The organism is Mycobacterium sp. KBS0706 (assembly GCF_005938675.2).
GTDB lineage: Bacteria > Pseudomonadota > Alphaproteobacteria > DSM-16000 > Inquilinaceae > Inquilinus.
The window spans coordinates 54935-170277 of record NZ_VCCH02000004.1; the positions used below are offsets into that span (position 1 = coordinate 54935).

Sequence of the window (115343 nt, forward strand, 5' to 3'; positions counted from 1 at the left end):
CGGCCACAGCGACCAGAAGACGCCCTGACGATCCGGTCGGGGAGCGAAGCCGGATCAGATCGCGCCGGTGCCGCGCCAGCCGACCAGCGCGCCCTCGTCCTCCAAGAGGTGCAGGCGCTGGGCCGCGACCCGGCCGAACTCCAGCACCAGGGCCTTGCGCCGGGGCGGCGGCAGGCGGTGTTCCGGCGGCGGCCGCAGCAGCACCGCGTCGAAGCCGTCGGCGACGATCAGGCCGCATTCCGGGCCGATCAGCTCCTGCGGGAAATCCTCCGGCACGGCGAAGCAGAACCGGTCGCAGTAGGCTGCATAGTTCGGCCATTTCCGGTCGCCGCGGAAATCGGCGATCGAGACCTTGACCTCGACCAGGGTGATGCCGCCCGCCCCGTCGAGCGCGAGGATGTCGGCGCGGCGGCCGTCGGGCAGCCCGAACTCCGGCAGGCTGGCCTGGCCGGCGGCGGCGAACCAGCGGCGGACCCCGCGCGTGACCTGCGCCGTCTGCAGCCGGGCCAGGGAGTCCATGTTGCTTCTTTGTTCCATGAGGAGGCCATCCTAGATCGACTTGGCCCTACCGCCAAGGGATAAGGATCGGTCTCGAAATGGTCAGAATTCTGCCATGACGATCGCTGAATCTGTCGGGACAATGGGTGTTACCTATGACACAGTTACAAAGCATGGAATGATTTATTCAATTACGGGTCCTTAGGGAGATTCAGTTCGCTTTCCGGTAGCGGGGCGATCTGCTTCTCGATCAGTATACTCCGGTATATAAAGTCGGCTGCAGGCGGTGGCGCCGGACATGTCGACGAGGGGAAAAAGAGATTATGGCGAAGACCGAATCGACACCGCCAAGCGCCGCCCGCCGGGCCCTGCGATCCGTCAGGCCGTGGTTCCTGGTGGCGGGGGGGTTCAGCTTCGTCCTCAACCTCCTGGTGATGGTGTCGCCGCTCTACTCCTACCAGCTGTTCGACCGGGTGCTGGGCAGCGCCCATATCGAGACGCTGGTGTTCCTGACGCTGATCGCCGCCTTCGCCTTCATCATCCTCGGCTGGCTCGACGGGCTGCGCTCGGCCCTGCTGGCCCGGATCGGCACCCGGTTCGAGCGCCAGCTGGCCGGCACGCTGGTCGAGACCGGGGTGAACGGCGCGGTGCTGGGCGCGCCGGTGGGCGGCCAGGCGCTGCGCGACCTGTCGCAGATCCGCGCCTTCATCGGCGGCCCGTCGATCGGGCCGCTGTTCGACGCCCCCTGGGCGCCGGTCTTCATCGTCGTCATGTTCCTGCTGCACTGGGCGCTCGGCGTCACGGCGCTGATCTCCGCCTTCGTCCTGTTCGGGCTGGCGCTGGCCAATGAGAAGATGCTGCGCGGCCCGACCACCGACGCCAACAAGCTGCAGGTCACGGCGCAGCGCCAGGCCGAAGGCGCCATCCGCAGCGCCGAGACGGTGCGCGCCATGGGCATGCTGCCGGCGCTGCTGACGCGCTGGCGGAAGGATGCCGAGGCGGCGCTGCAGGGCCAGGAGAAGAGCTCGGACCTGTCGGCGATCATCGGCGGATCCTCGAAATTCGTCCGCATCTTCGTGCAGAGCCTGGTGATGGGCGTCGGCGCCTATCTGCTGCTGCATGGCGAGCTGACCTCGGGCGGCATGATCGCCGGGTCGATGCTGCTGTCGCGGGCCCTGGCCCCGGTCGAGCAGGCGATCAGCTCCTGGCGCCAGTTCATCAGCGCCCGCCAATCCTATGAATCGATCGAAAAGATCCTGACCGCGCTGCCAAAGCGCAAGGACGGGCTGACCCTACCCCCGCCGTCCGGCCAGGTGCAGATCGACAAGCTGGTGTTCGTAGCGCCTAACAGCAAGACCCCGATCATCAAGCGCGTCAGCTTCGAGATCGCCGGCGGCGAGGTGCTGGGCGTCGTCGGCCCCTCGGCCTCGGGCAAGAGCACGCTGTGCCGTCTGCTGTGCGGCATCTATCCACCGACTGACGGCGCGGTGCGCCTGGACGGCGCCGATCTCGGACAATGGTCGCCGGAGACGCTGGGGCCGCATCTCGGCTATCTGCCGCAGGTGGTCGACATCTTCCCCGGCACGGTGGCCGAGAACATCGCCCGCATGGGGGCAGTCGATTCCGAGCAGGTGGTGACGGCGGCGCAGCTGGCCGGCGTGCACGACATGATCGTGCGGCTGCCCCAGGGCTACGACACGCCGATCGGCGACGGCGGGGTGCCGCTGTCGGGCGGCCAGCGCCAGCGCGTCGGCCTGGCCCGCGCCGTGTTCGGCCAGCCCAAGCTGGTGGTGCTGGACGAGCCCAACTCCAATCTCGACGCCGATGGCGAGGCGGCGCTGATGGGCACGATCAACGGGCTGAAGGCCCTGGGCACGACCGTCGTCCTGGTCGCCCATCGGCCGCAGATTCTCGCCGATGCCGACCGTTTGCTGGTGATGCGCGACGGCGAGATCGCGCTGCTTGGACCGCGAGCCGATGTTCTGGCCCGCATTGCTGGACCACGCGCCGCGGAGACCACGCCGGCGCCAAAGGGAAGTTCGGATAATGTCGCTCACGCCTCAGGAGCCTGGACAGCCACTGCCGCCGGCCGTCCTCAGCAGCCCGCGCCTGCCCGCTCCGCCGGATGACACCGCGACGGCGCTGAAGCGCAACGCCTATGGCCTGAACCGCCTGAGCCTGATCGGCGGCGTCGTGATCGGCGTGTTCGTCTTCGGCTTCGGCGCCTGGGCCGCGGTGTCCCCGCTGGCCAGCGCCGCGATCGCCAACGGCGTGGTCAGCCCGGAGGGCAACAAGCGCACGGTGCAGCACCTCGAGGGCGGCATCATCCGCGAGCTGCTGATCAGGGACGGCACCGAGGTCAAGGCCGGCGACACGCTGCTGGTGCTCGACTCCACCCGCGACCTGGCGACCTATGATTCGGTGCGCATGCAGCGCCTGGCCGACATCGCGGCGCTCGTCCGGATCGACGCCGAGCAGAGCGGCGCGGCGTCCATCACCATCCCTCAGGAGGTGCAGGACGAGGCGGCGAAGAACCCGGTCGCCGCGGCCCTGGTCAAGGCGCAGCAGGAGCAGTTCGTGTCCCGCCGCGAATCGATCCTGGGCCAGAAATCGGTGCTGGAGCAGCGCGTCGAGCAGAGCCGCTCCGACATCGAGGGGCTGCGCGCGCAGATCACGTCGTCCGACACCCAGCTCGACCTGATCCAGCAGGAGATCGACGGCGTCGCGCCGCTGGTGGCCAAGGGGCTGGAGCGCAAGACACGGCTGCTGCAGCTGCAGCGCGCCCAGGCCCAGATCATCGGCCAGAAGGCCTCCGACACCTCCTCCATCGCCAAGGCCGAGCAGACCATCGGCGAGAGCCAGATGCGGATGCTGGCGCTGGACAGCGACTTCCGCGACAAGATCGCCGAGGAGCGGGCCAGCACCCAGAAGGAGCTGGCCCAGCTCGAGGAGAAGCTGCGCTCCGCCGGCGACGTGGTCGGCCGCACCCGGATCCTGGCGCCGCTCGACGGCACCGTGGTGAACCTGAAGTACCACACGCTCGGCGGCGTGATTCAGCCGGGCGCCCCGATCCTGGAGATCGTGCCGAAGAACGACAAGCTGGTGATCGACGTCCAGGTGCAGCCCAACGACATCGACACGGTGCGCGAGGGCCAGTCGGCGCTGATCCGCTTCACCGCCTACCACCAGCGCAACATGCCGCGGATCGACGGCAAGGTGATCTATGTCGCCGCCGACAGCACCCAGGACGAGCAGACCCGCCGCTCCTACTTCCTGGCCAAGGTCGAGGTCGACCCGACCCTGCTGAAGCAGGTCGCGCCGCAGGTCAACCTCTCCGCCGGCATGCCGGCCGAGGCCTCGATCCAGACCGGCACCCGCACCGCCCTGCAATACGCGGTCGACCCGCTGGTGCACGCCTTCCAGCGCAGCTTCGTCGAGGATTGAGGCGCGAGCGGGCTTCAATCTCCAGGCGACGACACAGAGGCCACCCTTTCCGGGTGGCCTCTTCGTTTCCGACATTCGCACGACGTCACGGCGGGGGTGTCATCGCCCCCGCGGGCTTGCTATAAGGGCGCCGGGTCCCCGTAGCTCAGCAGGATAGAGCGGCTGCGTCCTAAGCAGCGGGTCGGGAGTTCGAATCTCTCCGGGGACGCCACAGACCCATTCTTGCTGCACATCATCCGGTTCGGCAGAAGCCGTTCGCACGGCATCGGCGATCCGCCGAACGGATGATGCCGGTCACCTGGAATCGCCGCGGCCGGCCCTGGCTGCGCTTTGCGATCGGGAGGATGATGTCCTGTACGCCCGGATCAACGGGCGCGGCGGCTCTTGGGGCGACATCATGCGATCGATCTGGATGGTTTCGCCGGCGATGGCCGGAAGGGCCCTGGCGGGGCTGCTGCTTATGGTCACGGCCGCCTGCGCCCCGACCCATATCCGGCAGGAGCAGGCCTATGACGGCCCGGCCCTGCCCCGGCCCGACACTATTCTCGTCGCCGATTTCGCGGTGACGCCGCAGGAGGTGACGCTCGACAGCGGCCTGCGGGCCCGGCTGATGAGCGCGTTCAGCGGCACGCCCCCGGACGCCCAGGCGGCCGAGGACGGCCGTGCGGTCGCCGGCGCCATCTCCAGCACGCTCGTCCAGGAGATTCAGAAGCTCGGCCTGCCGGCCGTGCGCGCCGAGGCGACCGCGCCGGCCATCGGCGGCAACACGCTGATCATCGACGGCCAGATGCTGTCGGTCGACGAGGGCAACCGGACCCGGCGCAACCTGATCGGCCTGGGAGCGGGCCAGAGCACGGTCGAGGCGGACCTGCAGCTCTACTATCAAACCAGCGGGTCGCAGCCGCGCCTGATCGAACGCTTCGACGCGGTCGCCCAGAGCAGCCGGAAGCCGGGCGCCGCCGAGACGATGGGAGTCGGGGCGGCGACCGGCCGCGTCGCCGAATCCGCCGCCCTGGGCGCCGGCACCAGCGTCTTGATGTCCGGCGACGCCGCCTCGGACGGCGAGCGCATGGCCCAACAGGTCGTGGAGAAGCTGAAGCCGTTCTTCGCCCGCCAGGGCTGGCTCACCAAACCCTGAGCAGCGCCGGCGGGCCTGGCAACTCCGCCGGTCAGGTCTCCGCGACGCTCTTCCGGTACCAATCGGCGATCTCACTGCCGGTGGCGAGCCAGACCTCGTCATGCGCGGCGATATGGGCCAGCGCCGCGGCGAAATGCCGGGCCCGGTGGGGGTGGCCGATCAGGAACGGGTGCAGGGCGATGCCCATCACCCGGCCGGTCTTCGCACCATCCTCGTAGAGGACGTCGAACTGGTCGCGGATGGTCTGCGCGAACTGCTCGCCGGTCTGGCCCTGGAAGAGGAAGGCGTTGAAGTCGTTGATCTCGATCGAATAGGGCAGCGACAGCATCGTGCCGGTCTGCACCCGCATCGGATAGGGCTGCTCGTCGTTCACCCAATTGGCGACGTAGTCGATGCCGGCCTCGGCCAGCAGGTCGAGCGTGCGGTGCGATTCCGTCAGCGCCGGGCTGAGCCAGCCGCGCGGCCGCCGGCCGGTGGCCTGCTCGATGGTCTCGACCACGCTGCGCAGGATCTGCCGCTCCTCCGCCTCCGGCTGGGCGTGGATCAGCGTCGAGTTGGTCTCGCCATGGCCCATCCACTCCCAGCCCAGCGCCTGGCCGGCCTCGATGATGCGCGGATAGTGCCGGACGACGTCCGAGTTCAGCGCCACCGCGCCCCTGACCCCGTGCTTCTCCATCACCTCCATCAGCCGCCAGATGCCGACCCGGACGCCATAGTCGCGCCAGGAATAGTTCAGCACGTCGGGGACGAGGCTGGCGGTGTGCGGGTTGATCGCGCTCGACGGCCGGTCGAACAGGAAATGCTCGATGTTCGGCGCGACCCAGACCGCGACCCGGGCGCCGTTCGGCCAGCGCAGCTTCGGGCGGTCGACGATGGCGGAATACGGGAACCGGTCGTGGTGTTGCGGCATGTCTGCCTCCTTGGTGGGTGACTGCCGACAAGGTGAGGCCGCCGCGCATTCCGGAGAATTGGGCTATAGTTCCGGACACTTGGGACCTGAATGTCCGGAATGATCATGCGGCCCTCCGACAGCCTCGGCGCGCTCGACGCCTTCGTCCGGGCGGCCGACGCCCGCAGCTTCACCGTGGCGGGGCGGCAGCTCGGCGTCTCCCCCTCCGCCATCGGCAAGGCGGTGGCGCGGCTGGAGCAGCGGCTGGGCGTACGGCTGCTGCACCGGTCGACCCGCTCGGTGACGCTGACGCCGGAGGGGGCGCTGTTCCTGGAGCGCTGCCGGCGGATCTTCAGCGAGATCGAGACCGCCGAGGCGGAGCTGGCGCAGACCCGGGGCGCACCGCGCGGCCGGCTGCGGGTCAGCCTGCCGCTGGCCGGCATGCTGATGATGCCGACCCTCGGCGCCTTCATGCGGGCCTATCCCGAGATCGAGCTGGACCTCGACTTCACCGACCGGCTGGTCGATGTGATCGACGAGGGCTTCGATGCGGTGATCCGCGCCGGCGAGGTCAGCGATTCCCGGCTGATGAGCCGCTTCCTCGGCGTGTTCCGGCTGCAGCTGGTGGCCGCGCCCGACTATCTCGGGCGCCGCGGCGTGCCGCTGGTGCCGGAGGACCTGGCCGGCCATGCCTGCCTGCAGCACCGCTTCGCCACCAGCGGCAAGTTCGAGCCCTGGCCGCTGCGTGGCGGCAGGGAGATCGCGCTGTCGAGCACGGCGGTGGCGAACACGATCGAGCCGCTGATCGCCCTGGCCGAGCAAGGGCTGGGCATCGCCTGCCTTCCGGATTTCGCCATCCGCCGCCAGGTCGCCGAGGGCCGGCTGACGGTGGTGCTGGCCGACCACACCGAGCATGAGGGCGTGTTCCGCCTGCTGTGGCCGTCGAGCCGCTACCCCTCGCCCAAGCTGCGGGTGTTCGTGGACGTACTGGCGAAGACCTTGTTCCCGGCCTAGCGCGCCCGCGGCACCCCCGAATTCAGGTGATTACGAGCACCATCTTCCCTGAGACAGATCGTGCCTCCAACGCGCGGTGCGCCTGCGCCGCCTCGCGAACGCAGTGGTGGCCGGCGAGGTCCGCTGGCAAGGCGGCCATCATCTTGGGACCATGTGCCTATGAACGCAATGAATGAATTCCACGGCACAGCATTTTTGACATCAGTTAAAATATTATATCTCACAATACTGCAATAAATTGAAAATACTCGGAAGCGACAACCTACAAAAAATCATTGACAGGATTTAAATCCTGTATAATTCTTCAATATAGAAGCTGAGCGAGGCGCTCTAACTTAGTAATCCAGTATCTCGAAAAAAAATCGACCGACCATTTTTGCCGGAGCGGCTCTGCGGCATGCGATGCAGGCGGAGCCTGTCGCGACAAGAAATTCGTGGCAAGCACCAAGGTAACGGATGAGGAGCGTATCATGCCGACACTGTGCAAGCCGGCCATCGATCTGCCGGAGTTCGTTGTAACCCATGACGAAACTGTCGACATGACCGAGCGGGTTCACGCTGATCATCCTCAGCTGGCGCTCGCCATCCGGCTGATCAAGAATGTCGGCGTCGCGAAGCGGCACATCGTTCTGCCCGTTGCCGAGGCACTTCGCCACCCCGGCCTTGCCGCGCGCAATGCGACCTACGAGCGGGAGGCGAAAAGCCGGATTCCGCAAGTCGTTGCCGAAGCACTCGGCAATGCCGGCGTCGGCCCGGACGATATAGACGCCCTCATCGTCGTGTCCTGCACCGGGTTCGTGATGCCATCGTTGACGGCATGGATGGTCAATACGCTCGGCTTCCCACGCCATGTCGCCCAGATCCCGATCGCGCAACTGGGCTGCGCGGCCGGCGGCTCATCGATAAATCGAGCGCATGATTACTGTCTGTCGCATCCGGGACGGAACGTTCTGATCGTTGCTTGTGAGTTCTGCTCATTGTGCTATCAGCCGGACGATCTCGACGTCGGGAATCTGTTGTCGAACGCGCTGTTCGGCGACGCGATCGCCGCTGCGGTCATGCTTGGCGATGGCGGCACGGGCATATCGATCGAGGCGCACTGCTCCTATATCCTGCCGGGAACGGAGAAGTGGATCGCCTATGAGGTGAGGGAAACCGGGTTTCACTTCATGCTCGACAAGCGGGTGCCCGACACCATGCGCGCCGTGACGCCGGTGTGCCAGGAGTTCGTCGCCGAACATGGCTGGAACATGTCGGATCTCGACTATTATATCATCCATACCGGCGGCCCCAAGGTGCTGAGCACCCTGCGGGACCAGGCCGATATCCGCGAAGAACGTCTTGAATACAGCCGCACAACACTGCGCGAGCGTGGCAATATAGCAAGCGCGTCGATTTTCGACGTGGCGCGGCGGATCTTCGACAGCGCCGACACAAAGCCGGGAGATACGTTCCTGATCGGAGGATTCGGTCCCGGAATCACGGCGGAGCTCGCCGTCGGAACCTGGAGATAGGACATGCCGGCACCGTGCCTGGACGATTTCGTGCCCGGAGCGATATTTCGGCATTGGCCCGGCAAGACAGTGACCGAGGCCGATCACGTGCTGTTCTGCCTGCTGACCCACAACACTCATCCCATTCATATCGATGCTCACTACGCGAAGAGCGCAACGCGGCATGGGAGGGTGCTGGTCGTCAGCAGCTATCTGTTTTCGGTGTTGCTCGGCATTTCGACGGCCGACATTCTCAGGAATGCGACGCGGCACCTCGACTTCCAGTCGATTCGTCACGTCGCCCCCGTGTTTCACGGCGACACCATCCATGGCGAGAGCACGGTGCTGGATGTGGAACCGGCTCAGGAAGGAAACTCCACCGGGATCGTTTCCCTCGAAACACGGGGCTACAACCAGGATGGCGTCCTGGTGATTTCATTTCTGTCTCGCGTTGCGATCAGGCGGTCTTCAGACTCGGCGGCCGATACGCCGGCGGACGAAGCACAGGCTCAGTCATAGGGGAGCTTGAGATGTGCGCCGATCAGCAAACTGCTCAACGTGCAAAGATAGTGAGGGGAGGCCGATACTTCGAAGATTTTTCAATTGGCGATCTCTACCACCACTGGCCAGGGAGGACCATTTCGCAAAGCGATTATCGATTGTACTGCCTGATTACGCTGAACTATCACCTGGATAGCATCGCGATCCACCCCGGATACATATATTCCTTGTTGCTGGGACTCTCCATGAGCGATCTGTCCAGAAATGCGATCCGTCACGAAGAGCTGAATATCCTGATCGGAGAGCAGGGCATGCGATGCGGCGACACCCTGTATGCCGAGACCGAAGTGCTGTCGCGGCAGAGCACACCGGATGACAGCCGCGGCGGTGTGGTCACGCTCGAGACCCGGGGTTTCAATCAGGCCGGTGCACCGGTCATGAGCTATCAGCGACGCTTGACGGTCAGGAAAGCCCCGGAGGAATGAGGCGATCTGGCCGGCGTCGGCAGATCCGCCACCGGCCGGGTGCGCCGGCGCAGGGCCCGCCGCTGCAGCGCCGCCACCGAGATGAACAGCAGCACGCTGAGCACGGTGATCATGGTCGAGACCGCGGCGATGGTCGGGTTGATCGAGAACTGCATGCTGAGCCACATCTTGACCGGCATCGTCGTCGTTCCCGGCCCGGCCAGGAACAGCGCGATCACGATCTCGTCGAAGGAGATCATGAAGGCGAACAGCGCGCCGGCCAGCACGCCCGGCCGGATGATCGGCAGGGTGATGCGGAAGAAGATGGTCCAGGGCCCGGCGCCGAGCGTGCGCGCCGCGCGCTCCAGCGTCAGCGGATAGCCCTGCAGGCTGGCATGGACGTTGACCAGGACGAACGGCAAGGCCAGGACGGTCTGCCCGAGCACGATGCCGATCCAGCTGCCCACCAGATGCATCCGGCCGAAATAGAAGTACAGCGCCAGCGCCACCACCACGACCGGCACCATCAGCGGCGACAGCATCAGGCCGAACACCACCTGCTTGCCGAAGAAGTGCCGGCGGCTGAGCACCAGAGCCGCGGCGGTGCCCAGCGGCACGGCCAGGACCGTCACCGCCAGCGAGATCAGCAGACTCAGCTTCGCCGATTGCAGCCAGGCGCCGTCCGACCAGAAATTGGCGTACCAGCGCAGCGACAGCTCGCGCGGCGGGAAGTGCAGGTACTGGTCGCTGTTCAGCGACAGCGGCACGATGATCAGCGTCGGCACGATCAGGAAGGCGATCACCAGCCGGGCCGTCCAAGTGATCCACCGCCCGGGGCCGCTGCGGTCGGGCGCGCTCATCGCGTCACCGGAACCAGCTGGTCGAGCCGGGCGAAGCGGCTGTAGACGGCGAGCAGCACCAGGGTCAGGACCAGCAGGATCAGCGACAGGATCGCCGCCATGTCCCAGTCGCTGAGGGTGAACACCTCCTGCTGGATCAGCACGCCGATCATGGTCTGGCCGCGCCCGCCCATCAGTGCCGGCGTGACGAAGTAGCCGAGGCCCATGATGAAGACCAGCAGCGCCGCCGCCGACAGGCCGGGCAGGCTGAGCGGGAAGAACACCGTCCAGAAGGCGCGCATCGGGCTGGCGCCCAGCACCTGCGCCGTCTGCAGCAGGCGCGGCTTGATGCCGACCATGACGCCGTACATGGTGATGATGGCATAGGGAAGCAGGATCTGGCCCATGCCGACCACCGTGCCGAAGGCGTTGTACATCAGATGCACCGGCTGATTGGTCAGCCCGGCCCCGATCAGGGCCGAGTTGACGATGCCGCTGTCCTGCAAGAGGGCGATCCAGGCATAGGTGCGGACCAGGAGGCTGGTCAGCAGCGGGAACATCACCATCAGCAGGTACTTGCCGGCGCGCTCCCGCGGCAGGCGCGACAGGAAATAGGCGGTGGGGTAGCCGAGCAGCACCGCCGCCACGGTGACGACGAGCGAGATCTGGAAGGTGTTCAGCAGCACCCGCTGGTAGCCCGGATCGGCCAGGGCCGCCCAGACCGCCTGCGCGCCCGCCGCCAGCCCCGGCTGGAACGGGGCCTGCAGCGTCATCGCCAGCGGCAGGACATAGACCACCAGCAGGAAGACGACCGCGGGCGCGATCAGCCAACTGAATCTCGGCGTCATGCTCGGCTCCCCGCCCGGCTCAGCGCACCAGCCAGCTGCTGTATTCGCGGTAGCTGGACTTCATGTTCGGCGCCCACCAGCCCATGTCGACCGGCAGCGTGCTGGCCAGGTTGGATTCGGCCGGCATGCTCTTCTTCATCTCCGGGTCGATCTGGGCGAAGGCCTTCTGGTTGACCGGGACCAGGGCGATGGCGTTGGCGATCTTGGCCTGCACCTCCGGCCGCATGGCATAGGCGATCAGCTTCATCGCCGCAGCCGCGTTCGGCGCGCCCTTCAGCACCGTGTAGTAGTCGCGATGGATCAGCGCCTGGTCCCAGACGAAGCCGATCGGCTGCCCGGCCTTGGCGGCGGCGACCACCCGGTTGTTCCAGGCGGTGCCCAGGCAGGCCGCGCCCTCGGCCACCAGCTGGATCGACTGGGCGCCGGAATCCCAGAAATTCACGACCTGCGGCTTGATCTTGTCGAGCTCCTGATAGGCCGCGGCGGTGTCGACCGGATAGACCTTGGCCGGGGCGGTGCCGGCAGCCATCAGGCCCATCTCGAGATTGTCGATCGGCACGTTGCGCATGGTGCGGCGGCAGGAATAGGTGCCGGTGTTCCACCATTCGGCCCAGGACCGCGGCGGCGTCTTCACCTGGTCGGTGTTGTACGTCATCACCGTGCCGTAGGTGTAGGCGGCCAGCGCATCGTCCATCGCCGCGCCCTCGACCAGGTCGGCCTTGGGGATGACGGTCCAGTCGAGCGGCACCAGCAGCCCGTCCGACTGGGCCTGGGCCACGTCCTGGTCGGACGCCATGAACACGTCCCAGGCGATGTTGCCGGACTTCGCCATCGCCGTGGCCTTGCCGATGCTGGAGGTGTCGTCGGCGACGACCTTGATGCCGGTCTCCTTGGTGAACGGCTCGAACAGCACCTGGGTCAGCACCTCCTGGATCGAGCCGCCCCAGGAGGCGACGACCACCTGGTCCTCGGCCCGGGCGGTGCCTTGCAGCGCCACGAGGCTCATGGCAAGGCCGGCGCCGCACAGCAGCCTGCGGCTGAAAGGCTGGATGATCTTGGTCATGTTGGTTCCGTCCCTGTTTGTTGATGATTTGATGGTCAGGCGGCGAGCAGGATCATGGTCTCCGCCGGCCAGCCGAGTGTGACCGGCTGGCCGTCGGCGGCATTCGCCGGCCGGGCCGCCGCCCGCACCACGACGCTGTGGCCGGCGCCGAGCTCGACCCGCACGGTGCTGGTCTCGCCGCGATAGATCGTCTCCCGCACCGTGCCCGCGATGGTGACCTGCGGCGCGGCGGCCGCCCCCTGCCCCGGCAGGATCGAGATATGCTCCGGCCGGATCATGGCGGTGACCGCGGCCGGGGCCGGCAGCTCGCGGTCGGACCGGACCTGGATCGGCGCCCCGCCCATCAGCGCGACGTCGTAGACGAAGCCCCGCCCCTCGCTGCGCCGCGCCAGCGCCCGGCCGGGCAGGAAGTTGGATTCGCCGACGAAGCCGGCGACGAAGGCGTCGGTCGGGCGTTCGTAGATCTCCTCCGGCGTGCCGGTCTGGGCGATCGCCCCGTCGTTGAAGACGCAGATCCGGTCCGACATCGTCAGCGCCTCGCCCTGGTCGTGGGTGACGTAGAGCGTGGTGATGCCGAGCTCCTTCTGGATGTGCTTGATCTCGATCTGCATGCGGTCGCGCAGCATGCGGTCGAGCGCGCCCAGCGGCTCATCCATCAGCAGGATCGCCGGCCGGTACACCACCGCCCGCGCGATCGACACGCGCTGCTGCTGCCCGCCGCTGAGCTGGGCCGGGAAGCGGCGGGCGAAGCCGCCCAGCCCGACCATCTCCAGCGCCTCGCCGACCCGGCGGCCGGCCTCCGCCCGCTCGACGCCGCGCATCCGCAGCGGGAAGCCGACATTCTCCTCGACCGTCATATGCGGGAACAGCGAGTAGTCCTGGAACACCATGCCGATGTTCCGCTTTTCCGGCGCCGCATGGGTGATGTCGCGGCCGTCGACCTCGATCCGCCCGGCGCTGGGGGTGACGAAGCCGGCGACCATCGACAGGGTCGTGGTCTTGCCGGAGCCGCTGGGGCCGAGGAAGGTGACGAATTCGCCGGCGGCGATGTCCAGCGACAGGCCGCGGACGCCGATCGCCGACCCGGCATAGGTCTTCTGGATTTCCACGAGGCGGAGATAGCTCATGCTTCGCTCCATCGCCCTCGGACGGCGCCGCGACTGTCATACGGCTACCTCCGACATCTCCCAGACAATGCCGTTTGTTCGGCTTCTTGTATGACCATACAAATCAGATTTGGTGAATGTCAACGGGCAATCCGGAGGATCCACAGCATCACCGAAGCGCGTGATGCCCCATGTCGATGTGGATCTGCACGACCTCTTGCGCTTCGCTGTTGTATGGCCGTACAAGAGCAGTTCGAAAGACGGAGCAGGTGATGGGGTCCGGACAATCGGCCTTTCTCGACGGGCTGCAGATCGCGGAGGGCGAGCAGCCGATCTACCGCCAGCTCGTCGACGCGATCTCCGGTCGGATCGCCAGCGGCGAGTTGCAGGCCGGCGCGCGGCTGCCACCGCAGCGCGATATCGCCCGGGCGCTGGGCATCAACCTGACCACGGTGACCCGGGCCCTGACCGTGCTGCAGCAGCAGGGGCTGGTGAAGGCGCGGCCGGGCCACGGCACGATCGTGGCGGCCCAGCGCGGCGACGACCAGGGCTTCCAGTCGGCGCCCAGCGACGACGCCGACACGGTCGACCTGTCGGTGAACCGCCCGGCCACCGCCGCCTATCTCGACGCGCTGGCCAAGCTGCTGCCCAAGGCCACGCGGGACCGGCGCTACCCGGCGCTGCAGGACTACCAGACCCCGGAGGGGCCGGTCTGGGCCCGGGCCGCCGCGGCGCGCTGGCTGGCCCCCGTCACGGGCAACGATGATCCGGGCCGGATCGTCCTGGCCGACGGCGCCCAGCACGGGCTGGCCTGCATCCTCGCGGCGTTGACCGAGCCGGGCGACGTCATCCTGGCCGACCTCGTCACCTATCAGGGCATCAAGGCGCTGTGCCGGTCGCGCGGGGTCGACCTGCGCGGCCTGCCGGCGGACCGCCAGGGCATGCTGCCCGACGCCTTCGAGGCGGCCTGCGCGCAATGGCGGCCGCGGGCGGTCTTCCTGGTGCCGAGCCTGCACAACCCGACCGCGGTGACCCTGCCGGCCGAGCGGCGCGAGGCCCTGGCGGCGATCGCCCGCCGGCACAACGTCCTGATCATCGAGGACGACGTCTACCGGCCGCTGCTCGACGAGTCCCCGCCATCCTTCGCGGTGCTGGAGCCGGAGCTGACGATCCATGTCAGCGGCTTCTCGAAATGCATCGCCCCCGGGCTGCGGATGGGGTTCGTGGCGGCGCCCAAGGCGCTGATCGGCCAGATCGCGGCGGCGCTGCGCTTCGACTGCTGGTGCATCAGCCCGCTGTCGGCCCTGCTGGGCACGCTGCTGATCGAGGATGGCATCGTCGACACCCTGATCGGCCAGCAGCGCGAGGAGCTGCGGCTGCGCCAGGACCTGGTGCGCACCGTGCTGCGGCGCTTCGACGTGCAGACCGGCGCGACCTCGACCCATGCGTGGCTGCATCTGCCGGAGCCCTGGCGCGGCCATGTCTTCGCGCGGATCAGCCAGCGCGAGGGCGTGAAGGTGCTGGCCGGCGACGCCTTCGCGGTCGGCCGCCAGGCGGCGCCGGACGCCGTGCGGATCAATGTCGGCGCCGCGCGGTCGCGCGACGACTTGCGGCGGGGGCTGGAGATCCTGGCCGAGCTGGCGGGGTCGGGCCACCTGCATCTCAACGACATCGCCTGAGGCGCCCGATGGCCGAGCCGTTGCAAGCCGAGGTGGCCGTGATCGGGGGCGGCATCGTCGGCCTCGCCTGCGGCCTGCACCTCGCCGCCGAGGGCAAGGACGTGCTGCTGGTCGATGCCGAGACCCGGCCGGTGGGTACATCCGCCGGCAACGCCGCGACCATCGCCGCCTATAACTGCGTGCCGGTGGGGACGCCCGGCGTGCTGCGCACCCTGCCGAACCTGCTGCTCGACCGCGACAGCCCCCTGGCCCTGCGCTGGGCCGCCCTGCCGAGCCTCGCACCCTGGCTGATCCGTTTCATCCGGCAGTCGCTGCCCGGCCCGGCCGCGGCCAATGCCGCCGCTTTGGCCGCGCTGCTGCACCGGTCCCTCGCCGCCTGGAACGACCTCGCCGCCGAGGCCGAGGCGACCGAGCTGATGCGCCCGACCGGCGCGATGTACCTGTTTCCCGACGCGGCCGCCCTGGCCGGGACGGAGTGGAACCGGGCCCGGCGTGACGCCGGCGGCATCCGCCAGTTCGTCGTCGAGCCGGCGGAGATCGCCAAGCTGGAGCCGGCCCTGGCCGATTGGCGCGGCCCCGGGATCCATTTTCCCGACGCGACCCATCTCGTCGATCCGGCGCTGATGCTGCAGCGGCTGCGCGCCGCCATCGCCGCGCGGGGCGGCCGGATCATCCGCGGCGAGATCATGTCGCTGGCGGTGGAGGAGAACGGCGTCCGGCTGGGCGGGCCCAGCCTGTCGATCCGGGCCGGGGCCGCGGTGATCGCCGCCGGCGCCTGGTCGCGCGGCCTCGCCCGCCAGGGCGGCGATGCGGTGCCCTTGGAAACCGAGCGCGGCTATCACCTGGAATATGCGATGGACACGCCGCTGCTGTCGCGCCCGGTCTGCCCGATCCGCTTCGGCGTCTATCTCACGCCGCTGGCCGGGCGCCTGCGCGCCGCCGGCACGGTCGAGCTCGGCGGCCTGAACCGCGGCCCGACTCTCCGCCGGGCCGAGTTGCTCGACCGGGCGGCGCGGACCGTGTTTCCCGACCTGCCGCCGCCGGGGCCGCTCTGGCTCGGCTTCCGCCCCTCGCTGCCGGATTCACTGCCGGTGATCGGCCCGTCCCGGCGCAGCACGCGGGTGATCCATGCCTATGGCCACGGCCATCTCGGCCTGACGCTGGCCGCAGTGACCGCGCGCAACGTCGCGGCCCTGCTGCGCGGCGGCACGGCGCCGGACCGGTTGACGGCGTTCTCGCCGCAGCGCTTCGGCTGAAGCGGACCGGCAGAAGCCGGCGCGGCTGCCCTCAGCTCTCAATCACTCTCGATCATGGCGAGAGCCGCGCTTCGGTCTCTCGGATTGAGCTTGAGGAAGAGCGTCCGCGCCTTCTTGACGTCGCTGTCCGACCCGGACTCGGCGGCGAGCTTCAACGCCACGGCGGTCTGATGATCCTTGCCGCAGACGAAGGCCACGGCCTTGGCCAGGCGCTCCATGGCGGCACGGTCGATTGCAAGCTCTGACACGCTCATTTCCCGATTTGGCGGAGAACGACGTTATCCGACGACACGGCGCCCATGGCAACGCCCGATGATCGGCAGGACGTCGAAGAGGGTCCGGCCCGGAGCGTGGTGGGGTCAGCCCCGGGCCGGATTGGATGGCAACTCAGCGCGATGGCATCCGAGCCTATTAGCGCCCGCCGGGCCGGAACCGTCGATCCCCTCGAAATAGGGGATGGGGGCCTCACCCATAGCGGATGCGCGGATCCAGCCAGGCCAGCAGCAGGTCCGACAGCAGCGTGCCGATCACGGTCAGCACGCTGAGCATCATGATGAAGCTGCCGGCGAGATACATGTCCTGCGCAATCAGCGCGCGCAGCAGCAGCGGCCCCGTCATCGGCAGGTTCAGCACCACCGCCGTGATGGTGGCGCCGGAGACCAGCGTCGGCAGGATCCAGCCGACCGTGCTGACGAAGGGGTTAAGCGCGATTCGAACTGGGTATTTCAGCAGCAGGCGCCTCTCGGTCAGGCCGTAGGCGCGAGCGGTGGTGACATAGGGCTTGCCGAGCTCGTCGATCAGGTTGGCCCGCAGGATGCGGATCAGGGCGGCCGTGCCGCCGGTGCCGAGCACGATCGTCGGGATGACGAGATGGCTGGCGAGATCCGCCACCTTGCCCCAGCTCCAGGGCGCATCCTCGAATTCCGGCGAGAACAGGCCGCCGATGCCCTGCCCGAAATAGCGGAAGGCGACGTACATCAGCACGAGCGCGAACAGGAAGTTCGGGATGGCGAGCCCGATCACCCCGACGAAGGTGGCAAGATAGTCGCCGACCGTCCGGCGCCGCACCGCGGTGTAGACGCCGATCGGGAACGACACCGCCCAGATGAACATCAGCGTGACGAAGGCGAGGACGAAGGTCAGGCCGAGGCGATTCCACAAGAGGTCGGCGACCGGGCGGCGCCATTCCAGGGAATAGCCGAAGTCGCCGTGCAGGATGATGTTCGAGATCCATTTCCAGTATTGCACATAGACCGGATCGTCGAGGCCGTAACGGGCCCGCATCGCCGCCATGGCCCCAGGGTCGATGGTCGTGCCCTGGAGGTTCAGCTCGCTGACCATCGCCGTGACGAAGTCGCCCGGCGGCAGCTGGATGATGACGAAGGTCATGACCGAGATGGCCACGAGCGTCAGCACCATATGGACGAGACGATGGGCGATGAACGAGGCCATGGCCGTTCCTCCAGATCCGAGCGGCCCTCCCCTCACCCGCAGGCCGAAGGAAGGGCCGGCCCGCCGGCGCTCTACGGTGCCGTGAAGTAGAACTGTTCCGGGTTCGCCGCGCCGGGATGGGTGTATTCGGTGCTGGCGAGCAGGACCGGCGGCACGTTCTTCAGCCGCTTGCTGATGATCCCGTAGTCCGTCGTCGGCTGCATGATGCCGATGGTGTAGAATTGCTCCGCCGTGATCGCCATCAGCTGCTTCATCAGGTCGAGGCGCTTCGCCGGATCGATGGTGGCCATGATCTCGTCATACAGCGCCATCTGCCGGCGGGCGGGCTCCGGCGGCTCCTCCGGATGTGCGTCCTTCGAATACCACTGGCCCCAGGCCGTGGCATAGAACGAGGCCCAGGAGGACGGGAAGAAGTACTTCGGATCGAACAGCGTGTCGGCGCCGCCGGAGGCCGACCACACGGCCGCGTCATGGTCGTTGTTCTCGACCCGCTGGTTCAGCGCCGTGGTGTCCGAGGTGTTGATGAACAGCTCGACGCCGACCGCCTGCCAGTAGCGCTTGATCAGCTCCGCCGTGTCGATCCAGGGCTGGCGCAGCACCGAGATGTCGATGGTGACCTGGATCGGCTTGCCGTCGGGGCCGAGCCTGATGCCGTTGGCGTCCTTCTTGTCGAAGCCGGCCTTGTCGAGCAGGGCGTTCGCCGCCGCGGGATCGTACTGCGTGAACTGGGTGGCCATCTTCTCGTCGAACAGCGGCGATTCCGGCCGTTCCACCACCTGGTACGGGCGCCCCTGGCCGAGATAGACCAGCTCGATGATCTCGTCCCGGTTGATCGCCATCGACAGGGCGTGGCGGAAGTCGATGTTGCCGACGACCTGCCGCTTCGCCGGGTCTTTGTCGGTGAGGTTGAGCGAGACGATCATCAGGTTGGCGCGGTTCGGCAGCACGTCGTAGAAGTCGTAGTTGCCGCGCCCCTGGTTGTCGTAGAAGACGGCCTTGTTCTCCGGCGTGGTGACGAAGCCGATATAGCTGTCGACCATGTCGAAATCGCCATTGGCGGCCTTCAGCAGCATGACCTGCGGATCGGCCACGATGTCGATCGTCGCCTCGTCCATGTAGGGCAGCTGGTTGCCGTCGGGATCGACCTTGAAATAGTAGGGATTGCGCTTGGCGACCACCTTGTTGCCGCTGCCCTGGCCGATGCCGGTCGAGACAATCCAGGGGTTCAGCCGCGGCAGGTCCGGGTTGCGCCAGGCATCGGCCTTGGAATGGAAGAAGCCGACCCAGTTCTGCTGCCCGGCCGCCCGGGCCGCCTGCTCCACATCCGGAGCGTATTTCTTGTGGAACTGCTGCAGATAGTGGCGTGGATAGGCGGTCGGAACGTTCGCTTCCTCGTCATTGGCCGGCGTCGCCAGCCACTGCAGGAGGAGCCCGTTCGGCTCGGCGAACTTGAAGGCGACGGTATAGTCGTCGATCCTCTCGACGACGAGCGGCTTGCCCCCGCGCACCGACCATGTGGGCTTGGTCGGCAGCAGCTCCTGGTTCGAGTACACGTCCTCGTACCAGAACATGATGTCGTCGGCGGTGTAGGGCTGGCCGTCGGACCATTTCATGCCGGGCCGGAGGTGGAAGGTGTAGACCTTGCCGCCCTCGCTGACGTCGACCGATCTGGCGACGTTCATCTCGACATCGGGCACGATGTCCTTCTGCGGGACATCCGGTGACCAGGTCTTCCAGCGGGTGAAGTTCTCGTAGCCGATGGTGCGGACCAGGCTGCTGATGTCGCTGGCGCTGGCCATCGAGAGCCGCCAGGTCCCGCCATAGCGGCCGATGTCCTTGTAGGGCTTCACCACCATCGGCTCCGCCGGCAGCCTTTCGGCCACGGGCGGCAGCGTGCCGGCCTTCACCTGCTCGGCCAGGATCGGCGCCTCCCTGTAGCCTTGCGCCGCCGCCGGGCCGGCGCCCAGCAGCAGGGCGGCCAGGCCGGCGGCGCAGGACAGGCGCCACGCGGCCTTCAACGTCGCGAAGATCGTCATATCACGTCCTCCCTCCCTGTCTTGGCCCCCGGAGGTGCAAGCGCCTCCGAGGGTGGCTTCATTCCGAAACCTCGATCGAGATCGCCTCGAAGGCGCCGAGCGGCGGCAGCGCGAACGAGGTGCGGCCGGTCTCATCGCCCGCCGCCTCCGGCGCCAGCTCGGCATCCACGACCAGCGCCCGCGCCCGGCCGACCGCCCCGGCCCGGATGCCGAGGCGCAGGCCGTGGATCGCCACCGGATCGTCATAGAGGTTGTTCCGCTGGCCGCTGTAGTTGACGAGGTGGACCAGCCATCGGCCGGCGGTCCCCTGCCGGTGGACCGTCAGCTCGACCGGCCCCGTGCCTTCCAGCACGATGGGCGCCGCCGGCGCGTTGCGGCGGATCAGGCCGGCGATCAGCTCGCGATGATCCGGCAGGCTGTCGCGGTGGTAGAGCCAGTCCGGCAGCCAGGGCAGGTAGACGCCCCGGCCGCGCCCATGGGCCGCGCTGACCACGCCGGGCAGGTCGGAGTCGATGTCCGGGAAGCACAGTTCCGGCGGCCCGAAGCGCTGCGGCGGGATCAGCCGGAGCAGGGTCTCGGCCCCGTCCTTGACGGCAGGGTGCAGGTAGCGGCCGTCGAGATAGAGCAGCCCGGTGTCCGGCAGCGACGGCGGCTCGCCGGCGCCGATGCGGAAATAGGCGCCCCGCATATCACGGCGCCGGGCGCGCAGATCCGAGACCGGCAAGGCGGCCAGGGCCTGGGCCGGCCGCGCCACGCCATACGCGTCGTAGAAGCCGGTTTCGCCGGTGGCGACCAGCAGGCCGCCCGCCTCGACATAGGCGTCCAGCGCCGCCGCCTCGGCATCGCCGATGCAGGCGACGTTCGGCATCAGGATCGCGTCGTAGCGCGCGAGGAGGGCCTGGCCGCCAGGCCCGGCGACACGCTCGTCGGAGACCATGTCGAACGGGATCCGGGCTTCCAGCAGCGCCCGGTAGGCGCCGCGGAACGGGGCGTTCCCCAGGTCCGCCGTCTCGGTGGCGCCGCGGTACAGCCCGGTCTTGAAGGAGTGGTAGAGCCCGACCCGCGCCGCCGACTGCAGGTCCGCGTAGTGGCTCTCGTTCTTGCGGTGCCAGTGGAACAGGCGGCTGATCGCCGGAAACGACTTGCGGTCGTCCTGGTCGAAGGTGCCGACGAGGTAGTGGTCGAGCGAGGCGCCGTTCGCCAGTTGCTGGGCGAAGCGGAGCTCGTGGCAGGCGCCGGTCTCGGAGACGAAGCGCCAGGCGAAGTCGATGAAGGCGGCCGAGGTCGAGGAGAAGGTCTTGCCCTGGCCATGGGCGGCGGCCCATCGCGCCTGCTCGCCGGCCTGGTACGGCCATTCCGGCTGCGGCCGGTCGACCGCGCGCTGCACCTCCATCCGGATCAGGTCGGAGGCGTTGCGGTGTCCGGTCATGGCGATTGCCGGATTCACCGCCTTGATGGTGCGGTAGATGTCGTCGGCGAGGGCCGCGGTGGTCCGGTCCTGGAACTCCAGATAGTCGCGATGGGCCGGATCGCTGAAGCTCTCCTCCGCCGGCAGGTCCCGGCCATACATCTCCCGGAACCGGTCGCGGCAGTTCCGGCAGACGCAGATGCCGTGATAGCGGCCGCTGTAGTCGACGCTGCGATAGCCGAACATGTTGAAGAAGACGCCGTCGACCGCGTAGCGGCCCAGCGCCTCGCGCAGGATCCGGTGCGCGTAGTCCTGGTACCAGCCGCCATTGACGCAGGCTTGGTAGGTGCCGTTGTAGACCAGCGGCTGGCCGGCGCGGTTGTGGACGAACCAGTCGGGATGTGCCTCATAGGCCCGGCGTGTGGCCTTCGACATGTCGAAGCGGCCGACCAGCTTCAGCCCCTCCGCCCGTGCCGCCGCCAGCATCTCGCCGAGCAGGTCGCCGCGGAGATAGGGGTTGCGCTCGTGCAGCTCGAGATCGGTCGGGTAGAAGGCGTAGATGCCGCCGATGTTGAACAGCAGGATGTCGGCGCCGAATTCGCGGGTCTGCCGGGCGACCGCCTTCGGATCGAGCGCGGCGTCGGTCTGGCGCAGATTGGTCTGCACCATCCGGAAGGGCTTCTGCCACCAGGGCCTATCGCCCGTGGACGACGTCGCGGCCTGGAGAAAATCCTCGTTCTTGTCGGGCCGCATCGGCCATCACTCCCTTGAGATCCAGCGTTTCCGCGTGGTGACAGGCGACCTGATGCCCCGAGACGACCCGCGGGGCGGGATCCTCGACGCGGCAGAGATCGGTGGCGAAGGGGCAGCGCGGATGGAACGCGCAGCCGGAGGGACGGTTGGCCGGGTCGGCCACCTCGCCCTGGAGCCGCAGGCGGCGCGGGGCGCGGGCCATGCGGGGATCAGGCCGCGGCACCGCGGCGAGCAGCGCGGCGGTGTACGGGTGGCGGGGCCGGGCGAACAGCGGCTCGGTCTCGGCCAGCTCGACGATCCGGCCGGCATACATTACCGCCACCCGGTCGGAGATGTATTCGACGACGCTGAGGTCGTGCGAGATGAACAGGTAGGTGAGGTCGAACTCCTCCTGCAGATCCTGCAGCAGGTTCAGTGTCTGCGCCCGGACCGAGACGTCCAGCGCCGACACGCATTCATCCGCCACCACCAGCTTCGGCCGCGGCGCCAGCGCCCGGGCGATGCCGATCCGCTGCCGCTCGCCGCCGGAGAATGCATAGGGGTAGCGCGACATGTATTCCGGCCGCAGGCCGACCTTGCCGAGCAGGTCGGCGACGCGGGCCTCGACCTCCGCCTCGTCGGTCACGCCGAAATTGCGCAGCCCCTCGCCGATGATGTCGATCACGCGCCGGCGCGGATTGAGCGAGGCGAAGGGGTCCTGGAAGATCATCCGGATCTCGGAGCGGTAGGGCCGCAGCGCAGCCTCGCCGAGATGTGCGAGATCGACCGGCCCCTCCCCGCCCCGGTCGTAGAGGATCCGGCCGTCGGTCGGCTCGATGACGCGGACCAGCGCCTGGCCCAGCGTGGTCTTGCCGCAGCCGGATTCTCCGACCAGGCTCAGCGTCTCCCCGGGCCGGATCGCGAGCGAGATGCCGTCCACCGCGCGGACATTTCCGACGACGCGCTTCAGGAAGCCCTTGCGGATCGGGAAATGCACCCGGATGTCATGGGCCTGCAGCAGGGAGGGCGGGCCAGCGGTCGTCGCCATGCCCGGCATCATCCCGCCTGCCTTGCCGGCCCGCGCAGATGGCAGGCGCCGAAATGGCCCGGCGACAGCTCGTGCATCTCCGGGTCGACGCGATCGCACAGGCCCGCCACCGCTTCCGGGCACCGCGTGTTGAAGGGGCAGCCGGGCGGCCGGTTCAGCGGATGCGGCACCATGCCGGCGATGGCGTCGAGCCGCCGCCCCCGCTCCCGCCGGCCGCCGAGCTTGGGGATCGAGCGCAGCAGCGCCAGCGTGTAGGGGTGCTGCGGGTCGGTGAAGATCCGCTCGGCGCTGCCGCGCTCGACCACCCGGCCGAGATACATCACCGCCACTTCGTCGGCGATCTCGGCCACGACGCCGAGATCATGGGTGATGAACATGACGGCCATCCCCGTCTCGTCCTGCAGCGCCTTGATCAGCTCGAGGATGTTGGCCTGGGTGGTGACGTCGAGCGCGGTGGTCGGCTCGTCCGCGATCAGCAGAGCGGGCCGGCAGGCCAGCGCCATGGCGATCATCACCCGCTGGCGCATGCCGCCCGACAGCTCGAACGGATAGCTGGACAGGCGGCGGCGCGGATCGGGAATGCCGACCCGGTCGAGCGCCTCGGCCGCGCGGTCGACCGCGGCCTTCCGGCCGATCCGGTGGTGCAGCAGGATCTTCTCGACCAGCTGGTTGCCGATCGAATGCACGGGGCTCAGCGAATTCATCGGCTCCTGGAAGATCATCGCGATGTCGCGGCCGCGGATGGCTCGGATCTCGGCGCCCGTGGGGTCGAGCGGCGCGATGTCGACCGCGGGACGCCCGTCGCGGGCGAAGCGGATCGAGCCGGCGACGATCCGGCCGGGGCGCGAGACGATCTGCAGGATCGACCGCGCCATCATCGACTTGCCGGAGCCGGATTCACCGACGACGCACAGGGTCGAGCCCTTGCGCATCTCCAGGTCGACGCCGTCGACGGCGCGGACCACGCCCTCATGGGTGCCGAAATGGGTCTTGAGCCCCTGGATGCTGAGTAGCGCTGCCATGGCGTCAGTCCGAATAGGGGTCGGCGGCATCGCGCAGCCCGTCGCCGAGGAAGTTGAGCGCGAGCACGGTGACGATCACCGCGACGCCGGGGGCGAGCAGCCATGGCGCCTCCGCCAGCGAGCGGATGTTCTGCGCCTCCTGCAGCAGCACGCCCCAGCTGACCACCGGCGGGCGCAGCCCGATGCCGAGGAAGCTCAGCGAGGTCTCGGCGATGATCATCGCCGGAATGGCGAGCGTCACCGACGCGATGATGTGGCTGGTGAAGCCCGGCACCAGGTGCCGGGTGATGATCCGCATCTGGCGCGTCCCGTCGAGCCGAGCGGCGATCACGAAGGGCTCGTTGCGCCAGGACATGAACCGCCCGCGCACCTCGCGCGCCAGCGCGGTCCAGCCGATCAGCGAGATGATCAGGGTAATCATGAAATAGACCAGAACCGGCGACCAGGTGACCGGGATGGCCGCCGCCAACCCCATCCAGAGCGGGATGGTCGGCACCGACATGATGAACTCGATCACGCGCTGGATCACCGCGTCGGCCGTGCCGCCGAAATAGCCGGAGATACCACCGAGCAGGACGCCGAGAACGAGGCTCGCCGTCACCCCGACGAGGCCGATCGACATCGAGACCCGGGTGCCGTAGACGAACCGGCTGAGAACGTCGCGGCCGAGGCGGTCGGAGCCGAGGAGATAGAAGGGCTGGCTCTGGTCCAGCGGACCGATCAGGTGCCGGTCGGTCGGGATCAGCCCCCAGAGGCGATAGGGCTCGCCCCGGACGAACAGCCCGACCGGCACCCGCACCGTCTCGTCCATGGCGAAGACCCGGCGGAGCGTCTTCGGATCGCGCTGCGAGCTGAAGCCGTAGACATGCGGCTGGAAGCGGAGCCCGCCGTCACCGTCGCGAGCGAAGAAGTGGATGCCTTGCGGCGGCACCATGGTGAAGCGCGGATCGTAGGCGTCCGGCATCTTCGGCGCGATGAATTCGGCCAGGATCGCGACGGCGTAGATCAGCAGCAGAAGCACGCCGCTCCAGAAGGCGAGCCGGTGCCCGCGGAACTTCAGCCAGACGAGCCGGGACTGGCTCGACAGCCCGACGGCCACCTCCTCGCGTTCCGGACCGGCCGCGGCCGCCACCGCTGGATCGAGCCCGACGGTCATGGCCGCCGGCGCCGATCGGCCCGCCGGATGCGCGCGACCTCCCCGAAATGCGGAAACCAGGATGAAGCGACCGTCGCATGGCACGGCATCGGCATCCTCCCACGGATGATACGGCCAGCACCGCCTGGCCGTTGTTATCATTGTTAGCCTAACCAATCACATTGTTTTCTGAACGTCAAGGAACTCTGATTGGTCACCAGCGACATATTTCTGACCGTCTATATTTCCGTTGGCCGAGCAAGCGGCAATTGAGGCGTGAGACAGGGCATTCATTCGGATCTTGCAAAGTTGCTTTGTTATTCACATTTTAGGATATGTTGCGTTGCCCGATTGACCGATCGAACTGTCGGCGTTGACAGGGCGTGGGCTGGGTTACAAAGGTTCTCGACCATTCGAAGACGCATCTCTTCCGATCGAAGTGAAACACCGCCGCACATGAGCCGCGTCACCCTCCAGTCCATCGCAGACCATCTGGGGATCTCGAAATTCGCGGTCTCCCGCGCCCTGGCGGGAAAGTCGGGCGTCAGCGAGGACACGCGGCGGACGATCCTGACCACGGCCGAGCAGTTCGGCTATCTGGCGCGGAAGCGGACCAGCCCGGTCTCGGGGTCGATCGAGATCATCTTCCACGACCGCGACATCGCGAACAGCGAGCTGTGGATCAACGTGCAGCAGGGGGCGCAGGCCGAAGCGGCCCGGTCGGGCCATCCGACCGCGGTGCGCTGGACGCAGCAGCACGGCATCATCGCGGAGCTGGAGCCGTCGGCGGTCGGCTTCGTGCTGGTCGGCCCGCAGGAGCCGTCGATGGTCGAGGCGGCACGGGACAGCGGCCTGCCCTGCGTGATGGTCGGCGGCTTCACCGAGCCGCTCGACACCATGGACCGCATCGGGGCCGCCGACGCCGAGGCCGGGGCATTCATCGGCAAATATCTCGCCGGCCTGGGCCACCGGCGCCTGCTCTACGCCCATGGCCGGCCGGGGCTTCCGGGCCGGCTGGAGCGGCTGCGCGGCTTCCACGACGCGCTGTCGCCGGTCACGGACGCCGAATATCGCGAGATGGCGTTCGACGAGGCGCAGGGCGATGTCGGCTTCCGCGAGGCCTTTCTCGACCTGGTCAAGAGCGGCTTCGAGCCGACCGCCATCTTCTGCGGCAATGACGGCGTCGCGGTCACCGTGGTGTCGGAGTTGGCCCGGCTGGGCCTGCGCGTGCCGGAGGACATCTCGGTCGTCGGCTTCGCCGACTATGCCTGCGCGACGCAGATCGCGCCGAAGCTGACGACGATCCGCATGCCGGGCCAGGAGATGGGCATCGCCGCCGTCCGGCGGCTGCTCGCCCGCGCCGGCCATCGCGGCCCGCCGGACGACCTGCCGCCGCAGCGGGTGATGCTGGTGCAGCGCCTGGTCGAGCGCGATTCCACCGCCGCCCCGAACCCCAGGCCCTGGCGGTCCCGGCTGCGCGGCTAGAGACCGGTCGACGAGGAGAGTCCCCATGACTGCAGGCCATCCCGACCTCACCGTGTTCCTGACCGGGGAGATCGACGACGACCGCATGGCCGAGCTCAGGCGGATCGCCCCGACCGCCCGCCTCTCCTATTTCGAGCACCAGGAGGCGATGGAGGCGGCGATCGAGGATGCCGACATCGTCGCCGGCGCCCTGTCGCCCCACGCCTTTGGGCGCGCCGGGCGGCTGAAATGGGTGCACAGCTGGGCGGCCGGCCCGAACACCCAGCTGTTCCCGGCCTTCCTCGACAGCCCGGTGGTGCTGACCTGCAGCAAGGGCAACGGCGCGATCCCGCTGGCGGAGCATGCGGTGATGCTGATGCTGCTCCTGAACCGGAATGCCCTGCGCTGGCTCGAAGGCCAACGCCAGCACCGGTGGGAGTCCTTCGTCCATGGCGAGTTGAACGGGCTGACGGTCGGCATCATTGGCACGGGGTATTCCGGACAGGACCTGGCGCTGAAGGCCAAGGCCTTCCACATGCGCGTCCTTGGCCTCCGGCGGCAGGACCGGCCGGCGCAGAATTTCGATCGGATGTACCGGCACGCCGACCTGCATGCCTTCCTGGCCGAATGCGACTTCGTGGTGGTGACGGCGCCGCTGACGCCGGAGACGCAGGGCCTGCTGGGCGAGGCCGAGTTCCGGGCGATGAAGCCGACGGCCCACTACATCTGCTTCTCCCGCGGCGGCATCGCGGATGACGACGCGCTGCTGCGGGCGCTGCGGGAGGGATGGATCGCCGGCGCCGGGCTGGACGCCCATCTGACCGAGCCGCTGCCGGCCGACAGCCCGTTCTGGGACGCCCCGAACACCATCGTCACGCCGCATAACGGCGCGACGACGAAGGCGACCAGGACCCGCGGCTATCGCATCTTCGTCGAGAATCTCGGGCGCTATCTCGCCGGCGACCCGCTGGTCAACATCGTCGACAAATCCGCCGGTTACTGAGGCCTCACCTCCGGGCGATGGTCGCGGCCGAGAAGCCGACCATCTGCTGCCGCTTTTCATCCCACAGCGCGAAGAACGGCGCGCGCAGGGCATCCCACAGGCTGAGGCTGGGCACGGCGTGCAATTCCCGGATGGCGGCGTGGCAGGCCTGCAGGCGGTAGTTGGGGATCCGCGGGTTGAGGTGGTGGATGTGGTGGAAGCCGATATTGCCGGTGAACCACTGCAGGATCCGCGGCAGTTGCAGATAGGATGAGCCCTGCAGCGAGGCCGCGCCGAACGTCCAATCCCCGTCCCGCAGCCACAGCGTTTCCTCGAAGCGGTGCTGCACCGCGAACAGCCAGACGCCGATGATCGACGCGATCACCATGATCGGCAGCTGGACCAGCAGCACGCGCTCGAATCCCAGCGCCAGCCCCAGGCCGACGACGATGATGGCGATGCCGGCATTCGTGGCATGGACCGACAGCCGCTCCCCGCGCCAGTCCTTCGGCGTGTCGAAGGGGACCCGGTACAGCAGCAGGAAGACCAGGGGAGGCAGCATCAGCCCGGTGATCACCGGATGGCGGCTCAGCCGGTACAGGAAGCGGCGACGCGGCGGCAGGGCCAGGTATTCGGAGACGGTCAGGCAGGTCGAGTAGATGTCCGCCCCGCTGTCGCGCCGGTCGAGATTGTTCCAGACGGCGTGGTGCCCGGCGTGCTGGCGCCGCCAATTCGCGAAGGGGGTCAGGGTGATCAGGCCGCACAGGCGGCCGAGCGCCACATTGGCGCGGCGGGAGCCGAAGAACGAGGAGTGGCCGCAATCATGCTGGATGATGAACAGGCGCACGGTGAAGCCGGCCCCGATCACGGCCAGCCCGAGCGTCAGCCAGTACGACACGCCGAAGCTGGCATACATCGCCACGCAAACCGCGAGGAAGCCGGCGAATGTCGAGGTCAGCTGCCAGATCGCCCGCGGCAGGCTCGGCGTCCTGAAGCGGGCCACCGCGGCCCGTAGCGAGGCATCGGCGGCGGCCTGGCGGCGGCCCTGTGCCGTCATGGACTTCAGCTCGGTATCGCTTTGCATGATCGTCCATGAACTGCCCGGCCGAGCCGGGCGGCGTCGTCCGTCGAAACCGTCGAGAACAATGCAGGCAAAGCCGGCGCTTCACAACAGCGGCGGTCAAACTTCGCAGGATCAGCCCGCCTGCCGCACCAGGAACATCGGGCCGACGCGGATGCCGGTGCGGCCAGCCTCGTCCCGGGCCGCCAGCTCCAGCGTCTCGCCTTCATAGAGGATCCCGTGCATGCGCCAGCTGCCGTCCGGCAGCTGCTCGCAGTCATGGGTGCAGAAATACTCGATCAGGCATTTCAGCCTGCCATCGGCATAGAACAGATGCGTCGGGTTGAAGTCCGGGCCGTAGACGCCGAGATGCGGCGCCAACTCGGCCGGCGCATCGGACTCGACGGTGTTGCGCCGGGTCCAGTCCTTGCCCTTCCAGCCCAGCACGCCGTCGGTGCCGAAGGTCAGGTCGAGATGCGGGTAATCCGCCCCCTCGCCATAGATCCGGCCGTCGATGGTGAAGGCGTCGCCGCCGCGCCATTTCAGCTCCAGCGGCACGCCCTCGCCCATCAGGTACAGCCGGCCGGCCTTCTCCCGCAGCTCGACGCTCTCGCTGCCGTCGGCCGCCTGGTAGACGCCGGGCATCGCGGTCAGATGGGCCGAGGTCAGCGGCGGGTGCTTCGCCGTCGGCATCGGCGGCCGGCCCATCCGGCGCGACGCCAGGGCCAGCTGCAGCGCCCGCCGCGACAGGCGGGTGCCGATCTGGTTGGTGAAATCGAGCGTGCTGAAGATCAGCGCCGCCAGCCCGGCCTGGGGCAGCGCCACGAACTGGGTGGCATAGCCATAGACCGCGCCGCCATGGCCGATCGAGGTCCAGCCGTCGAGGTCGCCGATGCCGAAGCCCAGGCCGTAGCCCTTGCTGCTGCTGTGGCCGGCCGCCGGCCGGCCCACCACCGTCCACATCTGCTTCAGCCCGGCAGGCGACAGGATGGGCTGCCCGTCCGGGGCGAAGCCGCCGCGCAGCATGCAGGTCGCGAACTTCGCCATATCGGGCGCGGTCGAGACGATGGCGCCGGCCGGCGACCCGCCGAGGTCGAAGACCGGCGCCGGGAAGTCGCGATCGACATCCCACATCCAGGCCGGGGCCAGCCGGTCCATCAGCCCGGGCGTCAGCGACGCGCTGCTCTCGGCCATGCCCAGCGGCTGGAAGATGTGGCGATCCACATACTCGGCATAGGTCATGCCGCTGACCCGCTCCAGCACCGCCCCGACCACGGCGATGGCGGCGTTGGAGTAGTGCACGATCCCGGCGCTGGGATCCTCCTTCAGCACCGAAGTCTTCAGCCCCTCGACCGTCACCGCGAGCCCCGGCCGCCGGTCGTCCAGGTAGTGGCCGTCCTTCGGCTCGCGCACCAGACCGGAGGTGTGGCTCATCAGCTTGCGCAGCGACACCTGCGCGCCGTACGGGCCGCTCTCGCGCCCGGCGAACGGGTTCGCGGGGTGGAAGCCGGGGATATAGGTCGAGACGTCGGCGTCGATGTCCAGCAGCCCCTTCTCGGCCAGCTGCATGATGCCGACCGCGGTGAACATCTTGGTCAGGGACCCGATGCGGAACAGCGACCGGTCGTCCAGACGGTGGCCGAGATCCGGCCGCACCACATGGCCGGTGGCCAGCAGGCCGTCGCGGTCGGCGATGGCGTAGGAGATCGACGGGATCGCCTTGTCCGCGACCTCATGCGCGATGAATTCCTCCAGGCCGGCGGCCAGGGCATGGGCGTCCATTCGGTCGTCTCCTCTCAATGCCGGAGGCGGGGGTCGAGGATGTCGCGCAGCGCGTCGCCCAGCAGGCTCCAGGACAGCACGAACAGGAAGATCGCGGCGCCGGGAAAGGCCAGCGTGTACCAGTAGCGGAACGGGCTGTCGCCGCGGCCGACGATCCAGTTGCGGGAATAGCTGATCAGCTGGCCCCAGTCGGCGTAGCCGGGCTCGACTCCGACGCCGAGGAAGCTGAGGGCGGAGGCGGTCAGCACCATCGAGCCGGTCATCATCGTGGCCAGCACCAGCACCGGGAAGAAGGCGTTCGGCAGGATGTGCCGCAGCAGCAGCCGGGCGTCGCGGGTGCCGTAGGAGCGCGCGGCCTTGACGTAGTCCAGCTCCTTCACCCGCAGGATCTCGCTGCGGATGACGCGGGCGTAGTTCATCCAGCCGAAAGCGGTCAGCGCGATCGTCATCGGCACGATGCCCTTGCCCAGCAGCGTGGTCAGCACCATCGCCGCGATCAGGAACGGCACCGCCAGGAAGACGTCGACGATGCGCATCAGCACCTCGTCCACCATGCCGCCATAGAAGGCCGACACCGCCCCCACCAGGACGCCGATCAGGGTCGAGATCAGGACCACGCCGAGGCCGATCTTGAAGGCGGTGCGGGTGCCCCAGACCAGGCCGTAATAGATGTCGAACTGCCCCTCGGTGGTGCCCAGCAGCGCGCGGGCGGAGGGCGGCTGCGGCGTGGCGCGGAAGCCGCTGCGCGGGATCTCGTAGGGCGAGGACTGGTACGGCTCCGGCGGCGCGATCACCGGGGCCAGCGCGGCGACGGCGACGAAGCCCAGCAGGACCAGGATGCCCAGCAGCGACAGCGGGTTGCGCAGCAGATACGCGACGATCCTCATGCCAGCCTCACCCGGGGGTCGAACAGGGGGTACAGCAGGTCCACCACCAGGTTCAGGACCACCAGAACCAGCGAGAAATAGAGGGCGAAGCCCAGCACGGCCGGGAAGTCCAGGTTGGCCGCCGCGTTCGCGGCGAACTGGCCGAGGCCGTGATAGTCGAAAATCGTCTCGGTGATGACGACGCCGCCCAGCATCGCCGCCACCTCCATGCCCGCGATCGTGACCACCGGCAGAAGGGCGTTGCGCCGGGCGTGCCGGTTCTGCACCACCCGTTCGCTCATCCCCTTGGCGCGGGCGGTGCGGACATAGTCCTGGCGCAGCGCCTCCAGCATCGAGGTGCGCATGATCCGGGTCATCGACGCCAGGCTGACATAACAGAGCGTCACCACCGGCAGGATCAGGTGGCGCAGCGAGTCGAGGAAGATCGGCAGGTTGCCGTTCAAGAGCGCGTCGACGGTGTTCAGCCCGGTCCAGCGCTGGAAGCCGTCGCCCCCGACCTCCACCATCGCCCATTGGCTCAGCCGCCCCGGCGGGAACCAGCCCACCGACCCGTAGAACACCATCAGCATCAGCAGGCCGAACACGAAGGTCGGGAACGACCAGCCCAGCACGGTGAACAGGCGGATGCCGTGGTCGACCGGCCGGTTCAGATGCACGCCGGCCCGGCTGCCCAACCAGATTGCGCCCAGGACGACGGGCACAAAGGCGAAGATCACCAATTCCAGCGTCGCCGGGAAGAGCGAGACCAGCGCTTCGGCCACCGGCATCCGCGCCGTCTCCGACCAGCCGAGATTGCCCTGCAGGATGTTGCCGATCCAGCGGCCGTACTGCTCGTAGAACGGGTCGTTCAGGCCGTATTTCTCGATCAGCGCAGCGACCTGGGCAGCGCCGCCCTTCAGCGCGTCGGGGCTGCCGACATAGGTGATCACGCGCTGGGTGGGCGTCAGCATCATCTGCATCGCGAAGATCATCAAGGTCAGCGCGAAGAAGACGATCGGAACGAAGGACAGACGTCGGATCGCGTAGGCCAGCATAGATTATCCCTGGCTGAAGGAAATCGGCGAATCACCGCCGATGCCGGACAGGCGGGTTGGCCGACCACGCCGGCCAACCCGCCCGGCGGCGACGCCTATTGTTTTTCTGCCTTCGAGATCGGGTAGAAGTCCCAGGCGCCATACTCGATCATGTTGTGAACATAGCCGTCGACCCAGTCGCGGGTGACGATGTAGCCGTACTCCTCCCACAGGAACTGGGTGGTGGCGTAGTCGTGGCTCATATCCTGCAGCTTGGCGTAGATCTTCTCCCGCTCCGCCGGGTCGACCGTCGTCCAGGCCTGCTTCAGGAGGGGATCGAACTTGTCGCGCATCAGCTGGCGATAGCCTTCGCCGACCATGCCCCCGACCAGGCCGGTGCTGGACAGGTAATAGGTCGCGGCCCCCAGCGGCCCGCCCGGATCGGAATAGTCCGGCCCCCAGCCCATGATCGCCATCGGTGCGCTGGGGTCGGCGCCGCCATAGACCTTGTCGGCGAAGGTGGCGGCCTGCAGCTGCTGGATCTTCAGCCGGAACTTCGGATTGATGCGGGCGAGGTTCTGCTGCAGGAGCGACAGCGCCGAATGATACGCGCTGTTGCCTTCGGTCATGTAGGCGGTCAGCTCGAACCCGTTCTCCCAGACCTGGCCGCCCCAGGCCTTCTTGAAGTGCTCCGCGGCCTTCTCGGGGTCGAAGGTGTAGACCGGGCTGTCCGGCCGGTAGCCCATGATGCCGCGCACGGTGGGGCCCCGCAGCTGCACGGTCTTGCCCAGCAGCACGTCGTCCAGCAACAGCTGGTAGTCCTGGGCGTAGTTGAAGCCCTGCCGCACATCGATGTCGCTGAAGAAGTCGGGCGGGATGCCCTTGCCGTCCAGCTTGCCGCTGCCGATCGCCGGGTTGTCGACGGCGTTGACCGGCCAGATGTAGAAGATCGAGCGGCCGAACACCTGGGGCAGGCCCTGGGTCACCTTGATGCCGGGCTTCTCTCCCACCTCATCGAGGAACTCGACCGGCGTCGTCACCACGTCGGCGTCGCCGGCCTCGAGCTGCAGCAGGCGCGTGGTCCATTCGGGCACGGACCGCAGCACGACGCGCTCCAGCTTGGCCGGGCCCTGCCAGTAGCCGTTGAACCGCTTCATGGTGATCTTCTTCTGGGACCGGTCCCAGTCCTCGACCATGAAGGGGCCGCTGCCGTTCTCGACCTCGAACAGCTTGTCCGTGCCCAGCTCGGGCTTGTGGAACTGCTTCCAGGTGCCGGCGGTGCCGTCCCAGTCGCCCTGGTCACGGGTCCATTCCTCGTCGAGGATCGAGGTGGCGAAGGGCAGCGCCATGATGCCCAGCGTGGCCGGGAACGGCGCATCCAGCACGATCGTCACCCGGTCGCCGTCGACCTTGATCTTGTCGGACAGCGCGTCATGCACCTTGGCCAGGCCGGCGGCATCGACCTCGGCGAAGGTCTTCACCCCGGCCAGGTCCATGGCCCAGGCCTCGATGTTCGGATATTTGCCGGCGGTGATCATCTCGGTCACCGCATTGGCCATCCAGCTGTCGCCCTGCAGGATGGCGCGCATCAGCGAATATTTGACGTCCTGGGCCGTCAGCTCGCCATAGCCGGGGACGATCGCCGCCTTCTCCTGGTCGGTCAGCTCGTCGTACGGCCTCCAGGCGATGGCGCCGTCCGCGCCCTTGACTCCGACCTTGTGGGTATGGACCCCCTTGCGGATCGGGAAGGTGTAGCTGATCGACCCGTTCTCGCCCGGCTTGATCAGCCCGTTCTCCAGCGACGGCACCTCGGTCGACAGGGCCGGCACGAATTCCGAGATCTCGCTGCCCTTGTAGTTCAAGAGCCGCATATGGGTGTTGATCGAGACATAGGTGTTCGGGGTGTCGGCCATATAGGCCGGGTCCAGCGTGCGGATGTCGCTGGTCCACAGATAGACCAGGGTGCCGGGATTCTTCAGCTCGGCCTGTGCCGCGCCGGACAGGGCCAGCAGGGCGATGCCGAGGCTGGGGCCGATCCAACTCTTCATCGAGGAGCCTCCTGTTTTGCTGGGCGCTTTCGCCCTTATGGGGTCGCCTGGAACGGCGATCTGCCCGGCAGTGTGTCTTAGGTCCGACAACAAAACCATACCGAATACGCCCAATTTTCCTTCTTTCGGAAAACCTTTAGCGTATCGGAATATAACCTCAGCTCATGCCTCCCAGGCTTCGGCACGCACGAAATGCCGGTCCGACACCTGCCGCATCGGCAGGAACACCGGCTCGAAATCGGGCGGCCGCACCGCGCTCGGGATCTCGTCCGCCAGCAGCAGGCGGTTCTCCGGCCGCTCGCGCGGATCGGCGACGGGGACGGAGGACAGGAGCTTGCGGGTGTAGCTGTGTCGCGGGTTGCCGAAGACCTCGCGCCGGCTGCCGATCTCGACGATCTGGCCGAGATACATCACCGCTACGCGATGGGCCATCCGCTCGACCACCGCCATGTCGTGCGAGATGAACAGGACGGAGATCCCGGTCTCCGCCTGCAGATCCATCAGCAGGTTGATGACCTGGGCCTGGATGGTGACGTCCAGCGACGCCACCGCCTCGTCGGCGATCACCAGCTTCGGTCGGGTGCTGAGCGCCCGGGCGATGCAGATGCGCTGGCGCTGGCCGCCGGAGAAGGCGTGCGGATGGCGTCGCGCATGCTCGGGCGACAGCCCCACCCGCTGCAGCAGCTCGGCGACGCGCGCCTGGATTTCGGCCCGCGACAGGCCGCCATGGACCAGCATCGGGTCGGCGATCGCCTGCCCCACCGTCATCCGCGGGTTCAGCGAGCTGAAGGGGTCCTGGAACACCATCTGCACCTGGCGGCGCAGGGCCTGGATTTCGCGCGCCGGCTGCCCCAGTGTCTCGCGGCCCTCGAACCGGATCGAGCCCGACACCGGCCGGTCCAGCTGCAGGATGCTGCGGCCGATGGTGGACTTGCCGCAGCCGCTTTCCCCGACCAGGGCCAGCGTCTCGCCCGGAAAGATCTCGAACGACACGTTCTCGACCGCATGGACGCGGCCGGTCACCTTGCCGAAGACGCCGGAGTGAAGATCGAACCGTGTGGTCAGCTTCTCGACCGCCAGGACCGGGGTCATGCCGGCACCGCCTCGACGCCCCGTGCGTCGAGCGTTTCGGCCAGGGCGTCGCCCGTCTCGACCAGCGGGAAGCGCTCGGGCTCGTCCTTGTCGGCCATGCTGCCCAGGCGCGGCACCGCGGCCAGCAGCGCCCGGGTATAGGCGTGCAGCGGCGTCTCGAACACCTCATAGACCGTTCCGGTCTCCACAATCTCTCCCTTCAGCATGACGCAGATGCGGTCCGCCATCTCGGCCACCACGCCCATGTCGTGGGTGATGAACAGCACCGACATCCCGATCTCGCGCTGCAGCGCCCGGACCAGGTCCAGGATCTGGGCCTGGATGGTGACGTCCAGCGCCGTGGTCGGCTCGTCCAGGATCATCAGCGACGGGCGGCAGCACAGCGCCATGGCGATCATCACCCGCTGGCGCATGCCGCCGGACAGCTGGTGCGGATACTGGTCCAGCCGTTTCTCCGCCTCCGGCACCCGCACCAGCTTCAGCGCGTTCAGCGCGATCGCGCGCGCCTCCGCCGCGCTCTTGCCCTGGTGCCGCATGATCGCCTCGGCGATCTGGAAGCCGATGCTGAACACCGGGTTCAGGCTGGCCATCGGGTCCTGGAACACCATCGAGATGTCGGAGCCCCGCACATTCTGCATCCGCTTCTGCGGCAGCCGGGCCAGGTCGGCCACCTCTCCGCCGCGGAGGCGCATGCGGACCGACCCGCCAACCAGCCGGGCGCCGTCATATTCGGCCAGCCGCATGATGGTCATCGCGGTGACCGACTTGCCGCTGCCCGATTCCCCGACCAGCGCCAGCGTCTCGCCCCGCCCGATATGGAACGAAACCCCCTTCACTGCGCGCAGGGTCTCGCCCCCGCCCAGGGAGAACGACACCTGGAGATTCTCGACCTCGAGCACGCGATCGTCCTGCATGGCGGCTCCGATGCTGGGGAAGAAGAAATTTCCTATACGCTAAAAAATACCGTATGCAACAATGGTCGCCGTCACAAGCACCAATGACACGCCGGGAGGGAAGGAATGCGTCTCTACATCTCCGCCGACATAGAAGGCATCGTCGGCGTGGTCACCCGCGACCATACAGGCCCCGAGGGCTTCGAATACGAGCGGGCGCGCAGCTGGATGACCGACACGGTGGTCGCCGCCTGCGAGGCCGCGCAGGAGGCCGGCGCGACCGAAATCGTGATCAGCGATTCGCATGGCAACGGCGAGAGCCTGAAGATCGAGAAGCTGCCGGAGAGCGTGCAGCTGGTGCGCAGCTGGCCGCGGCCCTTGACCATGATGCAGGGGATCGAGGTCGGAGCGTTCGCCGGCGCCCTGCTGATCGGCTACCACGCCGGCGGCAGCAACCCTTCCGGCGTGCTGGCACACACGCTGACCGGCGCCTTCCAGGAGGTGCGGGTCAATGGCCAGGTGCTGAACGAGGCCGGGCTGAATGCCGCCATCGCCGGCCATTACGGCGTGCCGGTGATCTACGCCTCGGGCGACGACGTGGCGACCGCCGAGATCCGCGACATCCTCGGGGATATCGAGACGACGACGGTGAAATGGGCGTATGGCACGCGCTCCGCCCGTACCATGATGCCGGCGGCGGCCCATAGGGCGGTACGTGACGGGGTGAAGCGGTCGATCGCCCGCATCGGTGAGGCCAGGCCGTTCCGGCTGAAGGGCCCCCTCGCGCTCGAGATCCGCTTCCGCGACCGCCAGAAGGTCGAGCACCTGACCTATCTGCGCTTCATCACCCAGGTCGACACCCACACCATCCGCTACGAGGCAGAGGATGCGGTCGACCTGTCGAAGTTCCTGATGTTCCTGCTCGGCTGAAACGCCACGGCCACGATGTAAGCTCTCGACCGGCGCAACAAGACGCCGGGATGGGGGACAACATGGCGAACATTGAGGACGAGGAATTCTGGAAGCCGCGCCGCTGTCTGCGCGAGCCGATTCCTGACATCTTCCATGCGGCGTTTCTGCTGGATCGGGCGGTGGGCGCTCACCTCGCCGGTGATCGCCCATCGGCTGAAAGGCTCATCCGAGAGGCGAACATGCCTTCGGTCAGGGCCTGGACGGAGTCACTCTGGGGCAAAAAGGCGGCAAATCCGGATCAGTATAAATATTTCCGATTCCGACTAGTCCCTGCGGTTTCTTCGTATCCGCAAAAAGAAGAACGCACCGAAAAGAGAATGCCAACCTCAGAGGAACGGCGCTCAATTATCGAACGATACGGACGAAATTGCGTGTTTTGCGGCACCCCTCTGATATCAAAGGGAATTCAGACAGCAATCAGGCTCGCCTACCCAACGGCGTTGCCATGGGGAGATCGGAATGCGGATCAACACGCCGCATTCCAGTGCATGTGGATGCAGTTCGATCACGTCCTTCCACATAGCCGCGGCGGCGACAACTCGATCGAGAACGTCGTCGTGACCTGCGCTCCGTGCAACTACGGCCGCGGTGAGCGCATATTGGAAGAGCTCGGTCTCATCGATCCTCGCACCGCGCCGATCCACAAGACGTCGTGGGATGGCCTGGAGAGATTTTCGCCCGCACGAATCTAAGTCGCGAACAGCGAGCGCAGCGTCCCCTCCAGGTCGGGATCGGGGCTGGAGCAGACGGCCAGCACGGTGGCGTCGCCCTCGCCGACCGAGATGTAGGCATGGCCCATGGTGCTGTCGATGTAGATGCTGCCGCCCTTCTCCAGCCGCACCGGGGCGTAATGGTCGGTGTGCACCTCGATCGCGCCTTCCAGGACGTAGATGAACTCCTCGCCCGAATGCCGGATCAGCGGGCCGAAATCGGCGATGTCGCGGGTCTTCACCCGGCCGATCTCCGGCACCATCCGCTTCCGCTGCAGCTCGGTGCAGAGATACAGGTAGTCGTAATTCTGGGTGATCTGCGGCAGCCCCTCTCCCGGCTGGCTGATCGACCGCCGGGCCAGCGCCGCCCCCGATCCCGCCGGCGGCGCCAGCAGCTCGGCCAAGTTGATGCCCAGCCCCTCGCTGATCTGCAGCAGCTTGTCGTAGGTCAGCGACATCTGGTCGTTCTCGACCTTCGACAGGGTCGAGACCGCGACCCCGGTCCGCTTGTTGACGTCCTGCAGCGTCCAGCCGTGCCGGCGCCGCAGCGCCTTCAGGCATTCCCCGAGCTTGGGCTGATTGGAGGACATACGCGGACCCGGCCGATGGTTGGTCGATCACCCTATGTCGAGTGCCGGTCTTATCGCAAGAACCACGATTTTTCTTATACGATAAACTGTTTGACATAAACACTATAGGCCCCCAGTCTTCGGCCGAAAGGGAGGTTCGGATGGGCGTCGTCGACATCGCCGTGATCGGGGGAGGCATCGCCGGCGCGTCGCTGGCCCGCGCCGCCGCGGATAGCAGCCGGGTGCTGCTGCTGGAGCGCGAGAGCCAGCCCGGCTACCACGCCAGCGGCCGGTCCGCCGCCCTGTTCTCGGAGACCTACGGCAATGCCGTGGTGCGTGCCCTGTCGACCGGCAGCCGCGATGTCCTGCGCGCCCCGCCCGAAGATTTCGCCGGTTTCGTCCTGACCCGCCCGCGCGGCGCCATGCATGTCGGCCGGCCGGGCCAGGAGGACGCAATTCGCGGCCGGGCGGAGGCGCTGGCCGCCCTGGTGCCGAGCGTGCGCGAGATCGGCGCCGCCGACGCCACGGCCCGGTTCCCGGTGCTGCAGCCGCAGCGCGTCGGCGGCGCGGTGTTCGAACCGGAGGCGCTGGATCTCGACACCAACGGCATGCTGCAGGGGTCGCTGCGCGGCCTGCGCCGGCGCGGCGGCGAGGTCCGCACCGGGGCCGAGGTCACGGCGCTGACGAAGCTGCCGGGCGGCGGCTGGCGGATCGACACGACGGCCGGCGCGGTCGAGGCCGGCATCGTGGTCAACGCCGCCGGATCCTGGGCCGACGCGATCGCCGCCCTGGCCGGTGTCGCGCCGGTCGGGCTGGTGCCGAAGCGACGCACCGCCTTCCTGTTCGATGTGCCGGGTTATGACGTGGACGGCTGGCCGATGGTGGTCGACCTGGACGAGACCTTCTACATCAAGCCGGACGCCGGCAAGCTGCTGGGCTCCCCCGCCGACGAGACGCCGAGCCCGCCCTGCGACGCGCAGCCGGAGGAGATCGACATCGCCGTCGCGGTCGACCGGATCGAGGGCGCGACCACGCTGCAGATCCGGCGCCTGACCCATCGCTGGGCCGGGCTGCGCAGCTTCGTCGCCGACAAGACACCGGTGCTGGGCTTCGACCCGGCGGCGCCGGGCTTCTTCTGGTGTGCCGGCCAGGGCGGCTACGGCTTCCAGACCGCGCCGGCGATGGCCCGGCTGGGCGCGGCGCTGCTGCGCGGCGACCCGGTCCCCGCGGACCTCGCCCGACTGGGCGTCACCGCCGCCGCCCTTGCCCCCGGCCGGTTCCGCGCCGGTCCAGAACCGCTGGAGCCGCAGCCGTGAAGATCTTCATCGCCGCCCTGATCACCGAGACCAACACCTTCTCGCCGCTGCCGACCGGCGCCGCCGGCTTCTATGCGCCGGAGACCTACCGGCGGCGCGACGCCAGCCTGGACCACACGGCGGCCGAGACGATCTGCCAGAAGACCTGGCGCCGGCTGGCCGGGCGCGACGGGCATGAGGTGGTCGAGAGCGTCACCGCAATCGCCCAGCCGGCCGGGACCACCATCCGGTCGCTCTACGAGAGCCTGCGCGACGACATCCTCGAGGATCTGCGGCAGGCCGGACCGGTCGACATCGTGCTGCTGCTGATGCATGGCGCGATGGTGGCCGACGGCTATGACGACTGCGAGGGCGACACGGCCGAGCGGGTGCGCGCCATCGTCGGCCCGGACGTGCCGGTCGGGATGGAGCTGGACCTGCACTGCCACCTGACCGACCGGATGGTCGAGGCCTGCACTGCGATCATCGGCTTCAAGGAATACCCGCACACCGACATGGAGCCGCGGGCGATCGAGCTGTACGAGCTGTGCCTGCGCGCCCGCCGCGGCGAGATCCGGCCGGTGATGGCGCTGCACGACTGCCGCATGATCGGCATGTGGCGCACGCCCATCGAGCCGATGCGCGGCTTCGTCGACCGCATGCAGGCGCTGGAGGGAAGCGACGGCATCCTGTCGGTCACCTTCGGCCATGGTTTCCCCTGGGGCGATGTCGAGGATGTCGGCGCGCGCATGCTAGTGGTGGCCGACGGCGACCGCGAACGCGCCCGCCGCGTGGCCGAGGATCTGAGCCGGGAGATCTGGGACCTGCGCCATGCCACGGCGACGCCGCACGACACGGCAGACGAGGCGCTGGACCATGCGCTGGCGGCGCCGCGCGGCCCGGTGGTGCTGGCCGATGTGGCCGACAATGCCGGCGGCGGCGCGCCCGGCGACAGCACCTTCATCCTGCGCCGGATCATCGACCGCGGCATCGGCAACGTGGTCAGCGGCTGCTACTGGGACCCGCAGGCGGTGGCGCTGTGCGAGGAGGCCGGCGAAGGTGCTGTCTTCGACCTGCGCATCGGCGGCAAATGCGGCCCGGCCTCGGGCGACCCGGTCGATCTGCGCGTCACCGTCAAGCGGGTGCTGCCGGAGCTGCACCAGACCGGGCTGAGCGAGGACTGGGCGCCGCTGGGCCGCGGCGTCTGGGTGCAGGCGGCCAATGCGGTCGACCTGGTGCTGGTGACGCTGCGCGGCCAGACCTTCGCCCCCGACGCCTTCACCGCCTTCGGCATCGACCCGTCGCGCAAGGCGATCGTGGTGGTGAAGTCGACCCAGCATTTCCATGCCGGCTTCGCCCCGATCGCCGCCGAGATCCGTTACGTCACCACGCCGGGGGCGATCCCGCCCAGCTTCGGCGATATTCCCTACACCAAGCGCCGCCTGCCGTTCTGGCCGCGCGTCGAGAACCCCTTCGCCTGACACCCGGGAGGACGCGATGAGCCAAGACAGCCCCCTGCCCCCGGACCTCGGCACCCGGATCGATTCGCTGTTCGCACGCTGGGCCCGTCCGGATTCGCCCGGCGCCGCGGTCAGCGTCACCCGGCACGGGCGCGAGATCCATCGCGGCTGCTACGGCATGGCCGACCTGGCCCACGCCGTGCCGATCGACGAGCGCACGGTGATCCGCATCGGGTCGCAGACCAAGCAGTTCACCGTGCTGCTGGCGCTGATGCTGGAGGCCGAGGGCAAGTTGTCGATGGAGGACGACGTCCGCCGCCACCTGCCCTGGCTGCCGGAATATCCGGAGACGGTGACGCTGCGCCACCTGGCCACCAATGTCGGCGGCCTGCGGGATTTCCTGGAGATCATGATGCTGGGCGGGCTGGACATCGGCGCGCCGTCCACCCGGGCCGGGGCGCGGCGGATCATCGCCGGCCACAAGGCCGTGAACTTCCGGCCCGGCACCGACCTGATCTACTGCAACACCGGCTTCTTCCTGCTGTCGGAGATCGTCGAGCAGGTCTCCGGCAAGAGCTTCAACGACCTGCTGGAGGAGCGCATCACCGGGCCGCTGGGCATGCGCGACACCCGGCTGATGCGCTGGGATGCCGAGATCCTGCCGCGGCTGGCCGACCACCACACCCACGGGCCCGACGGCGGCTGGCACAAGGCGCAATGGGGCGTGGTGCTGGGCGGCGAAGGCGGCATGGTCTCGACCCTCGAGGATATGAAGCTCTGGCTGGCCAATCTCGACGCGCCGAAGGTCGGCACGCCGGCGATGTTCGCCCGGATGTCGTCGCCCGGCGCGGTGATCGACGGCATCCCGTCGCCCTATGGCCTGGGCCTCGTCGCCTGCCGCTATCGCGGCCTGTCCAGCATCGGCCATGGCGGCGGCGTCGCAGGCGGCCGCTCGGAATCGGTGCGCTTCCCGGAGGCCGGGATCGGCATCGTCATCCTCGGCAACACCGACGATATGGGGCCGTTCTCGCTCGCCCGCCGCATCCTGGACCTGGTGCTGGGCCATGAGCCCGGCCCGCCGCGTGCCGCCGGCGCCACCGAGCGTCTGGCCCGCGCCGCCGGGCTGTACCGGGCCGAGGATGGCGACGACGTGTTCGGCATCGCCGTGAAGGACGGCGCGCCGGTGGTGGTCAACAACATGGGCGGCGGCCTGCCGATCGAGCAGGTCGGCGACGACAGCTTCATGCCCGAGCGGGGCATCGTGCCGCTGGAGTTCACGCCGCGCGACGACGGCGACATGGACACACGCTGGTTCGGCCGCCCGCGGCGCTTCCGCCGCCTGTCCGGCACCGCCCTGCCGACAGCGCCGGGCCTGGCCGGCCGCTATGCCGACGCCGCAACCGGCTTCACCGCGGAGATCGGCGACGAGGATGGCGAGACGGTGCTGCGCCTGCGCACGCCCTACGGCGCGTGGGAAGCAGTGCTGGAGGCCCGCGCTTCGGACCTGCATCTGGCGGTGCTGCGGCGGGCCCTCGCCGACACCCCGCCCCCGGCGGTCGAAGCCGGCGGCTGGCTGTTCACGGTCCGCCTCGTGGCCGACGGCATCTTGCTGAACGACGACCGCACCAAGCGTCTGCACCTGGCCCGCGTGGCTTGATGCCTACACGACGAAATCGAAGCGGCCGAACCTGCCATCCTGCACGTCGGTGACCGTTAGGAGGAGGCGCTCGTCGAACAGGGAATCACGGCCATTCCCGGGCTCGCCGGGGAAGAACAGTTGCGTGGTCAGGATCGATCCCCCGGCCCGCTGCACCTTGAAATGATAGTGCCGCGTGCGGCCGGGATAGAGGGCCGGCACGATGGTGGCGAACCACCACCGGCCGCCGTCATCGGTGAACTGGTGGCCGCGGCACCGGTATCCGGCGTTGTCGTACTCTCCAGCCGCATCGGCATGCCAGATCTGCACCAGCGCGTTGGGGACGGGCCGGCAATCGGCATCCAGCACAAGACCGGCGACGGTGATCCTGTCGCCGGACGGGGCGTGCGCGGCCAGGTCCCGCGTCAAGGGAGCATCGGGCTTGAAGAAAGGCCCTTCCGAGCTCGCCGGCGTGGCCTCCGCATTGTTGCCGCAGGCCGGCGTCGGCACCAGCCGCGCCGGCGGCGATTGCGCCCCGGCGCGAGCACCGGCGATGAACGGCAGGGCGGATGCGGACAGAAAGGCCGTGAGGACGGTCCGACGCGTCGGCTGCACCATGCTCTTTCTCCTCCAGCAGACCCTTCAGAAGATGGGCAGGCCGGAGGAGCCGGGAAAGACGCCAACCGCCGAATGCGCTCTCCCTGTCAGGAACCGGCCGGGACTCCGGTGACACGGATATCGTTGCTGGACAGCGCGCCCTCATGCACCAGCAGGCCGATGCCACCGTCGCGCAGCGCCTGCTGCGACCCGTCGCGCGCCGCGAGGACGACGTCGCCGATGCGGCAGGTGATCCGGTCGCCCTCCGCCTCGACCACCACGTCGTAACTTCGCTCCAGGGTCCAGGCGAAGGCGGTCTCGGCGAGGACCAACCGGTCCTCGTCGCGCTGCCGCACGATGCGCAGCATGCCGTCACGCGACAGCAGCGCCGCATAGTAGCGGCGCAGGCCCTGGACCCGGACGGCGATGCCGGCCTCGAGGCCGAGATGGATCATCACGTCGGCGGCGACCCGGTAGTCGGTCCACTGCCGGGTGCCGTGGATGATGATGCCCTCGCCGCGATCCTGCGAGATCCGGAACGACGGCGGGAACCGCTTGGAGAAGAAGCTGACGCCGTTCACCCAGGCCTGGCGCCAGAAATCGCCGGTCTCGGCCGGACGGCGCAGATGCAGGTCCGGCGCGCCGTCGAAGCGCAGATGGTCCAGGATCACCGCGCCGTCGGCACGGCGGCCGGCGGCCGTGATCACCAGCCCCGCCTCGGCGATCGGCTGGCCCCCGGCATCGGGAATGACCCAGGCCAGCTCGGCATCGCCACCGGGCGAAAGCGTGGTCGGCGCGCCGTCGATCGTCCGCAGCGTGTCCTCGGCCGTGTAGACCTTGAGGCGCAGCGCCACCACGACGTCGCCGCTGTTGCCGGGATCGGCGGAGACCCGGGCCGAGAGCGTCTGGCCGGGATAGAGCAGCGGCGTCGCCACCAGCTCGTAGGTCCGCATGTTCACGACCTCGGGCGGGGCGAAGGTCGGCGTCGTCGCCGCGGCGGCCTGGCCGGGGCCGAGGCCGCGATAGCGCAGCGCCAGGGCACGCCCCCCAGGCACCACGATGTTCTCGAGATCGAGCCGCTCGGCCAGGCCATGGCCGCGCTCGGGCCGGAAGCCCTGGACACTGCCGGGCAGCGAGAAGTGGAACTGGGCGCCGTGCTTCGGCGCGGCGATGCCCGGCCCGCCCGCCAGGCGGCTGCCCAGCCCGGCGAGCTGATAGGCGACGCGCACGGCGTCGTTGATGGCGTTGCCGCCATCGGCCGAGGAGATCAGCATCCGGTCGGCCAGCGGCCCGCGCCAATCCGGGCCTGCCTCGATCCCCTCGAGGCCATGCATGATGCCGATCAGGCAGCCGACATTGCCGGCGTTGCAGTCGGTGTCCCAGCCCGAGGTGTTGACGATCATCTGGGCGCGCTGGAAATCGTCCGGCGCGTACAGCACCGCCATGATCATCAGCGCATGGTTGGGCACGACATGGCAGTTGCCGGGATATTTGTCGTAGCCGTAGCGCTCCTCGATCCGCTGCCTGGTGTCGTGCCAGTCCGGATAATCGCGATGCCAGGCGCGGATATCGGCGATCAGCGCCGCGATCCGGCTGGCCCGCGGGATCTGCGCCAAGCCGGTGTCGATCAGGTGGTCGATATCGGCGGAGACGAAGGCCTCGGCCTCCATCGCCGCCCACAGCACGGCCGCGTGCACGGATTCGCCGTCATGGCTGACCTTGCCGGCCTGCTCGGCGAGGCGGGCGGCGAGCGCCGGCTGGCCCGGCGCCACCATGGCCCAGCCGTCGATGAAGATCTGTGCGCCGATCTGCTCCGCCACCGTCGTGCCGTTCTCGGCGATCGACCCGCTGGCCGGCGCCGCCACGCCGCGCTTCAGGTTCAGCCAGGCGGTGTGCTCGGTCGAGTTGCCGTTGCCGCCCCACCACAGCACCGAGCGGTGCTCGACCAGGTAGTTCAGCCAGGCCTTGCCGATCGCCTCGGCCGAGAGGTCCGGCGTCACCCCGTAATCCTCGAGCGCGCGGACGAAGGTGAAGGTGCCGGCGACGTCGTCGTCGGTCACCACCAGCGGCACGCCCAGCCGGTCGTGCACATAATATTCGATCGGCCCGAGCTCCTGCATGATCCGCTGGTGGGTCCAGCCCTCGAAGGGGCGGCCGACATAGACGCCGATCAGCTTGCCGAGCACGCCGGCATAGACGCGCTCGAGATAGTCGTTGGGGAGGGCGGCTGTGCTCATGGGAGGACTTCCGATGGGGTTGCGGTGTGTGGCGGTCAGCCCTTGACCGAGCCGCCGGCCATGCCTTCGATGAAACGGCGCTGCAGCACCAGGAACAGGACGACGATCGGCAGCACGACGATCAGGGCCGCGGCCATGATCTCGCCCCAGTCGGAGCTGTACTGGCCGGACAGCAGGAAGAACGAGACCACGGCGGTCAGCTTGTCCTGGCGCTGCAGGAAGGTCGTGGCGATCAGGAATTCGTTCCAGGAGTAGAGGCCGATGATCAGCGCCACGGTGACGATGCCGGGCGAGACGATCGGCAGCATCACCCGGGTGAAGACCTGCCAGTGCGAGGCGCCGTCGACCGTCGCCGCCTCCTCGATCTCGCGCGGCACGGCCTGGAAATAGGTGTGCAGCAGCATGATCGCGAACGGGCTGTAGATCGCGGTGTAGACCAGCGCCACGGCGAAGACATTGTTGATCAGCCCGAGCTTGGCGAAGCCGAAATACAGCGGGAACAGGAACAGCTGAATCGGCGCGGTGACCGACCCCAGCAGGTAGAAAGTCACCAGCTTCCAGTGCCGGATCTTGCGCCGCGCCAGCGCATAGGCCGCGGCGGAGCCGGTGGTGCAGACCAGGAGGATGGTCAGCCCGGTCAGCAGCGCCGAGTTGGCGAAGGTCTGGCTGAAGCGCGCATCCTTCCAGGCCCGGGCGAAGTTGTCCCAGCGGATCGTCTGCGGCAGGGCCAGCGGGTTCAGCACGATCTCCGGCGCCGATTTCAGCGCGTTGAGCAGCAACAGCGCGATCGGGAACAGGGCGGTGAACGCCCCGATGCCGAGCACGACATAGCTGACGGTCAGGGTGCTGCGGCTTTCGACCAGCCTCACGGCGTCCCGTCCTTCGCCTGCAGGCGGATGTAGAAGAAGGTGGCGACTAGGCCGAAGGCGCTGATCACGAGGGCCGCCGCCGCGGCCTGGCCGACATTCAGGTCGTAGAACGCCTTGCGGTAGGCCAGGGTCGACAGCACCTCGCTGGAAAACGCCGGCCCGCCCTGGGTCAGGATGTAGACGAAGTCGAACACCAGGAACGACCAGATCACCGTCATGATCATCATCAGCGTGATGGTCGGGCGGATCGCCGGCAGCAGCACGTAGCGCATCATCTGCAGGAACTTGGCGCCCTCCAGCCGCGCCGCCTCGATCTGCTCCTGCGGCACCTGGCGCAGCGCCGCGAAGAAGATGACGCACAGGAAGCCCCACCAGTGCCACAGATCGACGGTGGCGACGCCGAACAGCGCCCGCGAGGGCTGCGCCAGGGGGTTCGTGATCGGCAGGCCGGTCTTCTGCAGCAGGCCGAACACGCCGGTGACCGGGCTGTAGATCATGCCCTGCCAGATCCGCGCCGTGATCGCCGTGGCGATGATCACCGGCAGGAAGTAGATCACCTGGAAGAAGGTGCTGCCGCGCCGCGCCACCAGCAGCATGGCGGCGGCCAAGAGGCCCATGGCGATCGGCACCACCAGGAAGATCGCGGTCCAGATCAGGTTGTTCAGCAGCGCCGACCAGAACACGCCGTCGGCGGCCAGGGCCTCGAAATTGCCCAGGCCGATGAACACCGGCGCCGTGATCCCGTCCCAGCTGAAGAACGCCAGGGCGATCGTCAGCAGCGCCGGAACCAGGATCACGGCGACGTTGATCGCCAGGGTCGGGACGAGATAGAGCCACATCGCGGCGTGCCCCGGTCTCAGCGCGCCGGGACGGCCGGGACCTTGCCCTGCGCCTTCTCCTGCTGGAAGGTCTGGTCCAGCTTCTCCAGGAACTGGGCGGTGGTGATCCGGCCCAACCACACCTCCTCCACCCCGCTGACCAGATAGGTGTCGGTGGCCGGCGGCAGGAAGGTCCAGGTGGTGTAACCGTACTGGCCGGCAGCGACCGAGGCCGCCAGCGTCTTCATCGTGTCGGTGTAGAGCGGCAGCACGTCAGCGCTCATCTTGACCTTGGACAGGTCCTTCAGCGGGGTGTTCCATTCGCCCTGCCAGACCGAATTGATCTCACCGTAGAAATCGTCGCTGAACACCCGGTCGATCACCGCCGCGGCGCCATCCGGGTTCTGCGAGGTGGCGGCGATCGAGAAGGTCGAGCCGATGCCCAGCGCGTAGATCGGATAGGGCACGCCGTCGGCGCTCGGGAAACCGGCGAAGGCGGGCACGGCATTGGCGGCCGGGAAGTAGGTGGGGACGTTCTGGAAGTTCCAAGTGCCGGTCGGCGCCATGCCGGCCTGGCCGGTGGCGACCTGGGCGAAGGCCTGCTCGCCGGTCAGCGAGAAGTAGTTCGGCCCGAAATACCCCGCCTGCCACCACTTGTTCAGAGTGTCGATCGACCGGACGAAGGGCTCGGCGGTCCATGGGATCTCGCCGGTCAGCGCTTTGTAGACATTGTCCGGGCCGGCAATCGAGTTGAACACCATCGAGACATAATGCTCGTTCGCCGGGCGCCAGTCGGCATTGCCGGCCGCGAACGGCACCAGCCCCTTCGCCTTCATCGCCTCGGCCAGGGTCTCCAGCTCGGCGATCGTCTTCGGCGGCTGCCAGCCATTCTGGTCGAACAGGGCCTTGTTGTAGAACAGGCCCAGCGTCTCATAAGTCTTCGGCAGGGCGTACAACTTGCCGTTGTACTGGCCGAGCTGGAGGAAGAGCGGCAGCAGCCGGTCGTTCCAGCCCAGCTTGGCGGCATAGTCGTCGAGCGGCAGCAGCTGCCCGGCCTGGGCCATCGCGGCGACATAGCTGGGGCCGGCGGTGTAGACGATGTCCGGCCCGGCGCCGGACAAGAGCGCGACGCGCAGCTGCTTGTCCAGCTCGGTCCCGCGGATGTCGATCGAGAGGTCCTGGTCCGGATGGGCGGCGTTGAACGGCTCGACCAGCATCGACTGCAGCAGGTCGCGGTTCTCTGGGGTGATGGTCTCGTACCACCAGGAGATCGGCTTGCGGTCCTGGGCCGCCGCCGGCACGACGGCCAAAGCGGCGGCGAGGAAGCCGGCAGCCATAGCGAGACATTTCAGTTCAGACATGTGCTCCTCCCTGGAATTCTTGGCTTGGTGGGCTCGACCTCAGGTGGATGCGCGCTCGATCAGGCGGAACGGCATCGACCGGCTGGTGCCCGGCGCCCCGGTGCCCTGGCGCAGCCGGTCGAGCAGCGCCTCGGCCGCGGCGGTGCCGAGCTCGTACTGGAATTGCGAGACGGTGGTCAGCGCCGGCGTGACATGCCGCGCGGCGAAGATGTCGTCGAAGCCGGCCACAGCGAGGTTGCCGGGAATGGACAATCCTGCTTCCCGCGCGGCCGTCATGGCACCGATCGCCATCAGGTCGTTGGCTGCGAAGATGGCGTCCGGCCGGTCCGACAGCGCCAGCAGGCTGCGGGCGGCGCGGTAGCCCCCCTCCTCCGTGAACTCCTGGTCGGCGACGATGATCGGGGTGCCGCCGGCCGCGGCCAGCGCGGATTCGTAGCCGTGGCGGCGGCCGTCCTGCGGGCCGCCGATGCCGGCGACCATGGCGATGCGGCGATAGCCGCGCCCGAGCAGGTAGCGGGTGACCTCGGCCGCCGCGGCGGCGTTGTCGACATAGAGGTTGTCGACCGGCAGCAAGCCGCCCGATTTGGGCCTGGATTCGATGCGGACCACGCCGATCTCGGCATCGGTCAGCGGCTTGAACTCGGTGGCGCGCAGCGTGAAGAACACGCCGACCACGCCGTCGACCCGCCCTTCCAGGCACCATTGGATGAAGCGCTGCTCGCGGTCCGCCGCCCCGTCCGTGTTGACGGTGATGACGTCGTAGCCGGCGTCGTCGGCGACCGCCTGCAGCCCGCGCAGCAGTGACGGATAGAACGGGTTGGCGATGTCCGGGACGACGCAGGCGATGGTCATGGTCCGGTTCGTCTTCAGCGCCTGGGCCCAGCGGTTGGGCACATAGCCGAGCTCGCGCACCGCCTTCTGCACCCGCTCCCAGGTCTCGGTCGGGATCGACGGCGACGACGCCCCGCTCAGCACCATCGAGACGGTCGCCTGGGAGACGCCGGCCTGTCGGGCGACATCGCGCTGGGTCACGCGCCGGGATCGCGGGGAGTCCATGGAAGGCTCTCTGATACGTATTAGTGATACGTATCAGAGAGCCTTGGAAGCGTCAACGCCTGCGTGCTCGAAAGACGATGCGCCTCAACGCTGAAGCAAGGATAGGCGACCGGTGCATGATTTCGGCAACCCGCCATACCGCTCCGGCCGATCCCGTGTTGACAAAGACCCTGCGCAAAATATGCTTCTGCAAATAATTTGCGACCAAGGGGTCGCCGGCGGAGGAACGCCATGGCCGAGCGCTCGTTTGCCCGGGAAGTCGAGGATCTGAAGCTCGGGGAGGGCGAGACCTTCAAGGGCGAAGGCATCCTCGCCATCACCAAGGCCTTGTTGCAATCCGGCGTCGCCTATGTCGGCGGCTATCAGGGCTCGCCGATCTCCCATCTCATGGACGTGCTGTCCGACGCCAAGGACGTGATGGAGGAGCTCGGCGTCCATTTCGAGACCTCCGCCTCGGAGGCGGCGGCGGCGGCGATGCTGTCGGCGTCGGTGATGTATCCGCTGCGTGGCGCCGTGACCTGGAAGTCCACCGCCGGCACCAATGTCGCCGCCGACGCGCTGTCGAACCTGGCGTCGGGCGGGGTCACCGGCGGCACCCTCGTCATCATCGGCGAGGATTACGGCGAGGGCTCCTCGATCATGCAGGAGCGCAGCCACGCCTATGCGATGAAATCGCAGATCTGGCTGCTCGATCCTCGCCCGAACCTGCCGTCGATCGTGCAGGCCGTGGAGTCCGGCTTCGAGCTCTCCGAAGCCACCCACACGCCGGTGATGCTGCAGGTCCGCATCCGCACCTGCCATGTCCATGGTCAGTTCACCGCCAAGGACAACCAGCGCCCGGCCTTCACACTGAAGCAGGCGATGGAGAACCCGGTGCGCGACACCGGTCGGATCGTGCTGCCTCCTGCCTCCTTCCTGCATGAGAAGGAGAAGATCGAGCAGCGCTGGCCCGCGGCGGTCGAGTTCATCAAGGGCCGCAGGCTGAACGAAACCTTCGGCCCGACGGCGGGCGATGTCGGCATCGTCGTGCTGGGCGGGCTCTACAACTCGCTGATCCGCTCGCTGCAGCTGCTCGGCCTGGCCGATATCTATGGCCATTCCCTCGTGCCGATCCATGTGCTCAACGTCGCCTATCCCCTGATCGACGACGAGCTTGCGGCGTTCTGCGCGTCCAGGCACGCGGTGCTGATGGTCGAGGAAGGGTCGCCCGACTATATCGAGCAGTCGCTCAACGCCATCCTGAAGCGCCGCGACATCCAGACCCGGGTCGCGGGCAAGGATGTGCTGCCGATGGGCGGCGAGTACACCGCGCCGGTGCTGATGAAGGGGCTTTCGGCCTTCCTCGATGCTTACGCGCCGGTGCTGCTCGGCAACCGGCCGCCGCTGCCGGATGCCTCGGCGGTGCTGGCCGAGCCGCGGGTCAAGGCGCTGGCCGAGGTGGTGCCGCCGCGCCCCGCCGGCTTCTGCATCGGCTGCCCCGAACGGCCGATCTTCGCCGCGCTCAAGCTGACCGAGAAGGAGCTGGGCGCGCATCACGTCTCGGCCGATATCGGCTGCCATCTGTTCTCGATCCTGCCGCCCTTCAACATCGGCGCGACGACGATGGGCTACGGCCTGGGCCCGGCCTCGGCCTCGGCCTTCAACGTCAAGGCGGACAAGCGGGCGATCTCGGTGATGGGCGATGGCGGCTTCTGGCACAACGGCCTCGCCTCCTCGATCGGCAACGCCGTGTTCAACAAGCATGACGGCGTCATCCTGATCGTCGACAACTACTATTCCGCCGCGACCGGCGGCCAGGACATCCCCTCCTCCCGCGCCGACAACCCGCGGCGCCAGACCAACAACGCGATCACCGACGCGGTCCGCGGCATCGGCGCCAAATGGGTGCGCCAGATCGACCGGACCTACGATGTCGCCCGCCTGCGGGACACCTTCCGCGAGGCGCTGACCACGCCCGAGCCCGGGCCGAAGATCATCGTCGCCTCCTCCGAATGCATGCTGAACAAGCAGCGCCGGATCCGGCCGCTGCTGGCGAAGGCGGTGAAGGACGGGCGGCGCGTGGTCCGGCAGCGCTTCGGCGTCGACGAGGATGTCTGCACCGGCGACCATGCCTGCATCCGGCTGTCGGGCTGCCCGTCGCTGTCGGTCAAGCACACCGACGACCCGCTGAAGGACGATCCGGTCGCCGCCATCGACCAGTCCTGCGTCGGCTGCGGCAATTGCGGCGAGGTCTCCGAGGCCGCGATCCTGTGCCCGTCCTTCTACCGGGCCGACATCATCCAGAACCCGACCCGGGCCGACCGGCTGCTGGCGCGGCTGCGCGGCGCGGTGATCGGCTGGCTGCAGCGCCGCCGCGAAAGCCGCCGCATCGCCTTCGCCGAATGAACGCCATGATGCCGCCGGACCGTTCGCTGCTGTCCCAGGACCGGCCGCTGGCCATCGCCATCCTCGCCATGGGCGGCCAAGGCGGCGGGGTGCTGGCCGACTGGATCGTGGCGCTGGCCGAGGGCAATGGCTGGGTCGCCCAGTCGACCTCGGTGCCGGGCGTGGCCCAGCGCACCGGCGCGACCATCTACTATATCGAGATGATCGCGGCGAAGCCGGGCGCTGCACCGGTCTTCGCGCTGATGCCGACGCCGGGCGATGTCGACGTGGTGATGGCGGCCGAGCTGATGGAGGCCGGCCGCGCGGTGCTGCGTGGGCTGGTCACGCCCGACCGCACCACCCTGATCGCGTCGACGCACCGGTCCTTCGCCGTGGTCGAGAAGGAGAAACCGGGCGACGGCACCGGCGACCCCGTGGCCGTCGTCGATGCGACGGATTTCGCCGCGAAGCGCACCATCGCCTTCGACATGGAGGCCATGGCCGGCCGCAGCGGCAGCATGATCTCCGCTGCCATGTTCGGCGCCCTGGCCGGGGCCGGGGTGCTGCCGTTCCCGAGGGACGCGTTCGAGGCGACGATCCGCGCCGGCGGCCGCGGCGTGGAACCGAGCGTCGCCGCCTTCCGCGCCGCCTGCGACCGCGCCGCCGTGCCGGAAACCGAGGCGGTCGCCCGCACGCCCGGGAAGCGCTTCGAGGCGTTGCCGGTGACCGTCGGGCACCCGGCGCTCGACCACCTCGTCGGGCGCATCGCGCAGGAGTTTCCGGCCGCCGCTCATCCCATGCTGTTCGCCGGCGTGAAGCGGCTGACCGACTACCAGGACCCGGCCTATGCGGATGAGTACCTGACGCTCCTGGCCCGGCTGCACGCCGAGGACATGGCGCAAGGCGGCGCTGGGAACGGCCTAGCCTTCACCCTGGCGGCGGCGAAGCATGTGGCGGTGGCGATGGCCTATGACGACGTCATCCGCGTCGCCGACCTGAAGGTCCGGTCGCGCCGGTTCGAGCGGGTGCGCCGCGAGGTCGGCGCCGGCCCGGACCAGATCGTCACCACCACCGAATACATGCATCCGCGCATGGAAGAGGTCTGCGGCACGCTGCCGAGAGCGCTCGGCGCCTGGATCGAGGACCGGCCTGCCCTCTTTTCGCGCCTCGACCGCCTGGTCAGCCGCGGCCGGCGCGTGCGCACCGGGACGATCTTCTGGTTCCTGGGGCTGCAGGCCGTGTCGGGGCTGCGACGAGTCCGCCGCGGCACGCTGCGCCATGCGCGCGAGACGGCCCATCGCGACGCCTGGCTGGCCACCGCCCTCGAGACGCTGCGGGTCAACTACGACCTGGCGGTCGAGGTCCTGGAATGCCGGCGGCTGGTCAAGGGCTATTCCGACACCCATGCCCGCGGCGAATCGAAGTTCGAGCGGGTGCTGTCCGGCCTGCCCCTGCTGGTCGGCCGCGACGACGGTGCTGCCTGGCTGCGCCGGCTGCGGCAGGCCGCACTGGCCGACGAGGACGGCACGACGCTGGAGGGCGCGCTGAAGACCATCGCGACGCTGTGACCGCCGCGGCGCCGGCCGCTCAGATATCGTGCTTGCGGATGTTGCGCAGGATCTTGTGCAGGGTGGCGACGAAGGCGACGTATTCGTCGCCGTCCACGCCTTCGAACATCTGCGTCAGCAGCCCGTACATGGTGGGCCACACCGCGTCGAAGACGGCCCGGCCCTCCTCGGTGATGGCGATGTCGCGCACCCGCATGTCCTCGGCGCGCGGCTGCCGGCGGATATAGCCCTGCTCCTCCAGCGCATCGAGCGTACGGCTCATCGTCGACTGCTCGGTGACCGCATAGACCGACAGTTCGTTGATCGTCAGCGTCGAGGAGATGCCGAGGATGGCGAGCGCCCGCATCTTGGTCGTGGTCATGTCGTGCGCCTTCAGCGCGTCCGACATGTTGGCGTTCCAGCGCGCCATCACCCGGTTCATCAGATAGGGCGCGAACTGGTTGAGGCCGATCTCACCGAGCGTCGGGCGCGTGTCGCCCTGCTCCAGCCGGCGCAGCACCGTTCCGGCAAATCTGTCGGTCATCGCGCTCCCACCTGCTTCCAGTCTTGCGAGGCTGGCCCCTACCCTGCCCGAGGCACCAGTGCAAGGGCGCGCACCGGCGAGCCGGTGCCACCGACGAATTTCAGCGGCGCCGCGATCAGGATCGCCCCCTTCGGCGGCAGCTGGTCGAGGTGGCACAGGCTGGCCAAGCCGTAGCGGTTGGCCTTGTGCAGCAGATTGTGGGCGGGAAAGGGCGGGGTCATGCCGCCGGCCGAGCCGGCATCGGTGCCGACCGTCTCGGAGCCCCAGCCGAGGATGCCCTTCGACAGCAGATACTCGATCGCCTCCGCCGTCGGGCCCGGCGAATGCGGGCCGTTCTGGTCGACGTTCAGGAAGGTCTCCGACGTCCCGTTGCGCTTGTACCAGTCGGTGCGCAGCACGACCCAGGATCCGGCCTCGATCGCGCCGTGCTCGGCCTCCCAGGCCTTGATGCTGTCGACCGTCAGCAGATAGTCGGGGTCGGCGGCCGTTTCCGCCGAGCGGTCGATGACGTTGACCGGCGCGACGAAGCTTTTTGGCGGGATGCGGTCGGTGGTGTTGTCGGGATGATCCCGGCCGGTGATCCAGTGCACCGGGGCATCGAAATGGGTGCCGGTATGCTCGCCGAGCTCGAGCCAGTTCCAGGCCCAGAACGGGCCGTTCTCATCGTATCGCGAGATGGGGTGGACCTTCACCGCCGGCGTGTTCTTCCCGATCTGGGGCGGCAGCTGGATCACCGGCGTCTCCGGCCCGAGCGGCGCGGTGAGGTCGACCACCCTGATCGAGCCGTCGAGCAATGCAGACGCCAGGCCGGCGAGACTATCGGTTGCCATCATGACCTCCCGTTTGGTTCTGCCGGGTCGACCCGGTTCGTCATCCCGGAACCTTAGGTCAGAATATCTGCAATCACAACTATCTGGCTTGGTGTTCCAGTACACCAGCCCGAAAGAAGCATGGAATCGCATAGGAGAAGCTTCAGACCTAAAACAATCCGATTGATCGGGGGTATCCGCCGTGATCACATAGCGCGGCCAACGAGGCGGCGTCTCAGCCCGCCCGCCCAGCGAGCGGACGGTCCTCGGCCGGAACAGCGCCAGCCTCTTCAGCGACGAAAAGCAAATAAGTCCCGCGATGCGGGACGGCAGAGGAGGCACGCATGATGAAATTCTTCGGGACGCTGGGACTCCTGGTCGCATTCGGCGTAGCGGCGGCAGCACCGGCGCAGGCCGAGACCATCACGGTCGGGGCCTACCCGGCCAATCCGCCGTGGGAGTACAAGACCGACAGCGGCGCCTTCGAGGGCTTCGAGGTCGACGTCGCCAAGGAGGTGGCCAAGCGCATCGGCGCCGATGCCGAGTTCCAGGACCTCGGCTTCCAGGCGCTGTTCGCCGCCACCAGCTCCAGCCGCATCGATTTCGCCATCTCCTCGATCTCGGTGACCAATGAGCGGCTGCAGAACCAGGCCTTCACCCAGCCCTATTACGACAGCGACGGCACCATCGTCGGCAAGGCGGATTCGCCGATCCATTCGCTCGACGACCTGAAGGGCAAGACCATCGGCGTGATCTCGGGATCGACCGGCGAGGTCTATGCCAAGGCCAATGGCGAGAAGCTCGGCTTCGCCGAGGTCAAGAGCTACAACGCGCAGCAGGACCTGCTGCTCGAAGTGCAGAACGGCCGCATCGACGGCGGCGCCGGCGAGCTGGCCGGGTTCCAATACGCGATCAAGCAGATGCCGGCGCTGAAGATCCTGGTCCGCATCCCGACCGGCGAGCGTTTCGCCATGATGACGCGCAAGAACCATCCGCTGCTGGCGAAGGCGAACGACGCGATCAGCGCGATGAAGACCGACGGCACCCTGGCCGCGATCCACAAGACCTGGTTCGGGGTCGATCCGGAACCCGGCAGCAGCACGGTGACGCCGGGGCCGATCCCGCAGGCCCAGTAACGGCAAATCACCGGGCCGGGCGCAGCGTCCGGCCCTTCCGCTGCGTCAGCCGGTCCGGACCATGGAACTGATCGACACCTTCTTCAACGGGCCGGTACTGGTTCGTGCCTTTCCGATCCTGCTGCGCGGCCTGGGCAACACCATCTTGCTGGGCTGCACCAGCATCATCCTCGGCACTCTGGCCGGGCTGCTGGTGTGCCTGGTCCGGCTCTACGCCCCCCGGCCGCTGCGGCTGCTCGCGATCGGCTACATCGACGTGTTCCGGGCGCTGCCGATCCTGGTGCTGCTGATCCTGATCTACTACGCCCTGCCCTTCATCGGCATCCGGCTGTCCTCCTTCGTCTCCGCCACGCTCGCCTTGTCGATGGTGCTGGCGGCCTTCACCGCCGAGGTCTGCCGCGCCGGCATCGAGAGCATCCCGCGCGGGCAGTTCGAGGCCTCCTCCGCGCTCGGCCTGCCGTTCTGGCTGGCGATGCGCAAGGTCATCCTGCCGCAGGCGATCCGCGTCATCATCCCGCCGCTGACCAGCAACTGTGTGTCGGTGTTCAAGGACACGGCCCTGGCCTCGGTCGTCGCCATGCCGGACCTGCTGAAGCAGGCCACCGACGCCCAGGCCCAGATGGCCAACCCGACGCCGCTGATCGGCGCCGCGATCATCTATCTCGCCTTCCTCTGGCCGCTGGTCCGGCTGATCGGCCATCTCGAAATGCGCGCCAAGCGGCGCGCCGGCCGGCCCTGACCGCGTCCCATCAACGGAGATCATCGTGACCCCCATGCCAGCAGACGCCTTCCCGATCGAGGCGGTGCGCGCCCAGTTCCCGGCCCTGCAGAAGGAGAAGGCCGGCGACTTCATCTTCCTCGACAATGCCGGCGGCGCGCAGATTCCACAGAGCGTGCTGGACGCCGTCACCCGCCACCTGGTCGACCACAACGTCCAGCGCGGCGGCCGCTACAACAAGAGCCAGGCGGTCGACCGCGCGGTCGCCGAGGCACGGGAGAGCGTCGGGCTGCTGGTCAACGCCTATGACCCGGCCGAGATCTGCTTCGGCATGAACGCGACGTCCTTCATCCGGCTGGTCAGCCTCGGCATCGGCCAGACGCTGGGGGAGCGCGACGAGATCGTGGTCACCGACATGGACCACGATGCCAACATCGCCACCTGGCTGGCGCTGGAGGGCGCCGGGGCGAAATTCGCCTGGTGGCGGATGCGCGAGGACGGCACCCTGCATGTCGAGGACCTGGTGCCGCTGCTGTCCTCGCGCACGCGGCTGGTGGCCTGCACCGCCACGGCGCATTCGATCGGCACCATCGTCGACATCGCCGAAGTGTCGCGGGCGGCACAGGCGGTCGGTGCCGAGGTCTTCGTCGACTGCGTCCATTACGGCCCGCACGGGCTGATCGACGTCCAGGCCTGGGCTTGCGACTACCTGGTCTGTTCCGGCTACAAGAACTTCTCGCCGCATATGGGCTTCCTCTGGGGCCGCTTCGACGCGCTGAAGCGGCTGCCGACCTTCCGCGAGGATTTCATCCCGGACGAGCCGCCCTACAAGATCGAGGCCGGCACCTTCGTCTATGAGAACGTCGCCGGCATGGACGCTTCGGTGCGCTATCTCGAAGCGCTCGGCCGCGGCTTCACCGGCCCGTCGATCGGGTCGCGCCGCGGCGACATCGTGGCGGCCATGGCCGCGATCCGGGCCTATGAGGCCGAGCTGTCGCGCGAGATGCTGCGCCAGCTGAAGGCGTGCGGCGCCACGATCTACGGCATCGCCGACGAGGCCCGGGTGGATGGGCGGGTGCCGACGATCTGCTTCAACATCCCCGGCCGCTCACCCCAGGCGATCGCCGATGCGATGTCCGACGCCGGCATCGGCATCCGGGACGGCCACATGTATGCGCCGCGGCTGATGCATCGGCTGGGCCTGCCGATGGCAACCGGCGCGCTGCGCGCCTCGATGGTCCATTACAACACGATCGGCGAGGTACGGCGCTTCGGCGAGGCGCTGGCCGCCGCCCTGCGCCGGACCGGGTGATCCCGGCCGCGACAGGTCGACGGCGTGGCTGCAAGTCCCGCTCGCAATCAGTAGCTCTCTTGCGGAGGGGCGGCGGATGCAAAGTCAATCCAGCCCTCGGCGTAGCGGGCGAATCGTACGTCTCCGGCCGCTCCCATCAGAGTCGCAGGGCGATAATGGCGTCTCGCACCCGCCATCCCGGAGTGTTGAGGGCCAGCCAAGCCCGGCCGAGATCCCCCTGGCCGACGGCCGACTGGAACAGCGGACCGGCGGATACGCCCTCGCCATGTCGGGGCTGGCGGGATGACCGGTGGCATCCTGCTCTCCCTCGGCTGGGATTTTGCCACCGTCTTCAGCGTCGCCGCGGTCCCGGCGCTGGTCGCCGCCGCCGGCATGGTCGCCAAGGGCCGGCTGCGGGCGGCTCCCTGAACGGTCTCGCCGTGGCCGTCCGATCGCGCAACGCTGCATGAGAGACAAGAGTGCCTGGTCGACTGCTTACCACGGGTTTATATGACCACGGCTGCAATAGACGCTCAGCAATGCCGGGATGTCGTCTGCAGGCCGTCTGATCTGGGACGTGTCTACGTCGAGACGGGTGCGATGCATCTCGCCCTGCTCAGGGCCGCAGGGTGATCCCGGCGATCACCGCCCGCAGGCCTTCCGTCGCTTCGCGGCGGTCCTCTCGCCGGCGACGAGATCCCGACTGTATCGCGCGCTGGCAGCCGCCTTCCGTGATGCTGTGGGGACGGCACGATGCCTTCTTCGATCTCTCGCCGAGATCCTGTCAAGGATGCGGGCTCTGCCGAGGATGGAAGCCCATGTTCTCGACGCCGGCCACCTCCTGCTCGAGACGCACGCGGCCGCGGCCGCGCCGCTCATGCTCGACTTCATCAGGGGACCCAACGGGACAGCGAGCGAACGGGAGAGCGTGAGTGACGCCGCCAACGCAGTGTTTTCAGGCCCTTTCAGGGCAATGGGGACTGATCGTTCGATTGTCTTTGATTTTTCAGACCCAGGCTTTTCAGGACATTCCACAGTCCGCTGAAAGGCGGACCCGCCTCGATCTCGATTGAATGCTCATCTCCAGAACAAGTTTTCAAAATTAAACGAGTCATCTGATTCTTGGTTTGGCCCATTTTTTTCAACTCAAGCAAATTCACACTGGCATTGCGCATTTCATCGATCTTGACACTTTTTTCCACCATGTCAGAACACCAGATCAGCCTGTCTGTTGTAAGCAAGATCCAATGATTGTTACTAAAAATACCACCGACCACTGGCATTTCCATTTTTCCCAATTTTACCTTGGAGATGATTTCCTTTTTCTTTTCGCTATCAAGATCTTCGAAGAGAGAAATATATTGACCGTTCCCGCCTCTCCGGATAAACACTCTACAAATGTGACTTCTCATTTCCTCAGACTTATCAATATTCATGGAACGATACTTTCAAGAAGGAAATTATTTCCTTGCTTCACAAGTGTAAAGCCGAATCTCTCTGCCATTGCCGGCCTCATCATCCTTTGCAGTTTCGGGTTTATTATAGCCACCGCAGATATACTGATGCGAGAGGCGCCGGCGGCAGCAGCCTCTTCCTTTAACGCCTGCACGAGATTTCCCATGCCCTGAGCATTCTCAGCTGCTTCCAAAAGGAATATATCAGTCTCCCACGTATCTCCAACGAGACGAGACGACCCATAGACGTCATATCCAGCCAGCGATCTTTGCGTTGCTGACTGGAGTAACTCATCATCTGTCGGAATCCGACGCGAGTATTCCGCCAGACCGGTAGGGTCAATCCCTGTTGTCGGCGCCCGGACGTATCCATTGGGCCGCAGCCCGCCGAGGAGCCCGATCGGATCCGGCGAAAGATACTGACCGATCTCCGGATCGTAAACCCGGAAGCGGTTGTAGTGCAGACCGGTCTCCGGGTCCTGCCACTGCCCGGGAAAGCGGATCGGGCAATCGGTCTCGGGGGGCGGCGCGGCGTTGTCGTTGACCGCGCCCCAGGTGTCGTGCACCACCGCCCAGGCCAATCGGCCATCCGCCGTCACCAACTCGCGCGGCGTGCCTATCTGGTCGGCCACCACGTACCAGACGCGATCGCCCTGGCGTTTCGCCAGGGGCACAGGCGAACCCGGCGCGTAAGTCCAGACCACGGCCTGCGACGGGTCGGGCGTACCGGCGCCGTCCACCGGCATCTCCTCCACCACCACCTCGCCATCCCAGAGATAGCGGGTGCCGCCGCCCTTCGCCCGGCGTTTCTCGACACGTCGGTCGAGCGCATCGTAGCGATAGAGCCAGCGCCCATGCTCCGGCGTCTCCACCCCGATCAGGCGGTCGCGATCATCCCAATGAAATCGCCAGAGCTGCGGCCGGAATCCGTCGCGGGAGCGGTGCTTCTCAACCAGCCGGCCGCGCCGGTCCCAGACGTAGCGGGCCTGCCCGGTGGCACCGACAGCGCCGCCGCGCAGCACCATCCAACCCTCTCCCGGTCGCCAGGACGCGATCGGGCGCATGGTTTCGCCATCGTCCTCGATCGGCTCCGACGACAGCCGCTGGCGTCCGGCCAGGTTCCGAGCCGCATCATAAGCATAGGCTTCAATATGCCGGCTGCCCCGGGGCCGGCCCGGCGCCGCCTGCACGATCTGGCCGTTGCCGTCATAGGCATAGCGCAGCGTGGGCCAGCGCGAATCCTCGATCGCCACCGGATTGGAGACACGGTCGTAGCGCCAGCGCCGGTCTATCAGCGCCCCGCTGGCCGCGGGCGGCTCTACACCTCCGGCCGCCGCGACCTGTTGGCTGACGATCCGTCCCAGGGGATCCCAGCCCTGATTGAGAGAAAAGCCGCGCTGATCGCTTCGCGTCGTTTCCCGACCCAGGAGGTCGTGTCCGAAGGTCAACTCCCCGCCGGGGCCGAGACCGATCGCGGCCAACAGACCCGACGGGTCGTAGGCGAAGCGGGTCGCCGCCTGCGGCGTTTCGAACTCGACCCGATTGCCTGCTCCGTCGTAGCGGGATCGGATCGCGACGCCGTTCTGGAACTCTGCGACCACGCGACCCAGCGCATCATGCTCGCGAGCAAGGACATGGCCGCAAAGGCTCGCCTCCGCCAGGAGGCCGCGCGCGTCGTAAGCGAGGCGACGCACTCCCTCGCCCGTCACCTCCTCGACCACCCGACCAGCCGGATCATAGACGTAACGACGGGCGGCCCCGTCCGGCTCGATCCGCTCGACCACGCGGCCGGCCGCATCATGCTGATAGCCATAGGTCCGGCCGCCGAAATCCGTCTCCTCGACCAGTCGGCCGGCGCGGTCGTAGACGAGATTCGTGTGTTCGCCCTTCGGATTGACAATGGCCGTCAGGCGCCGGTTGCCGTCGTACTCGTAGCGATAGCGCCCCCCTTCGGCGTCGACCACCTCGCGCAGCAGGTCGAAGGCACCGTAGACATAGCGTGTGACATGGCCTTCGCCGTTCTGGAACCGGACGAGGTTGCCTTCGCCGTCGTATGCCGCCGCGATTCGCGTGCCGTCGGCCAGAATCGCTTCGGTCATGTTGCCGCGCGCGTCGTAGGCGAAGTGGGTCTGCGCCCCGAGCGGATCGTGCCGCGACAGGACGCGGCCGAGCCTGTCGCGGGTGATCGTGCTGTGCCCGCCGCGCGGATCGATGATCCCGGCGATACGCCCGACGGCGTCATATTCCAGCCGGGTCACGGTCACCGGCGCGTCGGAACCGGTGGCTGTGGTGACGGTATGGATTCGCCCCCTGCCGTCATACTGATACTCTGTGCCGCTCCCGAGCGGGTCGACGATCCGGTTCGGATTGCCGTTGTCGTCACAGGCCACCGTCCAGCGATTCCCCGCCGGATCGACGATGCCGGCTGGCCGGCCGCGGCCGTCGAACAGAAAGCTTTCCCAGGTGCCGTCGGGATAACGGATCTCCGTCCGATTGCCGAAGGCGTCGTAGCCGTATTCGGTCCGGTGCCCGAGCTCGTCGATATAAGCGAGAAGCTCGCCGCGCTCGGTCCATTCCTGGCGGGCGACGCCGCCTTCGGCGTCGATCCGCTCGATCACCTGCCCGCGTTCGTCGCAGCGGAACGTGGTGACCGCGCCGTTGGCGCCGATGTGCCGGCTCAGGCGCTCGGCGTCGTCGTATTCGTAGCTGTCGTAGAACAGGTCCCCCGCGGCCCGGGTCGCCACCACCCGGCCGGATTCGTCATAGTCGATCTCGCTCCAGGTGTGCAGGCTGTCGGCCCAGCGGGTGACGCGGCCTTCGGCGTCGCTGCGGTAATGGAAGATGCCGCCGGACAGGCTGTCGACGAACTCGAGATGGCCGCGCGCATCGTAGCCGTAGCGCACCAGGGTCAGGGGCTCCGTGTCCTGACCGGTCGGATCGGAGAGCAGGTGCACCGCCAGGATGCGGCCCTCCGCATTGGTCTCGACCGACAGCTCATGGCCGTCGGTGTGGCGGACGAAGCGCAGGCGAGCCTGGTCGTCCCGCTCGAAGTCGATCCGGTTGCCGTGCCGGTCGCCGAGCCCGGTGATCGGCGACCGGCCGTCCTTCGGTGTCGCGAAGGTCCGGAACGACCCGTCGACGATATCGACGATCCGGGTCTCTCCGCCATGGGTCTCGAGCCGCAGACTCGGCAGCAGCGGGTTCGTGCCGATGCCTCGGCGGCCGGGCCAGGGGAAGGCGAATTCGGCGCTGTCGTCGCGGATCCAGACCACCGCATCCCGTTCGGGGTCGCGGATCAGGTGTTGGCTCCAGCTGTTGTACCAGCGCCGCCCGAGCGCGCCCCGGACGTCGCAGCCGGAGCGGTGGACGCGCATCAGCTCGAGCGGCAGGACTCCGGGGATCTCGATGTCGCTGCGGCAATCGACATAGTCGCCGGTCGCCATGTCGACGGGGTCGCCGAGCAGCGTCCGGACGCGGTCGCGGGCGGCACCGCCGATGCCGCGGGCGCCCGCCTTGAGGTTGTCGACGACGCGGGCGACCCGCGGCAGCTTCGCCACGCCCTTCGAGACGCCCCCGGCGAGCTTGCCGAGGCCCTTGAACGCGCCCTTCATCGCCGCGCCCATGGCCATCGCCATCAGCGACGGCATCGGCACGCCGCCGATGATGACGTTCGGGCTCGCCGTCACCGTGGTGCCGATCGGCACGCCCAGCGGCGGATCGCTCGGCCCGACCTTGAACGACGAGAACACGCAGTGCTTGGTGATGTCGACGCCGATCCGGGCCGCCCGCATCCCCTCGATCCAGACCGAGGAGGAGCCGAGGAAGATCTCGAACATCGGGAAATAGCCGCCGCACCAGATCCCCAGCCCCATGTCGAGGCAGCGCCCCGCCGGCATGCCGTTGATCAGCACCGTGCTGGCGCCCGACAGGAACGGGATCGGGATCACCGGGCCGAAGCTCGGCAGCGGGATCGGCGGCGCCGGCGGGATCAGGTTCGGCGGGTGGGTGTGGGCGTGCGGCAGGCCGATGGCGAAGTCGAGGATGCGCACCGCCGGCAGGGCCGGGAAGGGAATCGCCGAGAACGGGATCGAGATCAGTTGCTCGGCCGATGTCAGCGCGCCGAACACGGCGCCGGTCGTGGCCAGGGCGCCGTCGGCGTCCTTGACCGCCTTCAGCGCCTCGACCAGGCTGCCGGCCTGCATCTTCATGGCGCCCGGGACATCGCCGACCGGGGTCGAGCCGATATGGCTCAGATCCATCGAGCTGGTCGCGCCCTGCTGGCCGAAGCCCTCGCCGGTGTGGGTCCAGACGTCCAGCGGATTGGGCCCGCCGGCTGGGGACTGGGCCGTGTGCGCCGCGTTGCCGCCGCGGGCGATGACCCCGCCGACGGCGCTCGGATCAAGCGCCATGGCCGCTATGCCCCAGCTGGTCCAGCTTGGCGCGGACATCGGCGCGCCCGGCCTCCCGCACGTCCTGCAGCGCCGGGTTGGTGATGCCCTCGTACAGGCCCTGGGCATAGCGCCAGACCCGGGCGGCCTCGTCCGGCCGGCCCAGCTCCCGATGCATCGCCGCGAGGTTGTCGCAGACGAAGGCCTCGCCCGGCCGGTTGCCCTGCGCCCGGAAGAACCGGCTGCCGACGCGCAGCGCCTCGAAGGCCTGGTCGAAATTGCCCAGCCGGTGCAGGGCGACGCCGAGATTGGTGTAGGCCATCGGCGCCAGCTCGTTCAGCTGATGCGCGACGCAGAGGTCGCAGGCCCGCAGGAAGGCCTCCGCCGCCTCCTCCGCCCGCTGCTCCGCCAGCAGCGTGTTGCCGAGGCCATAGGCTCCGATCGCCTGCTCCAGCGGCTGGTCCGCCGCCTCCGCGGCGTCGAGCTGCTGCCGCTGCAGCGCTTCGGCTCGCGGATAGTCCCGGTTCGAGAAGGCGAAGCCGGCGGCCATCATCAGGGCGCGGCGGTGGTCCGCCGGGGATGCGGCGGGCTGCTCCAGCGTGGCGTTCACCCGCCGCTCCATCTCCTCCGGCGAGCACCAGAAGACCTGGCAGCTCACGCCGGAACGATCCGCCTCGACGGCGCCGGGGTCTCCCCGGCCGTGGAGGACGATGAATTTCAGCCTCGGGCTTGCGACCTTGTCCGCCAGGAAGGCGATCGACCGGGTGAAGCCGTCCCGATCCTCGACGGCCTCGGGATCGATCAGGAAGACGAGGCTGCCGACCGCCTCCGGCAGGGCATCGGCGAGGCCCTCCGCGCGCCGCAGGAACCGCCATGGCGCGGACGGGCCGGCCTCGTCCTCGAGCCCGATACCGGCTTCGGCCAGGGCCTCCGCATGCTGCTCGATCTGCGCGTCCAGGCCGTGCAGCAGGCTGCCGAACCAGCCGGCCGGATCGCGGAAGGGCTCGCGATGCGCGATCAGCAGGTGGAGAAAATCCTCCTGCTCATCCAGCCCGCCCAGCATCCGGAGCAGGACCCCGCGCATCTCCGGGTCGACGAGGACGATGCGGACCACCGGACCCGGTTCGTCCATGAAGTCTTCGAGCTGATCCAGCTGCTCGGAGAAGAACGCCGTCAGGGGCATGCCGGGATCCTTGTTCCGCTATCGGATGGGCCGATGGCTCGACGGTCTTCGTCACCGGGTGGCCGGGCGGACCCGCGGGAGCCGCCGCGTGACCTCGTCGAAGGCGGCCTCGGCAGCCTTGTCGGGCAGATCGGGGGCTTGGGCGGGGCCGAGCGCTGGGTCCGGCGCGGCAGGTTTCTCCGCCGGCCGACCCATTGTCGCGGCCGCCGGATCGGCCGGCAGGTCCGGGCGACGCCGGGCGACCCCTTCGGCGGCGGTCCTGGCCTGCGTCGCGCCGGCCGGATCCGCCAGCGCCTGTGGCACAGTCGCGGCCGGGGCTTGCAGCAATGCCGCCCCCGGCGCCCGCGGCAATCCGGCGAACCGGGCGATCCTGGCGGGCGGAACCGTGGGAAACGGAACCAGATCGGGGGCCGTGGGCAGCGCGGCCCCCGTCAGCTCGGTCAATCCGACGGGCAGGGATCCGGCCCCCTTCAGCGCCGCCGCCGGATCGGCGGCCGACGGCGCGGCCGGATGCTCCATCAGCGGCCGGACCGACCTGTTGGTGGCCTGATGGAGCGTCATGTCCTTCATGCCCTGGGCCGCCGCCATGGCGGGCGCCGAAATCCTGGACCCGGCAAACACCATCTGCGTTCTCCCTTTCGCCGCGCAACCGGTCAGTTCAGCCGGATCAGCGGGCCTTTCTGCGAGATGCCTTCGCCGTTCATCTCCAGGGTCGAACCGGCGGCCTGCTTCTTGATGCTGGTGCGGCCGCTGGAGACAACGCCGTCCTTGTCGATCGCGACGAAGTTGTCGTCGGCCTGCCACGCCGTGACCACGGCGTCGGAATGGATGCCGATGCCCTCGCCGCTCATATGGATCTGGTGGGCCCCCACGCCGTCCGCGTCCTGGGTGACGGTCTTTCCCTTGGTGTAGACGCCGTCCTTGTCGATCGAGACGAAATTGGCCGCTTCGCCCTGCACGGCCTGGACCTTCGCGGTCGAGCGGATCTGGACGCCGGCGTCGCTCAGCTGAATCGCGTGCCCGCTGCCGAAGGAGATGGTGATGCCGCTGGCGTCCATCCGGATCATGCTGCCCAGGTGCTGCAGCACGATGTCCGCCGGCGTCATCGTGGTCTGCGACGCCTGCACCGTCGTCATGTGCAGCGTCTGGGCGGCCGCCGTATAGGCATTGCCGACGGTCAGCAGCTTGTTGCTGTTGACGATCTCGCTGGCGTCCTTCTGCGCGTGCAGGAAGACCTCCTCGGCGCCGGCCTGGTCCTCGAAGCTCAGCTCGTTGAAGCCGGCGCCGCCGGGGCTCGATGCGGTCTTCAGGGACGTCCTGGTCCGGTTCGCCGGCAGCGACAGCGGCGGCATCTGGTCGGTGTTCGGCACCACGCCCACCACCATCGGCTTGTCGGGATCGCCCTCGACATAGGCGACCAGCACCTCCATGCCGACGCGCGGGATGGTCTGGGCGCCCCAGTTGCGCCCCGCCCAGGGCTGCGACACGCGCAGCCAGCAGCTGTCGCCGTCATCGCCCTTGGCGTAGCGGTCCCAGGGAAACCGGACCTTGACCCGGCCGTACTGGTCTGTGTGGATCTCCTCGCCGGGCGGGCCGACGACGATGGCCGTCTGGATACCGTCGATCCGCGGCCGCGGCGTTCTTTGCGCGGGCGTGTAGCGCACGGCGGCGGGAATGGCGGTGAAGCGGCTGGCGTAGCCGGGCGGCGCCCCGCCGCCGCCGGCATAGGTCGAGTCCTGCGCCGCGTGATGGACCGCGACAACGGCATAGTCCGCATTCTCGGCCTCGGCCGGATGCCCGTACAGGGTGAACTTCTGGCCCGGCCGAACGCGGCGGTTGCGGCTATCGGCCTCGACGACCTCGAACCGTGCCTCATGGGCCTCGATCCTCCGCCGGGTGGCCTGGTCCGCCTGGTCGTGGTCGGTGAAGCGGCCGCCCCATCGATAGAGCTCGAAGAGCTGGTTCGCCTTGACCGGCGCGAGCGAGGGCTGGCCCTGCATCTGCGGCGCCCGCGGCGCCTCGAAGTTCCAGTCGGCCTCCGCCAGACGTCCCGGCAGGAAGCTGAAGCGGCGGGTCCAGGCCGTGACGTTGTTCAGATCGAGATCGGTCGTGGCGTAGCGGAGCTCCGGCTCGTCGCCCGACGTCCAGGCATGGGCCCCGTCGGCGACCACCAGCACATGCCGCCCCTGCCCCCCGTCTTCGCCGGGGTCGTGCCGGAACCACCAGGCCCAGCCCTCCTCCTCCAGCAGGCGGAAGATGAAATCCAGGTCGGTCTCATTGTACTGGACGCAATATTCGCGCACCGCCTTCGCGCCGATCACCGGCCCGAAATCGTAGTCGCGGATCTTCGCCTCCGCGAAGATGGTCTCGAGGATCTGCTGCGTCGTCCTGTGCTGGAAGATGCGGCAGTCGGAGGTGTGCCCGAACAGCCAGAGCCAGGGATGGGCGGTGACGGTATAGGCGCGCATGCCGTCGCCCAGCATCGGGCCGGCCTCGAGCGCGCCGACCACGCCGGACCATTCCCGCCGGCCGCCGCCCGGCAGCTCCAGCGTCCAGGAGATCGGCAGGCCGACCATCTCCGCCGGGGTCACATCCTGGCGTTTCGAGCGGACGCGGAGCCGGAACGAGAACAGAGCGCAGAGATCCTCCTCGCCCTCCATTCCCTCCAGTAGGAAGACATCCTGGCCGATCGGCGTCTCGATGGCCAGAAGACGCCCCGTTTGCGTCAAGGTTTCGACATAATCATAGAGCGCCATCGAACGCTTCCATTCAAGACATGGAGTCCGATTCTTAGAGAGAATCGACCATATCAAATCGCAGCGACAGATTCCAGCCGCCGACTAGGAAAATTTTTATCTTCAATAGTGAACAGGTATTATTTCTAGACATTAGTAAAACAAAAATATCATCAATCATATTTCTTACTGATACGTATATAATCGAATATATTATAGATATTCAACGTGTTTATCAAACAAGCTCAGAGGGGTAATGCGCTTGATTTACGTTGATAGGATCAAAGTCATGCACCCGAGCGGTCCTGGCGGATCGCGACCCTGGGTCGTGATCCGGCCGGGCCGCGGGGCGTCGACCCTGCGGCCCGGCCATGGCGGATGCCCGCGCCGTCAGAAATGATAGGCGGCTCTTGCGCTGGCGGACTGGCTGAGGAAAGAGCCGCCGACATCGGCGCTGTACTCGCCCTTCAGCTCGAAGCCGCCGGCCCGGAACAGCTGCACCCCGACATCGATCCGGCCCAGCACCTCCGGCGAGTCGATCTGGTCGCTGAAGGTGCCATTCGCCGAGGACGCCCCGACGAAGCTGGAATGGATCGTCCGGGTGTTGTCCGGCAGGTAGCTCATGCCGAAGGCGACATAGGCCCGCAGCGCGGTCTCCGGGTCCAGGTCGAGCCGGCCGCCGAACTCCACCATCGGCGACAGCGCCACGCTGGTCTTGCTGTTGCCGTGCACGTCGAGCGCGTAGAGGTCGTCCCCCTTCTCCTCGAAGCCGGGCAGGTCGGTGTAGACCACGTCGAGATCGCCATAGGGGCGGATGTACCAGTCGGCGAAGGCGACCTCATAGGCGGCGCGCAGCCGGCCCCCGGCCAGGAAGATGCTGGGGTCGCTCTTCAGCGTCTCGTCGGCGATGCCGGGGATGTCGACCCGCCGGTTGGCCTCGAACGAACCGCCGGCGAAGGCGACCGATCCGGCGAACTGCCACGGCCCCATGACGCGCTTCACCGTCACCGACCCGTCATAGGTATCGCCGTCGCCCGACGAGCCGCCATCCATGGTCGCCCAGCTCCGGCCGAAGCCGAAGGAGGCGCCGAGATACCAGTCCGGCGCGATCTCGTGCTGCGCCCCGATCCGGTAGGTCGTGCCCGAGACGTAGTAGCCCTGGGTGTCGCTGGTGGAGGACTGGTCGGTCCAGCGCCCGGTGACCTTGGCCCAGGCGCAGTTGTCCTCGCCCAACTGGACGGTGTCGTCGATGAAGACCGGGCAGCTCATCGCCGCCCCCAGGATGGTGCCGGCCGAATTGGCCAGGGCGATCGGCTGGGCATGCGCCGCCTTGCTGGACCAGGCGTCGAGCGCCGCCTTGTAGTCGCTGCGGTCATTGATCGTCGACAGCTCGGCGAAGCGGGTGGCGAAGGCCTTGTCGCCGTTGGTCCAGGCCCGGCCGTAATAGCCGGCCAGCGAGGACTGGCTGTCGTTCAGGGCCACGCTGCCGGGCTTGAAGTCCGAGCGCGGCGCCAGCGTCAGGGTGTTGCCCGACTGCGCCGTGTCCCAATGGAACAAGAGCGAGTCCAGCCCGTCGGCGGTGGAGGTAAGGTGCCCTGCGGTCACCACCGGCAGCGCGCCGGGCAGCAGCGTCAGCGCCGTCGGCGCGATGTTGCCGTCCAGCGTCGCCGTGCCGTCGACCTGCAGATGACCGGCGGTCTGGTTCAGCGAGTCGACGGTTACGCCGAGGCGGCCTTCACCGATCTGGGTGAAGTCGCCGGTGACATGGGTGCTGCGCAGCTCGCCCGGCAGGCCGAGATTGACGGTGCCGCTGTTGAGAACGCGGCCCTGGACCTCGGTGCCGGAATTGTAGGTGCCGCGGTTGGTGAACAGGCCGCCATTGTGGAACAGCGAGCCCGTGATGGTGCCGTCGCTGGTCACGTCGACAGCCCCGCCCCCCGACGCCAGGATCGCCATGCCGTCGGTTCCGGACACCGTCGTGACCAAGCCGCTGGAGCCGACGGTCACCAGATTGCCCTGGCTGCCTGCCGGAGTGTCGATATGGATGGCCCTGCCGCCGAAGCCACGGGTGGCGTCCGCGGCCGCGTCGAGAGGAGCGGCAGAGGCGCCGTTGTAGGTGTAAGTGCCGCCGATCGCCGTCCCGTTGACGTTGATCTTGACCGATGCGTCCGAGCCGTAGCCCGCGCTTTGCGCGACGACCGCGGCCCCTATGGCACCGGTGGACGACACCGTGCCGTCGACGTTCACGGTGACGCTGCCGCCCGTCGGGCAGTCCTTGGAGCAGGAGTAGACGCCTTGCAGCGGCGTGCCCGCATACATGCCGTTGCCGTTGGCGAGCAGCCCGCCCCCGCCGCCGACGCTCTGCGCGAAGATGCCGATCGCGCCGCCGCCGGTGACGGAGATGCTGCTGTTCTGATCGACGGTCACGGTCACCTCGCCGCCATTGCCGGTCGATGGCTTCGATTGCGGCGTGTTCTGGTCGCTGCCGGTCGAGAGGCCGGGGGCGTCGCCGGGATAGCCGGTGACGCGGAGGATGCCGCCGCCGCCACCGATCGACTGCGCGGCGATGCCGAACGCGCCGACGCCCGAGGTGGTGATCTTGCTGCCGCCGCCGAGGGTCACGTTGACCGCACCGCCATTGCCGGTGCCCAGGCCGCCGAGCTGCGTGATCTGGGTCGACGTGCTGCGCGTGGCGCTGACGAGACCGCCGCCGCCGCCGATGCTCTGCGCCAGGATGCCGAAGCTGTTGTAGCCCGATGTCGCGATCGAGACGGGGCCGTTGCTGGAATCGAAGGTGACGGTGTCGCCGGTGCCGTTAGCTTTGCCGCCGCCGCCCACATTGAGGTTCAGCGGCTGGTTCGGGGACCCGTCCGGAGCCAGGGCCGGCACCTCGGGCCGGTTGTTTTGGGTCCAGTAGGACGAGCCGGCGCCGCCGATGCCGCCGCCGCCGCCGATCGACTGCAGGATGACGCCGTCCGCCGCGTCGCCGCTGGTGCTGATCCCGGCGGCGCCGGAAGTCGAGCTCTTGAACGTCACGGTGTTGCCGTTGCCGACGCCGCCGGCGTTCTCGTTGTCGTCGCTGCCGTTGACGGCACCGCCCACGGTGATGGTGCCGGTGGCGATGTCGGTGCCGTCACCGCCGAGGCCGCCGCCCCCACCGATGCTCTGCCCGACCACGCCGGACGCGGCGAAGCCGCCGACGACAGCGTTCTTCGCATTGGGGCCACCCGTGGCCACGGACACCCCCTGGTTGAAGTTGATCTGCACGGTGCCCCCATCGCCGCCGCTGCCGCCGGTGCCGCCGATGGCATGGTCGAAATTGTCGGTGATCTCGGCGAAGTCGCCGGTGCCGGTCGCGGCCGCGGTTCCACCCTTGCCGCCGCCGCCGCCGATCGATTGCGCGACGACCCCCTGGGCCCAGTCGCCGGATGTCGCGATCGGGGCCGAAAGGTCGGTCGTGACCGATCCGCCGGTGCCGCCCGTCCCACCGGTCCCACCGATCGCCAGGGCCATGGTGAGGTTGAGCGCCGGCTTCGAACCGCTGTTGTTCAGGCCTTCGAAGGTGCTCGAGATATCGCTGCCGAACTCACGGCCCTGCAGAGCCGTGATGACCGGGTTATCGGCCGACCCGTCGGAACCGGCCGAGCCGCCGACGCCGCCGCCGCCGCCGATCGACTGGGCCAGCACGCCGGTCGCGTCGCCGCCATAGGTGGTGATCGGCGCCGCCACATTGACCGTCACCGTGCCGCCGGTCCCGCCGTTGACACCCGTGCCGCCCAGGCTGAAGTTGATGCCCGGCTTGATGGTCTGGTCATCCCCCGAGAAGCTCTGGACGACGTTGAGAGACCCGCCCTGGGACGAACCGCCACCGCCGCCGATCGACTGGGCCAACAGGCCCATGGCGTTCGACCCATAGGTCAGGATGCCGTTGCCGGCATACAGGTCGACGTCCACCGTCTCACCGTTGCCGCCGGTCCCGCCCGACGACCCCAGGGTCACGCTGACGGAGGTCGTCGTCGACGTGCCGAATCCCTGGGTGTTGCCGCTGCCGATGCCGGCATTGCCGCCGCCGCCGCCGATCGACTGCGCCTTGATCCCGTCCGCATAGTCGCCGGAGGTGATGATCGAGGTCGGGGCGCTGCCGCTCTGATCGGCACCGCCGGAGACGGTACCGCCGACCGCGACCTGCACCTCTCCGCCATCGCTGCCGCTGCCGCCCGGGCCGCCGACCGTGAAGCTGAGCGTGATGCCGACTGAACTCGCGTCTTTCGGCGCGCCATTCGGCCCATATCCCAGCACCGCCGCCATGGCCGAGGAATCACCGCCCTCGCCGCCGCCGCCGCCGATGCTCTGGACCTGCACGGCGGTCGAGCCGGCGCCGTTGGTGATGATCGTGCCGCCGTTTGACAGGGAGAACTGCGCGGTCCCGCCTTCATTGCCGGATCCGCCCAGCCCGCCCAAGGACGTCGAGATAGACAGAGCGGCCGTGGCGTCGCCCGTGGGGGGTGCGATCGAGACGGCTTTCGCGATCGCCGTGCCGCCGGCCCCACCGCCACCGCCGATGCTCTGGACCAGCACGCCGATGCTGTCGACGGGCAGTGTGTTGGATGACCGGCCGGTGCCCACGCCGCTGACGAGCGACGGATCCTGCCCCGTGGCGATCGATCCGCCCACCACGGTGGCGGCCGCTGCGCCGCCGGCTCCGCCGGTACCGCCGGTACCGCCGATCGCCACCGACGCGTCGATCCCCACCCCGATCGAGCCGGCGAAGGCCTGGCCACCGGTTCCGCCGCCGCCACCGATCGACTGCACGATCAGGCCCGGCGCCGTGGACCCCTGGGTGACGATCGTGGCCCCGTTCGTGTTGGCGGTGGCGGTGCCGCCGCCGCCACCGGCCCCGCCCGTGCCGCCGAACGCGAAGGACGTAAAGATCGATCCGCTGCTGGCATGGCCCGCATTGCCGCCGCCGCCACCGATCGATTGCATGACGACCCCGACGGCGTTGTCGCCCGTCGTCTGGATGTTCGAGCCCTGGTTGAGCGAGGCCGTGACTTGTCCGCCGTTCGCGGCCGTCCCGCCGCTGCCGCCGAGGGTGACGGCACCGCCCGATGCGCCGCCGCCGTCACCGCCGCCGCCGCCGATCGACTGGCCCAGCACGCCGATGGAGGAGATGCCGGTGGTCGAGATCAGGCCTGTCGACGTGAAATTCACCGCCCCGCCGGCGGCCCCGGCACTGCCGCTGCCGCCGACATTCGAGATCGGGCCGCTGGCGCTGCCACCGGCGCCGCCGCCGCCGCCGATCGATTGCAGCAGGACACCCTGCGCATTCGACCCGGTCGTGGTGATCGACCCGGTGTTGGTCACATCGACCTCGCCGGTGTTGCCGCCCGAAGCCCCCGAGCCGCCGCTGCTGTGGAAAATCCCCCACGACGATCCGCCCGACCCGCCGCTGCCGGCCAGCGACTGGGCGACGATGCCGCGGGCCGTCTGGCCGGCGGTGCTGATCGTGCTGCCGTTGGTCACCTGCACCAGGCTGGAGTTGCCGCCGGTGCCACCCGTGCCGCCGGAACCGCCGTCGCCGGCTCCCGCTCCGCCCGCGCCGGGCCCGCCGCCGATGCTTTGCGCCAGGATGCCGATGGAATCGGCTGCCGCCGTGGTGATGGTGGAGGCGCTGTCGGCGACGACCGTCACCTGACCTGCGGTGCCGCCGTGACCGCCGTTCCCGCCATAGATCGGTTCCGTTCCCGAGGTTCCGGTGTTTCCATCCTGGCCCAGGCCACCCTCGGCCTGGGCGACGATGCCGGGAGAGGAGGTGCCCTGGGTGGAGATGGAGGCGGAGGCCAGGGAGACGAAGACCGCGTTGCCGTTCGGCGTCCCGCCGGGGCTCGCCGACCCGCCGTTGCCGCCGTAGCCGGCGGTGCCTTCGCCGAACTCGACGTTCGGCGCGGCGCCCGTGCCACCCTGGCCGCCGAGGCTGGCGGCATAGACCCCGGGTGAGTGGTCGCCATTCGTGGTCACGGCGGCGGCCCCCGGAGACGACCCGCTCAGGCCGATGCTGACTTCCCCGGTGACGGATCCGCCCGACCCGCCCGCGCCGGCATGCGCGTGCTGGGTCGTGGCGCCGCTGCAGCAGGTGCCGCCGGCCCCGCCCGTGCCCCCCAGGGCGAGGGCCAGCAGCCCGGGCAGATCGTCGCCGGTCGTGGCGGTCGTGGCGTCGGTGACCGAAATGGCCGCTCCTCCGGCATTTCCCGCGGTGCCGCCGCCGTAGCCATCCTGGCCGTTGCCGCCCAACCCTGCATTGCCGCCGATCGAGGTCGCTGCGACGCCGCCACCGAAAACCAGCGTGCCGGAGGTCGGGGCGCTGCCGCTCGACGTGACGCTGACATCGGCCCCCGAACTGAGCGTGACCGATGCGGCGGCCGCGTTGCCACCGCCCCCGCCCAGGGCGGCAGCGTTGCCGCCGAGGGCACCGCTGCCGCCCTGGGCGGACGCCTGGATGCCGAACAGGCCGTCGGCACTGCCCCCGCCGGCCCAGGCGAAGTCGACGCTGATCGGCGCGGAACTGGCTACGGAGACCGGCCCGGCATTTCCGCCGGAGCCATTGGTGTTGTCGTTGTTGGAACTGCCGTTGCCGCCCGCCGATTGTGCGGCGATGCCGGCGAAACCATACTGGGTGGTCACCGTGGCGGTGATGGCGCCGGTGTTCGTGATCGCCACGCCCGCGGACGACCCGCCCACGCCGCCGGACACGCCGTTCCCGCCAGAATCGACCCCCAGGATGCCGCCGCCGCCACCGACCTGGATGCCGGATAGATCGAGGTCGATCGCGCCCGAGTTGTTGATGGTTATGCCGGCGGGAACACCGCTTCCGCCGAGGCTGGTGCTTAATCCGCCCGGATTGCCGTTGCCTGCGGTCTGCGTCACCTGCAGGCCGAAGGAAAAGCTGCCCGTCGATGACGCGGCGGTGAGCATGATCGATCCCTGATTGGTGAACTGAAGCCCCTGGGTCCTGCCGCCGCCCTGGTTGGCCTGGCTGAAGCCGAAGGCCCCGAAATTGAGCCCGTCAGCCCCATCCGGGCTCACCGCCAGCGACACGTTGCCGGTCGACAGCACCGTCATCGGCGCGGCATTGGCGGCGCCGGCATTCGCGTAGAAGAAGTTGTAGGCGGATACGGTGCCGGAATAGGTGCAGGCGTAGACGCTGCCCTGCATGCCGCAGCTCTGTGCCGCGGCCGGGTCCGGCATGGCGAGCCAGGCCGTGGTGCCGAGCAACCCGGCGATCAGGCCCGCGCGGGTCGGCCGGATGGACGCGTCGATCCTGGAACAGGTGTTGGAAACCAGCCCTGCCGTCATCACAGCCCCCCAGATGCTCATTCACATGCCCTGCCGTCCGGCCGGCGCGGATGCCCCACATCGAGGCGCCGGCGAACATTCCAGGTCGGGAATGAGCCTAAGTGGTTATGCACATGCGGCGTAGATCCAGATCAGACCAATCGATGGGTCCAGATTCAGATTTCCAGCGCGGAAGATCAGCCAGCGCCCGCGCGGCATGGATCCAGATCGCACCCGTCGATGGGCCCAGATTCCACCAGGGAAGCTCGGATGGTGAACGGCATGGAAGCAGTCGGTGGTGCCCGGCTACGCGCGAACCATGCGGCCCACCTCGAGGCTCTGCCGCAATCGCCGGGCCGCGATCCGGCCGAGAGCGATCGGCCCGATGCCGCCGCCCAGCAGGACTCTGCAGCGTCCGGCATCCTGCCACTCGACACGCTCGAGCTGGTCGAGGTTGACGATCAGCGACCGGCTGATGCGGACGAAGGGCGGCGTTGGCAACTGGGCCTCGAAATGGCGCAGCAGCCGGCACACCAGATAATCCCGCGCCCCCTTCAGGAAGATGCGGGTGAAATCCGCCTCCGCCGCCAGCATCGCCACCGTGCCCAGCGGCGCGATCACCGACTTGCCGTCGATCCGCAGATGGATGCGTCGCTGCGCCCCGCCCGGCTGCGGGTCGGCGTCCAGCTCGGCGTCGTCCTGCCGCTCGCGGGCGGGCGGCGGGACGCGCGCCGCATCCAGCCGGTTGCGGCGCAGCCGGTCGATGGTGACGGCCAGGCGCTGCGGGTCGACCGGCTTGAGCAGGAAGTCGACCGCCGACACGTCGAACGCCTTCACGGCGTAGAGGTCGTGCGCGGTGACGAACACGATCGCCGGCACCGGCGAGACCTGGCCGACCAGGTCGAAGCCCAGCCCGTCCGCCAGCTCGACATCCAGGAAGATCGCGTCGGGCTGCACGGCCGCGGCCCGCGCCCGCGCCTCGGCCACGCTGCCGGCCTCGGCCACGACCTCGACATCCGGATGCGCCTGCAGCAGGCGCCGGAACCCCCGCCGCGCCGGCGGCTCGTCATCCACCAGCATCACGCGAAGCATGCCGTCCCCTTCAGCACCAGCCGCGCCACCACCGTCTCTCCCTGCTGGGTCAACGTCAGTTCGTGCCGCGCCGGGTAGTGCAGCTCCAGCCGGCGGCGGGTGTTGGCCAGGCCGACCGCCGGCCGGTCGTCCGTCCGCGGCGCCAGCCGGCCCGGATTGGTGACCTCGATCGCCACCGTGTCATGGTCCGGCCGGCGGGCGGCGACCCGGATCTCGAGCGGGCCGACGGATGTCCGCAGACCGTGCTTCACCGCGTTCTCGACCAGCCCCTGCACGATCAGATGCGGCACGGGGACGGCGCCGGCGCAAGGGTCCAGCTCGACCGTGCAGCGCAGCCGGTCGTCGAAGCGCAGCTCCTGGATCCGGACATAGGCGCGCACCGCCTCGATCTCGTCGCTCAGCGGGCACACCGGCCGGGTCTGCGGGTCCAGCGAGTAGCGGAGGTAGCCGGCGATGCGGTGGGTCATCTCCAGCGCCGCCCCCGGATTGTCGGGGATCTCGACCGCCACGGTGTTCAGCGCGTTGAACAGGAAATGCGGGTCCAGTTGCAGGCGCAGCCGCTGCAGCTCTGCCCGCGTGGCGGCGGCCTGCGCCTCGCTGCGGTGCGCCCGTTCCGACCGGGCCTCGACATCCGCCCGGATCCAGAAATAGGCCAGCGACCAGCCGAGGAAGACGGCGGTGTAGTAGATGACCGGGATCGAGTCGGCGCGGGCCATGCTGCGTTGATCCAGGTCGGCGAACAGGCCGTCTTTGACTATGTTGACGATCACCATCTGCAACAGACCGCCGAGGATCGAGCACACCAGCACCAGGCCGACAATCACAGCCGGCCGGTACAGGGGACGGGACAGGACCGTCTTGTGCGCCAGCGCCGTCAGCGCGAAGCCGATCGGGTCGACGATCAGGGTGATCGTCAAGGCCAGCGCAAGATCATTGAAGGTGGCCATGCGCGAGGCCAGGCCGAACAGGGCGATGAAGATCCAGCCTGCCGTGTGCGCCCGCCAGAACGACCCCGCCGGTGCCGCGGTGTCATCCGGCGCCGTTGCGGCCGGCCTGCGATCGGCGAGAGTCGCGAACACTTCCGTCACACGCCGCTTCTCGTCCTGTGAAGTCCCGGTTGACCAATCCATCGCTGGGAACGTTTCATCGACCGGCATGGTCGGTTCATCGATTGCATAATGCGCTAATAGAGCAAGAATATTATCTCACATGCAATGAGGAAGACGTCATTTTGCGTCAGCCGGAGACCACCGCCAGCCTGATCCTCCGGCATCAGCGCCGGCCGAAGGCGGCGAAGCCACTCCGGCCAAGCGGGGGATAAAGCATGCGGACGAAGTTTGACCGGGACATCGTGCGGCCGGCCTCGGCGGAACCGGCTGCCGCAGTCACGAGGCCTGCCGGCCGGGCGCACGCTCTGTGGCCCCGCCTCGCCCTGCTCTCCTCCGTCTCCGCCGCCGGCCTGCTGGCCGCCGTGCCGGGGCACGCGGGCGAGATCGGCTGCTCCGGCAGCAACCCGGCCACCTGCAACATCTCCAGCGGCTCCTACAGCCAGCGCGACTACGTCCTCATCACCGGCGCGGCCGGCGACGACGACGTCAAGACCGGCGGCGCCTCGGACAGCCTGAGCGTTACCAACAGCGGCACGTTCAATTTTGGCACGCTGACGACGACGCTCTTCCCCCTCTTCGCCGGCATCACCGCCGCCACGGTGGGCGGCACCGGCAAGGACGAGGGCGGCGGCGGCAATGCCGGCTCCCTGACCTTCACCAACAACGGCGCCGTCACCGCGAACCTGATCACCACCAACTTCCCCCCCGTGCTGTTCCTGATCCACGCCGTGTCGTCCGGCGGCGAGGGTGACCAGGACAACAAGAACGACAACTCCGACGGCGGCACCGGCGGCACCGGCGGCACGGTCACGTTCACCAACAACCAGCAGTTGAATGTGACCGGCACGAGCGAAGGCTTCATCGGCATCTTCGCGGAGAGTGCCGGCGGCCGAGGCGGCGAGCAGAACAGCGCCGTCATCGACGACCAGAAGGGCGGCGCGGGTGGCGCCGGCGGCAGTGCCACGGCCACCAACAACAGCACCATCCTGTTCGGCAGCAGCTCCAACCGGCTGCAGGGTCTGGCGGATGGCGGCGGCATGATCGCGAGTTCGCTCGGCGGCGCCGGCGGCAACTACAATGGCAACGCCGGATCGGCCGGATCGGCCACCGCCACCAACAACGGCTCGGTCCAGATTTATTGGAACGCCAATGGCGGCGATGAGGTGTTCGGCATCGCCGCCCTGAGCGCCGGCGGCGAGGGCATCGTCTCGACCGACAACAGCGACAATGGCGGCAATGGCGGCGGCAGCGGCACCGCGACGGCCAACAATGCCGGCCAGATCCTGGTCGACGTCACCAACGGCACCAGCGTGGTCGGCGCCGCCCTGGCGGCGGAGAGCCGGGGCGGCGACGGCGGCACGGGGCCGAAGGAGGATCATTCCGGCGGCAATGGCGGCACCGCCGGCAACGCGGCTGCGAACCTGATCGGCAGCGGCATGCTGACCACCCATGGCAATTCGCTCTACGGCATCCTGGCGGAGAGCCTGGGCGGCCAGGGTGGCGACGGCGGCGACGGCACCGCCCTGGCGGGCACCGGCGGCGGCGGCGGCTTCGGCGGCAATGCCGGCAATGTGACAGTCACCACTGCTGCCGGCAGCCTGATCACCACCACCGGCACCTATGCCGGCGGCATCGTCGCGCATTCCATCGGCGGCGGCGGCGGCACCGGCAGCGATTTCCAGAGCGTGCTGGGCGGCGCGGGCGGCAATGGCGGCAACGGCGGCAATGGCGGCACCGCGACCGTCACCAGCGCCGGCACGATCTCGACCACCGGCGACCATGCCTATGGCGTGCTGTCCCAGTCGATCGCGGGCAGCGGCGGCACCGGCGGGGTGGCGACCGGCGAATTCGTCGCGCTGGGCGGCGACGGCGCCGGCGGCGGCACCGCCGGGGAGGCGATCATCCGCAACAGCGGCGGCATCACCACCGGCGGATACTCGTCGCATGGCATCATCGCCCAATCGATCGGCGGCGGCGGCGGCGCGGCCGGGTCCGCCACCGGTCTGGTGAGCGTCGGCGGCGATGCCGCGGGCACCACCGATTCAGATGGCGGCAAGGTCCTGGTCAACAACACCGGCACGGTCACGACCGCGGGCGATGCCGCGGTCGGCCTGGTCGCCCAGTCGGTCGGCGGCGGCGGCGGCAGCGGCGGCGACAGCAAGGGCATCGCCGGGGTCGGCGGCTCCGGCTCGGCCGGCGGCGACGGCGGCGAGGTCGACCTGATCAATCTCGGCCGGATCCAGACGACGGGAGACTTCGGCCACGGAGTGCTGGCGCAGTCGGTCGGCGGCGGCGGCGGCAATGGCGGCGACGTGCTGACCGTCTCGACCATCGCGTCGATCGGCATCGGCGGCAATGCTGCCAATGGCGGCGACGGCGGGACGGTCTGCGTCGACAACACCGGCACCATCTGCAGCGACGGCAGCGGCCCGGCCGGCCAGGCGGCGACCATCACAACCACCGGCAACTACGCGGTCGGGCTGATGGCGCAGTCGGTCGGCGGCGGCGGCGGCAATGGCGGCAGCGTCCAGAACTACAGCGCCCTGTCCTTCGTGGCGCTGCAGATCGGCGGCAAGGGTGGCGACGGCGGGATCGGCAAGGGCGCGACCGTGCAGCAGAACGACCTGACGCTGACCACCGGCGGCGCCCACGCCATCGGCGTGCTGGCGCAGTCGGTCGGCGGCGGCGGCGGCAACGGCGGCGATGCCTCCTACTACAATGTCACCCTCGGATTCAACGCGTCCCTGGTGGTCGGCGGCAGCGGCGGCAGCGGCGGCACCGGCGGCGGGGCGGCGACCGTCGCGCTGAACAACTCCCGGATCATGACCGGCTTGCCCCCCAGCAACGTGGATCCCGAGACCTACGCGCCGGACGACGCCTTCGGCGTCGTGGCGCAGTCGGTCGGCGGCGGCGGCGGCAATGGCGGCAGCTCCAGCGCCGCCGATCTGGTCGTGGCAGCACCGACCGGCACCGGCGTGCCAGTCGCCTTCAACTTCCAGGGCGCCGTCGGCGGCACGGGCGGCAGCGCCGGCGCCGGCGGGGCTGCCTCGGTGTCCTTGACCGGCGGCAGCTCGGTCACCACGGTGGGCGACGGGTCCCATGCCGTCGTGGCGCAGTCGGTCGGTGGCGGCGGCGGCAATGGCGGCGACGCCTCGGTGCTGTCCACCACCCTCGGCGACAAGGACACGGTCGAGGTGACGGCCGGCATGAGCCTCGGCGGCAGCGCCAGCACCTCCGCCTCCACCGGCGGCACGGTCACGGTCACGCTCGGCGACGCCAGCGGACCGGTGGTCGGCAGCCCACCGGCGCTGCAGCTGCCGCCGACCCAGCCGACCCCGGCCTCGACCATCGTCACCTACGGCAACTACGCCGACGGGGTGCTGGCGCAGTCGATCGGCGGCGGCGGCGGCAATGGCGGCATCGGCGCCAGCAACGCCTATTCCCAGGGCGGCGTCGTCAGCGTCAAGGCAACGGTGGGCCTCGGCGGTACCGGCGGCAGCGGCGGCACGGTCAACATGACCCAGTATCAGAACCAGACGATCCAGACCCTCGGCTCCGGCTCGCGCGGCATCGTCGCCCAGTCGATCGGCGGCGGCGGCGGCAATTCGCAGGGCGGCACGCTGTTCCTGGCCGCCGGCGCGGGCGGCTATGAGGGCCGGCTGACCGTCGGGGTTGGCCGGACCGGCGGCAGCGGCGGTGACGGCGGCGCCGTCACCGCCAGCACGGCCGGCGCCATCTCGACGGTGGGCGGCGACGCCGACGGCGTCATGCTGCAGTCGATCGGCGGTGGCGGCGGGCTGGGCGGATCGATCGGCGCCGACGCCTCGTCCCACCCCATCCTCGACCGCATCGGCGAGTTCAAGGACAACAAGGACCGGCTGTCCGACGAAGGCAACACCTACACCCTGTCGGTCGATGTCGGCGGCACGGGTGGCGGCGGCGGCAATGGCGGCGCGGTCTCGCTGACCCATTCCGGGCGGATCGCCACGGCCGGCGACTGGGCCGACGGCATCGTGGCGCAGTCGATCGGCGGAGGCGGCGGCGCCGGCGGGTCGGCGACGGCGTCCGGCAGCAAGGTCCAGGCCAACATCACCGTCGGCGTCGGCGGCAAGGGCGGCTCCGCCGCCACGGGCGGCACCGTCTCCGCCATCTTCGACGACAGCTATAACAACCAGGCCAACACGTCGGGCTATGCCGCCAATGCCGTGGTGTTGCAGTCGATCGGCGGCGGCGGCGGCCAGGGCGGTGACGGGTCCGACCAGGCGGCCGGCAACCTGACGGTCGGCGGTGACGGCGGCGGCACGGGCGGCGGCGGAGGCGATGGCGGCACGGTCCAGATCAACCCGCTCGTCGACGGCCGCGGCAGCTGGCTGAACGCCATGACCAGCGGTGACGACGCCATCGGCATCCTGGCGCAGTCGATCGGCGGCGGCGGCGGCACCGGCGGCGCCGGCAACAGCAGCGCGGCCAAGAATATCGGCGGCCATGCGGTCGCGGTCGTCGTCGGCGGCAAGGGCGGCGTCTCCGGCAATGGCGAGGCCGTCACCCTGACCACCGGGCTGGCCCTGAACACCTTCGGCGCCCGATCCTACGGCGTCGTGGCGCAGTCGATCGGCGGCGGCGGCGGCATCGGTGGTGCCGGGGCCGCCAACAACCTGGTCGGCCTGGCTCTGGGCGGCCAAAGCGGGGCCGGCGGCAGTGGCGGCGCCGTGACAGTGGACATCACCACGGAAAGCCACATCACCACTGGCGGCGCTGGGGCGCACGCGATCGTGGCGCAGTCGATCGGTGGCGGCGGCGGCATCGGCGGCGATGCCTCGGTGGGCCTGTTCTCGCTGAACCCGGCCGGGCGCAGCGGTGCGGGCGGCGGCAACGGCGGCAATGGCGGCACCGTCGCGGTCACGGTCGACGGCTCGATCAACACCAGCGGCGCCAACGCCTTCGGCATCCTGGCCCAGTCGATCGGCGGCGGCGGCGGCTTCGGCGGCGATCAGTCCGGCGCCTTCGCGGGGTCGACCGGCTCGTCGGGCTCGGGGGTTGGCGGTGCGGTGACCGTGACACAGAGCGGCACGATCAGCACGACCGGCGCGAATTCGGTCGGCATCTTCGCCCAGAGCGAGGGGCCACAAGGGGATGGGAAGGTCACCGTGACCGTGAACGGCACCGTCACCGGCGGGTCGGGTCAGGGCGCGGGCGTCTGGGTGGCGGGCGGCGTGGACAATGTGATGACCGTGAACGCCAACGGCCGGATCTCGGCGACATCCGGAACCGCCATCCACTTCGTCGGGGACTCCACCGGCTCCCTTGGCAGCGTGCTGGACGTCACCAACTACGGCACCATCTCCGGCAACATCCTGCTGGTCAACAGCAATGACACCTGCAACGGGACAGGGGGCTATACCGTGCAATGCCTCGCCGGCACGGTGAACAACTACTCCAGCGACACGCTTGTCGACGCCTCGCTCTACGTGGCGGATGTGAACAACCAGGGCCGGCTGGTGGTCGGGCATTCCGGCGCGGTCGACGGCACCGAGATCGTCGGCGACTTCACCCAAGGGGCGGCCGGCACGCTGGTGGTCGACACCGACTTCAACCGCAGCGCCGCCGACCGGCTGCTGGTGCGCGGCGACGCGGCGCTGGGCGGCATGCTGGACCTGCAGGCCACCAGCCTGCGGCCCGGCCGGGCCCTGACCGTGCTGACCGTCGACGGCGCCGCCACCGGCGCGATCACCCCGGAGGTCTCGCCGATCTACCGCTTCGCCCTGGCGCCGCAGGGGCATGACTACCGCCTGTCGGTGGCCTCGGCCGATTTCGATGCGGAGGCGATGAAGCTGGAGGGCAACCAGTCCAAGGTCGCCCGTGGTCTGCAGGAGATCTGGGATGCGGGCGGCACCGACGGCTTCGGCACGCTGTTCGCCACCCTCGGCGCCGCCGCCGACCAGGGCAGCAAGGCCTATTCCGGCATGCTGTCCGACCTGTCGCCCGGCGTCGCCCTGGCCCCGGCGGCACAGTTGCAGGCCGGCCTGGCGCGGTTCAACAGCGGGCTGATGAGCTGCCCGGTGTTCAGCGGCGCCGACGCGCTGACCAGCGAGACCGAGTGCGCCTGGGCCCAGGTCACCGGCCGGTCGACCCAGCAGACCGCCGACAGCGGCACCTCCGGCTTCTCCGACGACAGCATCACCTACCAGGTCGGCGGCCAGCACGAGGTCGCGCCCGGCTGGCTCGTCGGCATGTCCGCCGCCTACCAGAACAGCTGGCTCGACGGCTATGACGGCCGGGTCGACGGCGACGGCGACAGCGGCTATCTCGGCCTCACCGTGAAGCGCGAGATCGGCCCCTGGCAGATCGCCGGCGCGCTCAGCGGCAGCTATGGCAGCTTCGAGCTGAACCGGCGGGTCTCCATCCCCGGCTTCGCCGGCACCGCGTCCAGCGATCCGGACGTCTTCGCCGGGTCGGCACGGCTGCGGGTGGCGCGGACCTTCGCCGTTTCCGAGATGTATCTGAAGCCCTATCTCGACCTGGACGCGATCTATTCGCGGATGCCGGGCTATCGCGAGGACGGCGGCGGCGATCTCGGCCTGAAGGTGGAGGACAGCGACCAGTTCACCTTCGCCTTCTCGCCGACGATCGAGGTCGGCGGGCGCGTCGCCGCCGGCAACGCCGTGCTGCGGCCCTACGCCTATGCCGGCGTCTCGATCCTGACCGACGACGACTGGACCGCGAAGGCCCGCTTCGCCGGCGCGCCGTCCGGTACCGGCAGCTTCGACACCTCGCTGCCGATCGACGATGTGGTGGCCCGCATCGGCGCCGGCGTCCAGGTTCTGACCGCCGCCGGGGTCGACTTCCGCTTCCAATACGATGGCGAGTTCTCCGACCGCACCTCCAGCAACGCCGGCTCGCTGAAGGCCATCCTGCCGTTCTGACCCGCCGGGGCATTCCTGGCGGATTTCGCGGCGCCGGCGCTGCAGACCGGCGTCGGCGAACCTCCGGGATCCGTCAGTCCGGCCGCCCGGTTGGACCGTCACGCCGCGCCGCGGCACGAAAGTCGACGGCGCCTAGATCGCCCGGCGCCAGCAAGTCCTGGATCGCGCCCGCGATCCCGCGATTCCGGGCATCGACGAAGCGCTCATAGAAGGCCAGGTTGGCCCGGCCGATGCCGTGCTCGGCGCTGAAGCTGCCGCCGAAGCGCCCGGCCGCCTCGCCGAACACCAGCTCGCGCAGCGGCGTCGGGTCGCGCGCCAAAGCGGAGTCGCGCGGCAGCACGAGGTTGAAGTGCACGCCGCCGTCGCCGACATGGCCGAAATCGCAGATCCGGGCCTCCGGATGCCGCTGCGCCAGCACCTCCGTCATCGCCCGACGGAACGGCATCACGTCGGCGCGCGAAAAACCGAGATCGAAGGCCACCACCCTGCCCTCGGCCGCCAAGCTCTCGCTCAGCACATGGCGCAGCGCCCAGAACTCGGATCCGCGGCCCGGCATGGCGTCGGCGAGCGGAGCGCCCGGCAGATCCCAGATCTCGGCCAGCACCTGCTCCATCAGGGCGTCGATCGACGGCTCCTGCTCCCGCGGCGCCCAGGAGCGCTCGATCTCGACCAGGATGCAGAAGGGCGGCGGCGGGTGCGGCGCGAAGGGGTTGCGCAGGCGGTTGTGATGCTTGAGCGCCAGCCCGACCGCGGCGCCCGACAGGCCCTCGAACGCCGCCAGATGGTCGCCGACCCGCTCCTCGAAGGCGGTCAGCAGAGTCATCACCGCCTCATCGTCGCGCGGCACCAGGACGGCCGTGGCCGATTGCTGCGGCAGGCGGCGAAGCTCCAGCACCGCGCGGGTGACCAGGCCATAGGCGCCGCCGGTGCCGATGAAGAGCTGCTTGAGGTCGAGCCCGGTGTTGTTCTTGCGCAGCGGCCGCATCAGGTCGAGCACGGTGCCCTGGGCATCGGGCAGCACGACCTCGAGCCCCAGCACATGCCGCCGCATGTCGCCGTAGCGGATGAAGCGCGCCCCGCCGGTGTTGGTCGCGACCATGCCGCCGACCATCGGGTCGGCGCCGAGGTCGATCGGCAGGGTCAGGCCGTGCGGTGCGAGCCCCTGGTTGAGGGCGGACAGGCGGAGGCCAGCGCCGACGGTCGCGCTGCGGTTGGCGACATCAACCTCGAACAGGCCGGTGAAGCGGTCGAGGCTGAGCACGCCCTGCGCCCCGCCGGGGTCGGGTGTCGAGCCGGCGACGAGGCCGGTGTTGCCGCCCTGGGGCACCAGCCGGATGCCGTGGCGCACGCAATGGGCGACGACGGCGGAGGCCTCGGCCGTCGTCGCCGGACGGGCGACGAAGGCGGCGCGGCCGCGGTCGTAGCGGGCGCCGGTCTCGTAGGATGAGAGGTCGTCGGGGGCCGCAAGCAGGCCGCGCTCTCCGAGCACCACCCGCAGGGCTTCCAGATGGCTGTCGTTCACTCGCGCAGGCTCTCCCGGCGCAGGCCCGGGCGGCGGCCGGCCTCCCTGCCGGTCGGGCCCGCCCCCGCATGGCGGATACTGGCGGCCAGGGACCGCCCTACCACGACTCTGCGTTGTCATCGATCAACTTGTCAACTTATGCTTTTTTTCGCGCAACCCGGCCGCAGCGCGTCGGGCGGCCAGATATCAATGAATTGATTTAAATATATAAACTCTCCAGACCATCTCTCCGGCTCGTCTGACAACCACCTCCGGACGGCCCCTGCCGGATCGCCACTTGTCAAGCAATCCCGGTCGCCGGCCTGCTGCCGGTCGCTACAGATGGATGCCGTCGAAGACTCGCTCCTGCGCGTTGCGAATATGGGCCTGCATCGCCTCGCGCGCCTTGACAGCGTCGCCGTCCCGGATCGCCTCGTAGACCGCCGCATGCTCGCGCTGGACCATCGCCAGATGCCCGGCCGAATGCAGCACGGAGAAGCTGCGCGCCAGGTCGATGACGTAGTCGAGATGCGGCCGCACCGCGGCGAGCGCCGCCTCGAAATACTGGTTCTGCGTGGCCCGGGCGATCGCGGTGTGGAAATCGCTGTCCTGCTGGACGCCGATCTTGCCGGTCCGGATCGCCTGGTCGATCGCGTCGAGTTCCTTCTTCACCGCGGCCAGCAGCACCTCGTTGCGGTTCAGGGCGGCGGCATAGGCCACCTCGCCCTCCAGCGCGATCCGAAACTGGTAGATGCGCCGCACGTCGGAGATCGTCTGGATCCCCTGGGCGCCATTCGCCGGCCGCGGCGGCTCCTCCGCGCCGACGACGAAGCTGCCGGCGCCCTGGCGGGACTGGATCAGCCCGTCCTCGCGCAGCCGGCGCAGGGCCTCGCGCACGATCGGCCGGGACACGCCGAAGCTCTGGCTGAGCTCCTTCTCGGACGGCAGCTTGCCGTCGCCCGGAAACTGGCCACGCTGGATGCGCCCCAGCATGTCGCCATAGAGGATATCGCTCAGTCTTGGACGTTGAGACACCGGAACCCTTTGCCGTCTGCGGGCCTGATTGTTTGCATGTGAGATTACACGTTATGCCGGGAAGCTCAAAGCCCGGCCGTCCCGGAAAATGGCACTGCGGCCCGGCTTACGACATCTTCGCCGCCACGATCAGGCCACAACGCCTCGCCCACATGTCAGTTGACATGTAATTTTCAGCCAGATAGATGTCAAACAAGCCCGGACGACATCGGGCAAAAATCGACATCGCGGCCACGGGCCATGTCGCCCGCACGCCGGAAACAACAGGGGATGGCACCATGGTCGGGGGTAGCCGCTGCATCACCATGACGCGCCGGGCGCTGCTGGGGGCCGGGCTGTCCTTGCCCTTCCTCTCGCTGCCGGGGCGGGCCCAGCCGGCCGATGGCGTCCTGCGCTACGGCCTGTCGGCCTTTCCGCCCAACCTGCAGCCCTGGGTCAGCACCGGCGCCGCCGCCGGCACGGTGAAGCTGATGCTGCACCGCAGCCTGGTCACCTATGACAGCAAGGGTCAGCTGCGCGGCGAGCTGGCCGAATCCTGGTCGGTCGATGACGAGGGCGCCTGGGTGTTCAAGCTGCGCCCCGGCTGCGTCTTCCAGAACGGCGACCCGGTCACCGCCGACGACGTGAAATGGTCGATCGAGCAGATCGCCGGCGAGACCTCGACCGCCTATATGCGCACTCAGTTCCAGGGCATCGCGCGCATCGATATCCCCGACCCGCAGACCGTCCGGCTGGTCACCAAGACGCCGACGGCGACGCTGCCGACCTGGTTCGCCAACTACAACACATTCGTGCTGTCGCGGAACTCGACGCCGAGCGAGCCGATCGGCGCCGGGCCCTTCCGCCTGGCCGGGCAGGAGCGCGGCACCTCGATCGAGCTGGCCGCCTTCGACAAGTTCTACAAGCCCGGCTTCCCCAAGCTGAAGGGCATCCGCTTCACCGTCTATGCCGACGAGAACCTGCGCGTCGCGGCGCTGCAGAGCGGCGATGTCGACATGATCGAATACGTCCCCTGGCAGTCGATGGGCACGGTCGAAGCCGACCCGCGGCTGCGGCTCGACGCGGTCGAGGGGCCGTTCATGTGCGTGCTGTTCAACGCCACCCGGCCGCCCTTCGACGACCCGCGCGTGCGCCGGGCGATCGCTCATGCGGTGAAGCGCGAGGACATCGTCAAGGCCGCCTTCTTCGGCCGGGGCAAGCCGCTGGCAGGGGTGCCGATCGTCGCGGGGACGCCGTGGTACGACGACGCGCTGGCGCAGGGCTGGGCCTACGACCCGGCCAAGGCCAAGGCACTGCTGGCCGAGGCCGGGCACCCTGACGGATTCCAGACGACGCTGCTGGCCACCGCCCAGTACGGCATGCACAAGGACACCGCCGAGGTGGTGCAGCAGCACCTGGCCGCCATCGGCATCCAGTGCGAGCTGCAGCTGCCCGACTGGTCGACCCGCGTCGCCCGCGGCACCAAGGGCCAGTACGACATCGCCATCCACGGCCTGGCCGCCGACAACAACGACCCCGACGGGCTGACCAGCGTGATCGACACCTCGCTGGCGCCCACCCATGGCCGCTCCTTCGGCCTGAAGGCGCCGAAGACCGTCGAGGCACTGGCCCGCGGCCGGGCCGAGTTCGACCCGGCCAAGCGGGTCGAGATCTACAAGGAGATGCAGCGCGCCGCCCTTGAGGAGGTGCCGCTGGCCGGCCTGGCCTGGCGGGCCCAGGGCTACGGCCTGGACCGGCGCCTCACCGGCTTCACCAACCTGCCCGGCGCGCTGACCACCTCCTCCGGCGCGACGCTCGAAGAGACGTCCTTTACATGATCGCCGGGCTGCTCCGCCGCATCGGAACCTCGCTGGCGCTGGCCTGGATCGTCGCCACGATCGTGTTCCTGGCGCTGCACATGGTGCCCGGCGACCCGGCGGAGCTGCTGCTGTCGACCGGCGGCGTCGCGCCCGACCCGGGCGCGGTCGCCGAGCTGCGCGAGCGGCTGGGCCTCGACCGGCCGCTGTCGGACCAGTATTTCGAGTTCCTGTCCGGGCTGCCGCGGGGCGACCTGGGCAACTCCCTGGTCGACGACTATCCGGTGGCGCAGGAGATCGCGCTGCGCCTGCCGCGCACGCTGGAGCTGATCGCCGCCGGCGCGCTGCTGGCCGTGGTCTTCGGCATCCCGGCCGGCACCTATGCCGCGATGCACCGCGGCGGGACATTCGACCGCGTCGCCTCCGGCCTCGCCGCACTGCTGCTGGCGGTGCCGGTCTTCGTGGTCGGCACCCTGCTGATCCTGCTGATGGCCCAGGCGCTGCGGCTGATGCCGGCCGGCGGCTTCGTGCCGCTGGCCCAGGATCCGATGAAGCACCTGACCCTGCTGGCCCTCCCGGCGATCGCCATCGCCAAGGGCCTGACCGCGATCGTGTTCCGGATGACCCGGTCCTCGGTGCTGGACGCCCTGTCGCGCGACTATGTCCGCACCGCCCGCGCCAAGGGCCTGTCCCCGGCCCGGGTGCTGGTGCACCACGTCGTGCGCAACGCGCTGAGCCCGGTGCTGACCGTGCTGGGCCTGCAGATGGGCACGATGCTGGGCGGCACGGTGCTGGTCGAATACGTCTTCAACTGGCCCGGCCTGTCGACGCCGCTGCTGCACGCGGTCGAGGCGCGCGACTACCCGATGGTGGTCGGCATCGTGCTCACCGTCTCCGGCCTGTTCCTGCTGATCAACCTGGCGATGGACCTGCTCTACGCCGTGCTCGATCCGCGGATCCGCGCAGCATGAGGCGCCTCTGGATCCCCGGCGCGCTGGTCGCGGCCGTCATCCTGCTGGCGCTGCTGGCGCCGTGGCTGGGCCTGGCGGACCCGGTCAAGCAGGACATCGCCCAGCGCCTGGCCGGGCCGATGCCGGGGTCGCCGCTGGGCCGTGACGAGTTCGGCCGCGACGTGCTGTCCCGCCTGATCTGGGGCGCGCGCACCAGCCTGGGCGTCGCCTTCGCCGCCGCCGCGATCGCCGGCATCATCGGCACCGCGCTCGGGCTGGTCGGCGGCTGGTTCCGCGGCATCGGCGAGTTGCTGACGGTGCGCAGCATGGACATCATCCTGTGCTTCCCGCCGGTGCTGCTGGCGCTGCTGGTCGTCACCCTGCTGGGCCCCGGCGCCGGCACGCTGATCCTGGTGCTGTCCGTGCTGTACCTGCCCGGCTTCGCCCGGGTGACCTATGCCGAGGTGCTGTCGGCCCGCAGCCACGACTATGTCGAGGCGGTGCGCGCCCTGGGCGCCCCGACCGGCCGCATCCTGCTGCGCACCGTGCTGCCCAACATCGCCGGGCCGGTGCTGGTGCAGCTGTCGCTCGCCGTCGCCGCCGCCGTGGTGCTGGAAAGCGGCCTGTCCTTCCTCGGCCTCGGCGTGGTGCCGCCCGCCCCGTCCTGGGGCCTGATGATCCGCGGCGCCCGCGCAACGATGGAGCAGTCCCCGCTGCTGCTGCTGTGGCCCTGCGCGGCGCTGAGCCTGACCATCCTGGCGATGAACCTGCTGTGCGACGCGCTGCGCGACGCGGTCGACCCGCGCACGCCGGCCGCCCGCCCCCGCCTGCGCCTGATCGACCGGATGCTGCCCGGGCTGCTGCCGCCACCGGCGCAGACCGACGCCGTGCTGGACCTGCAGGGCCTGACGGTCGAGATCGCCACCCCGCGCGGCGTCATCCGGCCGGTCGAGGACGTTTCGCTGTCGGTCCGCCCCGGCGAGACCATGGCCATCGTCGGCGAGAGCGGCTCCGGCAAATCGGTCACCGCCACCGCCCTGATGGGGCTGCTGCCGCCGACGGCCCGGCCGGTCGCCGGCGCCGCCTGGCTGGGCGAGCGCGACCTGCTGCGGCTGGGCGAGCCGGCCCTGCGGGCCCTGCGCGGCGGCGCCATGGCCATGGTGTTCCAGGACCCGATGAGCAGCCTGAACCCGGTGCACCGTGTCGGCGACCAGGTGGCCGAGGCGATCCGGGCCCATCGCGCGATGACGGCCAAGGCGGCGCGGACCGAGGCGCTGGGCCTGTTCCGCCGCGTCGGCATCGCCGACCCGGAGCGGCGGCTGGACGCCTGGCCGCACGAGCTGTCGGGCGGCATGCGGCAGCGGGTGATGATCGCCATGGCGCTGGCCAACCGCCCGGGCCTGCTGATCGCCGACGAGCCGACCACCGCGCTGGACGTCACCGTCCAGGCCCAGATCCTGGACCTGCTGGCCGAGCTGCAGCGCGAGACCGGCACGGCGATGATCTTCATCACCCACAGCCTGGGCGTCGTCGCCGAGATCGCCGACCGGGTCACGGTGATGTATGCGGGGCAGGTGGTCGAGCAGGGCGACGTCGCCGCGGTCTTCGCAGCCCCCCTGCACCCCTACACCCGCGCCCTGCTGGCGGCGACGCCCGACGGCGACGGCCAGCCCGCCGGCATCCCCGGCGTGGTGCCGCAGCCCCATGCCTTCCCGACCGGCTGCCGCTTCGCGCCGCGCTGCAGCCATGCCGTGGCGGCCTGCGAAGCGGCGCCCGTGATGCTCGACGAGACGCAGGGCGGCCGGCTGACGCGCTGCATCCGCTGGCCGGATCTGGCGAACGGAGCGGAGTGCGCGGCATGATCCCCCCATCGACGACGCCGCTGGTCGAGGCCAGGGGCCTGTCCAAGATCTTCCACACCGGCGGCCTGTTCCGGCGCGGCCGGTTTGTGCAGGCCGTGCGCGGGGTGGATGCCGGCGTGGCCCGTGGCGAGGCGCTGGGCGTCGTCGGCGAATCCGGATCGGGCAAGAGCACGCTGGGCCGGATGATGCTGGGGCTGATGCCGGCCAGCGCGGGGACGGTCAGCTTCGACGGCCGGCCGCTGGGCCGCCCCTCCGGCCGCGACTGGCGGGCGCTGCGCCGGCGCATGCAGATCGTGTTCCAGGATCCCTATGGCAGCCTCGACCCGCGCCGCCGGGTCGGGGCGCAGATCGCCGACGGCCTGGCCATCCACCGCGTCGGCGACGCCGCGGAGCGCGACGGCCGCGTGGCCGGGCTGCTCGAACGCGTCGGTCTCGACCCCAGCCATGCCCAGCGCTACCCGCACGAATTCTCCGGCGGCCAGCGCCAGCGCATCGGCCTGGCCCGCGCCCTGGCCAGCGGGCCGGACTTCCTGGTCGCCGACGAGCCGGTGTCGGCGCTGGACGTCTCGATCCAGGCCCAGATCGTGCAGCTGCTGGCCGAGCTGCGCCGCGACCTGGGGCTGGCCCTGCTGTTCATCAGCCACGACCTGCCGGTGGTGCGGCATCTCTGCGACCGGGTGATCGTGATGTATCTCGGCCGGGTGATGGAGGAAGGCCCGGCCGAGGCGGTCTTCACCAGCCCGGCCCACCCCTACACCCGGGCCCTGATCTCGGCGACGCCGCAGCTGCACCCGGACCGACGCGCCGACCGCATCCTCCTGGCCGGCGAACCGCCGAGCCCGTCCAACCCGCCCTCCGGCTGCGTCTTCCGCACCCGCTGCGCCCATGCGCGGCCGGCCTGTGCGGAGGCGGTGCCGGAGCTGCGCCCCCACGGCGAAGCCCGCCGTGTCGCCTGCATCCGGGCCGAGGAGATCGCCTGAATGACGATCCGGCCCGACCACCGACCTGCCGACGAGGAGTAGAGCTTTGGCCGCGAAGACGGAACCGAAGGTGCATATGGGCACCATCACGGGCGGCGAGGCCCGCGACATCCTGGCCCGGAACCCGGTGATCCTGCTGCCGATGGGCAGCCATGAGGATCAGGGCCCGCACGCGCCGATGGGCGACTACCTGCTGGCCGAGAAGATCGCCGAGCTGGCCGCCATCCGCGCCAGCGAGCGCGGCGTCCGCACCCTGGTGGCGCCGGTGCTGCCCTATGGCGGCGTCGACTGGTTCGCCCCGATGATCGGCGGCATCGCCCTGAGCCAGGCGACGCTGACCAGCGTCATCGCCGAGATGGTCGGCTCGCTGCACAAGACCGGCCTGACCCGCATCGTCGTCATCAACGGCCATGGCGGCAATGTCGGGCCGATCGCCGAGGTGGCGCGCGGCCTGTACCTGCGTGACGGCACGGTGCTGCCGAGCCTGTATCTGTGGCGCATCGGCTACGGCCTGCTGCCCGGCATCGTCGGGGCCGAGAATTCCGCCAAGGTCGCAGGCCACGGTGCCGACCCGCTGACCAGCATCGGCCTGCACCTGTTCCCGGAGCTGATGCGCCCGGAGATGATGCCGACGGAGCGGCCGGCGAAGCGCGACCCGGTGCTGGACCTGCCCTTCACCGGGCTCGGCACCGCCAGCTTCGACGGCGCCGAGATCGGCATGCCGAACCAGTATGACGAGGTCTACACCCTCGGCGTCGGCAAGGGCGACCCGCGCCTGTGCTCGGCCGAGACCGGCGCGGCTCTGACCGAGAAGCTGACCGAGATCTGCGCCCGCTTCGTCGCCCATTTCGCCGGCAAGGTCGCGGCCTGAGGGCTGCAAAGACGAGATCAATGCTGCCCCGGACGGGGCCAACAAAGGGGGCTTCCAGATGCTGACGCGCCGTCTCCTGCTGCAGACCGGGGTCGCGACCCTCGCGGCCCCGGCCATCCTCCGGGCCCAGTCGCCTGCCGGCCAGATCCGGCTGATGGCCTATGCCGACGGCACCTTCCAGGACAATTACGTCGAGACCGTCATCGAGCCGTTCCAGCAGGCTTTCCCGGGCGTGGAGGTCGCCTATGCGCCCGGCGGCACCTCGGCCGAGATGCTGGGCAACATCCGCGCCCAGAAGGCGGACCCGCAGATCGACGTCACCATCATGGACGTCACCGCGTCGAACATCGGCAATGCCGAGGGGCTGTTCGACAAGCTGAGCCCGGCCGAGGTGCCGTCGCTGGAGGAGCTGGTCCCCGAGGCCCGCGCCGCCGGCGGCGAGTTCGGCCCGGCCGTGACCTTCGACCATCTGGTGCTGGTGACCGACGCCCAGAACCTGCAGCCCCCGCTCGCCAGCCTGGCCGACCTGTGGCGCCCGGACCTGAAGGGGCAGCTGGCGATCAGCGCCCCGCCGAACATCCAGGGCCTGGCCCTGACCGTGATGGTCGAGAAGATGCTGGGCGGCGACTACCGGCAATCGGTCGACCAGGCGATCGCCAAGCTGGCCGAGCTGGCGCCGTCGGTGAACACCTGGAACCCCAATCCCGACGGCTATTCCCTGATCCAGAACGGCATCGTCCGCGTCGCCACCGGCTGGAACGCGCGGTCGCAGCGCAAGATCGACGAGACCCAGGGCAAGCTCGGCGCGCTGCTGCCGCCGGAGGGCTCGGTGTTCCAGATCAACACCATCAACCTGACCGCCGGCTCGAAGAACCGCGCCACGGCCGTTGCCTTCATCAACCACGCCCTGTCGCAGCAGGCCCAGAAGGCCTTCACCGAGCGCGTGTTCTACGCGCCGACCAACGGCAAGGCGCAGATCGATCCCAAGGCGCTGGCCCGCACCGCCGCCGCGCCGGAGAACCGCAGCCGCATGATCGAGGTGGACTGGAGCGAGATCGTCAAGGTGCGCGACAAGTGGAACAACCGCTGGCGCCGCGAAGTGATTTCGGCCGGCTGATCCGATGAGCTACCTCCAGCTGCAGGGCCTGGCCAAGCACTATGGCAGTTTCGTCGCGGTCGACGACGTCTCGCTGACCGTCGGCCGGGGCGAGGCGGTGGCGCTGCTCGGCCCGTCCGGCTGCGGCAAGACCACGACGCTGCGGATGCTGGCCGGGCTGATCGCGCCGGATGGCGGCACCATCCGGGTCGACGGCGCCGACATCACCCGCGAGCCGGCGCATCGCCGCAACATGGGCTACGTCTTCCAGTCCTACGCGCTGTTCCCGCATCTGAGCGTGGCACGCAATGTCGGCTTCGGGCTGGAGGAGCGGCGGGTGCCGCGCGCCGAGGCCGCCGCCCGGGTCGAGGAGGCGCTGGCCATGGTCCGCCTCGGCGCGCTGGGCGGTCGCCGCCCGCGCGAGCTGTCGGGCGGCCAGCAGCAGCGCGTGGCGCTGGCGCGGGCCCTGGTGGTCCGGCCGTCGGTGCTGCTGCTCGACGAATCCCTGTCCAACCTCGACGCCAAGCTGCGCGACGCGATGCGGCACGAGATCCGCGACATCCAGCGGTCGCTCGGCATCACCACGCTGTTCGTCACCCATGACCAGGTCGAGGCGCTGACCATGTGCGACCGGATCGCGGTGATGAACCGCGGCCGGGTCGAGCAGGTGGGGGCGCCGGAGGACATCTACGAACGCCCGGCGACGCGCTTCGTCGCCGATTTCGTCGGCCGCGCCAACATCCTGCCGGCGACGCGGGATGCCGACGGGCGCCTGGCGCTGTGGGGCACGACGCTGCCGGTCGCGGCCCCGCCGGCGGGCGAGATCGACATCTTCGTCCGGCCGCAGCGCATCCGCCTGGCCCCGGTCTCCGAGCCGGCGTCGGAGGGCGTGGCCCGCATCCGCGGCCAGGTCTCGCACAGCGTCTTCATCGGCGACCGGATCGAGGTCGTGGTCGAGGGAGCCGGCGGCCAGCTGAGCGTCGAGATGCCGTCCGGCCAGCGCCCGCCGGCCGAGGGCATTGAGGTCGCGGCGATCTGGCCGGTCGAGGACACGCTGGTGTTCCCGCGCGAGGCGCCATGACCGACGCCCTGCACCCCCTCGCCGCCGAACGCCCTGCCCTGCCCCGCGGCCGGCGCCTGCCGCTGCCCCTGCTGGTGCTGCCGGCGGCGCTGTTCGTGCTCGCCATCTATCTCTGGCCGACGCTCGGGCTGTTCCGCACCGCCTTCAACGAGGTCGGGCCGACCGGCGCGATGGTCGAGGCCTGGTCGCTGCAGACCGCGAAGGATGTCTTCTCGGATTCCTTCACGGCCGAGCTGACCCTCAATTCCCTCTGGCTGTCGCTGGTGGCGACCGCCCTGGCGCTGGCGCTGTCCTACCCGGTGGCGCTGTTCCTGTTCCGCACCAAATCGCGTTTCCGCGGCCTGCTGGCCGTGGTCGCGATCATGCCGATGCTGGTGTCCGGCGTGGTGCGCATCTTCGGCTGGCTGGCCATCCTCGGCGACCGCGGCCTGGTCAACGGCATCGCCCAGTGGCTGGGGCTGATCAGCACGCCGATGCGGCTGGTGTTCAACTGGACCGGCGTCACCATCGGCCTGGCCGAGAGCATCATGCCCTACATGATCCTGGCGCTGCTGGCCGGGTTCGGGCGCCTGGACCGCACGCTGGAGGAGGCGGCGCGCAGCCTGGGCGCCACACCGCTGCGCTGCTTCCTGCGCGTCACCCTGCCGCTGAGCCTGCCGGCCATCGCGCTGGCCGCGGGCCTGGGCTTCGTGCTGTCGATGTCGTCCTACATCACGCCCAGGCTGATGGGCGGCGGCCGCATTTTCGTGCTGGCGACCGAGATCTACGAGCAGGCGACCACCAACACCAACTGGCCGGTGGCCGCGGTGCTGGCGATCTACACGCTGGTGCTGCTGCTGGCCCTGGCCGTCGTGGCCCGGCTGGCGGCGCGGAGGCTGCAGCGATGAACGGCGCCGGCCGCGTCCTCTCCACCCTCGCCGGCATCGTCTACGCCATGATCCTGGCGCCCATCGTCGTGGTGGTGGCGCTGGCCTTCTCCGCCGACGACTTCATCGTCTTCCCGCCCTCGGGCTACTCGTTCCGCTGGTTCCAGGCGCTGGCCGGCAACGGGCCGCTCCTGGACGCGCTGATGCTGAGCGCGCAGATCGCCTGCGTGGTCACGGCGCTGTCGCTGCTGCTGGGCGTGCCGGCGGCGCTGGCCCTGAACAAGGGCAGCTTCCCCGGCCGCGAGGCGCTGCAGGGCTTCTTCCTGGCGCCGCTGCTGCTGCCGACGCTGATCATCGGCCTGGCGCTGCTGCTGTTCTTCACGCCGCTGCACCTGACCGCCACACTGCCCGGCCTGGTGCTGGGCCACATGATCGTGACCCTGCCCTTCGTCATCCGGATGATGACGACCGCCTTCTCCACCCTGCCGGACGACATCGAGGCCGCGGCCGCCACGTTGGGCGCCACGCCCTGGCGGGTGGTGTGCCGGGTCACCCTGCCGCTGGCCGCACCCGGCCTGGTCGCCTGCGGGGCCTTGTCCTTCCTGCTGTCCTTCGACGAGACCGTGATCTCGCTGTTCATCGCCGGGCCGCGCGCCTCGACCCTGCCGGTCGAGATGGTGCGCTACGTCGAAGGCCGCACCGACCCGATGGTCGCGGCCCTGTCGGTCGTGCTGATCGCCGCGACCCTTCTCGTCGTCATTCTGGTCGAACGTCTCGTCGGCGTCGCGCGCGCCGTCGGCAACTAGGGAAAGCCACATGCCCGATTACCGCATCGCCCCCATGCCGCAGCAGATTTCCCCCGCTTTGGTGGAGAAGCTGCGCCGCGTCGAGACCGCGACCATCGGCCATTCCCAGCATTGGGGCTTCATGGACCGGGGCATCCAGCCGCTGCTGCGCGGCAAGCGCATCGCCGGCGCGGCCGTGACCCTGGCCATCCCGGGCCAGGATTCGACCCTGCTGCATCACACGCTGGGCCTGCTGCGGCCGGGCGACATCCTGGTGGTCGACCGGCTGGGCGACGACAAGCACGCCTGCTGGGGCGGCGGCGTCACCATCGCGGCCAAGGCGGCCGGCGCGGTCGGCGGCATCGTCGACGGGCCGTGCACCGACCTGGCCGAGATCGAGGATTCGGACTTCCCGATGTGGTGCCGCGGCATGTCGCCGATCACCACCCGGCTGTACAACCTGGGCGGCACGCTGAACCTGCCGGTGTCCTGCGGCAACGTCCCGGTGCGGGCCGGCGACGTCATCCTGGCCGACGAATCCGGCGTGCTGGTGCTGCCGGCCGACCAGGCCGAGGCGATCGCCGACGCCGCGCTGGTGCGGCAGGAGCGCGGCGAGCGCAGCCAGGAGCGGGTCAAGGCCGGCGAAAAGCTGGGCGACATCTCCGGCGCCAGCCGTATGGTGCTGGAAGCCCTGAACCAGACCAGCTGAGGCCAGCATCGTGACGGACTCCCCGCGCGCCCCGCGCGTCACCGACTTCGCTTGCGAGAAGCGGCCGGCCACCGGCTCGCGCGGCATGGTCGTCACCAACCATCCGCTGGCCTCCGCCGCGGGGTCGGAGATGCTGCTGGCCGGCGGCAACGCGGTGGACGCGGCGGTGGCCGCCCTGTTCACGCTGACCGTGGTCGAGCCGATGATGGTTGGCGTGCTGGGCGGCGGCGTCGCCCATATCCGGCTGGCGGATGGGCGGCACCTGGTGCTGGACGGGCTGTCGACCGCGCCGGGCCGCGGCGGCGCCGCCATGTACGAGCCGCTGTCGGACGAGATCGGCAAGGCCCGGCTGGTCCGCGACCGGGAGAATGAGGTCGGCCCCAAGGCCGTGGCCGTGCCCGGCGCGTTGGCCGGCTGGTGCGAGGCGCTGGCCCGGTTCGGCACCCTGCCGCTGGCCGATGTGCTGGCGCCCGCGATCCGCCTGGCCGAGCGCGGCTTCATCGCCAGCCCCTATCTGTCGGACTGCATCAGCGACTGCGCCGCGGACCTGGCCCGCGACCCCGGCCTGTCGGCCCTGTTCCTGCCCGGCGGACAGCCGCTGCGGCCGGGCGACCGGCTGGTGCAGGGCGACTATGCCGCCAGCCTGCGGCTGATCGCCGAGCGCGGGCCTGCCGCGCTCTATGATGGCCCGCTGGGCGCCGCGCTGACCGATTTCATGGCGGGCCATGGCGGTCTGATCGACCAGGCCGACCTGAGCGCCTTCCGGGTGATCGAGCGGGCGCCGGTGCGCGGCACCTATCGCGGCTTCGAGATCCTGGGGCCGCCGCCGCCCTCTTCCTCCGGCGTGCATATCGTGCAGATGCTGAACATCCTGGAGGGCTACGATATCGGCGGGCTGGGCTTCGGCTCGGCCGATGCGGTGCACCTGCTGGCCGAGGCGCTGAAGATCGCCTTCGCCGACCGCGCCGTCGCCACCGCCGACCCCGCCTTCGTCGACGTCCCGGTCGACCGCCTGATCGCCAAATCCTATGCCGAGGAGCGCCGGTCCCGTATCGACCTGCGGCGGACCCAGGCCTGGACCGCCGGCCTGGCGGGCGGGGAATCGGCCAACACCACCCATGTCACCGTGGCGGACGCCGCAGGCAACGTCGTCGCCACCACCCAGACCATCAACGGCCTGTTCGGCGCCTGCACCCAGATCCCCGGCACCGGCATGCTGACCAACAACTACATGTACAATTTCGACCCGCATCCCGGCCGCGCCCTGTCGATCGCGCCGGGCAAGCGGGTGTTCACCTCGATGGCGCCGATGATGGCGCTGCGCGACGGCAGGCTGGCCTTCGCCCTCGGCCTGCCCGGCGGCCTGCGCATCTTCCCGTCGGCGCTGCAGGCGATCGTCAACCTGATCGACCACGGCATGACCCTGCAGGAGGCGGTCGAGGCCCCGCGGGTGTGGACCGAGGGCGGCGTGCTGGAGCTCGAGCAGGCCTTCCCCGACGCCGTCGCCGAGGACCTGGCCGCCCGCGGCCACAGCATCACCCGCATGCCGCGCATCGCCGGCGGCATGAACGCGATCGCCTTCGCCCCCGACGGCATCCTGACCGGCGCCGCCTGCTGGCGCGCCGACGGCACGCCCGTCGCCATCTCCGGCGGCCTGGCCCGTGCCGGCGTCCGCTTCACCATCTGACCTGTTGCCCGACTGGAGTTAGCCCGCTGTGACCGAAACCGTCGTCGTCCTGGACCCGATCAGCGAGGACAGCGTCACCCGCCTCCGCGCCCTGCTGCCGCCCGGCCTCGTCCTCACCCACGGCACCGCCCGCGGCGATGATCACCTGAAGGAGATCATCGCCGGGGCCGAATACGCCATCGCCGGCCAGGTCGGCGTCAGCGGCGAGGTGCTGCGCGCCGCGCCCCGGCTCAAGCTGCTGCACAAATGGGGAGTCGGGGTCGACAACCTCGACCTCGACACGGCGCGCGCGCTCAACATCCGGGTCGCCCGCACCACCGGCAGCAACGCCGTGCCGGTCGCCGAGTTCACCCTGGGCCTGACGCTGGCGGCGCTGCGCTGCATCGCCTTCGGCCATGCCGAGCTGAAGAAGGGCCATTGGCGCACCGCCACCGCGATGCCGATGCAGACCTTCATGCTGACGGGCAAGACGGTCGGGATCATCGGCTTCGGCGCCATCGGCCAGGCCTTCGCCCGGCTGCTGAAGGGCTTCGGCTGCACCATCCTCTATTCCAAGCGCACGCCCCTGCCCGCCGCCGAAGAGGCCGCGCTGGGCGCCCGCTTCGCCACGCTGCCGGAGATCCTGGCCCAGTCCGACGTCATCACGCTGAACTGCCCGCTGACGCCGGAGACCAGGAACCTGATCGACAAGGCCGCGCTGGCGGCGATGAAGCCGACCGCCGTGCTGGTCAATGCCGCACGCGGCGGCGTGATGGTGGAGGCCGACCTGGTCGAGGCGTTGCGGGCGCGCACGATCCATGCCGCAGCCATGGATGTCTATGAGATCGAGCCGCTGCCGCCGGACAGCCCGCTGCTGACGCTGGACAACCTGGTGGTGACGCCGCATCTGGCGGCGATCGCGGCCGACAATTTCGTCAAGACCGTCAACCAGATGTTCGGCAACATCGCCTGCGTCGCCCGGGGCGAACCGGTGCCGGAGCGCGACCTCGTGGTCTGAGCTCGCGAAGACATCGCCGGCCGCTTGCCGCCGGCGATGTCCACGGGTGTGCGGTTCAGCTTCCATGCGTCTGGCGTTGGTCGACCTCCCGGCAGGATCTGCCGGCGGCTTGTCCATGCCAGGGCGGATACATGAGTTTCGACCGTCCGATACGATGGCGTCCTCGCGCAATGCGATACAACGCTACCGCTTGGCGTGATGCATGCCCGACATTCCCAACCCACCGCCTGCCGCGTTCAGGTCGGGCACGATGGCGATGTTCGCCATCATGCCGGCGTCCTCATGGTCGAGGATGTGACAATGCAGAACATATTCGCCGATGTACCGGTCATACCGAGTCCTGACCCGGATCTGGTAGTTGTTCTCGACGATGATCGTGTCGCGGAACGTATGCCACATACCGCAATACTGGTTGGCGAGCTGCTGCTGGTCGGACGACACGATGTCCGGCCGGCAGGTGCCGTCCGGATTGTAGATCGAGACCTGCTGACCGTTAGCGTCCGTGGTGGTCACGTCGATCACCTGGAACGGATTCACATGGATATGGAAGATGTGCGGCTCGCCCTGGGAGGTGAGCAGCCAGTCATCCGTCGTGTTCACCTGGCGGGTGAAATTCACCACATCGGGATCGTACGACTTGCCGTTGATCGTGAAGGCCGGGAAGTTGATGACGAAGTTCGCCTGCTGCTCCTGGTCGTCAACCGCGGGTGGCTGCAGTGTCTCGAACGGCGCCCAGGGCCGCAGGTCGCCATCGCGCAGGCCGGCGCGGACGGCGTCGGGCAACTGCGGATTGGCGTCGTACAGCGCTTTCCCGACATAGGCCTGCAGATCGCCGGTCACAGCCTGGCCGCCGCGCACATGGATGTAGGCCAGCAATTGCGGCGTCGACGGTCCCTGGCCGCCGCCGTTGCCGTTCGACACGCGCTCCGCCGGCGGCGCTGCCTGGTTGAGCAGGCAATAGTCGCCATCCGACGGGAACGCGACCAGGATGTCGCTGCGGTATCCGGGCTGCAGGTAGTTCGACTCCAGCACGCCGCCGACCTCGGAGGCGTGGATGGTGTTCATCCTGGTCCGCGTCAGCCCGTCCAAGGCGATCTCGAATTGCGGGATCAGCGTGGCGGGCGTGGCATTGCAAGCGGCCAGGACGTCGGCCTTCTGCTGCTGGCGGTTGCCGCTCAATGCCGAGGCGGCGATCAGGTTCTTCGGGCCCACCGGCGTGGCGCGCACGATCTGGACATTGATGGTGTCGTGGATGCCGGAGTGCACGAACCGCCAGCGCTGAATCTCGCCGGCCGGCACGGTGAGCGTCGGCTGCACCACACCGTTGATGCTGGTGAAGCGGCCATTGGTATCCCAGATGGTCGGCGAGTCGAGTTGCAGCGCGAAGTTCTCGACGACGCCGGGGCTGACCGGATTCCCGGGCGTGGGCAGCGGGCACGTCCAGGGCGCGTTGGCGATCGTGTCATCGCTGTTGACGTTGTAGAGCCCTTCGGTCGTGTAGATCTGCTGCCAGGGGCCGCCTGGCTGGTTTGGCTGGTTGGCGAAGCAGGCATAGGCGATCTGCTGGAACAGGAAGAGCTGCTCCTTGAAGGGCGCGCCATCGGCGTCGTGCAGCACCGTGTCGATGTCGGCAATGGGGTGCGGGTCCTGCGGTGACGGCGGTGTGTAGGGACGGTCGCCCTTGATGATCAGCGCGCCCGAGGCGCCGCTCGCCACCTGCACCGCCGTCGAGCCGTGGCGATGCGCGTGGTACCAGAACGTCCCCGCCGGATGGTCGGCCGGGATGTTGATCTCGTAGGGAAACTTCGTCTGCGGCGCGATGTTGAGCAGCACGTTGTCGCTGTTGCCGGCCGGGGACACGTGCAGACCATGCGTGTGCAGATTGGTGGTGTTGAAGCAACCGACGCCGGCCGGCAGGCTGAGGCCCGACGGAGGATTGTCGAGGCAACTCGGGTCGTCCTTGTCGAGGCCGTTGATCAGGTCGAAGCGCAGCGTATCGCCTGGCTTGACGAAGACCGCCGGGCCCGACGGACAGCCGCCGTATGACCGCAGCTCGACCGGATCCATCCCGTCCTTCTGCGGGTCGGTGGGATCGGGGTTGTTGATGAAGAAGCGGCCGAGCACGAAGTTCAGCTCCAGCGAGACGATGGCCCCGTTGCGGGAGATCGACCCTTGCGGCTGGCATCCGCCGGTCGCCGGTGGCGCGGCCTCCAGCCGCACCACGCTGTCCTGGCCCGGCAGCGTCGGCGGCGCCTCGAACGCGCGGGGGCCGGGCGCCGCTGAGGCCGGCAGGGCCAGCCCGAGCGCGCCGATCAACGGAACGATGCGTGGGAAGGTCTTCATCATCTTTCCCTTACTGGTGTGAGAGACCGCTCGAGGGTCCGGCGCGACGATCGCGATAAGGCCGTCGAACCCGGCCAAGGATCAGTCGGTCCGGACGGCGTAGAAGGACGCCACGACGCCGGCCGGCGCCACGGTGCCCGGAGAGCCGCCGCTGTGCGGGATGGTGCGGATCACCGAGCCGACGATGGCCGGGCGCTGGTCGACGCCGTTCGGCCACGCCGGAACCAGGGAACCCCAATAGTCGTAGATCCACTCATCGCCGCTCACGATGCCGACGCCCTGAAAGCGCACCTGCATGGGCGAGCCGTAGGCGCGCGAGCCTTTCAGGGCAAGCGACCAGCCAGGACCGCCGATCGTCCCCACCAGGAGCTGCATCGGCGCTTCGGCGATCTCGATCGTGCCGCGGCCGAACTCAAGATTGTTGAAGGCCGTGTTGACGTCGGGATCGTTGAGCAGGCTGCGGTAGGTCCAACGTCCGACGAAGGGATTGTCGCTCATGATGCCTCGCTGGTTGGGACAGGGCCGCCGCGACCGATCAGGTTCGCTCGACGCTGATGGACTGGTGTGTGAGATCGTCGGCCGGCCTGGCGCCGGGCTCATAGGAGTTGCGCACAATGGAGCCGAGTCTGGACCACGCGATGACCATCCCGAGATCGCCGAGCGAGGTCTGCGGGATGCCGCGGCTCCAGGTGGTCCACGCGTAGTTGGGCCCGCCGTCGTCGATCGAGGCGAGCTCGAAGCACTGCAACGGCCGATGCGCCGGTCATCACAATACAGTCCAGGTCCGCTCGTTGTTGTCGCTGCCCGGCCAGGGGTTGTTCCAGTCGGCGAAGATGATGTCGACCGGCTGCGTGATGCGCTTGTTGGAATCGAACCGCCAGGGTATGGCCATGTAATTGATCAGATCACACGACGAAGTGAACACAACTTTGATTCGTTAAATCTCAAGAAACACTTTTTTCAGACCTCCATCGTTCCTATATTTATTTGCGATCGTCGTTTGCAACTTAGGAAAGATGAATTTTCGAAACCAAGATGAATTTAACATGCGATTTAAAATGGCGCAATTCTGATTCTTCAATGTGCTTGGCACATCCTTGTATCAAAAATTGCCGTCATTGATTTTGACTAAAATTCTATTATTCTTTGACAAACACCGATAAACTCTTGGTGCACTTGGGCAAAACACCTGAGGCAGCGCGCTGATCCTCGACCTGCTGGTCCCGCCGATGCTGCCATCGGCGGCAAGCAAGCGGCCGATCTCGTCTTCATCGTTGATGCCCTGCAGAATGCGCCATTGCGCGCCGCCGTTAACTAGTGGTTGAAATCTGACACCTGGTACCTGTCCGGTGAGTCGGCTTAGAGTCCTTTTGGAAAATCAGGGATGGGCAATTCTGCGCAGCAAGATGCCGCCCATGGCGAGGAAGACCATGGCTTCGGAGACGTCGATGCGCTGCTCGTAGTCGCGCACGAGGCGTCGCCAGCGGGTCATCCATCCAAAGCTTCGCTCGACCACCCAGCGCCGCGGCAGAACCTTGAAGCCGGGCTCGGCATCGGCGCGACGGACCACCTCGATGACGAAGTCGAGGAAGGCGGCCTTGTCCATCAGCCGGAGCCGGTCGTAGGCGCCGTCGGCGAACAGGTGCTTGACCCAGGGCCAGCGCTTGCGGATGCCGTCGAGAATGGCCTGGGCCCCCGCGCTGTCGGAGATGTCGGCGGGGGTGAGGTTGACCATCAGCAGCCGGCCATCGGTATCGACGGCGATGTGACGCTTGCGGCCGACAATCTTCTTGGCCGCATCGTATCCCCGCGCCTCGGCGTGTGGCGCCTTGACCGACTGGCTGTCGATCACCGCCGCCGAAGGCGAAGCCTCCCGTCCGACCCGCTCCCGGTCGCACATCAGGCACAGGTCATGGATGGTCCGGAACAGGAAGCGCCGCATCAGCCGGCGGAACCACCAGTAGACCGTCTGCCAGGGGCCGAAATGGACCGGCAGCATCTCCCAGCCGCAGCCCGACCGCACCAGGTAGCGCAAGGCGTTGATCACCTCCCGCAGATCGGCCTCCCGCGGCCGCCCCCGGCGCGACGGCTTGGGCATCAGCGGCGCAATCCGCTCCCATTCCTCGTCCGTCAGGTCCGTCGGATAACGCTTGGTCTTCCGGGCAATCTCGGCCATCCGGCCACGGCTCTGCTTCGTCCACATCCTAAGCTTGAATCACAAACACAGCCCTCCGGGAAGCTCTATCCCGATTTTCCAAAAGGCCTCTTAGGGCGGAAAGCGGCCGGTCACGTCCAGCGGAACAGGGGCCGGACCACACCAGTGAGCGGGCATAGCTGGATGGTCCGGATCGGCCCATTGCAGACACAAGTCACGGTCCTTCCCGAGCTAGGATTTGGTGCGAAGCGCTGCAATGAGTGCAGCCAGCGCGGGAGGGGTCTGCCGCCGGCTGGGGTGATAGAGATAGTAGCCGGGGAAGGTCGGGCACCACTTCTCCAGAATCCGCGTGAGCCGCCCGGCCTCGATATCCGCCGCCACCCCGTCCTCGTAGGTGAACGCGAGGCCCTGGCCCGCCAGAGCCGCCTCCCGGATCAGGTCGACATTGTTGAACACGAGGGGGCCCTCAACGCGGACCTCGAAGGGCCGTCCCTTTTCCTCGAAGTCCCAGGCGTAGAGCCCGCCCGTCTTGACGTGCCGGTAGTTGATGCAGCGATGGCCTGAGAGCTCTCGAGGCGTCCTGGGCACCGGATGGTCGGCGAAATAGGACGGTGCGCCGACGACCGCCATCCGGATGTCCGGCCCGATCCTGACCGCGATCATGTCCTTCTCGACGATGTCGCCGAAGCGGATGCCGGCGTCGATGCGGTCCGCGACGATGTCGGTCAGGTTGTCGTCGATGATCATGTCCACCCGGATATCGGGGTGGGACGCCAGGAAGCCCGGCAGGACAGGCATGACGACGGTGGAGACCGCATGCTTGGTCGCGGTGATCCGCACGGTGCCGGACGCCTTCCCCCGCAGGGCGCCGACCGCATCCACGCCCGAGGCGATCTCGCCCAGTGCGGGGCGCAGGGAGCGCAGCAGCGTCTCGCCCGCTTCGGTCGTCGACACCGAGCGCGTGGTCCGCGACAGGAGCCGCACTCCGAGCCGCTCCTCAAGCGCTTTCATGGCGTGGCTCAACGCCGGCTGGGACATGCCGAGCTCGGCCGCCGCCCGGGTGAAGCTGCCCTCCTCGGCGACGACGGCGAAGGCGGCGAGGTCGTACAGATCTCCTCGCTTCATTTATGCACCACATGAATAAGCCCAAGTGAATTATAGCGGCTAATCGAAATCGGATGCCAGGACCATCTGGTGGTTGGCGACCCGGGGCGGACCGATCCGGCGGTCCTCGGTGGGAGACCGGCCAACGTCGAGGAAGAGGTCATGGCGTACGATCTGAGTGTCAACGGAGAGCGGCACAGCGCGGACGTCGACGGCGATACGCCGTTGCTCTGGGTCATCCGCGACGTGCTGGGAATGACCGGCACCAAGTACGGGTGCGGTGTCGCGCAGTGCGGCGCCTGCACCGTCCATATCGATGGCCAGCCGGCGCGGTCCTGCGTGACCCCGGTCGAGAGCGTCGGGGGGTCGGCGATCACCACGATCGAGGCGATCCACAATACCCCGAGCGGTCTCAAGGTTCAGAAGGCCTGGCAGGATCTCGACGTGGTGCAGTGCGGGTACTGCCAGTCCGGGCAGATCATGTCCGCGGCCGCCCTGCTGTCCGAGACGCCTGATCCGACCGATGCCGATATCGACGCCGCCATGTCGGGCAACATCTGCCGCTGCGGCACCTATGTTCGCATTCGCGCAGCGATCAAGCATGCCGCGACGCTCGACGGCAGCGCGAAGCAGGAGGGCTGAAAATGGACATGAAGGTCTCTGCCTCCGAGGCATCGTCCGTCGACTCCCGGCTGTCGCGGCGTCACTTCCTGCGCGCCGGCGTCGCCGCCGGGGGCGGTCTGCTGATCTCGATCAACGCGCCGATGTTTCCCGCAGCGGCCGCGGACGCGTCGGCTGCGACCTTCGCTCCGGGCGCCTTCATCAGGATCGACACGGCCGGCCAGGTGACCGCCATCATCCCTCAGGTCGAGATCGGGCAGGGCGTCTACACCTCGATGCCGATGCTGCTCGCGGAAGAGCTGGAAGTGGAGCCCGGCCAGATCCGGGTGGAGCACGCGCCGCCGGACGACAAGCTCTATGCCAATCCGAAGCTCGGGTTCCAGGCAACGGGCGGCTCGACCTCGATTGCCGCGTTCTACGAGCCGTTTCGGCAGGCCGGCGCCGTGGCGCGCACGATGCTGGTTGCGGCGGCCGCAGAGATTTGGGGTGTCGACGCCTCCGGCTGCCGGGCCGGGAACGGCACCGTGATCCATGATGCGAGCGGCCGGAGCCTCGGCTATGGCGACCTGGCGGCCAAGGCGGCCACGCTCCCGGTGCCGGAGACGGTCGGGCTGAAGGATCCGAAGGACTTCAGGGTCATCGGACGGTCGCTCAAGCGGCGGGATTCCGTCGACAAGACGACGGGCCGGGCCCAGTACAGCATCGATTTCATGCTGCCCGGCATGAAGATCGCGGTGGCCCAGGCTTCGCCGGTCATCGGCGGCAGGCTTGGCGGCATGGACGAGGCGGCGGCCCTTTCCGTTTCCGGGGTCCGGAAGGTGGTCCGGTTCGATGAGACCGTGGCGGTCATCGCCGACCACACGGGCGCGGCACGGAAGGGGCTCGCTGCCCTGAACCCGCAATGGGACGGCGGCGCGGCGGCATACTCGAGCTCTGATCTGGTGGGCGAGCTCGACAAGGCCATCGCCGGCACCGCCGTGGTCGCGACCAACGAAGGCGACGTCAAGGGCGCACACTCCGTTGCCGCCAGGACCCTCGACGCCAGATACGAAGCGCCGCTGCTCGCCCATGCGACGATGGAGCCGATGACCTGCGCCGTCCGGATCACAGCCGATGGCTGCGACGTCTGGGTCGGGACCCAGGTGATCGCCCGCGTCCAGTCGGCGGTTGCCGAGGCTATCGGCCGTCCCGTCGAGACGGTGCGCGTGCACAACTTCCTGATGGGCGGCGCGTTCGGCCGCCGGCTGGAGACCGACTACGCGGTGCAGGCGGCCAAGATCGCCCGGCAGGTCGATTTTCCGGTCAAGGTCATCTGGACGCGCGAGGAGGACTTCCAGCACGACGCCTTCCGTCCACACTACGTCGATACGCTGTCCGCGGCGCTAGATGCGAACGGGATCCCGACGGCCTTCTCGCACCGCGTCGCCGGGTCCAGCGTGATGGCCCGCTGGACGCCGGCCTGGTTCGTCAACGGGCTCGACCCCGATGCGGTCGACGGCGCGGCCGGGCCCTACAGGTTTCCCAACCAGCTCATCGAGTACAGCCGCTCGGAGCCGCCGGCGGGACTCATGACCGGCTGGTGGCGCGGCGTCGGCGTCACCCACAACGCCTTCGTCGTCGAAAGCTTCATCGATGAGATGGCCGAGGCGGTCGGCAAGGATCCTGTCGAATTCCGCAGACTCCTATTAGCGGAATCGCCACGCGCCAAAGCTGTCCTCGACCTGGCGGCCGAGAAAGCCGGCTGGGGCACGCCGATGCCTGCCGGCAAAGGTCGCGGCGTCTCGGTGATATTGCTGTTCGGGACCTATGTGGCGGAAGTGGCCGAGGTCTCCGTCGACGACCAGGGCGACGTCCGGCTCGACCGCGTGGTCTGCGCGGTCGATTGCGGCCGGGTCGTGAACCCCGACGGCGCCAAGGCGCAGATCGAGGGCGGCATAATCTTCGGCGCCAGCGCGGCGCTCTACAACGCGATCGACATCGACAAGGGTCGCATCGTGCAGACCAACTTCGACACCTACAGGGTCATGCGGATCGACGAGGCCCCCACGATCGAGGTCCATTTCGTGGAGAACGACCAGCCGCCCACCGGCACCGGCGAGCCCGGCACCGCGGCGATCGCAGGGGCGATCGGCAACGCGATCTTCGCCGCGACCGGCAAGCGGCTGCGCAAGCTTCCGGTCGGCACGGGCGCGATCAACGCCTGAGACAGGCGGCCGGTCGACCTCATCTCCCTTCTCTTGAAATCTGGAGACATCCTATGCGCAAGCGCGAGCTTGGAAAGAGCGGCCTGACGGTTTCGGAGCTCGGTTTCGGCTGCATGAGCCTGAGCTCCGGCTATGGCGCGCCCACCGAGAGGACGGCGGCCATCGCGGTCATCCGCGCCGCTTGCGAGGGCGGCGTGACCTTCTTCGATACGGCCGAAGTCTACGGCCTGCGGGCCAATGAGGAGCTGGTCGGCGAGGCGCTCGCACCATTCCGCGACCAGGTGGCGATCGCCACGAAGTTCGGCTTCGACCTGGACAACTACCCCGGCCTGAACAGCCGCCCCGAGCACATCAAGCGCGTGGCCGAGGCGTCGCTCAAGCGCCTGAAGACCGATGTGATCGATCTGTTCTACCAGCACCGCGTCGACCCGAACGTCCCGATCGAGGATGTCGCCGGCGCCGTGCAGGACCTGATCCGGGACGGCAAGGTGAAGCATTTCGGCCTGTCCGAGGCGACAGCCCGGACGATCCGCCGCGCCCATGCCGTGCAACCGATCGCCGCGGTGCAGAACGAGTACTCGCTGTGGACCCGCGACTGGGAAGCCGATGTGCTGCCGACATGCGAGGAGCTCGGGATCGGCTTCGTGCCGTGGAGCCCGCTGGGCCAGGGCTTCCTGACGGGGAAGATCACGGCGAACACGACATTCGATGGCACATCCGACCTGCGGGCCAGCTTTCCCCGCTTTGCGCCCGAGGCCATTCGCGCCAACCAGCCCGTGCTCGATCTGCTGAACGGCATCGCAGCCCGGAAGGAGGCGACTCCCGCGCAGATCGCCCTGGCCTGGCTGCTGGCGCAGAAGCCGTGGATCGTTCCGATTCCGGGCACGACCAAAGTCGAGCGCCTGCGAGAAAACCTGGGCGCAGCCAAGGTCGAACTGAGCGCCACGGACCTTCACGACATCGAACAGATCTTCGCCACCATCCAGGTGCGGGGCGAGCGACTGTCGGAAGAACACATGGCGAGCATCGACCGTTGATCGCAGCAATGACCGGCCGAAGTGCCGAAAAAGGGGTGAACCCGCGGTCAACAGAAGGTCCGCCTTCAGCCGCGGGTGCGTTGACCAGAATGTCCGCTCCGGAGCGGCCCGACAGTCGGTGGAATGTCCGCAAAGGAGGTGAGCAGACGCTCGACCGGCCGAGCCGGAACTTCCGCAGAGGGTCGTCTCCCGTCATTCCACACAGGTACCAAGCGTTAGACGCGCACCACTAGCCGGCGACGGCGCTGTGGATTCTGCGCCGATGCGTCCGTCCGAGAGCCTCGAACCGAGTTCCATCGACACTGGCAGGGCCAGCAGATGGTCGGGAATCGTCGGCCGCACAGACCTTTCGGATTGGCGCACGCTCTCGCGCATCTCGGCCGGCAGCGCTTCCCAGACGCGAACGAGCTCACCGACGGACTTCAACTCCATCTTGCGCATGGCGTTGCTGCGGTGAAGCTTGACCGTGACCTCGCTGAGGTCGAGGTCATAGGCGATCTGCTTGTTGAGGCGTCCCAGCGCCACCGCGCACATCACCTGCCGCTCGCGCGGCGTCAAGGTCTTGAAGCGGTCTGCATGCAGCCGGGCGACCCGGGCCTTGGCGCGCTGCGCGGCATCCATCGCAACGCCCGCAATCACGGCGTCCAGCAGCGTCTGATCGCGCACCGGCTTGGTGAGGAAGTCGACGGCGCCGGCCTTCATCGCCTGGACCGTCATGGGAATGTCGCCGTGGCCGGTGAGGAAGATGATCGGCTTGGAATTGCCGGTCTGGGCGAGCTGTCGCTGCAGATCGAGGCCGCTCGCCCCCGGCATCCGCACGTCGAGAATCATGCAGCCGGCGGCATCCGACAGGTCGGCGTCGAGGAAGTCGCGGGCCGACGCGAAGCAGACCGGCTGAAAGCCCGCCGACAGGATCAGCTCCGACAGCCCCTCCCGAACGGACTCCTGGTCATCGACGATGATGACGAGCGGTTGGTCCGCCGCGCTCCTGCGCTGCGATGACAACGGCACCGACCTCTCTGGAAGCGGCTGGTCAATGTGCATGATGATCCTCCACGTTTCGGTCGCTCAGGACACGCTTCTTCACCGGTCACGAAGCTCGAAGCGGTCGAGCTTGCTGTCGAAAGCAGTTTCAGATGCGGCTCCGATCAGCTCTTGTCGGCTGTGTCGACTTTGACGCTGATCCACGGAACCCGGCCAGTTAGGACTGGTTAAGTCGAGTTAATCGCACGGCCGAAGCGTCCACCCCGCGAATGCGCCTTTGGCTCGTGCAATGAAGGCCGCGACCATCGCGGCGGAATCGACCTTCGAAGCCGGATCAGCCTATCGGAAAGGCGCCAAAACCCGGCCATAGGCAGCACGGCACCAATACCAACATATAATTCAGGGGCAGCGAGGGACCGGCTATTGTCACTTTCGCCGCGGTTCTTCCCCCCAACGCGGCACGTGGCCCGGCCTTCATTCCCCCCATGAAGCGGTCACGCACTCGATGCGCTGTCTTTACCCCAGCAGCGCTGGCGGCCCGGCCACACGAGTTGAAGCCTCGCCTGCGGCCGGGCCGCATTTCTCTTCGGCTCAGGCGCGCCGCTCACGCTGCTCGATGTGAGAAACGGCGCAGGGACGCGCCTTCCCGACGGTGCGGTCGAGACCGCGATGGCGGATCCGTCGGGTTGCCGGACCCGGCGCGCGGGTTGCCAGGCTCAGCACCCGGATTTACCAGTCTTAACTCGAACCGGAATCCGAACAGGCGCAGCATTCCTTCCGTCAAGGCGCCTTCGGGAGCCAGCCGTCGATGCGGGACCCGGTCAGTTGTCCACAGATCACGCAGAGAACGTTGGACATACGGTCGCGCGAGGCTGCTGCCGGATCCGCCCCCGAGATCCGATATCGCGAGCCGGGGTCACAGAATGAATGACGCAAGTTGGGTTCTCGAGCCGATAACGCAGGACTTCCTCGATACGATCGGCGAGAACCCCGACCTGTGCCGTCGATCGCCCGAGGATGCGCGCCGCGCGCTGGTCCGGATTCAGGCCGGCGCCGTCGGACGGCCTTCCGCTCAGATCGAAGACACGGCGTTTCCGGTCGGGCCGACCGGATCAGTGGCTGTCAGGATCGTCCGGCCCAGCGATGCGCAGAGAACGCTTCCGGTCATCGTCTACATCCATGGCGGCGGTTGGTGTCTCGGAGATGTCCACACTCACGACCGGATCGTGCGAGAGCTGGCCGTCGCTGCGCGGGCGGCGCTGTTCTTTGTGGAGTACGACCGCTCACCCGAAACGCGGTACCCGGTCGCCCTGGAGCAGATCTATGCGGTCCTCGCCCATGTTGCCGCACATGGTGAGAGCCTTGGTGTGGACCCCACGAGGCTTGCCGTCGTCGGGGACGGCGCGGGCGGCAACCTGGCTGCCGCGATCACGCTCCTCGCGCTGCAGCGCCGCGGTCCGAAGATCGATCTGCAGATCCTGTTCTATCCGATCACGGATGCCGATTTCGCCACATCCTCGTACCAGACCTTCGCAGACGGACCGTGGCTGACGAAAGCGGCCATGGAACGGTTCTGGGATGCCTATCTTCCCGACGCCGCGTTGCGAAACGAGATCACCGCTGCGCCCCTGCGGGCTTCCGTCGACCAATTGCGGGGGCTGCCCGATGCGCTGATCATCGTCGCGGAGAACGATGTCCTTTGCGATGACGGCGAAGGCTACGCCCGCCTGCTCATCAGCGCTGGCGTGAGGGCGACCTCGGTCCGCTATAGCGGCACCATTCATGGATTCGTCGTGCTGAACGCGCTGGCGGACACGCCGGCAACACGAAGCGCCATTGCCCAGGCCGTCGCCGCTCTGCGCTCCGTCCTGGACTGAGCGCCGATCGACATCCGAGACGCTCCGCGCAACAAACCAGTGGAGGGACAAATGATAACGCATTCGTATCACGCAGCATCCGCACAGATCCGTTGCAGGCCTCTCCCGATCGTCGCGAACGATCTCTCGCCATCAGATGCTGACGGCACGCCGACCGTCTTCATCGTCGACGATGACATATCCGCCCGCGAACCCCTCGCAGATCTCGTCAGGATCTCGGGCTGGAGGGCAGAGGCATTTGGATCCGCCCTCGGATTCCTTGAGCGCCCGCATGTGCCGGTCCCGAGCTGTGTCGTGCTGGACCTCCGGCTACCCGATCTGAGCGGTCTCGAGCTGCAGAGACGCATCGCGGCGGACCGTAGCGAAATGCCAGTCATCTTCCTGACCGGCCACAGCGACGTTCCGATCGCGGTCCAGGCCATGAAGGCGGGCGCGGCCGAGTTCTTCATCAAACCGTTCGATGACGAGGAGCTTCTGACGGCAATCGGTCGCGCCCTGGAAGCCAGCAGGACCAAGCTGAAACATGAAGCGGACCTGCGGGCCCTCCGCAGGCGTCACGCCTCGCTTAGCGGTCGCGAGCAGGAGGTCATGGCACTGGTCGCCGCCGGGCTCCTGAACAAACAGATCGGCTTCGAACTGGGCATCAGCGGAATCACCGTAAAGGCCCATCGCGGCAAGGCCATGCGCAAGATGCAGGCGAATTCCCTGGCCGACCTGATCACCATGGCGGCCAGACTCGGATTGCGCCGCCATTGATACGGGGGGCCGCGCCCGATCCTCGCAGGCAACTCCGCTACAGCTTCGTCACACCCTCGGCCAGACCCTTGAAGAACAACTTCTGGGCGAAGGCGAAGGCGATGAGGCCGGGCGTGGTCACGATGATGTACACGGCCGCGAGATTGGGCCAGGCCCAATGGCCCTGGCCGCCTTGGGCCACAGCCAGGACAACCGGCATGGTGCGCCGCGCCTCGTCGTCGATCAGCGTCACGCACAGCAGATACTCGCCCCACGCGGCGACGAAATTGACGATGAAGATGACAACGAGACCGTTGCGCACCATCGGCAAGCCCACCATCCAGAGGGTGCGCCAGTGACCGGCGCCATCGACCCGCGCGGCCTCGATGACTTCGCGTGGAACGAGCTGGAACATGCTGCGCATGATCAGGATGCTGATCGCCAGCTGCAGGGTGACATAGGGCAGGATCAGGCCGGCGGTGTCGTTGATCAGCCCGAGCCAGCGCTGGGTCTCGTAGATGCTGATCAGGGACACGACGCGAACCGGAAAATAGAGTGAGACCAGGAGAACGGTCATCACCAGCCCGGTGCCGCGCGGCTTCAGATGCACGAGCGCATAACCGGCCATCACGGAACAGACCATGGTCACCAGCACCGAGCTCAGGGTGACGTATACGCTGTTGAACAGGTTTCTCGGCAGCGTGACGATGCGCTCGAACACATAGGAATAGTGGCTGAAGTCGAGTTGCCTCGGGAAGAGATCGCCGCGCATCGAATCCGGCAGCGTCTTCACCGACATCAGCAGCACCCAGACCAGCGGCAGCAGGATGATCAGCAGGAAGAAATTGATCACCGCATGCCGAGCGACCGCGGCCCGCCTGCGCCTGGACCAGCCCGGCCGGGTGTTCCCGCCGCTCGCCCGCTTGGCCGCGACCTGGCTGCGATGAATGGCTTCGAGGCTCATTGGCAGATCGATCCCCCTCAGTCCTTCGCCCGGAACAGCCGAAGCAGCAGCACCATGACGAGCATCATGGCGACGGCCCCGATCATCCCGATCGCCGCGGCATAGCCCTGCCGCCACAGGCCGAGCTTGAAGGCCTGGTCGTACATGAAGATCGTCCAGGTATAGGTCGGCGAGGCGCGGTTGAAGCCGCCGAAGATCAGATACTCGTCGATCACCGCCATCGAGGTGCCGAAGCGCAGGACGACCAGCACCATCATGATCGGCGCCAGCCGCGGCCGGATGACATGCCAGAAGATCTGCCACTCATTCGCCCCATCGATGCGCGCCGCCTCCGGCAGATCCTTGGGGATCGTGGCGAGGCCGGCGAGGAAGAAGATGGTGTGGTAGCCGAGCCCCCACCACACCTCCATGATCGCGATCGAGGGCAGCGTCAGCGGCGTCCCGCCCAGCCATTGCGGTGCGTTCTGCAAGGTGAACAGGCCGGTCGTTTCGACGAGAAAATGATTAATCGGGCCGGCCTGGTAATTGTACATCCACTTCCATAACACGAAGATCAGTGTGCTCGGGATGACCGCCGGAATCAGCAGGACGATGCGGTAGAAGGTCGCCAGG

89 protein-coding genes and 1 tRNA gene (2 of these 90 running past the window's edge) are annotated in these 115343 nt (G+C 68.6%); 42 read left to right on the plus strand and 48 right to left on the minus strand.

All coding sequences use genetic code 11. From position 1 onward, the window contains the following. Positions 1-28, plus strand: partial view of a LacI family DNA-binding transcriptional regulator gene (locus FFK22_RS03310; protein ID WP_138887454.1) — the final stretch only. It extends 1022 nt beyond the left edge of the window; 28 of the gene's 1050 nt are visible here — the last part of the coding sequence; its start codon lies beyond the left edge, outside the window; the stop codon is at positions 26-28. 26 nt (positions 29-54) lie between these two features. Here the strand turns inward: FFK22_RS03310 and FFK22_RS03315 are convergent, their stop codons facing one another. Beyond that, the gene (locus FFK22_RS03315) at positions 55-537 is read right to left on the minus strand and encodes an MmcB family DNA repair protein (protein WP_138887453.1); all 483 of its coding nucleotides are present in this window, start codon (positions 535-537) and stop codon (positions 55-57) included. A 284-nt stretch (positions 538-821) separates the two neighbouring features. Here FFK22_RS03315 and FFK22_RS03320 point away from each other — a divergent pair, with 284 nt between their 5' ends. The 4 genes from FFK22_RS03320 (at position 822) to FFK22_RS03335 (ending at position 5080) form a co-directional block, all read left to right on the plus strand. Continuing rightward, a complete protein-coding gene (locus FFK22_RS03320) occupies positions 822-2627 on the plus strand; it encodes a type I secretion system permease/ATPase (protein WP_138887452.1) in 1806 nt (601 codons plus the stop codon). Then, positions 2545-3942 (plus strand): HlyD family type I secretion periplasmic adaptor subunit, encoded by a 1398-nt coding sequence (locus FFK22_RS03325; protein ID WP_186002280.1) that lies wholly within the window; start codon positions 2545-2547, stop codon positions 3940-3942. Before FFK22_RS03320 ends, FFK22_RS03325 begins: the two co-directional genes overlap by 83 nt. Before the next feature lie 134 nt (positions 3943-4076). Then, a tRNA-Arg gene (locus tag FFK22_RS03330) sits at positions 4077-4153 on the plus strand. Positions 4154-4339: 186 nt separating this feature from the next. Next, entirely contained in the window at positions 4340-5080 is a 741-nt protein-coding gene (locus FFK22_RS03335) for a DUF4410 domain-containing protein (RefSeq protein WP_138887450.1), read from the plus strand. A 31-nt stretch (positions 5081-5111) separates the two neighbouring features. Here the strand turns inward: FFK22_RS03335 and FFK22_RS03340 are convergent, their stop codons facing one another. Next, positions 5112-5990, minus strand: a complete 879-nt coding sequence (locus FFK22_RS03340; RefSeq protein WP_138887449.1) for a polysaccharide deacetylase family protein — start codon at positions 5988-5990, stop codon at positions 5112-5114. Positions 5991-6089: 99 nt separating this feature from the next. Between FFK22_RS03340 and FFK22_RS03345 the strand changes: the two genes are divergently transcribed. The 4 genes from FFK22_RS03345 (at position 6090) to FFK22_RS03360 (ending at position 9462) form a co-directional block, all read left to right on the plus strand. Then, positions 6090-6983, plus strand: coding sequence for a LysR family transcriptional regulator (locus tag FFK22_RS03345; protein WP_221938347.1), 894 nt, complete (start codon positions 6090-6092; stop codon positions 6981-6983). Between the two features lie 434 nt (positions 6984-7417). Beyond that, positions 7418-8497: a type III polyketide synthase gene (locus FFK22_RS03350; protein WP_221938348.1), complete on the plus strand. Its 1080-nt coding sequence runs from the start codon at positions 7418-7420 to the stop codon at positions 8495-8497. A 3-nt stretch (positions 8498-8500) separates the two neighbouring features. After that, positions 8501-8995: a MaoC family dehydratase gene (locus tag FFK22_RS03355; protein ID WP_138887446.1), complete on the plus strand. Its 495-nt coding sequence runs from the start codon at positions 8501-8503 to the stop codon at positions 8993-8995. Positions 8996-9006: 11 nt separating this feature from the next. Then, positions 9007-9462 carry a MaoC family dehydratase gene (locus tag FFK22_RS03360; protein ID WP_138887445.1) on the plus strand — a complete coding sequence of 152 codons (456 nt, stop codon included), beginning with the start codon at positions 9007-9009 and terminating at the stop codon, positions 9460-9462. On the opposite strand, the gene FFK22_RS03365 is transcribed toward FFK22_RS03360, so the two are convergent. The 4 genes from FFK22_RS03365 to FFK22_RS03380 are packed head-to-tail and all read right to left on the minus strand — an operon-like array spanning position 9423 to position 13318. After that, entirely contained in the window at positions 9423-10301 is an 879-nt protein-coding gene (locus FFK22_RS03365; protein ID WP_138887444.1) for an ABC transporter permease, read from the minus strand. The genes FFK22_RS03360 and FFK22_RS03365 overlap by 40 nt on opposite strands. Further along, a complete protein-coding gene (locus tag FFK22_RS03370) occupies positions 10298-11128 on the minus strand; it encodes an ABC transporter permease (protein WP_138887443.1) in 831 nt (276 codons plus the stop codon). The genes FFK22_RS03365 and FFK22_RS03370 overlap by 4 nt, the downstream gene beginning before the upstream one ends. A 19-nt stretch (positions 11129-11147) precedes the next feature. Next, positions 11148-12191, minus strand: a complete 1044-nt coding sequence (locus FFK22_RS03375; RefSeq protein WP_138887442.1) for an ABC transporter substrate-binding protein — start codon at positions 12189-12191, stop codon at positions 11148-11150. A gap of 35 nt (positions 12192-12226) precedes the next feature. Further along, complete coding sequence (locus FFK22_RS03380; protein WP_221938349.1) at positions 12227-13318, minus strand: ABC transporter ATP-binding protein; 1092 nt, start codon at positions 13316-13318, stop codon at positions 12227-12229. 251 nt (positions 13319-13569) lie between these two features. On the opposite strand from FFK22_RS03380, the gene FFK22_RS03385 reads away from it, so the two are divergent. Together FFK22_RS03385 and FFK22_RS03390 are read left to right on the plus strand one after the other, a co-directional pair. Further along, entirely contained in the window at positions 13570-14976 is a 1407-nt protein-coding gene (locus tag FFK22_RS03385) for a PLP-dependent aminotransferase family protein (protein WP_138887440.1), read from the plus strand. A gap of 8 nt (positions 14977-14984) precedes the next feature. Next, positions 14985-16232, plus strand: coding sequence for an FAD-binding oxidoreductase (locus tag FFK22_RS03390; RefSeq protein WP_138887439.1), 1248 nt, complete (start codon positions 14985-14987; stop codon positions 16230-16232). 38 nt (positions 16233-16270) lie between these two features. Here FFK22_RS03390 and FFK22_RS03395 read toward each other — a convergent pair whose 3' ends face one another. The 7 genes from FFK22_RS03395 to FFK22_RS03425 all read right to left on the minus strand — a co-directional run bounded on the left by FFK22_RS03395 (position 16271) and on the right by FFK22_RS03425 (position 25086). Then, positions 16271-16480 (minus strand): hypothetical protein, encoded by a 210-nt coding sequence (locus tag FFK22_RS03395; protein WP_221938350.1) that lies wholly within the window; start codon positions 16478-16480, stop codon positions 16271-16273. A 217-nt stretch (positions 16481-16697) separates the two neighbouring features. After that, positions 16698-17684, minus strand: a complete 987-nt coding sequence (locus tag FFK22_RS03400) for an ABC transporter permease (protein ID WP_138887437.1) — start codon at positions 17682-17684, stop codon at positions 16698-16700. Between the two features lie 71 nt (positions 17685-17755). After that, on the minus strand, positions 17756-19720 hold the full coding sequence (locus tag FFK22_RS03405) for an ABC transporter substrate-binding protein (protein ID WP_186002281.1): 1965 nt from the start codon (positions 19718-19720) through the stop codon (positions 17756-17758). 58 nt (positions 19721-19778) lie between these two features. Further along, on the minus strand, positions 19779-21881 hold the full coding sequence (locus tag FFK22_RS03410; protein ID WP_138887435.1) for an alpha-amylase family protein: 2103 nt from the start codon (positions 21879-21881) through the stop codon (positions 19779-19781). Further along, complete coding sequence (locus tag FFK22_RS03415; protein WP_138887434.1) at positions 21823-22908, minus strand: ABC transporter ATP-binding protein; 1086 nt, start codon at positions 22906-22908, stop codon at positions 21823-21825. The genes FFK22_RS03410 and FFK22_RS03415 overlap by 59 nt, the downstream gene beginning before the upstream one ends. A gap of 8 nt (positions 22909-22916) precedes the next feature. Beyond that, a complete protein-coding gene (locus tag FFK22_RS03420) occupies positions 22917-23930 on the minus strand; it encodes an ABC transporter ATP-binding protein (RefSeq protein ID WP_138887433.1) in 1014 nt (337 codons plus the stop codon). 4 nt (positions 23931-23934) lie between these two features. After that, positions 23935-25086 (minus strand): ABC transporter permease, encoded by a 1152-nt coding sequence (locus tag FFK22_RS03425; RefSeq protein WP_138887432.1) that lies wholly within the window; start codon positions 25084-25086, stop codon positions 23935-23937. Positions 25087-25521: 435 nt separating this feature from the next. Here FFK22_RS03425 and FFK22_RS03430 point away from each other — a divergent pair, with 435 nt between their 5' ends. Together FFK22_RS03430 and FFK22_RS03435 are read left to right on the plus strand one after the other, a co-directional pair. Beyond that, positions 25522-26550, plus strand: coding sequence for a LacI family DNA-binding transcriptional regulator (locus tag FFK22_RS03430; protein ID WP_138887431.1), 1029 nt, complete (start codon positions 25522-25524; stop codon positions 26548-26550). A gap of 25 nt (positions 26551-26575) precedes the next feature. Then, a complete protein-coding gene (locus FFK22_RS03435) occupies positions 26576-27532 on the plus strand; it encodes a D-2-hydroxyacid dehydrogenase (RefSeq protein WP_221938351.1) in 957 nt (318 codons plus the stop codon). Between the two features lie 4 nt (positions 27533-27536). On the opposite strand, the gene FFK22_RS03440 is transcribed toward FFK22_RS03435, so the two are convergent. The 7 genes from FFK22_RS03440 to FFK22_RS42680 form a co-directional block, all read right to left on the minus strand. Further along, on the minus strand, positions 27537-28595 hold the full coding sequence (locus FFK22_RS03440) for a fatty acid desaturase (RefSeq protein WP_221938352.1): 1059 nt from the start codon (positions 28593-28595) through the stop codon (positions 27537-27539). Between the two features lie 111 nt (positions 28596-28706). Then, complete coding sequence (locus FFK22_RS03445; RefSeq protein WP_138887430.1) at positions 28707-30353, minus strand: serine hydrolase; 1647 nt, start codon at positions 30351-30353, stop codon at positions 28707-28709. A 14-nt stretch (positions 30354-30367) separates the two neighbouring features. Continuing rightward, complete coding sequence (locus FFK22_RS03450; protein WP_138887429.1) at positions 30368-31240, minus strand: ABC transporter permease; 873 nt, start codon at positions 31238-31240, stop codon at positions 30368-30370. After that, positions 31237-32274: an ABC transporter permease gene (locus FFK22_RS03455; protein WP_186002282.1), complete on the minus strand. Its 1038-nt coding sequence runs from the start codon at positions 32272-32274 to the stop codon at positions 31237-31239. Before FFK22_RS03455 ends, FFK22_RS03450 begins: the two co-directional genes overlap by 4 nt. 95 nt (positions 32275-32369) lie before the next feature. Further along, positions 32370-34301 (minus strand): ABC transporter substrate-binding protein, encoded by a 1932-nt coding sequence (locus FFK22_RS03460; RefSeq protein ID WP_138887428.1) that lies wholly within the window; start codon positions 34299-34301, stop codon positions 32370-32372. Between the two features lie 162 nt (positions 34302-34463). After that, positions 34464-35393, minus strand: coding sequence for an ABC transporter ATP-binding protein (locus FFK22_RS42675; protein WP_186002283.1), 930 nt, complete (start codon positions 35391-35393; stop codon positions 34464-34466). Beyond that, positions 35390-36307 (minus strand): ABC transporter ATP-binding protein, encoded by a 918-nt coding sequence (locus tag FFK22_RS42680; protein WP_186002284.1) that lies wholly within the window; start codon positions 36305-36307, stop codon positions 35390-35392. Before FFK22_RS42680 ends, FFK22_RS42675 begins: the two co-directional genes overlap by 4 nt. A gap of 105 nt (positions 36308-36412) precedes the next feature. Here FFK22_RS42680 and FFK22_RS03470 point away from each other — a divergent pair, with 105 nt between their 5' ends. Both FFK22_RS03470 and FFK22_RS03475 read left to right on the plus strand, forming a co-directional pair. After that, a complete protein-coding gene (locus FFK22_RS03470; RefSeq protein ID WP_138887427.1) occupies positions 36413-37216 on the plus strand; it encodes a M55 family metallopeptidase in 804 nt (267 codons plus the stop codon). Between the two features lie 62 nt (positions 37217-37278). Continuing rightward, positions 37279-37950: an HNH endonuclease gene (locus FFK22_RS03475; protein ID WP_138887426.1), complete on the plus strand. Its 672-nt coding sequence runs from the start codon at positions 37279-37281 to the stop codon at positions 37948-37950. Here the strand turns inward: FFK22_RS03475 and FFK22_RS03480 are convergent. Beyond that, positions 37947-38558, minus strand: a complete 612-nt coding sequence (locus FFK22_RS03480; RefSeq protein ID WP_138887425.1) for a helix-turn-helix domain-containing protein — start codon at positions 38556-38558, stop codon at positions 37947-37949. The two genes, FFK22_RS03475 and FFK22_RS03480, sit on opposite strands and share 4 nt — an antisense overlap. 140 nt (positions 38559-38698) lie before the next feature. Between FFK22_RS03480 and FFK22_RS03485 the strand changes: the two genes are divergently transcribed. Genes FFK22_RS03485 through FFK22_RS03495 form a run of 3 tightly spaced genes read left to right on the plus strand, consistent with a single transcriptional unit; the run spans position 38699 to position 42949 of the window. Next, positions 38699-39853, plus strand: a complete 1155-nt coding sequence (locus tag FFK22_RS03485) for an FAD-binding oxidoreductase (RefSeq protein ID WP_138887424.1) — start codon at positions 38699-38701, stop codon at positions 39851-39853. Then, positions 39850-41313 carry a M81 family metallopeptidase gene (locus FFK22_RS03490; protein ID WP_138887423.1) on the plus strand — a complete coding sequence of 488 codons (1464 nt, stop codon included), beginning with the start codon at positions 39850-39852 and terminating at the stop codon, positions 41311-41313. The genes FFK22_RS03485 and FFK22_RS03490 overlap by 4 nt, the downstream gene beginning before the upstream one ends. 16 nt (positions 41314-41329) lie before the next feature. Next, positions 41330-42949 (plus strand): serine hydrolase, encoded by a 1620-nt coding sequence (locus FFK22_RS03495; RefSeq protein WP_138887422.1) that lies wholly within the window; start codon positions 41330-41332, stop codon positions 42947-42949. A gap of 3 nt (positions 42950-42952) precedes the next feature. Here FFK22_RS03495 and FFK22_RS03500 read toward each other — a convergent pair whose 3' ends face one another. The 6 genes from FFK22_RS03500 to FFK22_RS03525 form a co-directional block, all read right to left on the minus strand. Continuing rightward, positions 42953-43546, minus strand: a complete 594-nt coding sequence (locus FFK22_RS03500) for a dioxygenase (RefSeq protein WP_221938353.1) — start codon at positions 43544-43546, stop codon at positions 42953-42955. Between the two features lie 86 nt (positions 43547-43632). Further along, positions 43633-45762, minus strand: coding sequence for an ADP-ribosylglycohydrolase family protein (locus tag FFK22_RS03505; protein WP_138887421.1), 2130 nt, complete (start codon positions 45760-45762; stop codon positions 43633-43635). 35 nt (positions 45763-45797) lie between these two features. After that, positions 45798-46631, minus strand: coding sequence for a carbohydrate ABC transporter permease (locus tag FFK22_RS03510; protein ID WP_138887420.1), 834 nt, complete (start codon positions 46629-46631; stop codon positions 45798-45800). Then, the gene (locus FFK22_RS03515; RefSeq protein WP_138887419.1) at positions 46628-47470 is read right to left on the minus strand and encodes a carbohydrate ABC transporter permease; all 843 of its coding nucleotides are present in this window, start codon (positions 47468-47470) and stop codon (positions 46628-46630) included. The genes FFK22_RS03510 and FFK22_RS03515 overlap by 4 nt, the downstream gene beginning before the upstream one ends. 17 nt (positions 47471-47487) lie before the next feature. Then, complete coding sequence (locus FFK22_RS03520; protein WP_138887418.1) at positions 47488-48810, minus strand: ABC transporter substrate-binding protein; 1323 nt, start codon at positions 48808-48810, stop codon at positions 47488-47490. Positions 48811-48849: 39 nt separating this feature from the next. Beyond that, positions 48850-49842 carry a LacI family DNA-binding transcriptional regulator gene (locus FFK22_RS03525; protein ID WP_221938354.1) on the minus strand — a complete coding sequence of 331 codons (993 nt, stop codon included), beginning with the start codon at positions 49840-49842 and terminating at the stop codon, positions 48850-48852. Between the two features lie 255 nt (positions 49843-50097). Between FFK22_RS03525 and FFK22_RS03530 the strand changes: the two genes are divergently transcribed. Both FFK22_RS03530 and FFK22_RS03535 read left to right on the plus strand, forming a co-directional pair. Then, complete coding sequence (locus FFK22_RS03530; RefSeq protein WP_138887416.1) at positions 50098-52251, plus strand: indolepyruvate ferredoxin oxidoreductase subunit alpha; 2154 nt, start codon at positions 50098-50100, stop codon at positions 52249-52251. 5 nt (positions 52252-52256) lie between these two features. Continuing rightward, positions 52257-53798 carry an indolepyruvate oxidoreductase subunit beta family protein gene (locus tag FFK22_RS03535; RefSeq protein ID WP_138887415.1) on the plus strand — a complete coding sequence of 514 codons (1542 nt, stop codon included), beginning with the start codon at positions 52257-52259 and terminating at the stop codon, positions 53796-53798. A 19-nt stretch (positions 53799-53817) separates the two neighbouring features. Here the strand turns inward: FFK22_RS03535 and FFK22_RS03540 are convergent, their stop codons facing one another. Then, entirely contained in the window at positions 53818-54321 is a 504-nt protein-coding gene (locus FFK22_RS03540) for a MarR family winged helix-turn-helix transcriptional regulator (RefSeq protein WP_138887414.1), read from the minus strand. Positions 54322-54359: 38 nt separating this feature from the next. After that, positions 54360-55151 carry a cyclase family protein gene (locus FFK22_RS03545; RefSeq protein ID WP_138887413.1) on the minus strand — a complete coding sequence of 264 codons (792 nt, stop codon included), beginning with the start codon at positions 55149-55151 and terminating at the stop codon, positions 54360-54362. A 323-nt stretch (positions 55152-55474) separates the two neighbouring features. Between FFK22_RS03545 and FFK22_RS03550 the strand changes: the two genes are divergently transcribed. The 4 genes from FFK22_RS03550 (at position 55475) to FFK22_RS44315 (ending at position 58704) form a co-directional block, all read left to right on the plus strand. Beyond that, the gene (locus FFK22_RS03550; RefSeq protein WP_138887412.1) at positions 55475-56266 is read left to right on the plus strand and encodes an ABC transporter substrate-binding protein; all 792 of its coding nucleotides are present in this window, start codon (positions 55475-55477) and stop codon (positions 56264-56266) included. Positions 56267-56327: 61 nt separating this feature from the next. Beyond that, positions 56328-57005, plus strand: a complete 678-nt coding sequence (locus FFK22_RS03555) for an amino acid ABC transporter permease (protein ID WP_138887411.1) — start codon at positions 56328-56330, stop codon at positions 57003-57005. Positions 57006-57039: 34 nt separating this feature from the next. Continuing rightward, on the plus strand, positions 57040-58296 hold the full coding sequence (locus tag FFK22_RS03560; protein ID WP_138887463.1) for a cysteine desulfurase-like protein: 1257 nt from the start codon (positions 57040-57042) through the stop codon (positions 58294-58296). 282 nt (positions 58297-58578) lie between these two features. Next, positions 58579-58704, plus strand: a complete 126-nt coding sequence (locus tag FFK22_RS44315) for a hypothetical protein (protein WP_306770066.1) — start codon at positions 58579-58581, stop codon at positions 58702-58704. A gap of 536 nt (positions 58705-59240) precedes the next feature. On the opposite strand, the gene FFK22_RS42685 is transcribed toward FFK22_RS44315, so the two are convergent. The 8 genes from FFK22_RS42685 to FFK22_RS03605 all read right to left on the minus strand — a co-directional run bounded on the left by FFK22_RS42685 (position 59241) and on the right by FFK22_RS03605 (position 77547). Next, complete coding sequence (locus FFK22_RS42685) at positions 59241-59711, minus strand: hypothetical protein (RefSeq protein ID WP_186002285.1); 471 nt, start codon at positions 59709-59711, stop codon at positions 59241-59243. Further along, positions 59708-63676, minus strand: a complete 3969-nt coding sequence (locus FFK22_RS03570; protein ID WP_138887410.1) for an RHS repeat-associated core domain-containing protein — start codon at positions 63674-63676, stop codon at positions 59708-59710. Before FFK22_RS03570 ends, FFK22_RS42685 begins: the two co-directional genes overlap by 4 nt. Positions 63677-64127: 451 nt before the next feature. Next, the gene (locus FFK22_RS03575) at positions 64128-65300 is read right to left on the minus strand and encodes a tetratricopeptide repeat protein (RefSeq protein ID WP_138887409.1); all 1173 of its coding nucleotides are present in this window, start codon (positions 65298-65300) and stop codon (positions 64128-64130) included. Between the two features lie 51 nt (positions 65301-65351). Continuing rightward, the gene (locus FFK22_RS03580) at positions 65352-65924 is read right to left on the minus strand and encodes a hypothetical protein (RefSeq protein ID WP_138887408.1); all 573 of its coding nucleotides are present in this window, start codon (positions 65922-65924) and stop codon (positions 65352-65354) included. A gap of 29 nt (positions 65925-65953) precedes the next feature. Next, a complete protein-coding gene (locus tag FFK22_RS03585; RefSeq protein ID WP_138887407.1) occupies positions 65954-68056 on the minus strand; it encodes a type VI secretion system Vgr family protein in 2103 nt (700 codons plus the stop codon). Between the two features lie 369 nt (positions 68057-68425). Then, positions 68426-75388: an autotransporter outer membrane beta-barrel domain-containing protein gene (locus tag FFK22_RS42690; RefSeq protein WP_186002286.1), complete on the minus strand. Its 6963-nt coding sequence runs from the start codon at positions 75386-75388 to the stop codon at positions 68426-68428. Positions 75389-75673: 285 nt separating this feature from the next. Continuing rightward, positions 75674-76459 carry a LytTR family DNA-binding domain-containing protein gene (locus FFK22_RS03600; RefSeq protein ID WP_138887405.1) on the minus strand — a complete coding sequence of 262 codons (786 nt, stop codon included), beginning with the start codon at positions 76457-76459 and terminating at the stop codon, positions 75674-75676. Further along, positions 76447-77547, minus strand: coding sequence for a sensor histidine kinase (locus FFK22_RS03605; protein ID WP_221938357.1), 1101 nt, complete (start codon positions 77545-77547; stop codon positions 76447-76449). Before FFK22_RS03605 ends, FFK22_RS03600 begins: the two co-directional genes overlap by 13 nt. Before the next feature lie 236 nt (positions 77548-77783). Between FFK22_RS03605 and FFK22_RS03610 the strand changes: the two genes are divergently transcribed. Continuing rightward, positions 77784-84491: an autotransporter outer membrane beta-barrel domain-containing protein gene (locus tag FFK22_RS03610; RefSeq protein ID WP_138887404.1), complete on the plus strand. Its 6708-nt coding sequence runs from the start codon at positions 77784-77786 to the stop codon at positions 84489-84491. A 73-nt stretch (positions 84492-84564) separates the two neighbouring features. Here the strand turns inward: FFK22_RS03610 and FFK22_RS03615 are convergent, their stop codons facing one another. Both FFK22_RS03615 and FFK22_RS03620 read right to left on the minus strand, forming a co-directional pair. Continuing rightward, positions 84565-86013, minus strand: a complete 1449-nt coding sequence (locus FFK22_RS03615; RefSeq protein WP_221938358.1) for an FAD-binding oxidoreductase — start codon at positions 86011-86013, stop codon at positions 84565-84567. A gap of 315 nt (positions 86014-86328) precedes the next feature. Continuing rightward, positions 86329-86985, minus strand: coding sequence for a FadR/GntR family transcriptional regulator (locus tag FFK22_RS03620; protein ID WP_143956793.1), 657 nt, complete (start codon positions 86983-86985; stop codon positions 86329-86331). A gap of 320 nt (positions 86986-87305) precedes the next feature. Here FFK22_RS03620 and FFK22_RS03625 point away from each other — a divergent pair, with 320 nt between their 5' ends. Genes FFK22_RS03625 through FFK22_RS03680 form a run of 12 tightly spaced genes read left to right on the plus strand, consistent with a single transcriptional unit; the run spans position 87306 to position 100707 of the window. Continuing rightward, the gene (locus FFK22_RS03625; RefSeq protein WP_138887401.1) at positions 87306-88844 is read left to right on the plus strand and encodes an ABC transporter substrate-binding protein; all 1539 of its coding nucleotides are present in this window, start codon (positions 87306-87308) and stop codon (positions 88842-88844) included. Continuing rightward, on the plus strand, positions 88841-89794 hold the full coding sequence (locus FFK22_RS03630) for an ABC transporter permease (protein ID WP_186002287.1): 954 nt from the start codon (positions 88841-88843) through the stop codon (positions 89792-89794). The genes FFK22_RS03625 and FFK22_RS03630 overlap by 4 nt, the downstream gene beginning before the upstream one ends. Continuing rightward, positions 89791-91635 carry a dipeptide/oligopeptide/nickel ABC transporter permease/ATP-binding protein gene (locus FFK22_RS03635; RefSeq protein WP_138887400.1) on the plus strand — a complete coding sequence of 615 codons (1845 nt, stop codon included), beginning with the start codon at positions 89791-89793 and terminating at the stop codon, positions 91633-91635. Before FFK22_RS03630 ends, FFK22_RS03635 begins: the two co-directional genes overlap by 4 nt. Then, positions 91632-92615, plus strand: coding sequence for an ABC transporter ATP-binding protein (locus FFK22_RS03640; RefSeq protein ID WP_138887399.1), 984 nt, complete (start codon positions 91632-91634; stop codon positions 92613-92615). The genes FFK22_RS03635 and FFK22_RS03640 overlap by 4 nt, the downstream gene beginning before the upstream one ends. A 46-nt stretch (positions 92616-92661) precedes the next feature. Then, complete coding sequence (locus FFK22_RS03645; RefSeq protein ID WP_221938359.1) at positions 92662-93486, plus strand: creatininase family protein; 825 nt, start codon at positions 92662-92664, stop codon at positions 93484-93486. Positions 93487-93544: 58 nt separating this feature from the next. Then, positions 93545-94603: an extracellular solute-binding protein gene (locus FFK22_RS03650; protein WP_138887398.1), complete on the plus strand. Its 1059-nt coding sequence runs from the start codon at positions 93545-93547 to the stop codon at positions 94601-94603. Positions 94604-94607: 4 nt separating this feature from the next. After that, the gene (locus FFK22_RS03655) at positions 94608-95663 is read left to right on the plus strand and encodes an ABC transporter ATP-binding protein (protein WP_138887397.1); all 1056 of its coding nucleotides are present in this window, start codon (positions 94608-94610) and stop codon (positions 95661-95663) included. After that, positions 95660-96550, plus strand: coding sequence for an ABC transporter permease (locus tag FFK22_RS03660; protein ID WP_138887396.1), 891 nt, complete (start codon positions 95660-95662; stop codon positions 96548-96550). The genes FFK22_RS03655 and FFK22_RS03660 overlap by 4 nt, the downstream gene beginning before the upstream one ends. Further along, on the plus strand, positions 96547-97335 hold the full coding sequence (locus FFK22_RS03665; protein ID WP_138887395.1) for an ABC transporter permease: 789 nt from the start codon (positions 96547-96549) through the stop codon (positions 97333-97335). The genes FFK22_RS03660 and FFK22_RS03665 overlap by 4 nt, the downstream gene beginning before the upstream one ends. 10 nt (positions 97336-97345) lie before the next feature. Then, positions 97346-98023 (plus strand): RraA family protein, encoded by a 678-nt coding sequence (locus FFK22_RS03670; protein ID WP_138887394.1) that lies wholly within the window; start codon positions 97346-97348, stop codon positions 98021-98023. 10 nt (positions 98024-98033) lie between these two features. Further along, positions 98034-99710, plus strand: coding sequence for a gamma-glutamyltransferase (gene ggt, locus FFK22_RS03675; protein ID WP_306770067.1), 1677 nt, complete (start codon positions 98034-98036; stop codon positions 99708-99710). Positions 99711-99738: 28 nt separating this feature from the next. Continuing rightward, a complete protein-coding gene (locus tag FFK22_RS03680) occupies positions 99739-100707 on the plus strand; it encodes a 2-hydroxyacid dehydrogenase (RefSeq protein ID WP_138887393.1) in 969 nt (322 codons plus the stop codon). A gap of 183 nt (positions 100708-100890) precedes the next feature. On the opposite strand, the gene FFK22_RS03685 is transcribed toward FFK22_RS03680, so the two are convergent. The 6 genes from FFK22_RS03685 to FFK22_RS03705 form a co-directional block, all read right to left on the minus strand. Continuing rightward, positions 100891-103053, minus strand: a complete 2163-nt coding sequence (locus tag FFK22_RS03685; protein WP_138887392.1) for a multicopper oxidase family protein — start codon at positions 103051-103053, stop codon at positions 100891-100893. A gap of 78 nt (positions 103054-103131) precedes the next feature. Then, complete coding sequence (locus FFK22_RS03690) at positions 103132-103548, minus strand: hypothetical protein (RefSeq protein WP_138887391.1); 417 nt, start codon at positions 103546-103548, stop codon at positions 103132-103134. A 37-nt stretch (positions 103549-103585) separates the two neighbouring features. After that, on the minus strand, positions 103586-103798 hold the full coding sequence (locus tag FFK22_RS03695) for a hypothetical protein (RefSeq protein ID WP_138887390.1): 213 nt from the start codon (positions 103796-103798) through the stop codon (positions 103586-103588). An 18-nt stretch (positions 103799-103816) separates the two neighbouring features. Next, a complete protein-coding gene (locus FFK22_RS44320) occupies positions 103817-103942 on the minus strand; it encodes a hypothetical protein (protein WP_306770068.1) in 126 nt (41 codons plus the stop codon). A gap of 486 nt (positions 103943-104428) precedes the next feature. Next, positions 104429-105253 (minus strand): IS5 family transposase, encoded by an 825-nt coding sequence (locus FFK22_RS03700; protein WP_143956794.1) that lies wholly within the window; start codon positions 105251-105253, stop codon positions 104429-104431. A 183-nt stretch (positions 105254-105436) separates the two neighbouring features. Then, a complete protein-coding gene (locus FFK22_RS03705; RefSeq protein ID WP_138887388.1) occupies positions 105437-106330 on the minus strand; it encodes a LysR family transcriptional regulator in 894 nt (297 codons plus the stop codon). 141 nt (positions 106331-106471) lie between these two features. Here FFK22_RS03705 and FFK22_RS03710 point away from each other — a divergent pair, with 141 nt between their 5' ends. From FFK22_RS03710 to FFK22_RS03720, 3 genes are read left to right on the plus strand one after another with little or no spacing between them, the layout of a single operon-like run. Continuing rightward, positions 106472-106951, plus strand: a complete 480-nt coding sequence (locus tag FFK22_RS03710) for a (2Fe-2S)-binding protein (protein ID WP_138887387.1) — start codon at positions 106472-106474, stop codon at positions 106949-106951. Positions 106952-106953: 2 nt separating this feature from the next. Further along, positions 106954-109134, plus strand: coding sequence for a xanthine dehydrogenase family protein molybdopterin-binding subunit (locus FFK22_RS03715; RefSeq protein WP_138887386.1), 2181 nt, complete (start codon positions 106954-106956; stop codon positions 109132-109134). Between the two features lie 53 nt (positions 109135-109187). Beyond that, on the plus strand, positions 109188-110171 hold the full coding sequence (locus FFK22_RS03720) for an aldo/keto reductase (protein ID WP_138887385.1): 984 nt from the start codon (positions 109188-109190) through the stop codon (positions 110169-110171). A 192-nt stretch (positions 110172-110363) separates the two neighbouring features. Here the strand turns inward: FFK22_RS03720 and FFK22_RS03725 are convergent, their stop codons facing one another. Further along, a complete protein-coding gene (locus FFK22_RS03725; protein WP_138887384.1) occupies positions 110364-111215 on the minus strand; it encodes a response regulator transcription factor in 852 nt (283 codons plus the stop codon). 863 nt (positions 111216-112078) lie between these two features. Here FFK22_RS03725 and FFK22_RS03730 point away from each other — a divergent pair. Further along, positions 112079-113032 (plus strand): alpha/beta hydrolase, encoded by a 954-nt coding sequence (locus FFK22_RS03730; RefSeq protein ID WP_138887383.1) that lies wholly within the window; start codon positions 112079-112081, stop codon positions 113030-113032. Between the two features lie 51 nt (positions 113033-113083). Beyond that, positions 113084-113788 (plus strand): response regulator transcription factor, encoded by a 705-nt coding sequence (locus FFK22_RS03735; protein ID WP_138887382.1) that lies wholly within the window; start codon positions 113084-113086, stop codon positions 113786-113788. A 37-nt stretch (positions 113789-113825) separates the two neighbouring features. Here the strand turns inward: FFK22_RS03735 and FFK22_RS03740 are convergent, their stop codons facing one another. Both FFK22_RS03740 and FFK22_RS03745 read right to left on the minus strand, forming a co-directional pair. After that, positions 113826-114731 carry a carbohydrate ABC transporter permease gene (locus tag FFK22_RS03740; protein ID WP_138887381.1) on the minus strand — a complete coding sequence of 302 codons (906 nt, stop codon included), beginning with the start codon at positions 114729-114731 and terminating at the stop codon, positions 113826-113828. Between the two features lie 17 nt (positions 114732-114748). Continuing rightward, a protein-coding gene (locus FFK22_RS03745; RefSeq protein ID WP_221938360.1) for a carbohydrate ABC transporter permease crosses the window boundary here: on the minus strand, positions 114749-115343 show its 3' portion. The gene runs 356 nt beyond the window's last position; only the last 595 of its 951 coding nucleotides appear in the window; its start codon lies off the right edge, out of view — the gene reads right to left on this strand; its stop codon occupies positions 114749-114751.

What these genes read in the sequence shown, in the direction of transcription:
- FFK22_RS03315 (WP_138887453.1), bottom strand. Translation starts at nt 537, where the DNA reads ATGGAACAAAGAAGCAACATGGACTCCCTGGCCCGGCTGCAGACGGCG.
- FFK22_RS03320 (WP_138887452.1), top strand. Translation starts at nt 822, where the DNA reads ATGGCGAAGACCGAATCGACACCGCCAAGCGCCGCCCGCCGGGCCCTG.
- FFK22_RS03325 (WP_186002280.1), top strand. Translation starts at nt 2,545, where the DNA reads ATGTCGCTCACGCCTCAGGAGCCTGGACAGCCACTGCCGCCGGCCGTC.
- FFK22_RS03335 (WP_138887450.1), top strand. Translation starts at nt 4,340, where the DNA reads ATGCGATCGATCTGGATGGTTTCGCCGGCGATGGCCGGAAGGGCCCTG.
- FFK22_RS03340 (WP_138887449.1), bottom strand. Translation starts at nt 5,990, where the DNA reads ATGCCGCAACACCACGACCGGTTCCCGTATTCCGCCATCGTCGACCGC.
- FFK22_RS03345 (WP_221938347.1), top strand. Translation starts at nt 6,090, where the DNA reads ATGATCATGCGGCCCTCCGACAGCCTCGGCGCGCTCGACGCCTTCGTC.
- FFK22_RS03355 (WP_138887446.1), top strand. Translation starts at nt 8,501, where the DNA reads ATGCCGGCACCGTGCCTGGACGATTTCGTGCCCGGAGCGATATTTCGG.
- FFK22_RS03360 (WP_138887445.1), top strand. Translation starts at nt 9,007, where the DNA reads ATGTGCGCCGATCAGCAAACTGCTCAACGTGCAAAGATAGTGAGGGGA.
- FFK22_RS03365 (WP_138887444.1), bottom strand. Translation starts at nt 10,301, where the DNA reads ATGAGCGCGCCCGACCGCAGCGGCCCCGGGCGGTGGATCACTTGGACG.
- FFK22_RS03370 (WP_138887443.1), bottom strand. Translation starts at nt 11,128, where the DNA reads ATGACGCCGAGATTCAGTTGGCTGATCGCGCCCGCGGTCGTCTTCCTG.
- FFK22_RS03375 (WP_138887442.1), bottom strand. Translation starts at nt 12,191, where the DNA reads ATGACCAAGATCATCCAGCCTTTCAGCCGCAGGCTGCTGTGCGGCGCC.
- FFK22_RS03380 (WP_221938349.1), bottom strand. Translation starts at nt 13,318, where the DNA reads ATGAGCTATCTCCGCCTCGTGGAAATCCAGAAGACCTATGCCGGGTCG.
- FFK22_RS03385 (WP_138887440.1), top strand. Translation starts at nt 13,570, where the DNA reads ATGGGGTCCGGACAATCGGCCTTTCTCGACGGGCTGCAGATCGCGGAG.
- FFK22_RS03390 (WP_138887439.1), top strand. Translation starts at nt 14,985, where the DNA reads ATGGCCGAGCCGTTGCAAGCCGAGGTGGCCGTGATCGGGGGCGGCATC.
- FFK22_RS03400 (WP_138887437.1), bottom strand. Translation starts at nt 17,684, where the DNA reads ATGGCCTCGTTCATCGCCCATCGTCTCGTCCATATGGTGCTGACGCTC.
- FFK22_RS03405 (WP_186002281.1), bottom strand. Translation starts at nt 19,720, where the DNA reads ATGACGATCTTCGCGACGTTGAAGGCCGCGTGGCGCCTGTCCTGCGCC.
- FFK22_RS03410 (WP_138887435.1), bottom strand. Translation starts at nt 21,881, where the DNA reads ATGCGGCCCGACAAGAACGAGGATTTTCTCCAGGCCGCGACGTCGTCC.
- FFK22_RS03415 (WP_138887434.1), bottom strand. Translation starts at nt 22,908, where the DNA reads ATGGCGACGACCGCTGGCCCGCCCTCCCTGCTGCAGGCCCATGACATC.
- FFK22_RS03420 (WP_138887433.1), bottom strand. Translation starts at nt 23,930, where the DNA reads ATGGCAGCGCTACTCAGCATCCAGGGGCTCAAGACCCATTTCGGCACC.
- FFK22_RS03425 (WP_138887432.1), bottom strand. Translation starts at nt 25,086, where the DNA reads ATGACCGTCGGGCTCGATCCAGCGGTGGCGGCCGCGGCCGGTCCGGAA.
- FFK22_RS03430 (WP_138887431.1), top strand. Translation starts at nt 25,522, where the DNA reads ATGAGCCGCGTCACCCTCCAGTCCATCGCAGACCATCTGGGGATCTCG.
- FFK22_RS03435 (WP_221938351.1), top strand. Translation starts at nt 26,576, where the DNA reads ATGACTGCAGGCCATCCCGACCTCACCGTGTTCCTGACCGGGGAGATC.
- FFK22_RS03440 (WP_221938352.1), bottom strand. Translation starts at nt 28,595, where the DNA reads ATGCAAAGCGATACCGAGCTGAAGTCCATGACGGCACAGGGCCGCCGC.
- FFK22_RS03445 (WP_138887430.1), bottom strand. Translation starts at nt 30,353, where the DNA reads ATGGACGCCCATGCCCTGGCCGCCGGCCTGGAGGAATTCATCGCGCAT.
- FFK22_RS03450 (WP_138887429.1), bottom strand. Translation starts at nt 31,240, where the DNA reads ATGAGGATCGTCGCGTATCTGCTGCGCAACCCGCTGTCGCTGCTGGGC.
- FFK22_RS03455 (WP_186002282.1), bottom strand. Translation starts at nt 32,274, where the DNA reads ATGCTGGCCTACGCGATCCGACGTCTGTCCTTCGTTCCGATCGTCTTC.
- FFK22_RS03460 (WP_138887428.1), bottom strand. Translation starts at nt 34,301, where the DNA reads ATGAAGAGTTGGATCGGCCCCAGCCTCGGCATCGCCCTGCTGGCCCTG.
- FFK22_RS42675 (WP_186002283.1), bottom strand. Translation starts at nt 35,393, where the DNA reads ATGACCCCGGTCCTGGCGGTCGAGAAGCTGACCACACGGTTCGATCTT.
- FFK22_RS42680 (WP_186002284.1), bottom strand. Translation starts at nt 36,307, where the DNA reads ATGCAGGACGATCGCGTGCTCGAGGTCGAGAATCTCCAGGTGTCGTTC.
- FFK22_RS03470 (WP_138887427.1), top strand. Translation starts at nt 36,413, where the DNA reads ATGCGTCTCTACATCTCCGCCGACATAGAAGGCATCGTCGGCGTGGTC.
- FFK22_RS03475 (WP_138887426.1), top strand. Translation starts at nt 37,279, where the DNA reads ATGGCGAACATTGAGGACGAGGAATTCTGGAAGCCGCGCCGCTGTCTG.
- FFK22_RS03480 (WP_138887425.1), bottom strand. Translation starts at nt 38,558, where the DNA reads ATGTCCTCCAATCAGCCCAAGCTCGGGGAATGCCTGAAGGCGCTGCGG.
- FFK22_RS03485 (WP_138887424.1), top strand. Translation starts at nt 38,699, where the DNA reads ATGGGCGTCGTCGACATCGCCGTGATCGGGGGAGGCATCGCCGGCGCG.
- FFK22_RS03495 (WP_138887422.1), top strand. Translation starts at nt 41,330, where the DNA reads ATGAGCCAAGACAGCCCCCTGCCCCCGGACCTCGGCACCCGGATCGAT.
- FFK22_RS03500 (WP_221938353.1), bottom strand. Translation starts at nt 43,546, where the DNA reads ATGGTGCAGCCGACGCGTCGGACCGTCCTCACGGCCTTTCTGTCCGCA.
- FFK22_RS03505 (WP_138887421.1), bottom strand. Translation starts at nt 45,762, where the DNA reads ATGAGCACAGCCGCCCTCCCCAACGACTATCTCGAGCGCGTCTATGCC.
- FFK22_RS03515 (WP_138887419.1), bottom strand. Translation starts at nt 47,470, where the DNA reads ATGTGGCTCTATCTCGTCCCGACCCTGGCGATCAACGTCGCCGTGATC.
- FFK22_RS03520 (WP_138887418.1), bottom strand. Translation starts at nt 48,810, where the DNA reads ATGTCTGAACTGAAATGTCTCGCTATGGCTGCCGGCTTCCTCGCCGCC.
- FFK22_RS03530 (WP_138887416.1), top strand. Translation starts at nt 50,098, where the DNA reads ATGGCCGAGCGCTCGTTTGCCCGGGAAGTCGAGGATCTGAAGCTCGGG.
- FFK22_RS03535 (WP_138887415.1), top strand. Translation starts at nt 52,257, where the DNA reads ATGATGCCGCCGGACCGTTCGCTGCTGTCCCAGGACCGGCCGCTGGCC.
- FFK22_RS03540 (WP_138887414.1), bottom strand. Translation starts at nt 54,321, where the DNA reads ATGACCGACAGATTTGCCGGAACGGTGCTGCGCCGGCTGGAGCAGGGC.
- FFK22_RS03545 (WP_138887413.1), bottom strand. Translation starts at nt 55,151, where the DNA reads ATGGCAACCGATAGTCTCGCCGGCCTGGCGTCTGCATTGCTCGACGGC.
- FFK22_RS03550 (WP_138887412.1), top strand. Translation starts at nt 55,475, where the DNA reads ATGATGAAATTCTTCGGGACGCTGGGACTCCTGGTCGCATTCGGCGTA.
- FFK22_RS03555 (WP_138887411.1), top strand. Translation starts at nt 56,328, where the DNA reads ATGGAACTGATCGACACCTTCTTCAACGGGCCGGTACTGGTTCGTGCC.
- FFK22_RS03560 (WP_138887463.1), top strand. Translation starts at nt 57,040, where the DNA reads ATGCCAGCAGACGCCTTCCCGATCGAGGCGGTGCGCGCCCAGTTCCCG.
- FFK22_RS44315 (WP_306770066.1), top strand. Translation starts at nt 58,579, where the DNA reads ATGACCGGTGGCATCCTGCTCTCCCTCGGCTGGGATTTTGCCACCGTC.
- FFK22_RS42685 (WP_186002285.1), bottom strand. Translation starts at nt 59,711, where the DNA reads ATGAATATTGATAAGTCTGAGGAAATGAGAAGTCACATTTGTAGAGTG.
- FFK22_RS03575 (WP_138887409.1), bottom strand. Translation starts at nt 65,300, where the DNA reads ATGCCCCTGACGGCGTTCTTCTCCGAGCAGCTGGATCAGCTCGAAGAC.
- FFK22_RS03580 (WP_138887408.1), bottom strand. Translation starts at nt 65,924, where the DNA reads ATGGTGTTTGCCGGGTCCAGGATTTCGGCGCCCGCCATGGCGGCGGCC.
- FFK22_RS03585 (WP_138887407.1), bottom strand. Translation starts at nt 68,056, where the DNA reads ATGGCGCTCTATGATTATGTCGAAACCTTGACGCAAACGGGGCGTCTT.
- FFK22_RS42690 (WP_186002286.1), bottom strand. Translation starts at nt 75,388, where the DNA reads ATGACGGCAGGGCTGGTTTCCAACACCTGTTCCAGGATCGACGCGTCC.
- FFK22_RS03600 (WP_138887405.1), bottom strand. Translation starts at nt 76,459, where the DNA reads ATGCTTCGCGTGATGCTGGTGGATGACGAGCCGCCGGCGCGGCGGGGG.
- FFK22_RS03610 (WP_138887404.1), top strand. Translation starts at nt 77,784, where the DNA reads ATGCGGACGAAGTTTGACCGGGACATCGTGCGGCCGGCCTCGGCGGAA.
- FFK22_RS03620 (WP_143956793.1), bottom strand. Translation starts at nt 86,985, where the DNA reads ATGCTGGGGCGCATCCAGCGTGGCCAGTTTCCGGGCGACGGCAAGCTG.
- FFK22_RS03625 (WP_138887401.1), top strand. Translation starts at nt 87,306, where the DNA reads ATGGTCGGGGGTAGCCGCTGCATCACCATGACGCGCCGGGCGCTGCTG.
- FFK22_RS03630 (WP_186002287.1), top strand. Translation starts at nt 88,841, where the DNA reads ATGATCGCCGGGCTGCTCCGCCGCATCGGAACCTCGCTGGCGCTGGCC.
- FFK22_RS03635 (WP_138887400.1), top strand. Translation starts at nt 89,791, where the DNA reads ATGAGGCGCCTCTGGATCCCCGGCGCGCTGGTCGCGGCCGTCATCCTG.
- FFK22_RS03640 (WP_138887399.1), top strand. Translation starts at nt 91,632, where the DNA reads ATGATCCCCCCATCGACGACGCCGCTGGTCGAGGCCAGGGGCCTGTCC.
- FFK22_RS03650 (WP_138887398.1), top strand. Translation starts at nt 93,545, where the DNA reads ATGCTGACGCGCCGTCTCCTGCTGCAGACCGGGGTCGCGACCCTCGCG.
- FFK22_RS03655 (WP_138887397.1), top strand. Translation starts at nt 94,608, where the DNA reads ATGAGCTACCTCCAGCTGCAGGGCCTGGCCAAGCACTATGGCAGTTTC.
- FFK22_RS03660 (WP_138887396.1), top strand. Translation starts at nt 95,660, where the DNA reads ATGACCGACGCCCTGCACCCCCTCGCCGCCGAACGCCCTGCCCTGCCC.
- FFK22_RS03665 (WP_138887395.1), top strand. Translation starts at nt 96,547, where the DNA reads ATGAACGGCGCCGGCCGCGTCCTCTCCACCCTCGCCGGCATCGTCTAC.
- FFK22_RS03670 (WP_138887394.1), top strand. Translation starts at nt 97,346, where the DNA reads ATGCCCGATTACCGCATCGCCCCCATGCCGCAGCAGATTTCCCCCGCT.
- FFK22_RS03685 (WP_138887392.1), bottom strand. Translation starts at nt 103,053, where the DNA reads ATGATGAAGACCTTCCCACGCATCGTTCCGTTGATCGGCGCGCTCGGG.
- FFK22_RS03690 (WP_138887391.1), bottom strand. Translation starts at nt 103,548, where the DNA reads ATGAGCGACAATCCCTTCGTCGGACGTTGGACCTACCGCAGCCTGCTC.
- FFK22_RS44320 (WP_306770068.1), bottom strand. Translation starts at nt 103,942, where the DNA reads ATGGCCATACCCTGGCGGTTCGATTCCAACAAGCGCATCACGCAGCCG.
- FFK22_RS03700 (WP_143956794.1), bottom strand. Translation starts at nt 105,253, where the DNA reads ATGTGGACGAAGCAGAGCCGTGGCCGGATGGCCGAGATTGCCCGGAAG.
- FFK22_RS03705 (WP_138887388.1), bottom strand. Translation starts at nt 106,330, where the DNA reads ATGAAGCGAGGAGATCTGTACGACCTCGCCGCCTTCGCCGTCGTCGCC.
- FFK22_RS03710 (WP_138887387.1), top strand. Translation starts at nt 106,472, where the DNA reads ATGGCGTACGATCTGAGTGTCAACGGAGAGCGGCACAGCGCGGACGTC.
- FFK22_RS03715 (WP_138887386.1), top strand. Translation starts at nt 106,954, where the DNA reads ATGGACATGAAGGTCTCTGCCTCCGAGGCATCGTCCGTCGACTCCCGG.
- FFK22_RS03720 (WP_138887385.1), top strand. Translation starts at nt 109,188, where the DNA reads ATGCGCAAGCGCGAGCTTGGAAAGAGCGGCCTGACGGTTTCGGAGCTC.
- FFK22_RS03725 (WP_138887384.1), bottom strand. Translation starts at nt 111,215, where the DNA reads ATGCACATTGACCAGCCGCTTCCAGAGAGGTCGGTGCCGTTGTCATCG.
- FFK22_RS03730 (WP_138887383.1), top strand. Translation starts at nt 112,079, where the DNA reads ATGAATGACGCAAGTTGGGTTCTCGAGCCGATAACGCAGGACTTCCTC.
- FFK22_RS03735 (WP_138887382.1), top strand. Translation starts at nt 113,084, where the DNA reads ATGATAACGCATTCGTATCACGCAGCATCCGCACAGATCCGTTGCAGG.
- FFK22_RS03740 (WP_138887381.1), bottom strand. Translation starts at nt 114,731, where the DNA reads ATGAGCCTCGAAGCCATTCATCGCAGCCAGGTCGCGGCCAAGCGGGCG.